Origin of the sequence: Streptomyces pinistramenti, from assembly GCF_020564935.1 — a bacterium.
Lineage (GTDB): Bacteria > Actinomycetota > Actinomycetes > Streptomycetales > Streptomycetaceae > Streptomyces > Streptomyces pinistramenti.
The window spans coordinates 57672-172095 of record NZ_JAJCXB010000010.1; the positions used below are offsets into that span (position 1 = coordinate 57672).

The 114424-nt window shown below is 71.4% G+C and carries 103 protein-coding genes and 1 pseudogene; 49 read left to right on the forward strand and 55 right to left on the reverse strand.

Annotated features, from left to right (window positions below; genetic code table 11):
- Positions 1–90 precede the first annotated feature (90 nt).
- The 3 genes from LIU39_RS10000 to LIU39_RS10010 all read right to left on the reverse strand — a co-directional run bounded on the left by LIU39_RS10000 (position 91) and on the right by LIU39_RS10010 (position 2888).
- Positions 91–285 carry a type II toxin-antitoxin system RelE/ParE family toxin gene (locus LIU39_RS10000; RefSeq protein WP_227046268.1) on the reverse strand — a complete coding sequence of 65 codons (195 nt, stop codon included), beginning with the start codon at positions 283–285 and terminating at the stop codon, positions 91–93.
- A gap of 617 nt (positions 286–902) precedes the next feature.
- On the reverse strand, positions 903–1643 hold the full coding sequence (locus tag LIU39_RS10005) for a PP2C family protein-serine/threonine phosphatase (protein ID WP_227046269.1): 741 nt from the start codon (positions 1641–1643) through the stop codon (positions 903–905).
- Positions 1644–1757: 114 nt separating this feature from the next.
- Positions 1758–2888 (reverse strand): site-2 protease family protein, encoded by a 1131-nt coding sequence (locus LIU39_RS10010; RefSeq protein ID WP_227046371.1) that lies wholly within the window; start codon positions 2886–2888, stop codon positions 1758–1760.
- 227 nt (positions 2889–3115) lie between these two features.
- Between LIU39_RS10010 and LIU39_RS10015 the strand changes: the two genes are divergently transcribed.
- The 3 genes from LIU39_RS10015 (at position 3116) to LIU39_RS10025 (ending at position 5731) form a co-directional block, all read left to right on the forward strand.
- Positions 3116–3406 (forward strand): hypothetical protein, encoded by a 291-nt coding sequence (locus LIU39_RS10015; protein WP_227046270.1) that lies wholly within the window; start codon positions 3116–3118, stop codon positions 3404–3406.
- A 230-nt stretch (positions 3407–3636) separates the two neighbouring features.
- Positions 3637–4068 carry a DUF6153 family protein gene (locus LIU39_RS10020; RefSeq protein WP_227046271.1) on the forward strand — a complete coding sequence of 144 codons (432 nt, stop codon included), beginning with the start codon at positions 3637–3639 and terminating at the stop codon, positions 4066–4068.
- Between the two features lie 103 nt (positions 4069–4171).
- The gene (locus LIU39_RS10025; RefSeq protein WP_227046272.1) at positions 4172–5731 is read left to right on the forward strand and encodes a multicopper oxidase family protein; all 1560 of its coding nucleotides are present in this window, start codon (positions 4172–4174) and stop codon (positions 5729–5731) included.
- Positions 5732–6050: 319 nt separating this feature from the next.
- Here the strand turns inward: LIU39_RS10025 and LIU39_RS10030 are convergent, their stop codons facing one another.
- From LIU39_RS10030 to LIU39_RS10045, 4 genes are all read right to left on the reverse strand, one after another.
- Positions 6051–6548 carry a hypothetical protein gene (locus tag LIU39_RS10030; RefSeq protein ID WP_227046273.1) on the reverse strand — a complete coding sequence of 166 codons (498 nt, stop codon included), beginning with the start codon at positions 6546–6548 and terminating at the stop codon, positions 6051–6053.
- Between the two features lie 455 nt (positions 6549–7003).
- Positions 7004–7792, reverse strand: a complete 789-nt coding sequence (locus tag LIU39_RS10035) for an SDR family NAD(P)-dependent oxidoreductase (protein WP_227046274.1) — start codon at positions 7790–7792, stop codon at positions 7004–7006.
- A 44-nt stretch (positions 7793–7836) separates the two neighbouring features.
- Positions 7837–9228: a cytochrome P450 gene (locus tag LIU39_RS10040; protein ID WP_227046275.1), complete on the reverse strand. Its 1392-nt coding sequence runs from the start codon at positions 9226–9228 to the stop codon at positions 7837–7839.
- The gene (locus LIU39_RS10045; protein ID WP_227046276.1) at positions 9225–10829 is read right to left on the reverse strand and encodes a prenyltransferase/squalene oxidase repeat-containing protein; all 1605 of its coding nucleotides are present in this window, start codon (positions 10827–10829) and stop codon (positions 9225–9227) included. Before LIU39_RS10045 ends, LIU39_RS10040 begins: the two co-directional genes overlap by 4 nt.
- Before the next feature lie 226 nt (positions 10830–11055).
- On the opposite strand from LIU39_RS10045, the gene LIU39_RS10050 reads away from it, so the two are divergent.
- On the forward strand, positions 11056–12543 hold the full coding sequence (locus tag LIU39_RS10050) for a DUF4334 domain-containing protein (protein WP_227046277.1): 1488 nt from the start codon (positions 11056–11058) through the stop codon (positions 12541–12543).
- A 30-nt stretch (positions 12544–12573) separates the two neighbouring features.
- Here the strand turns inward: LIU39_RS10050 and LIU39_RS10055 are convergent, their stop codons facing one another.
- From LIU39_RS10055 to LIU39_RS35230, 4 genes are all read right to left on the reverse strand, one after another.
- Positions 12574–12771: a hypothetical protein gene (locus tag LIU39_RS10055; RefSeq protein WP_372463836.1), complete on the reverse strand. Its 198-nt coding sequence runs from the start codon at positions 12769–12771 to the stop codon at positions 12574–12576.
- 476 nt (positions 12772–13247) lie between these two features.
- Positions 13248–13529, reverse strand: a complete 282-nt coding sequence (locus LIU39_RS10060) for a hypothetical protein (RefSeq protein ID WP_227046278.1) — start codon at positions 13527–13529, stop codon at positions 13248–13250.
- Positions 13530–13621: 92 nt separating this feature from the next.
- Complete coding sequence (locus LIU39_RS10065) at positions 13622–14578, reverse strand: fatty acid desaturase family protein (RefSeq protein ID WP_227046279.1); 957 nt, start codon at positions 14576–14578, stop codon at positions 13622–13624.
- Positions 14578–15543: an iron-containing redox enzyme family protein gene (locus LIU39_RS35230; protein WP_227046280.1), complete on the reverse strand. Its 966-nt coding sequence runs from the start codon at positions 15541–15543 to the stop codon at positions 14578–14580. Before LIU39_RS35230 ends, LIU39_RS10065 begins: the two co-directional genes overlap by 1 nt.
- A 790-nt stretch (positions 15544–16333) precedes the next feature.
- Between LIU39_RS35230 and LIU39_RS10075 the strand changes: the two genes are divergently transcribed.
- Positions 16334–16924, forward strand: coding sequence for a pyridoxamine 5'-phosphate oxidase family protein (locus LIU39_RS10075; RefSeq protein WP_227046281.1), 591 nt, complete (start codon positions 16334–16336; stop codon positions 16922–16924).
- Between the two features lie 7 nt (positions 16925–16931).
- Here the strand turns inward: LIU39_RS10075 and LIU39_RS10080 are convergent, their stop codons facing one another.
- The 3 genes from LIU39_RS10080 to LIU39_RS10090 all read right to left on the reverse strand — a co-directional run bounded on the left by LIU39_RS10080 (position 16932) and on the right by LIU39_RS10090 (position 19958).
- Positions 16932–17852, reverse strand: a complete 921-nt coding sequence (locus LIU39_RS10080) for a LysR family transcriptional regulator (protein ID WP_227046282.1) — start codon at positions 17850–17852, stop codon at positions 16932–16934.
- Between the two features lie 31 nt (positions 17853–17883).
- Complete coding sequence (locus LIU39_RS10085; protein ID WP_227046283.1) at positions 17884–18534, reverse strand: cyclase family protein; 651 nt, start codon at positions 18532–18534, stop codon at positions 17884–17886.
- 161 nt (positions 18535–18695) lie between these two features.
- Entirely contained in the window at positions 18696–19958 is a 1263-nt protein-coding gene (locus LIU39_RS10090; RefSeq protein ID WP_227046284.1) for an MFS transporter, read from the reverse strand.
- Between the two features lie 78 nt (positions 19959–20036).
- On the opposite strand from LIU39_RS10090, the gene LIU39_RS10095 reads away from it, so the two are divergent.
- On the forward strand, positions 20037–20957 hold the full coding sequence (locus tag LIU39_RS10095; protein WP_227046285.1) for a LysR family transcriptional regulator: 921 nt from the start codon (positions 20037–20039) through the stop codon (positions 20955–20957).
- A gap of 90 nt (positions 20958–21047) precedes the next feature.
- Here LIU39_RS10095 and LIU39_RS10100 read toward each other — a convergent pair whose 3' ends face one another.
- From LIU39_RS10100 to LIU39_RS10120, 5 genes are all read right to left on the reverse strand, one after another.
- Positions 21048–21458, reverse strand: coding sequence for an SDR family oxidoreductase (locus tag LIU39_RS10100; RefSeq protein ID WP_227046286.1), 411 nt, complete (start codon positions 21456–21458; stop codon positions 21048–21050).
- A 13-nt stretch (positions 21459–21471) separates the two neighbouring features.
- Positions 21472–23094 carry an AMP-binding protein gene (locus LIU39_RS10105; protein WP_227046287.1) on the reverse strand — a complete coding sequence of 541 codons (1623 nt, stop codon included), beginning with the start codon at positions 23092–23094 and terminating at the stop codon, positions 21472–21474.
- Between the two features lie 89 nt (positions 23095–23183).
- Positions 23184–23909, reverse strand: a complete 726-nt coding sequence (locus tag LIU39_RS10110; protein ID WP_227046372.1) for a maleate cis-trans isomerase family protein — start codon at positions 23907–23909, stop codon at positions 23184–23186.
- Positions 23910–23965: 56 nt separating this feature from the next.
- Positions 23966–24892, reverse strand: coding sequence for a fumarylacetoacetate hydrolase family protein (locus LIU39_RS10115; RefSeq protein WP_227046288.1), 927 nt, complete (start codon positions 24890–24892; stop codon positions 23966–23968).
- Between the two features lie 44 nt (positions 24893–24936).
- The gene (locus tag LIU39_RS10120; RefSeq protein ID WP_227046289.1) at positions 24937–26049 is read right to left on the reverse strand and encodes a cupin domain-containing protein; all 1113 of its coding nucleotides are present in this window, start codon (positions 26047–26049) and stop codon (positions 24937–24939) included.
- A 93-nt stretch (positions 26050–26142) separates the two neighbouring features.
- Here LIU39_RS10120 and LIU39_RS10125 point away from each other — a divergent pair, with 93 nt between their 5' ends.
- Genes LIU39_RS10125 through LIU39_RS10135 form a run of 3 tightly spaced genes read left to right on the forward strand, consistent with a single transcriptional unit; the run spans position 26143 to position 30070 of the window.
- A complete protein-coding gene (locus tag LIU39_RS10125; RefSeq protein ID WP_227046290.1) occupies positions 26143–26616 on the forward strand; it encodes an acyl-CoA thioesterase in 474 nt (157 codons plus the stop codon).
- Positions 26616–28991, forward strand: a complete 2376-nt coding sequence (locus tag LIU39_RS10130) for an oxidoreductase (RefSeq protein WP_227046291.1) — start codon at positions 26616–26618, stop codon at positions 28989–28991. The genes LIU39_RS10125 and LIU39_RS10130 overlap by 1 nt, the downstream gene beginning before the upstream one ends.
- Positions 28988–30070, forward strand: coding sequence for a carbon-nitrogen hydrolase family protein (locus LIU39_RS10135; RefSeq protein ID WP_227046292.1), 1083 nt, complete (start codon positions 28988–28990; stop codon positions 30068–30070). The genes LIU39_RS10130 and LIU39_RS10135 overlap by 4 nt, the downstream gene beginning before the upstream one ends.
- Here the strand turns inward: LIU39_RS10135 and LIU39_RS10140 are convergent.
- The 3 genes and pseudogenes from LIU39_RS10140 to LIU39_RS10150 form a co-directional block, all read right to left on the reverse strand.
- Positions 30039–31223 (reverse strand): aromatic ring-hydroxylating oxygenase subunit alpha, encoded by a 1185-nt coding sequence (locus LIU39_RS10140; RefSeq protein WP_227046293.1) that lies wholly within the window; start codon positions 31221–31223, stop codon positions 30039–30041. The genes LIU39_RS10135 and LIU39_RS10140 overlap by 32 nt on opposite strands.
- A gap of 68 nt (positions 31224–31291) precedes the next feature.
- Positions 31292–33754 (reverse strand): GcvT family protein, encoded by a 2463-nt coding sequence (locus LIU39_RS10145; RefSeq protein ID WP_227046294.1) that lies wholly within the window; start codon positions 33752–33754, stop codon positions 31292–31294.
- Positions 33755–33894: 140 nt separating this feature from the next.
- Positions 33895–34005 (reverse strand): annotated as a pseudogene (locus tag LIU39_RS10150) (S-(hydroxymethyl)mycothiol dehydrogenase); the annotation flags it as partial.
- A gap of 261 nt (positions 34006–34266) precedes the next feature.
- Between LIU39_RS10150 and LIU39_RS10155 the strand changes: the two are divergent.
- Positions 34267–34590, forward strand: coding sequence for a bifunctional 3-phenylpropionate/cinnamic acid dioxygenase ferredoxin subunit (locus LIU39_RS10155; protein ID WP_227046295.1), 324 nt, complete (start codon positions 34267–34269; stop codon positions 34588–34590).
- Positions 34587–35771 carry an NAD(P)/FAD-dependent oxidoreductase gene (locus tag LIU39_RS10160; RefSeq protein WP_227046296.1) on the forward strand — a complete coding sequence of 395 codons (1185 nt, stop codon included), beginning with the start codon at positions 34587–34589 and terminating at the stop codon, positions 35769–35771. The genes LIU39_RS10155 and LIU39_RS10160 overlap by 4 nt, the downstream gene beginning before the upstream one ends.
- A 12-nt stretch (positions 35772–35783) precedes the next feature.
- Here LIU39_RS10160 and LIU39_RS10165 read toward each other — a convergent pair whose 3' ends face one another.
- Complete coding sequence (locus LIU39_RS10165; protein ID WP_227046297.1) at positions 35784–36722, reverse strand: LysR family transcriptional regulator; 939 nt, start codon at positions 36720–36722, stop codon at positions 35784–35786.
- Between the two features lie 278 nt (positions 36723–37000).
- On the opposite strand from LIU39_RS10165, the gene LIU39_RS10170 reads away from it, so the two are divergent.
- From LIU39_RS10170 to LIU39_RS10245, 16 genes are all read left to right on the forward strand, one after another.
- Positions 37001–37927 (forward strand): ABC transporter substrate-binding protein, encoded by a 927-nt coding sequence (locus tag LIU39_RS10170; RefSeq protein ID WP_227046298.1) that lies wholly within the window; start codon positions 37001–37003, stop codon positions 37925–37927.
- Positions 37924–38871 (forward strand): amino acid ABC transporter permease, encoded by a 948-nt coding sequence (locus LIU39_RS10175; RefSeq protein WP_227046299.1) that lies wholly within the window; start codon positions 37924–37926, stop codon positions 38869–38871. The genes LIU39_RS10170 and LIU39_RS10175 overlap by 4 nt, the downstream gene beginning before the upstream one ends.
- An 11-nt stretch (positions 38872–38882) precedes the next feature.
- A complete protein-coding gene (locus LIU39_RS10180; RefSeq protein ID WP_227046300.1) occupies positions 38883–39659 on the forward strand; it encodes an amino acid ABC transporter ATP-binding protein in 777 nt (258 codons plus the stop codon).
- 53 nt (positions 39660–39712) lie between these two features.
- Positions 39713–40882, forward strand: a complete 1170-nt coding sequence (locus LIU39_RS10185; RefSeq protein ID WP_227046301.1) for an NAD(P)/FAD-dependent oxidoreductase — start codon at positions 39713–39715, stop codon at positions 40880–40882.
- A gap of 445 nt (positions 40883–41327) precedes the next feature.
- Complete coding sequence (locus LIU39_RS10190) at positions 41328–42365, forward strand: 2,5-dihydroxypyridine 5,6-dioxygenase NicX family protein (protein WP_227046302.1); 1038 nt, start codon at positions 41328–41330, stop codon at positions 42363–42365.
- Between the two features lie 64 nt (positions 42366–42429).
- Complete coding sequence (locus tag LIU39_RS10195; protein WP_308409360.1) at positions 42430–43698, forward strand: FAD-dependent monooxygenase; 1269 nt, start codon at positions 42430–42432, stop codon at positions 43696–43698.
- A 58-nt stretch (positions 43699–43756) separates the two neighbouring features.
- The gene (locus tag LIU39_RS10200) at positions 43757–44605 is read left to right on the forward strand and encodes an FAD binding domain-containing protein (RefSeq protein WP_227046304.1); all 849 of its coding nucleotides are present in this window, start codon (positions 43757–43759) and stop codon (positions 44603–44605) included.
- A complete protein-coding gene (locus tag LIU39_RS10205; protein WP_227046305.1) occupies positions 44602–46992 on the forward strand; it encodes a xanthine dehydrogenase family protein molybdopterin-binding subunit in 2391 nt (796 codons plus the stop codon). Before LIU39_RS10200 ends, LIU39_RS10205 begins: the two co-directional genes overlap by 4 nt.
- Positions 46992–47582, forward strand: coding sequence for a (2Fe-2S)-binding protein (locus LIU39_RS10210; protein WP_227046306.1), 591 nt, complete (start codon positions 46992–46994; stop codon positions 47580–47582). Before LIU39_RS10205 ends, LIU39_RS10210 begins: the two co-directional genes overlap by 1 nt.
- Positions 47582–48259, forward strand: a complete 678-nt coding sequence (locus LIU39_RS10215) for an SRPBCC family protein (protein WP_227046307.1) — start codon at positions 47582–47584, stop codon at positions 48257–48259. The genes LIU39_RS10210 and LIU39_RS10215 overlap by 1 nt, the downstream gene beginning before the upstream one ends.
- Positions 48256–48912, forward strand: a complete 657-nt coding sequence (locus LIU39_RS10220; RefSeq protein ID WP_227046308.1) for an isochorismatase family protein — start codon at positions 48256–48258, stop codon at positions 48910–48912. Before LIU39_RS10215 ends, LIU39_RS10220 begins: the two co-directional genes overlap by 4 nt.
- 37 nt (positions 48913–48949) lie before the next feature.
- Positions 48950–49798: an alpha/beta fold hydrolase gene (locus LIU39_RS10225; protein ID WP_227046309.1), complete on the forward strand. Its 849-nt coding sequence runs from the start codon at positions 48950–48952 to the stop codon at positions 49796–49798.
- Positions 49799–49858: 60 nt separating this feature from the next.
- Positions 49859–50338 carry a MarR family winged helix-turn-helix transcriptional regulator gene (locus LIU39_RS10230; RefSeq protein ID WP_227046310.1) on the forward strand — a complete coding sequence of 160 codons (480 nt, stop codon included), beginning with the start codon at positions 49859–49861 and terminating at the stop codon, positions 50336–50338.
- Positions 50339–50464: 126 nt separating this feature from the next.
- A complete protein-coding gene (locus LIU39_RS10235; RefSeq protein ID WP_227046311.1) occupies positions 50465–51382 on the forward strand; it encodes an aldo/keto reductase in 918 nt (305 codons plus the stop codon).
- 271 nt (positions 51383–51653) lie between these two features.
- Positions 51654–52829 (forward strand): L,D-transpeptidase, encoded by a 1176-nt coding sequence (locus tag LIU39_RS10240; RefSeq protein WP_227046312.1) that lies wholly within the window; start codon positions 51654–51656, stop codon positions 52827–52829.
- Between the two features lie 201 nt (positions 52830–53030).
- Positions 53031–57242 (forward strand): bifunctional nitrate reductase/sulfite reductase flavoprotein subunit alpha, encoded by a 4212-nt coding sequence (locus LIU39_RS10245; protein ID WP_227046313.1) that lies wholly within the window; start codon positions 53031–53033, stop codon positions 57240–57242.
- Between the two features lie 64 nt (positions 57243–57306).
- Here LIU39_RS10245 and LIU39_RS10250 read toward each other — a convergent pair whose 3' ends face one another.
- The 3 genes from LIU39_RS10250 to LIU39_RS10260 form a co-directional block, all read right to left on the reverse strand.
- Positions 57307–58191, reverse strand: a complete 885-nt coding sequence (locus tag LIU39_RS10250) for a GNAT family N-acetyltransferase (protein ID WP_227046314.1) — start codon at positions 58189–58191, stop codon at positions 57307–57309.
- 115 nt (positions 58192–58306) lie between these two features.
- Complete coding sequence (locus tag LIU39_RS10255) at positions 58307–59758, reverse strand: amino acid permease (protein ID WP_227046315.1); 1452 nt, start codon at positions 59756–59758, stop codon at positions 58307–58309.
- 208 nt (positions 59759–59966) lie between these two features.
- Complete coding sequence (locus LIU39_RS10260; protein ID WP_227046316.1) at positions 59967–60923, reverse strand: hypothetical protein; 957 nt, start codon at positions 60921–60923, stop codon at positions 59967–59969.
- 671 nt (positions 60924–61594) lie between these two features.
- On the opposite strand from LIU39_RS10260, the gene LIU39_RS10265 reads away from it, so the two are divergent.
- The 6 genes from LIU39_RS10265 (at position 61595) to LIU39_RS10290 (ending at position 66368) form a co-directional block, all read left to right on the forward strand.
- Complete coding sequence (locus tag LIU39_RS10265) at positions 61595–61774, forward strand: hypothetical protein (protein ID WP_227046317.1); 180 nt, start codon at positions 61595–61597, stop codon at positions 61772–61774.
- Between the two features lie 60 nt (positions 61775–61834).
- Positions 61835–63073: a phenylacetate--CoA ligase family protein gene (locus LIU39_RS10270; protein WP_227046373.1), complete on the forward strand. Its 1239-nt coding sequence runs from the start codon at positions 61835–61837 to the stop codon at positions 63071–63073.
- A 19-nt stretch (positions 63074–63092) separates the two neighbouring features.
- Complete coding sequence (locus LIU39_RS10275) at positions 63093–63608, forward strand: glycine-rich domain-containing protein (protein WP_227046318.1); 516 nt, start codon at positions 63093–63095, stop codon at positions 63606–63608.
- Positions 63609–63827: 219 nt separating this feature from the next.
- Positions 63828–64190: a hypothetical protein gene (locus LIU39_RS10280; protein ID WP_227046319.1), complete on the forward strand. Its 363-nt coding sequence runs from the start codon at positions 63828–63830 to the stop codon at positions 64188–64190.
- A 91-nt stretch (positions 64191–64281) separates the two neighbouring features.
- Positions 64282–64884: a carbonic anhydrase gene (locus LIU39_RS10285; RefSeq protein WP_227046320.1), complete on the forward strand. Its 603-nt coding sequence runs from the start codon at positions 64282–64284 to the stop codon at positions 64882–64884.
- 17 nt (positions 64885–64901) lie between these two features.
- Positions 64902–66368 (forward strand): SulP family inorganic anion transporter, encoded by a 1467-nt coding sequence (locus LIU39_RS10290; RefSeq protein ID WP_264482604.1) that lies wholly within the window; start codon positions 64902–64904, stop codon positions 66366–66368.
- Positions 66369–66425: 57 nt separating this feature from the next.
- Here the strand turns inward: LIU39_RS10290 and LIU39_RS10295 are convergent, their stop codons facing one another.
- Positions 66426–68057, reverse strand: coding sequence for an amidohydrolase (locus LIU39_RS10295; RefSeq protein ID WP_227046322.1), 1632 nt, complete (start codon positions 68055–68057; stop codon positions 66426–66428).
- A 40-nt stretch (positions 68058–68097) separates the two neighbouring features.
- Positions 68098–69582, reverse strand: a complete 1485-nt coding sequence (locus LIU39_RS10300) for an APC family permease (protein WP_227046323.1) — start codon at positions 69580–69582, stop codon at positions 68098–68100.
- A 207-nt stretch (positions 69583–69789) separates the two neighbouring features.
- Here LIU39_RS10300 and LIU39_RS10305 point away from each other — a divergent pair, with 207 nt between their 5' ends.
- Complete coding sequence (locus LIU39_RS10305; RefSeq protein WP_227046324.1) at positions 69790–70236, forward strand: nitroreductase family deazaflavin-dependent oxidoreductase; 447 nt, start codon at positions 69790–69792, stop codon at positions 70234–70236.
- 79 nt (positions 70237–70315) lie between these two features.
- On the opposite strand, the gene LIU39_RS10310 is transcribed toward LIU39_RS10305, so the two are convergent.
- The 3 genes from LIU39_RS10310 to LIU39_RS10320 all read right to left on the reverse strand — a co-directional run bounded on the left by LIU39_RS10310 (position 70316) and on the right by LIU39_RS10320 (position 73762).
- A complete protein-coding gene (locus LIU39_RS10310; protein ID WP_227046325.1) occupies positions 70316–72298 on the reverse strand; it encodes an ABC transporter permease in 1983 nt (660 codons plus the stop codon).
- A 121-nt stretch (positions 72299–72419) separates the two neighbouring features.
- Entirely contained in the window at positions 72420–73205 is a 786-nt protein-coding gene (modA, locus tag LIU39_RS10315; RefSeq protein ID WP_227046326.1) for a molybdate ABC transporter substrate-binding protein, read from the reverse strand.
- A gap of 161 nt (positions 73206–73366) precedes the next feature.
- Positions 73367–73762, reverse strand: coding sequence for a TOBE domain-containing protein (locus LIU39_RS10320; protein ID WP_227046327.1), 396 nt, complete (start codon positions 73760–73762; stop codon positions 73367–73369).
- 352 nt (positions 73763–74114) lie between these two features.
- Between LIU39_RS10320 and LIU39_RS10325 the strand changes: the two genes are divergently transcribed.
- Positions 74115–75653, forward strand: coding sequence for a helix-turn-helix domain-containing protein (locus LIU39_RS10325; protein WP_227046328.1), 1539 nt, complete (start codon positions 74115–74117; stop codon positions 75651–75653).
- 45 nt (positions 75654–75698) lie between these two features.
- Here LIU39_RS10325 and LIU39_RS10330 read toward each other — a convergent pair whose 3' ends face one another.
- Positions 75699–76106, reverse strand: a complete 408-nt coding sequence (locus tag LIU39_RS10330; RefSeq protein WP_227046329.1) for a TOBE domain-containing protein — start codon at positions 76104–76106, stop codon at positions 75699–75701.
- A gap of 342 nt (positions 76107–76448) precedes the next feature.
- Between LIU39_RS10330 and LIU39_RS10335 the strand changes: the two genes are divergently transcribed.
- From LIU39_RS10335 to LIU39_RS10345, 3 genes are all read left to right on the forward strand, one after another.
- Positions 76449–77687: a hypothetical protein gene (locus LIU39_RS10335; RefSeq protein WP_227046330.1), complete on the forward strand. Its 1239-nt coding sequence runs from the start codon at positions 76449–76451 to the stop codon at positions 77685–77687.
- Positions 77688–77998: 311 nt separating this feature from the next.
- A complete protein-coding gene (locus tag LIU39_RS10340; protein WP_227046331.1) occupies positions 77999–80335 on the forward strand; it encodes a molybdopterin cofactor-binding domain-containing protein in 2337 nt (778 codons plus the stop codon).
- Between the two features lie 18 nt (positions 80336–80353).
- Positions 80354–80830, forward strand: a complete 477-nt coding sequence (locus LIU39_RS10345) for a (2Fe-2S)-binding protein (RefSeq protein ID WP_227046332.1) — start codon at positions 80354–80356, stop codon at positions 80828–80830.
- A 67-nt stretch (positions 80831–80897) separates the two neighbouring features.
- Here the strand turns inward: LIU39_RS10345 and LIU39_RS10350 are convergent, their stop codons facing one another.
- The 6 genes from LIU39_RS10350 to LIU39_RS10375 form a co-directional block, all read right to left on the reverse strand.
- On the reverse strand, positions 80898–81938 hold the full coding sequence (locus tag LIU39_RS10350) for a serine hydrolase domain-containing protein (protein ID WP_227046333.1): 1041 nt from the start codon (positions 81936–81938) through the stop codon (positions 80898–80900).
- Positions 81935–82831, reverse strand: coding sequence for a DUF6895 family protein (locus LIU39_RS10355; protein WP_227046374.1), 897 nt, complete (start codon positions 82829–82831; stop codon positions 81935–81937). The genes LIU39_RS10350 and LIU39_RS10355 overlap by 4 nt, the downstream gene beginning before the upstream one ends.
- 71 nt (positions 82832–82902) lie before the next feature.
- Entirely contained in the window at positions 82903–83871 is a 969-nt protein-coding gene (locus LIU39_RS10360) for a DUF6895 family protein (protein WP_227046334.1), read from the reverse strand.
- A complete protein-coding gene (locus LIU39_RS10365; RefSeq protein WP_227046335.1) occupies positions 83868–84566 on the reverse strand; it encodes a hypothetical protein in 699 nt (232 codons plus the stop codon). The genes LIU39_RS10360 and LIU39_RS10365 overlap by 4 nt, the downstream gene beginning before the upstream one ends.
- Before the next feature lie 8 nt (positions 84567–84574).
- A complete protein-coding gene (locus tag LIU39_RS10370; RefSeq protein WP_227046336.1) occupies positions 84575–84766 on the reverse strand; it encodes a hypothetical protein in 192 nt (63 codons plus the stop codon).
- Positions 84767–85331: 565 nt separating this feature from the next.
- Complete coding sequence (locus LIU39_RS10375; RefSeq protein ID WP_227046337.1) at positions 85332–86393, reverse strand: enoyl-CoA hydratase/isomerase family protein; 1062 nt, start codon at positions 86391–86393, stop codon at positions 85332–85334.
- A 269-nt stretch (positions 86394–86662) separates the two neighbouring features.
- On the opposite strand from LIU39_RS10375, the gene LIU39_RS10380 reads away from it, so the two are divergent.
- From LIU39_RS10380 to LIU39_RS10390, 3 genes are all read left to right on the forward strand, one after another.
- Complete coding sequence (locus LIU39_RS10380; protein ID WP_227046338.1) at positions 86663–86947, forward strand: hypothetical protein; 285 nt, start codon at positions 86663–86665, stop codon at positions 86945–86947.
- Between the two features lie 697 nt (positions 86948–87644).
- Positions 87645–88130: a cation:proton antiporter regulatory subunit gene (locus LIU39_RS10385; protein ID WP_227046339.1), complete on the forward strand. Its 486-nt coding sequence runs from the start codon at positions 87645–87647 to the stop codon at positions 88128–88130.
- A 6-nt stretch (positions 88131–88136) separates the two neighbouring features.
- Complete coding sequence (locus LIU39_RS10390) at positions 88137–89459, forward strand: cation:proton antiporter domain-containing protein (RefSeq protein WP_227046340.1); 1323 nt, start codon at positions 88137–88139, stop codon at positions 89457–89459.
- A 94-nt stretch (positions 89460–89553) separates the two neighbouring features.
- Here LIU39_RS10390 and LIU39_RS10395 read toward each other — a convergent pair whose 3' ends face one another.
- The 3 genes from LIU39_RS10395 to LIU39_RS10405 form a co-directional block, all read right to left on the reverse strand.
- The gene (locus LIU39_RS10395; protein WP_227046341.1) at positions 89554–89997 is read right to left on the reverse strand and encodes an SPW repeat protein; all 444 of its coding nucleotides are present in this window, start codon (positions 89995–89997) and stop codon (positions 89554–89556) included.
- A gap of 458 nt (positions 89998–90455) precedes the next feature.
- Complete coding sequence (locus LIU39_RS10400) at positions 90456–90599, reverse strand: DUF6126 family protein (protein WP_227046342.1); 144 nt, start codon at positions 90597–90599, stop codon at positions 90456–90458.
- 478 nt (positions 90600–91077) lie between these two features.
- Positions 91078–91461 carry an ArsR/SmtB family transcription factor gene (locus LIU39_RS10405; RefSeq protein WP_227046343.1) on the reverse strand — a complete coding sequence of 128 codons (384 nt, stop codon included), beginning with the start codon at positions 91459–91461 and terminating at the stop codon, positions 91078–91080.
- Between the two features lie 825 nt (positions 91462–92286).
- Between LIU39_RS10405 and LIU39_RS10410 the strand changes: the two genes are divergently transcribed.
- On the forward strand, positions 92287–92721 hold the full coding sequence (locus LIU39_RS10410; RefSeq protein ID WP_227046344.1) for a VOC family protein: 435 nt from the start codon (positions 92287–92289) through the stop codon (positions 92719–92721).
- An 88-nt stretch (positions 92722–92809) separates the two neighbouring features.
- On the opposite strand, the gene LIU39_RS10415 is transcribed toward LIU39_RS10410, so the two are convergent.
- Entirely contained in the window at positions 92810–93703 is an 894-nt protein-coding gene (locus LIU39_RS10415; RefSeq protein WP_227046345.1) for a siderophore-interacting protein, read from the reverse strand.
- Positions 93704–93769: 66 nt separating this feature from the next.
- On the opposite strand from LIU39_RS10415, the gene LIU39_RS10420 reads away from it, so the two are divergent.
- Entirely contained in the window at positions 93770–94570 is an 801-nt protein-coding gene (locus LIU39_RS10420; protein WP_264482605.1) for a TetR/AcrR family transcriptional regulator, read from the forward strand.
- A 250-nt stretch (positions 94571–94820) separates the two neighbouring features.
- Positions 94821–95135 (forward strand): hypothetical protein, encoded by a 315-nt coding sequence (locus LIU39_RS10425; RefSeq protein WP_227046347.1) that lies wholly within the window; start codon positions 94821–94823, stop codon positions 95133–95135.
- A 206-nt stretch (positions 95136–95341) separates the two neighbouring features.
- Here the strand turns inward: LIU39_RS10425 and LIU39_RS10430 are convergent, their stop codons facing one another.
- The 6 genes from LIU39_RS10430 to LIU39_RS10455 all read right to left on the reverse strand — a co-directional run bounded on the left by LIU39_RS10430 (position 95342) and on the right by LIU39_RS10455 (position 101263).
- Positions 95342–95830 carry a glutathione peroxidase gene (locus LIU39_RS10430; RefSeq protein ID WP_227046348.1) on the reverse strand — a complete coding sequence of 163 codons (489 nt, stop codon included), beginning with the start codon at positions 95828–95830 and terminating at the stop codon, positions 95342–95344.
- A gap of 102 nt (positions 95831–95932) precedes the next feature.
- On the reverse strand, positions 95933–96376 hold the full coding sequence (locus LIU39_RS10435; protein ID WP_227046349.1) for an STAS domain-containing protein: 444 nt from the start codon (positions 96374–96376) through the stop codon (positions 95933–95935).
- Positions 96377–96708: 332 nt separating this feature from the next.
- Positions 96709–98088 carry an 8-oxoguanine deaminase gene (locus LIU39_RS10440; RefSeq protein WP_227046350.1) on the reverse strand — a complete coding sequence of 460 codons (1380 nt, stop codon included), beginning with the start codon at positions 98086–98088 and terminating at the stop codon, positions 96709–96711.
- 37 nt (positions 98089–98125) lie between these two features.
- Positions 98126–99526: a nucleobase:cation symporter-2 family protein gene (locus tag LIU39_RS10445; RefSeq protein WP_227046351.1), complete on the reverse strand. Its 1401-nt coding sequence runs from the start codon at positions 99524–99526 to the stop codon at positions 98126–98128.
- 115 nt (positions 99527–99641) lie between these two features.
- Positions 99642–100715 carry an isopenicillin N synthase family dioxygenase gene (locus LIU39_RS10450; RefSeq protein WP_227046352.1) on the reverse strand — a complete coding sequence of 358 codons (1074 nt, stop codon included), beginning with the start codon at positions 100713–100715 and terminating at the stop codon, positions 99642–99644.
- Positions 100716–100894: 179 nt separating this feature from the next.
- Positions 100895–101263 (reverse strand): ArsR/SmtB family transcription factor, encoded by a 369-nt coding sequence (locus tag LIU39_RS10455; RefSeq protein WP_227046353.1) that lies wholly within the window; start codon positions 101261–101263, stop codon positions 100895–100897.
- Between the two features lie 95 nt (positions 101264–101358).
- On the opposite strand from LIU39_RS10455, the gene LIU39_RS10460 reads away from it, so the two are divergent.
- The 3 genes from LIU39_RS10460 to lnt all read left to right on the forward strand — a co-directional run bounded on the left by LIU39_RS10460 (position 101359) and on the right by lnt (position 107265).
- The gene (locus LIU39_RS10460; protein ID WP_227046354.1) at positions 101359–103395 is read left to right on the forward strand and encodes a heavy metal translocating P-type ATPase; all 2037 of its coding nucleotides are present in this window, start codon (positions 101359–101361) and stop codon (positions 103393–103395) included.
- A 219-nt stretch (positions 103396–103614) separates the two neighbouring features.
- Positions 103615–105543: an ABC transporter ATP-binding protein gene (locus LIU39_RS10465; protein WP_227046355.1), complete on the forward strand. Its 1929-nt coding sequence runs from the start codon at positions 103615–103617 to the stop codon at positions 105541–105543.
- A 192-nt stretch (positions 105544–105735) separates the two neighbouring features.
- Entirely contained in the window at positions 105736–107265 is a 1530-nt protein-coding gene (lnt, locus tag LIU39_RS10470; protein ID WP_227046356.1) for an apolipoprotein N-acyltransferase, read from the forward strand.
- Here lnt and LIU39_RS10475 read toward each other — a convergent pair.
- Positions 107237–108142 (reverse strand): Gfo/Idh/MocA family protein, encoded by a 906-nt coding sequence (locus tag LIU39_RS10475; protein ID WP_227046357.1) that lies wholly within the window; start codon positions 108140–108142, stop codon positions 107237–107239. The genes lnt and LIU39_RS10475 overlap by 29 nt on opposite strands.
- Positions 108143–108367: 225 nt before the next feature.
- On the opposite strand from LIU39_RS10475, the gene LIU39_RS10480 reads away from it, so the two are divergent.
- Together LIU39_RS10480 and LIU39_RS10485 are read left to right on the forward strand one after the other, a co-directional pair.
- Positions 108368–108961, forward strand: coding sequence for a TetR/AcrR family transcriptional regulator (locus tag LIU39_RS10480; protein WP_227046358.1), 594 nt, complete (start codon positions 108368–108370; stop codon positions 108959–108961).
- 181 nt (positions 108962–109142) lie between these two features.
- Positions 109143–109619 (forward strand): hypothetical protein, encoded by a 477-nt coding sequence (locus LIU39_RS10485; RefSeq protein ID WP_227046359.1) that lies wholly within the window; start codon positions 109143–109145, stop codon positions 109617–109619.
- A gap of 52 nt (positions 109620–109671) precedes the next feature.
- Here LIU39_RS10485 and LIU39_RS10490 read toward each other — a convergent pair whose 3' ends face one another.
- The 6 genes from LIU39_RS10490 to LIU39_RS10515 form a co-directional block, all read right to left on the reverse strand.
- On the reverse strand, positions 109672–110217 hold the full coding sequence (locus LIU39_RS10490; protein WP_227046360.1) for a hypothetical protein: 546 nt from the start codon (positions 110215–110217) through the stop codon (positions 109672–109674).
- A 117-nt stretch (positions 110218–110334) separates the two neighbouring features.
- Entirely contained in the window at positions 110335–111003 is a 669-nt protein-coding gene (locus tag LIU39_RS10495) for a uracil-DNA glycosylase (RefSeq protein WP_227046375.1), read from the reverse strand.
- Between the two features lie 218 nt (positions 111004–111221).
- Positions 111222–111992 carry an SDR family oxidoreductase gene (locus LIU39_RS10500; RefSeq protein ID WP_227046361.1) on the reverse strand — a complete coding sequence of 257 codons (771 nt, stop codon included), beginning with the start codon at positions 111990–111992 and terminating at the stop codon, positions 111222–111224.
- Positions 111993–112020: 28 nt separating this feature from the next.
- A complete protein-coding gene (fabG, locus tag LIU39_RS10505; protein WP_227046362.1) occupies positions 112021–112782 on the reverse strand; it encodes a 3-oxoacyl-ACP reductase FabG in 762 nt (253 codons plus the stop codon).
- Between the two features lie 269 nt (positions 112783–113051).
- On the reverse strand, positions 113052–113447 hold the full coding sequence (locus LIU39_RS10510) for a DUF3037 domain-containing protein (protein WP_227046363.1): 396 nt from the start codon (positions 113445–113447) through the stop codon (positions 113052–113054).
- Positions 113444–114268 carry a HipA family kinase gene (locus LIU39_RS10515; protein ID WP_227046364.1) on the reverse strand — a complete coding sequence of 275 codons (825 nt, stop codon included), beginning with the start codon at positions 114266–114268 and terminating at the stop codon, positions 113444–113446. Before LIU39_RS10515 ends, LIU39_RS10510 begins: the two co-directional genes overlap by 4 nt.
- Positions 114269–114424: the final 156 nt, after the last annotated feature.

Genomic DNA, 114424 nt, shown 5'->3' on the forward strand with positions numbered 1-114424 from the left:
GCCACCACGACACCGCTGCTGCGCGGCCGTCGAGCTGGCAGCGCCACGACGGCACAGTGGCAGGCCGGCATCACCCCGGCCGTCGAGGTGTCAGTGGACGATACGCACCGCGGTGACAACGAGGACCGCGGCGCTGATGTAGTACACGACCAGGGCGCCGCCGACAGTTGCTTCGCGGTAGTCACGGTCGCCGGGTTTGACCAGGGTGGATCCGTGGCCGTACGGATCGGCGCCCAGCGTCTTGGTCATGGTCTGTTCGAAGGCGGCGCGGACTGCGGGTTGCACGGCCTTGCGTGAGGCCTGAGCGGGGTCGGCGTACTGGATGCGGTACGGCTCACGCCACCCCCGAGTGGTGCGCGTCGTCCTGCGGGACGCAGCCGGAGAAGTCCCCGGCCCTGGGGCGGGCGACGATCGCGTCATCCTCGTCGGCGGCTTCGGCCGGCATGGTCCAGCGGGCGAGGACCAGAGCACGGGCAGCGTCATCGAACCTGTCGAGGGTGGGGTCGTCGCCGATGCCGATGCGAGCCGGTCCGCCAGGACGTGGGAGACGATCGCTACGGCATCACCGAGGGGCTGGTCGGCGGTGAACCGGCCGCTCGCCGCGCGACTGTCTTCTAGGATCGCCGGGGCCTGGGCCTCTGGGTCTCAAACAGCCCTTCCCTCCTCCATTCCTCGTACGGAAGGGGTCCTGCGGCGTCACGGCGTGCACGGTGGTGGTTGGTGGGGTGGCCGGCAGGAGTGCGGCAGGTTCCGCGCAACGGCTGTCATGCGGGTGCCTTGGCGAAGATCACCGGAAGCTGGCCAACAGCACCGATAAGCGGCTCCTGACAGCTTTCGAGGCGGAGAAGCCCGGCAGCCGGGCCGGTCTTCGTTCTCCGGTGTGGCACCGGCGCTTCGGGCTGTTACGTGCCGATGCCGATCAACGCGAGGGTGATGTTGTCGGGGCCGCCCGCCTCGATGGCGGACTTCCACAGTTCGAAGGCGGCCCGGCTGTCGCCGTGGGCGCGCAGCAGGCCGTCGATCGCGTCCTCCGGTACGGGGTCGGTCAGGCCGTCGGTGCACACCAGGTAACGGTCGCCTGCCGCGAGCGGCGAGGACGTGACGTGGGGTGTGACGGCGCTGAAGCGGGGAGCGCCGCCGAGCGCCTGGGTGATGACCGACGTGGTGCGCTGTCCTGGCGCCGGCGGCGGGCTGTCGTCCACGCTCACCCGGCGGAGCCCGTCTTCTGCCGCGTCGAGCACGCGGCTGTCGCCGACGTTGAACACGAGAAGCGAGTCGGCCAGGACGACGGCGCCGGCGACCGTGGTTCCCATCGTGCGCAGTGCCGGATCGCGGTCGGCGGCTGCGTACACCGCGTGATTGCGGATCTCCAGGGCGTCACGGACGGCGTCCTCGCAGTCCAGCGAAGGGCCGAACGACGCCAGTTGCCGGACGGTCAGTGCGCTGGCCACCTCGCCGCCCGGCTGCCCACCGATGCCGTCGGCGACCGCGACGACGAGCGGTTTGCCGAGCGGGAACACCAGCGTCTGCGGGTTCTCGGTGACGGTGCCGCACAGCGTCCACGGGCCGATCACCGCGCTGTCCTCGTTGTGCTCGCGGATCAGTCCGGTATGGCTCAGGGCAGTCACCGTGATGTACCGCATGAGGGTCTCCCGCCTCTCCGTGGCGGCGGGTGCGTTCCGCACCACCATTGTGGCGCCGCGGGAGCGCGGTGTCCTCGCCGTCGGCCCGGAGACGGGCGGGGAGCCCGGCCCGGGTCAGCCGGTCCCGCCGCCGCCCAGGGTGTGCCGTTGCATCAGCCGGGAGATGTCCTTCCCGGTGACGATCCCCACCAGGCGCCCCGTGTCCACGACGAGGATGCGCATGCCGGTACGCAGGCTGAGCTTGTCGAGGGCCTCGCTCAGCAGGTCGTCCGGAGCGGCGACCGCGCACTGGGACAGCGGGGTCGCGACCTCGCGTACGCGCAGCGCCTCCCGGCGTGCTCCCGGTACCGCGGCGAGCCTGCTGATCTGCACGATTCCGCTGGGGCGCCCTTCGAAGTCGAGCAGCGGCAGAGCGGAATGGCGGGCCTGCACCGCCACCTCGTCGATGAAGCGCTGGGCGGTCAGCCAGTCGGCGCCGGTGGCCACCGGGCTGGACATGGCGTCGGACACCCGCACCCCGCGCAGTGCCGTGTGGACGGTGGAGCGTCGCCGCTCCGAGGCGGCCGCGAGCATGATGAACAGGCCGACGAAGACGAGCCACAGCCCACCCTGTGCGCCACGCAGGACGGAGATCCAGCCCACGGTCACCAGCAGCACACCGATGATCTGGCCGCCCCGGGAGGCCGCCAGATCGGCCCGTTCCCGGTCGCCGGTGCGCCACCACAGCACCGCCTGCACCACACGTCCGCCGTCGAGCGGCACGGCGGGCAGCAGATTGAACACGCCCAGCAGCAGATTCGCCCACCCGAGCCACACCAGGACGACGGCGGGCACCGCCCAGCCGGACAGTGTTTCCAGCCCGATGCCCGCTCCGAACGCGGCGCCGCCGATGACCAGGCTCGTGAGCGGCCCGCTGACCGCCACCATGAAGGCCGCCCGAGCGGTCTGCGGCCGCCCCATCCGCGTCACACCGCCCAGCGCCCACAGCGTCACGTCCTGCACCGTGATCTTCTTCCTCCGGGCGGTCGCGGCGTGCGCCGCCTCGTGGAGCAGGAGGCTGCCCATGAGCAGCAGGGCACCCGCGACACCGGCGACGGCGTACACGGCGTCCGAGCGGCCCGGGAGCGCGAGGGGAAGGGCCTGGTGGCCGAGCCCGTACGCGAACAGGAACACCAGCAGCGGCACGCTCCAGTGCATCCGCAGCGGTACCCCGACAACACGTCCTATACGGACCGAGCCGTTCATCATCGTCTCCCGCAGGCCCGGCACCCGGTCCACCGAGCAGGACCTCGCGACCTGCACTCCGTGAACCGACCTGCTCGGCACTCACCACAATTGTCGCTCTCGCGCTGCCTGCGGCGGCAGTCCACGGGCAACGGATCGCCGGATCTAGGCTGGACATACGGGCCGGACGTGGGGAGCGGACGTACGGCCTGCGTCGGGTACGGGGACGGCGCTGCGGGAGGTGTGCCATGGGGCGGAGCCACCACTTCCACCTGGACGAGGGCGGCCACTCGATCACGGTGAACGTCGGGCGCGGCCGGGACGGGGAGATAGAGCTGCTGGTCAACGGCAAAGTGATCGCGTACCGGGAGGAGCACGGCCCCGGGATGAATGTGCTGACCGGCGAACTTCCCGGCGATCCCGTCCGCCCGTTCCGGGTCCGGGTACGCGAGCCGCGCCTCGTCCCGACCGGGCCCAGATGCACGCTGGAGCTGGACGGCGGCGCGGAACAGCCCATGCCGGAGCGGCTCGTGCCGTGAGCCCGGGCGTCATCTGTCGGTGATGCGGGGGTGGCCGCACTGCACCGCCTGTGCCTGCGTGAGCTGCGTCGGCGTCCGTCGAACGGCCAGGAATGCGCCGTGGCCGATGCCTCCCGGGAAGCGGCTCACCGCGTCCGTCGAATCAAATCTGTCACCGGCTTGATCGCGGAGCACATACCCTCTCGGGGTATATTGACCGGCCAGGCTCGCAGAAAGCACGGGAGCATGAGATGGCGGTACGGGAGACCCCGTGGCAGCAGGCCGGCGGCGCCGTCCGCTGTGCGCGCAGCCTCGTCATCGCTTTGCTGGCCGTCCTCGCCGTACTGCTCCATCACGAGATATCCGCTGACGTGAGCACGACGGGGGCGGCTACGGCCGCACATGCAATGCCGCACGCAGTCTCGACGTCCGCCGAGCAGACGCCGGCAGGATCCGTCGGGCAGGTCATGGCGATGGACGGCGCTGACGGTGCCGCGTGCCCTTCGACGGCCATGCAGCACTGCTCGTCCGCGGGTCTCGACTCCCTGCATCTCACCCCACCGGCCAAGTCCCCGCTTCCCGCCGGTCCGACGCACGACACGACGACCATCGGCACGAACGGCGCCCGGACCACGAGCCGCGCGCCGCCCGACCTCTCCGTCCTCTCTCAGCTGCGCATTTAGGCCGCGTCCCACGGCACCCGCGTCCTCGCGACGCGACCGGGCCGTTTCCGGACACCGCCCGAACGCACCTCGCGCATTCCCTCGCGCACTGAGAAGAGGCCCCGTGAACAGCGTCAACCGCCGCTCCGTCCTGCTCGCCGGACTCGGCGTGGCAGGCGCCGGCGCGCTCGCCGCCTGCAGCAGCAACAGGTCCAGCAAGTCCCCCTCCCTCGTCAGCCCTTCGGGGTCCGAGGTCGCCCGTGCCGAGAAGAAGCGGTCCGGCACAGGCAAGGTGAGCCGCGTCGGTCTGACCGCCGCGCCCGCCGTGCTCGACCTGGGCGGCGGCATCACGGCCAAGTCCTGGGCCTTCAACGGCCGGACCCCCGGCAAGGCGATCCGCGTCTCCGCCGGCGACACCGTGGCGGCCGAGCTGTCCAACCAGCTGCCGGACAAGACCATGACCTCCCTCCACTGGCACGGCATCGCACTGCGCAACGACATGGACGGCGTGCCGCCTGCCACCCAGGCCGCGGTGCGCGCCGGCTCCACCTTCACCTATCGCTTCATCGCCGACGCACCCGGCACATACTTCTTCCACCCCCATGTCGGTCTCCAGCTCGACCGCGGCCTGTACGCCCCTCTGATCGTCGAGGACCCCAAGGAACCGCTGTCGTACGACGACGAGTGGGTCGTTGTGCTGGATGACTGGCTGGACGGGGTGGCCGGCACACCGGACGAGGCGTTCGCCGAACTCACGCAGGGCATGGGCGGGATGGCCATGAGCGGCGGCAGCACGGAGGGGATGAGCGCCTCCCCATCGGCGTCCGCCTCCAGCGGCATGCCGATGAAGTTCATGCTCATGGGGGCCCGCAGCAAGCTGCTCGGTGGTGACGCCGGAGACGTGAAGTACACGTACCACCTCATCAACGGAAAGGTCCCGGCCGACCCCTCCGTCTACACCGGTAAGCCGGGCCGGCGGGTGCGCCTGCGCCTCATCAACGCGGGCGGCGACACTGCCTATCGGGTCGCGGTCGGCGGGCACAAGATGACCATTACGCACACCGACGGCTTTCCGGTCGACCACCGGCAGGTTGACGCCCTGCTGATCGGCATGGGCGAGCGGTACGACGTCCTGGTGACCCTCGGCGACGGTGTCTTCCCGCTCGTCGCGCTCGCCGAAGGCAAGGGCGCGAGCGGTATGGCGCTGCTCCGCACGGGCTCGGGCACCGCGCCGGAGGCGACCGTACGCCCGAAGGAACTGGACGGCGTGATCATGACCGCCGCCGAATTGCGCGCGGCCGATGAGGTGCGGCTGAGGCCGAAGAAGGTCGACCGGGTGCACCGCGTCGAGCTGACCGGCGGCATGGAGAAGTACAACTGGGCCGTCAACGGCGAGCGGTTCACCATGGCGAACCCGACGGCGAACCCGCTCCTGGTCGAGGAGGGCCAGCGGGTCCGGCTCGACTTCGTCAACACGACCGACATGTGGCACCCGATGCACCTGCACGGCCACACCTACCAACTCGGTAGCACGGGCCCGCGCAAGGACACCACGATCGTGCTGCCCGAGCAGAAGGTCTCCGTCATCTTCGACGCCGACAATCCGGGCCGGTGGATGCTGCACTGCCACAACGCGTATCACGGCGAGGCCGGGATGATGTCCCTCGTGGCCTACCAAGCCTGAGACTCCCTGCCCACACGCGCCGGGGCAGGACTACACCGGACCTGCCCCGGCACGCCCCGTTCCCGTTGCGGGGACGCCGGCAGAACCGGACAAGCCGCAGAACGAACGCGGTGAGCCGGCTGTGCCGGAGCGCTGACCGCCGACCGTGAGAGGACGGCCGCGCCGCACGGGGGGGCGATCCCGTACTCGATCGCCGGCGCGGTCAACTGCGGTTCCACTGCCGTTCGGAGCCTTGGGAGTGCAGGGCGTCGAGGTGCGGGGATGGCAGCAGGTCGGCGAGGAACTGTGTGACGGCGACCGAGACAGGCCCGCCTATCGGTCAGTTCGGGATGTCGGCCTTGAACTTCTTGGTCAGATCGGCGCCGCGGATGACGCCGTTGGTGTGGTAGAGCAGGCCCCAGGCGCTGATGGCGGAGCCGTCGGCGAACATGCACGGGTCGTGGAGACGCTCGTTCCCGGCACCTTTCTCGGCCCAGCCGCCGACGTCGGGCTTGTCGCTGTACTTCCAGGTGCCGCCGAGCTGGGTGCAGTAGTCGTGCGCCGGCTGACCGGTGCCGCCGCCCTTGGGCTTGGGCTTGTTGACGTACGCGAGCGCGGCGAGAGTGGGCTTGCCGGCGGAGAGAGTGTCGGCGGCGATGACCATGTCGCTCTTGTCCTCGGCGACCCAGCGGCAGAATTCCCGCTCCCCACCCAGCGGAAGGGCCTGCCCTTGCTGGCCCACCCAGGGGACGTAGGTGGCCGGTTCGCCGCCCTGCTTCGTACACCACTGGGCGGGAGTCTCGGCCTTTGCCGCCGGACTGGCGCTGGCCTGCGTCATCGTCAGGATCGCTGCGGCGGCCGTGGCTGAGGCAAGTGCTGCGGTACGAGCGCGCATCGGATGCTCCCAAGACGGGGGATGAAATCGCGCACAGTGTGAGGCCGATTGCGTGTACGCGTCAACGGGCAGGGCGGCGGAGCCACATGCCGAGCCGTGCCCCCCCTCGCGCCCCCGCCGGCCCGTAGCCGGTGCCGTTGGTTCTTCCCCGTGGCGGTGCGGGGCAGCTCTGCGACGAACTCCACGGCGCGGGGTACGTGTACGGGGCGATGGTGTGGCGGACGAAGTCCTGGAGTTCGGCCGTCTTGGCCTCATCTCCGTGCACGCCCGGACTGAGGACGACGTATGCCTCGGCGCGGTGGCCCTGGTCGCCCTCCCCAAGCCCCGCAGCCGCACCACCGACCGACCAACACAGCAGCGTGCCCCGGTGCAGGCCGCACGCCCTGCGGCCTGCACCGTCATTTGGCCAGATAGCCGCCGTCGACCACGTGGTCGCTGCCCGTCACGTACGAGGCGTCGTCGGACACCAGGAATGCGATGAGGGAGGCAACCTCGGTCGGCTGGGCGGTGCGCCGCAAGGGAACGGAGGCAAGGAGACCATCGGTGGCCGAGGAAGGGAGTGAGGCGACCATCGGGGTGTCGACGATGCCCGGCGATACCGACAGGACACGGATGCCGTGGTCGGCGTATTCGCGGGCCGCGGTTCGGGTGAGGGCGAGGACGCCCTGTTTGGCGGCGGCGTAGGGGCCATGGCCGCGGAAGGCCGCATGTGCGGCTATGGAGGCGAGGTTGACGATGACACCGCCTGTGGTGGCCATCGCCGGAAGCTGGCAGCGCATCGCGTGGTAGACGCCATACAGGTTCACCCTCATCACGGTGTCGAAGTCGGCGAGCGGGAGTTCGGCCAGGGGGCTGAGGGGGCCGTTGAATCCGGCGCTGTTGACCGCGATGTGCAGGCCGTCACGCAGGGCGGCGGCTTCCTCGACGACGCGGGTGACGCTGTCCGGGTCGGTGACGTCGACCCGGCGGGCCAGGGCGGTGCCACCGGACGCGGTGAGCTGCCCGGCCACACGGGCCGCACCGTCCTCGTCGAGGTCCGCGACCACCACCGCCGCCCCCTCCGCGGCCAGTCGCCGGGCACACGCCGCGCCGATCCCGGAGGCACCGCCGGTCACCAGGGCTACGCGGTCCCGCAGCCGGCCGGGGTGCGCAGCGGGGTCGCCTGATGGCTGTGCGTGCGCTGGCATGTGCGGCTCCTTGGCAACGGGAGGGAGAGGAGAAGGGTGGAGGGTCAGTTCGGGCGAGGGCGCGCCGTGAGCAGCAGCCGGTCCGGGCGCAGGACGGTGCCGACCAAGGGCCGTACGGGAGTGGTGTCGGCCGGTGTCAGGCTCCGCCGAGTGGTGAACGCGGCGAGTGCCAGGGTCAGTTCAGTCCAGGCGAAGTCTTCGCCTATGCACAGTCGGCTGCCCGCTCCGAACGGCAGGTAGGTATGGCGCGGCGCCTTCGCGGCGGCGTCGGGCGGCCAGCGCCCGGGGTCGAAATGCTCCGGGTTCTCGTACAGTTGCGGATCGCGGTGCAGGGCGTACGGGCTGAAGAACACCTCGGCCCCCGGCGAGAGCCGTACGCCGCCGAGGGTGACCGGCTGTGCCGCGCGGCGCATCAGCAGCCAAGAAGGCGGATGCAGCCGCAGCGTCTCGGCCAGCACCTGCCGTGTGTAGACCAGCGCGGGCAGATCCTCGAAGCCGGGGGGCCGTCCGGCGAGAACGGTGTCGAGTTCCTCGTGGAGCCGCCGTTGGACCTCGGGGCGGCGGGAAATCTCGTACAGCGTCCAGGCCAAGGACGCGCTGACGGTGCCGGTGCCGGCCAGGAAGAGGGTGATCAGTTCGTCGGTCACTTCGGCGTCGGTCAGGGAGCCTTGCGGGCCGCCTGTCAGCAGGAGCATCGAGAGGAGATCGCCGCGGTCCCGGCCGTCGGCGCGGTAGGTCTCGATGATCCGGCGCTGGACGGCCACCAGCCGCCGCAGCGGGCCGGGATCCGGAGGGCGCCACCCCGGCACCAGCGGGAGGCGTTCCGCCCAGGCGTGCAGCGGGGACAGGGCCAGGCGCATGGAGTGGTACTTGACGGACAGCCAGCCCTTGACGGCGGTGTGCAGGTCGGGGTCGTGGGGATCCGCGAAGAGGGTGCGCAGCAGGATGTCGAGGGTCAGGCGGTGGATCTCCGGCACCAGATCGAGGGTGGTCCCTGGCTCCCAGGCGGCGGACCGCGCCAGGGACCGTTCGGACATGACGCGGGCGTAGCGGGCGATCCGGTCGTGGTGGAAGGCGGGTTGCATCAGACGGCGGTGGCACAGGTGGCGGTCGCCTGCGGCGGTGATCAGCCCGTCGCCCAGCGGTATGCGCAGGGCGTCGAACATCCCGCCCTTGTCGAAGGAACGAGCGTGAGCGGTCAGCAGCTCCCGTACGACTTCGGGGGCGTTGACGATGTGGACCGGTCGCGGGCCGATGTAGATCTTCGTCATCGGTCCGTGGTGCCGCAGCCCGCTGACGAAGCGCAGAGCGTCCCTGCGCATCCGTGGGGCGTGGCCGACCAGCGGCATGCGGCCGGGGGCGACGGGGGCGCGCACAGGGGCATCGGTGCGGGGACGTCCCTGGCCGCCGGTCAGCGGTGCATCGATGTTCCTCACGCCGTCCCCGCTCTCCCCGCAGCGCTTCGGAGCTGGCGCTGTCCGGCGAAGAGGCCGTCGACGGTGAACGCATGGGTGTGGGTGGGGCTGTGGGTGAGGAGCGGTCGCGGACCGTACATGAGAGGTACGCCCGGCCAGGTGCCGTCGTCGTGCTGGGTCTGCACAAGGTAGTCGAGCCCTGGCACCCAGATTTTCTCGTATGCCTCGTATGTCCCGGCGAGCAGGCCGCCTCGTTCGAGGGCGGCGAGTGCCAGGCCGGTGGCGGCGGGGGTGCTCGGACCGTCCGCCTCGACGGGCCAACCGCCGTCAGGATTACGGGTTTCGGCCAGGGCTCGGGCGGCGGGATGGCCGCCCTGGCGCGCTGCGGGGGCGAGAGCGGGCAGGACCTCGGCGGTGGCGTACGGCAGGCCCTGGTACCACCCGGCGTGCCAGCGTCCCCACTCGGCGAGGCGGTCGGCGAGCCAGCTGCGCGCCGTGGCCAACTGAACGCGGTGGCGCCCGCGGTGGCGGTCCAGTGCGGTGACGACATGGGCGATCACGTCGTCCACCGGAGGGTCCTGTGCGGACTGCCAGGTCCGCCAGAGCCCGTCGGCCGTCTGTTGTCGGGCCAGGTGACGCAGCCCGGCCTGTACCGTCGCGCCGGGTGCGCCGCTTACGCCGCTCAGAGCGATCAGGGCCGCCGCGGTGGTGTCGTTGTCGGACTCGACGCCCGAGCGGTAGGGCCAGCCGCCGTCCGGGTTCTGTGCCGCGACCAGGAACGTGAGGGCGGCCGGCAGCGCGTGACGGTCGAAGGCAGCCGCGCTGTGGAAGGCGCGTACGGTCAAGGTGGTGTCCCAGACATCGCTGGTGGAAAAGCGCCAGGTGCCGTCCGGGAGTTGGCTGCTGAGCAGGTACTCCGTGCAGCGGCGGGCGGCAGCCGTGTCAGGGTCGACGGCCTGGAGCGCGAGCGCCGCGAGAGCGGTGGTGACGGGATTGGCGAAGAAGTCGCCCGAGGGGGATTGCTGGTGGGCGATCCTACGGGCGGTGCGCCGGGCGGATATCCGGTCGCCGAAGTGGGTCTCCACCAGCACGTGTGCGGACCAGAGTTCCACCTGTGTCCAGCGCTTGAGCTGTCCTCCGGCTGCGACTGCGGTGGCCAGCAGGGTCCGCAGCGCTTCGGCTTTGGTGTCGCTGTGGATCGCCCGACCGGTGTGCAGGGCGATGGCCTGGAGGAGCCGGGCGCGGGCCGACAGGGCCTGGTCCGCGAAGGAGGGGTGGCTCACGTCGACGGGGTCGTCGGTGTCCAGCGCCAGGGACAGCAGCGCGGTCTCCACGGCGTGGGCCACGGGATGGTGGTTCTGCGGGGCGGCGCCGTCCGCGAGCCAGGCCCTGCCCCGCCCGGCTGCCCGGTCGGCGCCGGGGTGTGATGAGTGAGCCAGGGCCAGTGTGCACAGTGCGGTCTCGGTGATGCGAGGGGCGGGGGTGGCCAGCCATGAGCCGTTGTCGCGCTGGGTGGCGAGAGCATGTCCGGTGGCGAGGGCGAGCGCACGTCCGACACGTGGTGCGAGCGTGGGCGACAAGTCCCCGTCCGGTATGGGCAGTACCCCACGATCCGTTGACATCCGGCCTCTGTTCCTCCTGGTTCCGGTGGTTCCGTTCGTGCTGCCCTGCCGCGTATGCGTGACTCAATGTGGAGGACCGCCCGGCCCGCTGTGCCCCTGCCAGGTGCCGGCGGGGCGAGCGGGCTGCGGGCGTACGCACGGGTCCGGGTGAGGGTGAACTGCCGGTGCGTGCCGCAGTACGCGGACGTCGGGCCGCACGCGGGAGCGCGGGGCGTAACCTGACGGCGTGGACACCTCGTTACCCGTCGGCCACCCTCCCCAAGAGATCATCTCCATAGCGGATGCATGCTCCGCCGCATTGCAGAACATGCCGCGGCTGGAGATCTGGCTCAAAGAGCTCGGGCTGCCCGTGGACCCCGCACTCGTACCCCTGATGTGTCTTCAGACGGCGTTCTTCACACCGTGGTTACCTGCGGAGACCTGCTACCAGGTATCCCGGCTCACCCTCTGGCTGATGGCGATCGACAACGTCCTGGACGCGCCGGATACATCGGCGGTGCCGCAAGCGCCGGACTCCGTGGGCCCGGACGAGCCCCAGGCCCGCATCCGGACCTGGCACCGCGTCCTCGCGGGGCGCGGCCACTGCGGCGGTGATCCCGTAGCGCGCGCTCTGGCGGATATCGCCGGGGGCCTGGACCGCGACGGTCGGCCCGAGCTCCTCGCCGTCTGGCGGGAAAGCATGCATCACACGCTCATCGGCATGCGGCGCGAACGCGAGGCGGCCCGGCCGACGGCCGCCGCCGGCAGCCGTGCGTCCCAACTCGCCGACTATCTACGGCACGGCGCCTGGACCATCGGCGTCGAACAGCAGGTCACCGCCCTGTGGGCCCTGATGGACGAGCCGGATCTGCCCCGGCGCCTTCCCGAGCTGCTCGGCGCACTGCGACAGGCCGCCATCGCGATTCGCCTGCTCAACGATCTGCGTGGCCACCACCGGGAACAGGCCGAGGGCAAGACCGACGCACTCACCATCGGCCTGAGCGAGCAGGAGGCGTACCTGCGTGCCGAGGCGGGGCTTGAGGACTGCCGACGCGCCCTGGCTCCGCTCACCGCCGCCGGGTACGGTTCCGCGGTGGCGCTGGAGCGGGTGGTGCTCTGGCATGCGCGGATGTACCACCGCTTCGACCCCGTACGGCCCGGCCGGGCTGCTGCCGCTCTGCTGCCGGGCAGCACCGCGCACATCCGGCGCACATCCCCCGTCCCCGAACCGAGGAAGATCCCGCCCATGAGCATCGAGCACGTCGAGCAGGAAGTTCTGGACACCATCGCGTCCGGAGGGGAGTACGACCACACGAAGCTGGCGGAGCTCTTCGACCGGCTCGAACCGGTCGGCACCGCTCTCCTCATCGGCACGTGGCGAGGCGGCGGCTTCGAGCACACCAGCGCGAACGCCGCGCTGCTGGCCGAGATGCGGTGGTACGGCAAGCGATTCGTCGATGCCGATCACGTGGAGCCGCTGCTGTGCCGCGACGAGGAGGGGACGGTCTACTCGAAGGAAGAGATGGGCCTGGCGACGCTGCGTGAGGTCGTCTACCGCGGCAAGCAGTCCGCGGCGATGGTCTACGACCAGCTGCCCATCATCGACCATTTCCGCCGGCTCACCGACGATGTCCTGCTGTGCGTGATGGACAAGAAGGGCGACCCCGAGGACTTCATCTTCCACCTCACCCGCGTCCCCGCGCCTACGCCCCAGCCGTCCGGCAACGGCGGATAGCGCACCCGTGAGTCGGGCCTGGTGGACAGCTCATCGCAGGAACGACTTCCAGAGCCGGTCCACGTCTGCAGCCGCGGCATCGACGCCCGACCACCACAGCCACACCGGCTTGGGGTCGCGGTTCCCGGGCAGGTGGTCGACCTGCAGCCGGATGACCGTGCCCGGGATGACCGGGAGGTCGCCGACGGGGTGGTCGGCCCAGGCCGGGCGTCGGCCCAGCAGTTCCACCGCAGGTCGGCCAATGGGAATGCCAGGCGGATGATGTCGTAGCCGGCATGGAGGATGACGAGATGGGGAGGTCGCCGGCCGTCCAGTGCCCGGCCGCGCGTAGGCGCTCGACCACCTCGCGCAGCTGCACGGCGGTGACAGTGATCTCGCGTCCGTAGGTGTGACAGAACAGCCGGTCCGGGCTGGTGATCGCGGCCGGCCGGTGTCCTGCTCAGCCGCGTCACATCCAGCCGCCCGTGGTGCAAGGCGCCGTGCCCGCCACGACCTTTGTCGTGATCAACGTCGACTTCAGCGAGAAGACATGATCAGGCAGAGGCCGCCCTGCTGTCTGCAGAACGGTGAAGCCCGTGGCCAACTCAACGGGCTGACCACGGGCGGAGCTTGAACGCCAAGCTCAGGTAGTTCTGGTTCAGGCTTGGTTCTTGGACCGCGCGGCCACGCTGTCGGCCGCGGGTGGGCGCCTTGCTTCCCGGCACTCAGGCCGTGAACGCCAGGGGTGGTGCCTCGCTGACTGCGTGCGTGAACGAGTGCCGACTGTGACGTATCTCGGTGGCCAGAACCTGGCCCACCGACGAGGATCCTGGTCTGGCGGGGACCTCGATCTCCCGGCTCGACCACCACGTACCACCCGCGGGCTTGTCCTCCCGGAAGGTGACGTGAAAGCGGAGCCGTGTCACCTCGTCCGCCACCGTCTCCAGGTGGATGCAGAAATCGGCTTCCGGCACTTCGATCCGGACGACGTCATCAACGCAGGACATCCGTACCGCGTCAGGCACAGCTTCTGTACACAGCAGGGCGGCGTGGCGTACAGCACTTCCTGAGATCTGGATCCTGCGCCTTCGCCCAGCCATCAGGCACTCCTCTCGGGCTCGGAGCCAGTGATCCCCTTGCGGTTAGCCCACGCGACAGCAGCGACTTTGCGGAAGAAGCCGGCGTAATTCCGCTCGACGTAAATGGCGTGTTCTTCGACCTCGGGATGCCGTTCCCTGAGCCTGTTGATCGGTACGACCATCGCTGCGTGGTGCTCGACATGAAGGTTGTTCCCGTTGGTGAACCATGTGGTCAGCCAACTGCCGCGGATCGAGCGGGTGTTTCGCAGGACATCCGTGGTGTCGGACTCGCACAGCAGGTGTTCCGGTATCTCCACCAGAAAGTGCATGGGCACGGCGAAGGCCAGCGGGAGAACCCACAGCCGGAGAACAGGCCCGCCGAAACCTGAGGCGGTGGCGATCACGACGGCGACCACTATCAGGCCGATCAGCCGGTACTCAGCGATGATTTCCCTTCGCCGCCGCTCGGCGATCTGGCCAATGTCGTAGGACCAGCTACCGGACCAGCTGCGCAGAACATCGCGGAGCACGATGACAATCCGCGAGTAGTCCAGCAAGCCTCGAAGCAGCATTCCCGAAGTGATCGGTTTGCGAGTGTCGAACCCGAAGAACTCCGAATCCTGCGGAGTGCCCAGATACCGGTGGTGTTGCAGGTGCCTGACCCGGTAGTGGCTGAAGGAGACCAGCAGGGGGATGCCGAGGGGAACTCCCACCAGACGGTGGAGTTTTGAGGATCGGAAGGCCGAGTGATGCAGGCACTGGTGCTGGAGCTCGACCATGTGGGTGTAAAGCGCGCCGAGAAGTAGTGCGCCGGCCAGCGCAATGAGCCAATTCGGTCTCAGTGCGAGGTACCCGCCGGCCACGGTGAGGCCGATGGCCAGAGCCAATTTGAAGATGAAGACCGCTTCGTCCCGGCCTGAGACCCGGCTCTTGCGGAAGAGCAGTTGTGGTGGCTTTTTCGATGCCGCGGTGGTCATCACCCTTCCCCTCGCTTCGGCAAACCGCGCATGGCGTCCCAGATCCGCTGGTAGTAGGCGTTAGCCACGCGCACACGGGTGGCCACGCCCAAGGAGATCTCCCTCAGGAGTTCCGGCGAACGGTTGACCAGCGGCAGGAAGACGCCTTCGAACCATTCGGCGCCGTGGTCGGCATCGACCTGAACGTGCACTCGCTGGTAGTCGATGACGTCCGCAGGCACGCCGAGACGGTTGCATCCGTCGACCATGGCCTGAAAGCGGGGTGAAGCGCTTTGCTCCAGTACTCCCATCGCCCCGAGCGCGCGAGGGTTGAGATGGCGGTGGATGCCATACATCAGGAGCATGCTGGCGTTCTCGAAGGCTTCGGGGCAGAAGAGCGCCTCGCGGCCGATGCCGGCTTCAGCCAACCGCTTGCGCATGTAGACGGCGGAGTGCTCGAACATGCGGGTGTGGACGTGATCGATGTTCCCCTCCCCCATTTCGTCCCAATAGTTCTCCGCGATGGTGAGCTTGGTGTGTCCCTCTGTGCCGATCTGCACCATGGCCATGAGGTCGTCGAATTTGCTGTCGACGAGCTCTTCGCCCATGAAGAACAGCGCCATCTCCTCCATGCTTGCTTCGTCGGCCAGGTAATTGCAGAAGTCCGGCTGCGTGTGCTGTGCCGCCACTTCCAGGAACCAGTCGTGGAAGACCGCGCCGTTTTCGGGAAGCGCGGCCGTATCGACTTGTGCGTCCTCCCATGCCAGCCAAGCGTCCTCGATCTCGACGATTTCACGGCTTGCATTGAGTCGCGGAATGCTGGCAAAATCCTCGGGACCGCCCATGTAGGCCACGTAGTAGGCGTGCAGCCGGCTGAGAAGAGCTTCCCTCGCCACTGGGTCAGGTGCGCCCTGCCGCGGAAATGCCCTGCTGATCTGCTCGGTGTGCGAGGCGGCGACCGCCGTCCCCACGGTGGTGAATGTCACGATTCTTTCCTCTCTGTCAAAGCGAATGCCGTGGTTACTCAACGCGGCTCCACACCGCGTGTGTTGACGTCACTGAAGACGCCTCGATAGCCCGGATTCCCCGTCTCGATGAGGGTGAATGGTGTCGCATCGGCGCAGTGCCTGCTCGTCATCGGCGAACAGATACTTCCTCCGGGTTTATCCGTGTTGTCGAGTGGATCCGCCGACGGATTCCTGCGTGGCAAATGTCGCTTTCTCCGTTGTCGACGCCGTCCTTGGCGACGAGCAGGGTGATGACGTGGTCCGCGCCGGCCACGGAGCAGGCACTGTGGGTGATTCCTGCACTCGATCGGGTCGTAGGTCCGCAGCGCAGGAGTTCATCGTCGAGATGGCTGATTGGCATCTGTCGCACATATGGCTTCGGCGCAACACCCTCCACCTGGCCGTCAGCAGACATGCGGAAGACGGAGTGCCGTCGCTGTCGGCACGTCTCACGTGGGCCACGAGCCCAGACCGAGCCGCGTTGAGCAACTGTGAAGTATTCTTCCGCCGCCCGCCGAGGGAGACCCGGACACAACAGAAGATGAGAATGATCCACTCGCTGAGGCCACGGGCATGATCCGCCTCTCGGCGTCCTGCTGCTGCGCATCCGTGGGGTGAATCGATCATTCCGCTTGGCGTAGCGCCCGCAAATGTCACGCACGGGACACATAGGCCACCATGCTAAAAGCTTAAACAATCATTGCAGGAAGCCGGCGCGACGGGAAGATTTCCGTGTGAGCATGCAGGGGGCCGGACAAGGGAGGCATTGATGACGGAACGGAGCTTCTACCGCGAAGGGGCTTTGCGTATGCAGGAAACCCTGCGTACGCAACGGCTGGCAGATCACATCGCCGGCAAGTACGTAACCGACCATCTGGACGAGACTGCAGCCACGATGCTCCGGCAGGCGGATTGCTTTTACTTGGCGACAGCTGACGCCGACGGCTACCCCGACTGCTCTTACAAGGGTGGTCTGCCCGGGTTCGTCCAGGTTCCCCATCCCGGCCTGCTTCGCTTTCCCAGCTACGACGGAAACGGCATGTTCCGGAGCTTGGGTAACATTCTCGACAACCCTCAGGTTGGAATGCTGTTCATCGACTATGACAAGCCGATCAAGTTGCGCGTAAACGGCACGGCGCAGGTATCAACAGACAGCCGACTTCTCGCCTCGTTTCCGGAAGCGGATGCCGTGGTTGAGGTTCACGTGCGGCAGGTATTCGAAAATTGCCCCCGCTACTTGCATGACGTGCGTGTGGGGCAATACTCGGCGCACGTCCCCCGTCCTCACCACGCCCCGCCCGACCCGGAATGGAAACTCAAGGATGAGTATCAGGGTCTGGTGCGTCTGCGGAATTCTTGACAGGTCTTCAACTGCTGTGCGCGAGGGCTGAGGTCCGCGAGTACGCGCGTTTGAGGCGCTGCCGCAGGATGAGAAACCAGCTCGACACCGCCGCCGAGGACTTGGCCACCAGAACCACGGTTCGTGCCGGGGCCGGTATGCCGGCGACATCCACCGACCGTGTCAGTCCGTCCCGTCGCACCAGTTCCGAAGAGGGGATGTAGGTGATCGCCTGAAGGGCCAAGGCCATCTCCTGTGCCAGGATCCAGTCGTCCGTGCGGCCGACCGTCCGGGTGAGGACGCCGTGGCGTGCGAAGTGCGAGGTGACAAGGCGATCACAGTCAGAGCCGACGCGTGGCAGTACCCAGGGAAAAGCGGACAGCGAATCCGAGCCGGAGCGGATCGCGGAGGAAAGCAGCTTCGGCGGGCCGACGAGTACGAAAGCTTCGTGTCGCAGCGGCACCGTGCGGAAGCGTACGTCCTCGGGTTCGGCTGCCTCCTGTATGGAGATTGCGGCATCCAGACTGCCGGCCTGCACGAGGTCACGACCCTCGTGTGGGCTCGTTTCGTATAGCTCAAGGCTGAAGGGGAGTCCATGGCCGACTCCGAGAGCGGGGAGTACGCAGTTTCCCATCGCCGAGGGGAAGGCTCCGAGTTTGACGCATGGTTTGCTGCGAGGCTGTGCCGCTCCGTTCTCCTGGTGCTCCGAGACGGATGTCTCCCACAGGTCAGCGATCTTCGACGCGACCTGAGCAATCACTGAACCGCCGTCTGTCAGACGTATCCCGCGTCCTTCCGGCTCCACAAGCGGAAAACCGCATTCCGAACTCAGTGCCTTGATCTGCTGGGATACCGCAGACGGGGATAAATGTAATGCCTTGGCCGCGGCATGGATTCCGCCGTGGCATCGTACGGAATCCAATGTCCTGAGCTGTTGTAGGTTGGCCATTGTCCCGCTCTCGTCGGGGGCCGACGACACGTCAGGCCCATCGGGAGTATTCGAGGAACGCGCGCACCGGGAACGTGCCAAGACCGGCGACCTTGATGGGAACAGCGGTGAACCTTCCCCCTCCCTCCGGGACGAGGGAGAGATTGGTGAGATGTTCGACCACCGGGATGCCCGCACCGAGCAGCTCCGTATGCGCCGGGCGTTCACGTATATGTGTGGCGTCGATGTTGAGGGAGTCGATTCCCACGAGCGCCGGGTCGGCTTCGGCGAGCAACGCGGCGGCTTCGGCGGACAGGTGGGGGTGCTGACCGTTCTCGTAGGTGTCTGTGGCCCAGTACCGTGACCAACCGGTCCTGATGAGGACGGCACGGCCCCGCAGATCGGACTGCGCGAAGCACTCCGGAGGAATCGTCTGCTTGTCCGTTTCGATCACGGTGACGGGTACGCCGGCAACTCGGGCCAGGTCGAGGGATGTGAGGTCGTAGCCATCCGCGAAGCGATGGAAGGGGACGTCCATGTACGTCCCTGTCTGGCCGACCAGACAGAGCTTTCCCAGATGGAATTCAGTTCCCGGCGCATACATCTCCCGCGACTGCTCGCGGGAGATGTGATCGGTGAGTACCGGCTGCGGCATCCCTGGATAGGCTGTCGCGCCGGGAACGATCTCGTGGCTGAGGTCCACGAACACGTCTCCGGGGCCACCGTGACGGAAGGCTCCCTGCGACCGAGACGGAGGGGAACTGTTCACCATGAAGGATCCACCTTCTCTTCTATGTAATGGACAACGATCGCTGAAAGGTCTGGGCCTGCACAAGGAGGCCCGTCGCGTTCCGGCCAACTGGCTTACTGCGGCATGTGGGTCGGAGTCTCGGCCTGACGCTCGTCGGCAGACGGATCCCCACTGCGGTGTTCGGTGCGCGCGTCGCGGAGTGCGAGCGGGGCGGCCAGGAGTATCAGGACCGCGGCGGCGGTGAAGGAGCCATCGACTCCCAGAGCGTGAGAAGTGAGTCCGACGGCCACGGCACCGATCCCCGTGCCGGCGTCGTAGGCCATGTTCCACGCTGTGCTGGCTGCCCCGTGGCCGTGGGGACCGGCACGGCGAAACATGATCACCAGTGTGTCGTTCTGAAGGGCGCCGAAGCCCAGGCCGTAGACGACGGCTGCGGCCGCGGACAGTACCGCGCCGTAGCCGAACGGCGCGGTGGCCAGCCCGAAGCCGCCCATACCCACGACGCAGGCCAGCACGCTGGGAACCAGCAGGCGCCCGGTGCCCGCCCGGTCGCTGAAGACGCCCGCCACCCATCGCCCGACGACGACAGCGCCGGAAAGCAGAAACAGTGCGACCGGTGCGGCTGAGGGCTCGCTGAGTGCCAGAGGGAGAAACGACGTCACCCCGCCCAGCGCGCATGCAGCGGTGATCAGGACGGTGAAGGGCCGGCCGAAGGGCCGCAGGGGCACCTCGTCCGACTTGGCGGCCCGGTTTCCGCTCGGCCCCTCCGGACGGGGCCGTGTCCTGATCGCCGCGGCCAGCGGGGCGGCCAGCACACTGAGTGCGCCGGCCGCGAGGAAGACCGGGGTGAAGCCGATGTGCTCGGCGAGCCACACTCCCAGTGGCAGGCAGAGAACCTGGGGCAGACCGACGGCGACGCCGTACCAGCCGACAGCCCGGCCCCTGCTGTGTGCCGGGATCAGTTCGGCCACCAGTGCGCTGCCGGCCACCGCGACCATTCCGAAGCCGACACCCCGCACGGCCGAGACCGCCAGCACCCAGCCCAGTCCGGCCGAGAGGGGATACGCGAAGGTGGGCAGCCCCAGCAGCAGTGCTCCGACCACCAGGGTCCGGCGCAGGCTCATCCGCCGCAGCAGCCACCTCATGCACAGCTGCACGCCCACCGTCGTCGCCATCGTCACGCCGGTCGCGGCACCCACCCCGGCGTTTCCGGAGCCGCCCCGAGCGGACCACAGCGGAGCGACCGACAACAGCGGCGCGTAGTTGGAAAAGGTGCCCAGCGTCGCGGCGAGCAGCAGAAGGAAGTCTCGTCCGGCCAGGCCGGTGCGCTCGTCACCGGCGGAGGGCCGGCGACGCTGTGTGGTGGATAGGGGCATGCCAGCAGTTTTACGGTTTACGTCAATCGCGTCCAACGAACGATTGCGATGGCTTCCATTCGAGAATACGATTGGTCTGTGGAGCTGAAGCATCTCTCGACCTTTGTCGTGGTGGCCCAGCGGCTGAATTTCACCGGCGCCGCGCAGGAGCTGGGCTACGTGCAGTCCAGCGTCACGGCGCACATCAAAGCCCTGGAGAGGGACCTCGGTGTGCCGCTCTTCGACCGGCTCGGCCGCCGGGTCGTGCTCACCGACGCGGGCCGTGAGCTTCGCAATCACGCCCAGAACCTCCTGAACTACGCCGAGCAGGCCACGGAGGCGGTGCAAGGAGCGGGCGGTGATCCAGGGCGAGTACGCGGCACCTTGCGCATCGCCGCGCCGGAGAGCCTGTGCGCGCACCGCCTGCCACCGGTGTTGCGAGCGTTGAAGAACAGCTTTCCGCTCCTCCAGGTGGCGTTCGGCGCGGCGAGCAGAACCTCACTGATGGCCTCGCTCAGCGAGGGCTCCCTCGACGCCGGCTTTCTCCTGGAGGAGGAGGTGAGCGGGCCCATGGTGACCGCCGACCGGCTGGCGGAGGAGGAACTGCGCCTGGTCGCCGGGCCGGAACATCACCTCGCCCGGAGCGACGTCGTCCGCACCGTGGATCTCGCCGAGGAGACGCTGCTGCTCATCGAGAAGGGCTGCGCACAGCGCGAGGTGATGGATCGTGAACTGAGACAGGCCGCGGTCCGCCCGGCCACCATGGAGTTCGTCAGCACAGAGGCCCTCAAGCGGTGTGCCGAGGCCGGCCTGGGCGTGGCTCTGTTGCCGCGCACCACGGTCGCCGACGAAATCGGTCGCGGCAAACTCACAGCACTGCCGTGGACCTCCCATCCCGGCCTCGGCGTCTATCTCGTTCTCCACAAAGACCGCCAGCCCACCTCCGCTCTGCGCACACTCACCGCACTCGCCCGAGCCGAATGGTCCGACGCACCGGCGGAGAGGCCGAAGGCGCGGTGACTTCGCAGGGGGCTGAGCCGTGAGAACCCCACGGGCCTCCACGACACGTCCACTGCGAAACACCGCCCCGCCCAGCGGCGGGGCCGCGGTTCAGGTGTAGGGGGCGCTCGCGACCGGACGCGGAGGGTGGTGCACCGCAGCCTGACGACGTGGCCGATGCGCGCGGGCACGGTTGACGGCGTTGGCCCGGTCGACCTGCTCGGCGGGTTCGTCGGCGGCGTCGGCGGGCGGGATCTGGATACCGGCGTTGCTGTAGGCCGTGTCGAGGCGACCGAACGTTTCCACCGTGCGGTCGACGGCGGTGGCCACGTGGTCCTCTTCGGTGACGTCGCAGGTGAGGGCGAGCACCTGGTGGCTTTCGTCGGTGAGCTGCTTGGCGGCCGTGTTCACGGCGGATTCGTTGACATCGGCCAGGGCGACCGCGGCGCCGGATCGGGCGAAGGCGCGGGCGGTGGCCCCACGCCGGAGCCGGCACCGGCCCGCCCTGAACCTGCCAGACACGCGCTGCCCTCGCTCAGCCTGTGCCGCCCCCGCCCGCCCGTAGCCGGTGCCGTTGGATCTTCCCCGTGGCGGTGCGGGGCAGCTCTGCGACGAACTCCACGGCGCGGGGGTATTTGTACGGGGCGATGGTGTGGCGGACGAAGTCCTGGAGTTCGGTTGCCTTGGCCGGGTCGCCGTGCACGCCCGGTCTGAGGACGACGTATGCCTTGGCGATGGTGCCGCGGGCGGGGTCGGGGATGCCGATGACCGCGGCTTCGGTGACGTCGGGGTGGGTGAGGAGGGCTTCTTCGACTTCGGGGGCTGCGATGTTGTAGCCGGCGGAGATGATCATGTCGTCGTCGCGGGCGCGGAACCAGAAGTAGCCGTCGGTGTCGCGTACGTAGGTGTCACCGGTGAGGTTCCAGCCGTTGCGGACGGCGGTGCGCTGGCGGTCGTCGGCGAGGTAGCGGCAGCCGGTGGGGCCCTGGACGGCGAGTCTGCCGGGGGTGCCGTCGGGTACTGGGTGGCCGTCGTCACCGAGGACGGCGGCGCGGAAGCCGGGAACGGCGCGGCCGGTGGCGCCGGGGCGGATGGTGTCGTCGGCGGCGCTGATGAAGATGTGGAGCATTTCGGTGCCGCCGATGCCGTCGATGAGGCGGATGCCGGTGGTGCGCCGGTACTCCTCCCACACGCTGAGCGGCAGGTGTTCGCCGGCCGAGACGCAGCGCCGTACGTCCTTGAGTGCGCGGGCCCGGCCGGCGGCGAGGATCGCCTTGTAGGCGGTGGGTGCGGTGAACAGGACGGTGGCACGGTGTGCGGCGGCGGCGTCGGCGAGTTCGGTGGGGGTGGCGCGTTCCAGGAGGAGGGTGGCGGCGCCGGCCCGGAGAGGGAAGACGGCGAGCGCACCGAGGCCGAAGGTGAAGCCGAGGGGCGGGGTGCCGGTGAACAGGTCGTCGGGCTGCGGGCGCAGGATGTGGCGGGAGAAGGTGTCGGCGATGGCGAGAACGTCGCGGTGGAAGTGCATGGTGGCTTTGGGCCTGCCGGTGGTGCCGGAGGTCGGGCCGAGCAGGACGACATCGTCGGCCGCGGTGTCGACGGCGGTGAAGCCGTCGGGCTTGGCGGCGGCGCGGACGGTGAGGTCGGCGGGGTCGTCCGCGCCGTAGGGCAGGACGGGCAGCCGGTCGCCCGCGGCGGTGCGCAGGGCTTCGGTGAAGCGGTGGTCGCACAGGGCCAGGGCGGGGCGGGTGAGGTCGATCAGCGGGGCGATCTCGCCGGCCCGCAGCAGTGGCACGGTGGTGACGACCACTCCGCCCGCCTTGACGACGGCGAGCCAACAGGCCACCAGCCAGGGGGTGTTGGGGCCGCGGAGCAGGACGCGGTTGCCGGGCTGGAGGCCGTGGTCATCGGTGAGCAGCCGGGCGATGCGGTCGGTGTGCTGCCGCAGGTCGCCGTAGCTCCAGGTCTCGGTGGGGGTGCGCAGGCAGGGGCGGTCGGGTCCGTAGCGGCGGATGGTGCCGTCGAGGAGTTCGGCGGCGCAGTTGAGACGTTCGGGGTAGCGGAGTTCGGGGAGGTCGAAGCGGAGTGCGGGCCAGTCGTCGGCGGGCGGCAGGTTGTCGCGGCAGAACGTGTCGGTGTGCGCGGACGGTGAGAGCTGCACGGGCAGCGCTCCCTTCTGGGTGTCCTGAGCGCGGGACGGGGTGCCGTGGCGGGCCGTCCTACCGGTGGGCGGCCACCGCGGGGCCGGGGTCAGCCGGTGTGCAGCGGGGTGTGTGCGTAGGCGCCGGAGAGCAGGTGGCCTGCGCCGGGGGCGAGGGCGGGCAGGCCGAGGGCGCGCATCATCTGGTGCGCGGTGGCGATCGAGGCGGACAGGACGGGCTTGCCCAGTTCCTGTTCGGCCCGCTCCACCACGTCCAGGGACGGCAGTTGGACGCAGGCGGAGAGCACCACCGCGTCGGCGTCGGTGTGGTCCAGGGCGCGGACGACGGTCAGCAGGTCGTCCGGGTCGTGTGCGGCGACCTTGAGGTTGTCGGGGATTTCGAGCGCGGTGTGGTCGCCGACGGCGATGCCTTCCTTGCGGAGGTAGCCGATGACGGTGTCGGTGAGCGGCCGCAGGTAGGGGGCGACGAGGGTGACCGAGCGGGCGCCCATCGTGTGCAGGGCGCCGACCAGGGCCCCGGCGCTGGTGACGACGGGCGCCGGGGCGTCGTTGCGGGCGGTCACCTCGGCGAGCTTGCGCTCGGATGCGCGGTGGTAACCGCGGCCCATGCTCATGATCGCGACGAGGCAGGCGTAGCCGAGCACGTCGACGCGGGCGTCGGAGAGTTCGGCGGCGCAGCGGGTGGAGTCGGCGTCCATGGCGGCCAGTTCCTCGGCGCGTACCTCCTTCATCCGCATCCGGCTGGAGTGGAAGGTGAACCGCTCGGGTGCGACGGTCTGGCGGGCCCGGAAGAGCGCCGGGATCTCGGTCTCCATGGTGACGTTGGAGCTGGGCACGATCTGGCCGACGCGGAAGGTGCGGGGGCGGCCGGTCACCGGGCGTCCACGACGGGGTTGCGCAGGGTGCCGATGGTGGCGATGGTCGCTTCGACGATGTCGCCGGGGGTGAGGAACTGCTGCGGTACGAAGCTGGCGCCGACGCCTGCCGGTGAGCCGGTGGCGATGACGTCGCCGGGCTCCAGGGTCATGCCCGCGGTGATGTCGGCGATGAGTTCGGGGATGCGGAAGAGCATGTAGCGGGTGTTGGACTTCTGCTTGACCTCGCCGTTGACGCGCAGCGAGAGGTCCAGGGCGTGCGGGTCGGGGACCGTCGCCGCGGTGCGGACCGCGGGGCCGAAGGGGGCGTAGGAGTCCTGGCCCTTGGAGTAGAACCACTGGCCCGAGCGGCGTTGGTCGCGGGCGCTGATGTCGTTGACGATGCTGTAGCCGAAGACGTGGTCGATGGCGTCCTCGGGGCGCACCCTGCGGGCGGTCCTGCCGATGACGACGGCGAGTTCGCATTCCCAGTCGAGCTGGGCGGTCAGGTCGCCGTTGTGGAGGACGGGCGCGCCGGGGCCTGTGACGGCGGTGGCGGGCTTGCTGAACAGGACGGGCCGTTGTGGGAGCGCGTTGTCGGTGTCGAGGGTGCGGGCCGATTCGGCGACGTGCTCGGTGTAGTTGAGGCCGACGCCGACGATCTTGCCGGGCCGCAGCGGGGCGGCGAGGGTGACGTCGGCCGCGGCGCGCAGGGCGGCCTCGGGGACCGGCCCGGCCAGCAGTTCGGTCAGGGCGGCGACGGCTTCGGGCCCGGCGTGGATGACGTCCAGGACGCTCGCCGGGGCGCTGCCGAGGCCGGGGATCCGGTCGCCGTGCGCGGCGGTGAGGGCGGCGACGTCGATGACGGCGGGGTCGGTGTCGTCGCGCCGTACGCCCAGGCGGGGCGCGGCGCCGCCGTCGTGGGTGTAGCTGACCAGCAGCATGGCCAAACTCCTTGATTCGCGGGCCGGTTCGGGTGCGGGACGGTTCAGGCGGCGGGCTGGTGGCCGTCGTTGTCGGGGTGGCTCTCCTCGCGCCAGAAGGCGAGGGAGCGCATCACGGGGAAGTCGTTGAAGGAGAAGAGCACCGCGTCGTCGCCGGCGTCGTCGTTGGCGTGCTCGTGCCAGGCCCAGGACGGTACGCAGAAGATGTCGCCCTGTTTCCAGTCGAAGTGCCGGCCGGCGATGACCGAGTGGCCGCGCCCCTTGGCGACGTTGTAGACGACGGAGCCGGTGTGCCGATGGGCCCGCGTCGCCTCGCCCGCGCGCAGCAGCTGGAGGTGGGCGCCCATGGTCGGCATGACGGAGCCGCCGGTGAGCGGGTTGCTGTACTCCAGCATGATCCCGTCGTACGGGGAGCCTTCGGTGGCCTTGGCGGCGTCGAGCAGTGCGGCGTAGGACCGCTCCCAGGGATAGGCGAAGAGCGGGGAGTACGGCTTGGTCCAGCCGTCCGCGAAGCCGTCGGGGCGCAGGATGCCGGCGCCGTGGGTGAGCAGCGAGGAGTTGACGACCTTGCCGGGCTCCTGGTGGAGGGCGGGGTGGACTTCGTAGAAGCCGGCGTCGTGGGCGTTGACCAGCGGGATGTCGAGGCCGTCCTGCCAGATGACGGGTGCGTCGGTGCCTTCGTTGCCGTGTTCGTGCCAGGCCCAGTTGGGGGTGATGGCGAAGTCGCCGGGGCCGACGGCGAGTTTCTGTCCGTCGACGACGGTCCAGGCGCCCTGGCCCTCGACGACGAAGCGCAGGGCGGCGGCCTGGTGGCGGTGTGCGGTCATGGATTCGCCGGGGCCCATGATCTGGAGTCCGGTGTAGAGCATGCCGACGGCGGCGGAGACGTCCTTGCGTCCCGGGTTGACGAGCATGACGACCCGGCGGCCCGCGTCGTCGGCCTTGACCAGGCCTAGCGATTCCAGGACGAGGGGGCGCAGCCGCTCGTAGGACCAGTGCACCGGGACCGACTTCGGCTGCGGGTACCAGGGTTCGATGTCGTTGGCGACCGTCCAGAGGGCTCCGGCGTCGTGCGCGCCGAGCCGGTCGTAGTAGGCGGTCAGTTCGTCGGTGTCGCCGACCCGTGCCCTGCCCGGTACGTCATCGCTGTGGCTCATGTCCGCGCCGCCTCCCAGCTCCATTTCATTCTATTGACGGTCGTCATCGTCACGCTATAACTTGCGGGGTGTCAAGAGGCTGGAGGAAGAGCGATGAACGCACCGGATCCGCTGTCCGAGCCCCCCGCGGACACCCCCCGCAGCGCCCCCGAGGTGACCGTGCGGCACCGGGTGGAGTGGCACGACACCGACGCCTCGGGCCACCAGCACCACTCCGCGATCCTGCGCTGGGTCGAGTCGGCGGAGGCCGAACTGCTGCGCAGGTACGGCCTGGAGTGGCTGTTCGGGCGTACCCCGCGGGTACGCCACGAGGTCAGCTACCGCGCCAGGCTGTGGTTCGGCGAGACCGTCACCACCCGGCTGCGGCTCGACCGGCTCGGCCGCACCTCGCTCGGCTACGCCTTCGAGGCGCGCGGCCGGGAAGGCACCGCCGCCGAGGGAAAGCTGATCGTCGCGCACGCCGCACCCGACTCCCCCTCGGCGACACCCTGGCCGCGGGCGGTACGGGACGCGCTGGGCGGCGCGGGCGGTCCGGCGCAGGACGCCGCCGGGAAGGAGACCGCCTGATGCGCATCGCGGTCATCGGCGCGGGGCCCGCAGGGCTGTACTTCGCCGCCCTCGCCAAGCAGCTCGACCCCACCCGCGAGATCACCGTCTGGGAACGCAACGCGCCCGACGACACCTTCGGCTTCGGCGTGGTCTTCTCCGACGAGACCCTCGACGGCATCGCGCACGCCGACCCGGACGTCTTCGCCGCCATGGAGGCGGAGTTCGCGCGCTGGAGCGACATCGACATCCACTACCGCGGCCGGGTGCAGACCTCCGGCGGGCACGGCTTCGCCGCCCTCTCGCGCAAGCGGCTGCTCCAGATCCTCCAGCGACGGTGCGCCGGCCTCGGCGTCGCGCTGCGCTACCGCACCCCGGCCCCACCCGCCGCCGAACTCGCCCGCGACCACGACCTGGTGATCGCGGCCGACGGGGTCAACTCCGCGACCCGCACCCGGCACGCCGACGTCTTCGCGCCCGCACTGGACGTCCGCTCCAGCCGTTACATGTGGCTGGCCACCGACCAGGTCCTGGACGCCTTCGCCTTCGTCGTCGCCGAGACGCCGCACGGCCCGATGCAGGTGCACGCGTACCCGTACGGCGAGGGCCGCTCCACCTTCATCGTCGAGATGCCCGAAGACACCTGGCGGGCGGCCGGCTTCGACCGGGCGGCTGACCTCGGTCTCGGGCCCGGCGAGAGCGACGAGAAGAGCGTGGCGCAGGTCGCCGGCCTGCTCGACGGCTTCCTGGGCGGGCACCGGCTGCTCACCAACCACTCCCGGTGGGGCCGGTTCACCACCGTGCGCAACGGCACCTGGCGGCACGGCCGCACCGTGCTGCTCGGCGACGCCGCGCACACCGCGCACTTCTCCATCGGCTCCGGCACCAAGCTGGCCATGGAGGACGCGCTGGCGCTGGCCGCGAGCCTGGAGGCCGGTCCCGACGACATCCCCGGGGCGCTGGAGCGCTACGAGCGGGAGCGCAGGCCGGTCGTCGAGTCCACCCAGCGGGCGGCGCAGGCCAGCCTGGAGTGGTTCGAGACGATCGGGCACAGCATCGGCCAGGAGCCCGAGCAGTTCGGCTTCAACCTCCTCACCCGCAGCCGCCGGGTCACGCACGGCAATCTCCGGCTGCGCGACCCGCACTACAGCCAGGCGCTGGAGCGCTGGTTCGACGGGCGGCAGCCCGAGCCCCAACGGGCCGCCGTGCCCCCGCTGTTCCAGCCGCTGCGGCTGCGCGGCCTGCGGCTGCCGAACAGGGTGGTCGCCTCGCCTGTCGCCACCTACAGCGCGCGGGACGGCTTCGTCGGCGACACCGAACTCGTCCACCTGGGCGGCGCGGCCTTCGGCGGCGCCGGGCTCGTCCTGGCGGGCATGACCGCGGTCAGCCCCGATGGGCGGGTCACCCCGAGCTGCCCTGGGCTCTGGGACGACCGCCAGATCCCGGCGTGGCGGCGGATCACCGACCTCGTGCACGCGCACGGCGCGAGCGCCATCGGCGTCCAGCTCAGCCACTCCGGGCGCAAGGGCTCCACCACCGTCCCGGAGAACGGCCCTCTCGGCGGGCCGCAGGCCGAGGGCGGCTGGCGGACGGTGGCACCGTCGCCGCTCGCCTGGGCGGGGCATCCCGCACCGCATGCCCTGACCGGCGATGAACTGGAGGCCGTGGCCGACGAGTTCACGGCGGCCGCGGCCCGCGCCGAAGCGGCCGGGTTCGACGTGCTGGAGATCCAGGCGGGCCACGGCTTCCTGCTGTCCTCCTTCCTGTCGCCGCTCACCAACCGCCGCACCGACGGCTACGGCGGCGACCTCACCGGGCGGCTGCGCTTCCCCCTCCGCGTACTCGACCGGGTGCGGGCCGTGTGGCCGCCGCACAAGCCGCTGCTGGTGCGGATCTCCGCGGCCGACTGGGCGGCGGGGGGCACCACCGTCGAGGACGCGGTGGTCATCGCCCGCGCGCTCGCCGCGCACGGCGCCGACGCCATCGACGTATCCAGCGGCGAGGTGGTGCCGGACGAGCGGCCCCCCTACGGGCGGACGTACCAGACGCCGCTGGCCGCCAGGATCCGCGCCGAGACCGCCGTCCCGGTGATCGCCGTCGGCGCCTACTCCTCCGCCGACGACGCCAACACGTCGCTCCTCGCCGGGCGTTCGGACCTCGTCGCCATCGGGCGGGCCCAGCTGTACGACCCGGCGTGGACCCTGCACGCCGCCGCCGAACTCGGCTACACCGGGCCTGCGGCGCGCTGGCCGCGCCCCTACCGGCCCGGCAGCAAACCGCCGCCCACGGCCGGCCGCATCCGGCCCGCGCTCACCCTGCGCCCGGTGCCGGATTCCGGCGCCCGGCCGCGCCGGGGAGCGACCGCCACCGACGCAGAGAGGTCCGTACGGCCATGACCGTGACCGTTCCGCAGGAGTTCCCCCGCTTCACCGCGGCCGCCGTACAGGCCGCCCCGGTCTTCCTCGATCCGGCCGCCACCGTCGACAAGGCGGTGGCGCTCATCCACGAGGCCGCAGCCCACGGCGCGTCCCTGGTCGCCTTCCCCGAGGTGTTCGTGCCCGGCTACCCCTACTGGAACTGGACGATGAACCCCGTCCAGGGCTCCCCCTGGTACGAGAAGCTCTACCGCGCCGCCGTCGACGTCCCCGGCCCGCACGTCGACGCGCTGCGCGCGGCGGCCGCCGCCACCGGCACCACCGTCGTCATCGGCATCAACGAGCGGGGCCGGCACAGCCTGGGCGTCCTCTACAACAGCGTGCTCACCATCGGCCCGGACGGCGCCCTGCTCGGCGTGCACCGCAAGCTCGTGCCGACCTGGGCGGAGAAGCTGACCTGGACGCAGGGCGACGGCAGTTCGGTGCGGGTGCACCACACCCCCGTCGGCCCGCTGGGCGTGCTGGCCTGCGGCGAGAACACCAACACCCTGGCGCGGTTCTCGCTGCTCTCGCAGGGCGAACTGGTCCATGTCGCCACCTACATCGCGCTGCCGGTCGCACCCGCCGACTACGACATGTCCGAGGCCATCGCGATCCGCACGGCGGCCCACTCCTTCGAGGGCAAGCTCTTCTCCATCGTGGCCTGTTCGACGATCACCGACGAGATGACCGAGGTGGCGGCGGCCCACGACCCGGAGATCGCCACGATGATGCGCCGCCCGCGCAGCGCCCTGTCCGGCGTCTTCGGGCCCGACGGCCGCCCGGTCACCGAGCCGTTGGTCGACGAGGAAGGCATCGTGTACGCGGAGATCGACCTGGCCCGCTGCATCCAGCCGAAGCAGATGCACGACATCATCGGCCACTACAACCGCTTCGACGTCTTCCGGCTGCACCACGACACCACGCACCGGCAGCCCCTGATCCGTACCGGCGAACGCCCGGACGAGGCGCCGCTGACCGGCCCCTGGTCGCCACCGGCCGAGCCGCAGCCCGAGGGCGGCGGCGAGTTCAGGCACGCTCGCTCTCCAGGGATGCGGTGACCCATTGGTGGAAGGCGCCGATGTGGTGTTCGCTGGGCACCAGCACCCCGCCGTCGCGGTAGGCGCGGGAGTGCATGGCGGGCTGGGTGCGTTCGCAGGCGTCGAAGTCCTGGGTGTTGACGCGGTGGAAGAGTTCCACCGAGCGGGAGACGTCGGCGCCGGACGCGAGGACGTCGGGCAGGTAGAGCCAGTCGCATTCGACGACGGTGCGGTCGGCGGCCATCGGGAACATGCGGTGGACGATGACGTGGTCGGGGACGAGGTTGACGAAGACCTGCGGCCTGATGGTCAGGGCGTAGTAGCGGCGGTCCTGGTCGTCCTCGATGCCGGGCAGCCGGCCGAAGCCGCCGGTGCCGTCGACGGTGAAGCCCTCGGCCTCGTCGGCGAACCGCGCACCGTGGCCCACGTAGTACTGGGCGGCCAGCCCATCGGCGAACTCCGGTAGTACGTCGGTGAGTTCGGGGTGGATGGTGGCGCAGTGGTAGCACTCCATGAAGTTCTCGATGAGGAGCTTCCAGTTGGCGCGCACGTCGTAGGTCAGGCGTGTGCCGAGGGCGAGGTCCTCGGTGCGGTAGCGGTCGAGTGCGGCCGCGTCGCCGAGGCGTTCGACGGCGGCGCCGATCACCGTGTCCTCGAAGGACGGCGGCTCGTCGGCGAGGCACACCCAGGCGTAGCCCAGCCATTCGCGCAGGTGGACGCCGATCAGTCCGCGTTCGGTGCGGTCGATGTCCGGCATCTTCCGGAGGTTGGGGGCCGCGGTGAGCCGGCCGTCCAGGTCGTAGGTCCAGGCGTGGTACGGGCATTGGAGGCTGCGGCGGACCTCGCCGGCCTCCTCGGTGCACAGGCGGGCGCCGCGGTGGCGGCAGATGTTGAGGAAGGCGCGGAGTTCGCCGCGGCGGTTGCGGGTGATCAGGATGCTTTCCCCGCCGACCTGCACGGTGCGGAAGGCGCCCGGCTTACCCAGGTCGCTGCCGCGTACGGCGCAGAACCAGAGGCGTTCGAAGATCTTCTCCTGCTCCTGCCGGAAGAGGCCGGGGTCGGTGTAGGCGGGGCCGGGGAGGGTGGCGATCAGGCTGCCTGCCGGGCCGGACGGGAGGGGTTCCTGGCCGGGCTGCCGCGGGGTGCGCGCACCGGTCACGGGGGTGGTGGTCATCTGCGGTCTCCTCAAGCGCGCTGCGTGCGGGTGGGTCCGTCGGCCCGGTTGTCGGCGGGCCGTCGCGGTCAGCGGCGGATGCGGGTCATCTGCGGGTCGAAGAGGGGTTCTTCGGCGACGGTGGCCGGGATTTTCTCGCCGAAGTACGCGAGGTGCACGGCGGTTCCGGGGACGGCGAGGGCGGCGGGCAGCCAGGCGTAGGCGATGCAGCGGCCGAGGGTGTATCCGTAGGCAGCCGAGGTGACGTAGCCGGAGGGGGCGTCTGCCCCTTGGGCGTAGACCGGTTCCTTGCCGAGGACGACGGCTGCGGGGTCGTCGAGGGTGAGGCAGGTCAGCTTGCGGGTGACGGTCCGTTCGCTGTGGCCTTCCAGGGCGGCGCGGCCGGTGAAGTCGCCCTTGGCGGGGCGGACGGCGAAGCCGACTCCGGCCTCGTACGGGGTGTGTTCGCAGGTCATGTCGTGGCCCCAGGAGCGGTACCCCTTCTCCAGGCGGAGGCTGTTGAAGGCGCTGCGGCCCGCCGCGATCACGCCGTGCGGCCGACCCGCTTCCCAAAGGGTGTCCCACAGCCGCAGCCCGAGGTCGGCCGTGGTGTACAGCTCCCAGCCCAGTTCGCCGACGTACGACAGCCGCATCGCGGTCACCGGTACGTGGCCGATGTGGGTGCGGCGGGCCTTGAAGTAGCCGAAGCCCTGGTGCGAGAAGTCGTCGCGGGTGAGCGGCTGGACGAGTTCGCGGGCGAGCGGGCCCCAGACGCCGATGCAGCAGGTGCCGGGGGTGATGTCGCGGACCTGCACGCCGTCGGGGGCGTGCCGGAGCAGCCGGTCGAGGTCGGCTCCGCTGTTGGCGCCGATCTGGAAGTGGTCGGGGGCGAGGCGGGCCACGGTGAGGTCGGAGCGGATGCCGCCGCCCTCGTCCAGGAGGAGGGTGTAGGTGACGGCGCCGGGTTTCTTGTTCAGCTGGTTGGTGGTCATCGCCTGGAGGAAGCCCAGGGATCCGGGTCCGGTGACTTCCAGGCGGCGCAGCGGGGTCATGTCGTAGAGCGCGACCTTCTCGCGGGTCGCCCGCGCCTCGGCGGCGGCGATCGGTGACCAGTACCGCGCCGACCAGGCGTCCCGCTCGGGCAGTTGCAGCCCTTCGGCGAGCGGGGCGTTGGCCTCGTACCAGTGCGGGCGTTCCCAGCCGCCGCCCTCCAGGAAGAACGCGCCCAGTTCCTGCTGCCGTGCGTAGAAGGGGCTGACCCGCAGCGGCCTGGGTGCTTCCATCGGCTGGAGGGGGTGGATGACGTCGTAGACCTCGACGAAGTTCTGTGCGCCGCGGTCCTCGATGTACGCGGGTGAGCGCTGGGCGTCCTCGAAGCGGTGCAGGTCGCATTCGTGGAGGTCGGTGTCGGGGCGGCCGTCGGTCATCCAGGCGGCGACGGCCCTTGCGACGCCGGCGGACGCGGTGACCCACACCGCTTCGGCGAGCCAGAATCCGCGCAGTTCCCGGGATTCGCCGAGTACCGGCATGCCGTCGGGGGTGAAGGAGAAGACGCCGTTGAAGCCGTCGGCCACCCGGGACGCGCCGAGCGCGGGCAGCAGTCCGATGCTGTCCTGCCAGCTGGGCGCGAAGTCCTCCTCGGTGAAGGGCAGCGAGGAGGGCATGACGGGTGCGTCGTCGAAGGCGGGCACGGCGTACGGGTCGACGGGCATCGGGCGGTGTGCGTAGGAGCCGATGCCGATGCGGTCGGTGTGTTCGCGGAAGTAGAGGTCGCGGTCCTGGAAACGCAGGATCGGCCTGCTCGCTTCGGTCCGCGGGTCGTTGACGCCGTCGAGTGCGGGCAGCGGTTCGGTGGTGGCGTACTGGTGGGCCAGCGGCAGCAGGGGGACGTCGACGCCGGCCATGGCGCCGATCACCGGTCCCCAGAAGCCGGCGGCGGAGACGACGTGGTCGGCGGGGAAGGTGCCGCGGTCGGTGACCACGCCGGTGACGCGGCCGCCGTCCCGTTCGATGCCGGTGACGGTGTGGCGTTCCAGGAAGCGGGCGCCGCGGCTCTCGGCGCGGGCCATCTGGGCGCGGCAGGCGGGCACGGCGCGGGCGAGCCCGTCGTCGGGGGTGTGCAGGCCGCCGAGGATCCTGCCCTCGTCGAGCATCGGCCAGAGGTCCGTGCACCGGCGCGGGGTGAGCAGTTCGGCGCGTACGCCCCAGGAGGCGGCGAGGCCGGCCTTGCGGTGCAGGTCGGCCCAGCGCTCCTCGGTGGTGGCGATCTCCAGGCCGCCGACCGGGTTGAAGCAGGAAAGCCCGTCCGCTTCCAGGGAGTGGAACTTCTCGACGGTGTAGGTGGCGAACTCGGTCATCGTCTTGGAAGGACCGGTCTGGAAGACCAGTCCCGGCGCGTGCGAGGTGGAGCCGCCGGGGGCGGGCAGCGGGCCCTGGTCGAGGACGGTGACGTCGCGCCAGCCGCGTGCGGTGAGTTCGTCGGCGAGCGAGCAGCCGACGATGCCGGCGCCGATGACGACCACCCGGGCGTCGGTCGGGGATGCAGGGGGCATGTCCCTCCTTCGGGAAAGGCGCGTGCGGGCATGCGGGGGCGATGATGGATGCAGAGTCAATTAGCGGACACAACAGGTTGGTTGGGGCGTTCCGCCCGGATGGTGATGCCGGGCCGCGTCCTGTGGGGACGCCGCAGCTTCCGGACGGCCGCGAGGACTTCTCCAGGACCGGGGTCCGGCACCAGGATCGTCTGCACCTCGACGGGTGCGCCCCTTTTCGCCGCGACGGCAGCACGGACTTCGTGTGGCATGCCCTACCCCTCAGTGTTGCGCAGTGCACGACTGGTTGCGCGATGAGAGACATAGTGGGAACGCCGGATCGGCGGCGTCAAGAGGCCCGACGCTCACGCTTGGTAAAACCGCGGGCAGCGAAGCGTAAGGACCCTGCCGTGCCCGGAAGTTCCGCCGGAACCGCTTGACGCACTGCCCCCGAGTCGGGATTCTGTTGCGCAGAGCGCTCCGCCGTGCACATAACGAAACTCAACTGTCCCGAACAGTAAGAGGGGTGCCCCGTGATTCCCGTCTGCCACCTCGAAGAACTCCCCGCGGGCGAGTCCGTGCGCATCGACACCGCGCCGCCGATCGCCGTGTTCAACGCCGACGGCACGCTGTACGCCATCGACGACACCTGCACCCACCAGGACGCCTCGCTCGCCGACGGCTGGCTGGAAGGCTGCCTGGTCGAATGCCCGCTGCACGCCGCCTCGTTCGACCTGCGCACCGGCGCCGCCACCTGCCTGCCCGCCCGCCGCGCGGTACGCACCCACCCGGTCACCGTCGCCGACGGCATGATCTACGTGCACCACACCGCCGCCGATGAGGGCACCGCCGCATGAACACCGTCACGGTCATCGGCGCCTCACTCGCAGGTCTCCACACCGCCCGCGCGCTGCGCTCCCAGGGCTTCGACGGCCGGCTGGTGATCGTCGGCGACGAGCACCACCGCCCCTACGACCGGCCGCCGCTGTCCAAGGGCTTCCTCACCGGAGCCACCGACCAGAGCCAACTCGCCCTGGCCGACGCGGAGGAGATCGCCGACCTGGACGCGGAATGGCGGCTCGGCAGCCGGGCGGCCGGACTCGACACCGGCACCCGCTCGGTACGCATCGCGGGCGCGGCGCCGCTGGTCACCGACGGCCTGGTCATCGCCACCGGCGCCACACCCCGGCAGCTACCCGGCCCTGCCCGCGCGGGAGTTCACACCCTGCGCACCCTCGACGACGCCCAGGCGCTGCGCGCGGACCTGGCCCGCGGCCCCGCACGGGTGGTGGTCATCGGCGGCGGCTTCATCGGCGCCGAGGTGGCGTCCTCCTGCGCCGCGCTCGGCCATGAGGTGACGGTGGTGGAGGCCGCGCCGCTGCCCCTCGTACCCCAGCTCGGCGACGCGATGGCGCGGATCTGCGCCGCGCTGCACGCGGAGCACGGCGTCACCCTGCTCACCGGTACCGGCGTCGCGGGGCTGTGCGCGGAGGGCGCCACGGACCGGGTGACCGCCGTGGACCTCGCCGACGGCAGCCGACTGCCCGCCGATGTGGTCGTCGTCGGCATCGGCGTACGCCCCCGCACCGACTGGCTCGAAGGCTCCGGGCTGCCGCTCGACGACGGGGTGTGCTGCGACGCGGGGTGCGTCACGCCGGTGCCCGCGATCGTGGCGGTGGGCGATGTGGCCAGGGTGGACGGCTGCCGCGCCGAGCACTGGACCAGCGCGACCGAACAGGCCGCCGTCGCCGCCCGCAACCTCCTCGCGAACGCCACCGTCGCCACCCACCGCAGCCTGCCCTACTTCTGGTCCGACCAGTACGGCGTCCGCATCCAGTTCGCCGGCCACCGGCTGCCCACCGACACGCCACGCCTCATCGAAGGCTCCCCCGACGACCGCAGCTTCCTCGCCGCATACGAACGCGACGGGCGCACCACCGCCGTCCTCGCCCTCAACCGCCCCCGCCCCTTCATGCGCCTGCGCCGCGAACTCGCCCGGGAGGTCGCCGAGAAGTGCCCGCTTTCCCCCTCCCTCTGAGGGCGCGGCGGTTCAGACCGCCGTCGGCGGTTCCGGGCGGGTCAGCCGCTGCTGGTCGATGGTGCCGGCGGCGGTGCGCAGCATGCGGATGGCCTGGTCGAGGAACGGGTTGGGGTCGGCGGTGCGGCGTACCGCGAACACCCGCCGGACATGGGCGGGGTTGGCGAGCCTGATGATGTGCACCTCGTGCGATTCCAGCAGCGCGAGTTCGGGGACGATCGCCACACCCAGGCCCTTGCGCACCAGCTCGAAGGGCAGGTTGTAGTCGTTGGTGCGGAACAGGACTTCGGGGCGGAAGCCGCCTTCGGCACAGATGTGGAGGAGGGAGCGGGCCGCGTCGGTGTCCTCGCGGTAGCAGATCCAGCGCTCGGCCGACAGGTCGCCGACCTGGATGCGTTTGCGGTGCGAGAGCCGGTGCCCGGTGGGGACCAGGACATACAGCGGCTCCTCCAGGATCAGCGTCGTCTCCAGGTCGTCCGGCCAGTTGTGCGGCACCATGCCGTACTCGAAGATCACCGCGAGGTCGAGCCGGCCCTCGGTCACCGCGGGCACGGTGACCTGCGGGTCGCCCTCTTCGTAGCGGACGTCGACCTGCGGCCGGTCGCGGAGGAATTCGGCCAGCACGGCGGGCACCAGGCGGAACCCGGCCGACCAGAAGCTGCCCAGGTGCAGTCGGCCGCGCTCGGCCGCCGCGAAGGAGCGCAACTCGTCCTCGGCCGACTCCAGTTCGGCCAGCAGCCGGGCGGCCCTGCGGGCGAGCTGTACGCCGGCGGCCGTCGGGCGCACGCTGCGCGGTGAGCGCTCGAAGAGCTGGACGCCCAGGGCACGTTCCACCGAGGAGATCTGCTGCGATATGGCGGAGGGCGAGTAGCCGAGACGGCGGGCGGAGATCCGCAGCGAGCCGGTCGCCACGACTTCGCGTACCGCTTGCAGCTGCGTCGGGGTCAGCATCAGGGGAAATTAACACTCCACGCGCCAACGCCACCAGGGGTGTTGCTCGTGCTGTGGGCAGGCGCGTACGGGCCGCCCGCCGGAAGGCCGAAGGGGACCGTGCGGCGGCCGCATCGCGGGGCCGCCCGCCGGATTCCTCCTGCCGTCCACCCTGTGAGATGCATCAGTTCTGCTGAACGAAGTGTGCACAGATGCGCGCCCTGTCTCATCTTGTGCGGGGCCACGGCCTGGCGCACATTGAGCGATCAGTAGCTGACCGACCCGAGAAGGGCACCTCCATGGACAGACGGCTCGCAGGTCCACGCGCCCGCGGTACGACGCGCCGGGTGGCGGTCGGCCTCGGCGTCACCGCGCTGCTCCCCCTCGCATCGGCCTGCGGCACCTCCGATCCCACCGCGAAGTCCACCGCCCCCGTCCAGCGCAAGGACGCCGCGCTGCACGCGCTGCTGCCCGCGAAGATCAGGAAGTCCGGCACGCTGACCGTCGCCACCGGCGACGACTACCCGCCGCTGGTGTCCCTCGCCGTCGACAACAAGACGCTGGTCGGTATGGAGCCCGACCTGATGACGGCCGTCGCCCAGGTTCTGGGGCTCAAGGTGACGTTCACCAGGGCCGGCTTCGACAGCCTCATCGGCGGTGTGCAGTCGCACCGTTACGACCTGGCGATCCAGGCGATGCTCGACAAGCCGGAGCGGCGGCAGCACATCACCTTCGTCGACTACTTCCGCACCAGCAGCTCCCTCCTGGTCGACGACCGGCACGCGAAGGAGATCGGCTCGCTCGGCGACCTGTGCGGCAAGCAGGTCGCGGTGGAACAGGGCACCGCGCAGGTCGAGGACGCCGATACGCAGAAGAAGAAGTGCACGGCGGCCGGCCGGGCGGCGCCCGAAGTGCTGGTCTTCCCCAACTCCGTCGGCTGTTTCCAGGCGCTGTCCACCGGCCGCGCCCAGGTGTTCGTCGGCGGCACCCCGACCGTCGCCTACCAGGCCGCGCAGTCCAGCGGCCGGCTGCGCCAGGTCGGCCGTCCCTACCGCTTCCTGCCGTACGGGATCCTCGTCGACAAGGAGCAGGGCGCGCTCGTCAAGGCCGTGCAGAAGGCCCTGCAGAAGGTCATCGACAACGGCAGCTACGGCACGATCCTCAAGCAGTGGAAGGTCACGGCCGGGGCGCTGCGGCAGGCGACGGTGAACGGGGGCGCGGCATGAGCGGGCGTCCGGTGACGGCGGAAGCGGACGGCACGGCCCCGGCGAAGGGGCCGGCGGACGGCGACCGGATCCGCGCGGTGCCGCTGCGGCATCCCGGCCGCTGGGTGACCTCGGCGGTGCTGATCTTCGTCCTGGTGTTCCTGGTGCAGGGCTGGGCGGCCAACCCCCGGATGCAGTGGGCGACGGTCGGCGAGTTCCTGTTCGCGCCGGTGGTGCTGGAGGGGCTGCGCACCACGCTGCTGCTGACGGTGGCGGCGATGGCCATCGGCATCGCGGGCGGCGTGGTCGTGGCGGTGCTGCGGATGTCGGCCAACCCGGTGCTGGCCAGGCTCAGCGCCTTCTACATCTGGGTGTTCCGCGGTACGCCACTGCTGGTGCAGCTGCTGTTCTGGTACTTCCTGTCGGCCATCGTCCCGGTGATCGGCTTCGGCGTGCCCTGGGGCCCGACGTTCTTCCAGGTCGACACCAACCGGCTGATCACGCAGATGACCGCGGCCGTACTGGGCCTCGGTCTGCACGAGGCCGCGTACATGGCGGAGATCGTCCGGGCCGGCCTGGACTCCGTGGACGAGGGGCAGAGCGAGGCGGCGCACGCGCTGGGCATGACGCGGCGGCAGACGCTGCGCCGGATCGTGCTGCCGCAGGCGCTGCGCCTGATCATCCCGCCGACCGGCAATCAGGCGATCTCCATGCTCAAGACCACCTCGCTGGTGTTCGCCATCGCCGTGCCCGAGCTGCTGACCTCGATCCAGGGCATCTACTCGCGCAACTTCCAGCAGGTGCCGCTGCTCGCCGTCGCCTGCGTCTGGTATCTGGTGGCGACGTCGGTGCTGAACGTCGGCCAGCACTACCTGGAGCGCCGCTTCCGGCGCGGCGACGGCCGCGCCACCGCACAGCGCCGTCGGCGGCAAGCCGTCACCCCGTTCGAGGAGCCGCAGTCTTGAAGAGCGCAGCCATGACAAGCGCAGTCCCGAAGAGCGCCGTGCGGGCCGAGGGGGTGTGCAAGAGTTTCGGCACCGTCGATGTGCTCAAGGGGATCGATCTGACGGTGGCGGCAGGCGAGGTGATGTGCCTGATCGGCCCGTCGGGATCCGGCAAGTCGACGTTCCTGCGCTGCATCAACCACCTGGAGCGCATCGATGCGGGCCGGCTGTACGTCGGCGACCAGCTGATCGGCTACGAGGAGCGCGGCGGCCGCATCCATGAGCTGGCCGACAAGGCGGTGGCCCGGCAGCGGCGCGGCATCGGCATGGTCTTCCAGCGCTTCCACCTGTTCCCGCACCTGACCGCGCTGGAGAACGTCGCCGAGGCCCCGGTACTGGTCAACGGCGAGTCCAAGGCGAAGGCGCGGGTGCGCGGCCGGGAGCTGCTGGCCCGGGTGGGCCTCGCCGACAAGGCAGGCAACTACCCTTCGCAGCTCTCCGGAGGCCAGCAGCAGCGGGTGGCCATCGCCCGCGCCCTGGCCATGCGTCCGGAGCTGATGCTGTTCGACGAGCCGACGTCGGCGCTCGACCCGGAACTCGTCGGCGAGGTCCTGGACGTGATGCGCGGACTCGCCGCCGACGGCATGACGATGATCGTCGTCACGCACGAGATGGGCTTCGCCCGCGAGGTGGGTGACGCGCTGGTCTTCATGGACGACGGCGTGGTCGTCGAGTCCGGCTGCCCCGCCGACGTCCTCGGCTCGCCGCGCGAGGTGCGCACCCAGGCATTCCTCAGCAAGGTGCGGTAGCGGCGGCCCGCCGCCCGCATCCGCCTTCCCTCTCTCCCAGACAGGAACGAACCATGTCCCGTGTACTGGTCATCGGCGCCGGTGTGCTCGGCGCGTCCGTCGCGCATCATCTGGCACGGGCCGGCGCCGAGGTCACCGTCATCGACGCCGGCGGCCCCGCGTCCGGCACGTCGAGCGCCACCTTTTCCATCGACGTCACGCACCTCAAGACCCCTTATTCCTACTACGAGTTGAACCGTCGCAGTGCCGCCGCGCATCTGACGCTCGGCGAGGAGCTGGGCGGCGCCGCCTGGCGGCATCAGGTGCCGCTCGTCCAGTGGGGCCACACCCCGCACGAGCGCCGGGTGATCAACGAGCGTGCGCAGCGGCTGCGTTCCTGGGGGCACGCGTGCCGGACGACGGGTACCGAGGCGCTGGCCGAGCTGGCGCCCGGCGCCGACCCGGCGGCCTGCGCGGCACCGGAGCTGGTCGTGCACGATCACGCGGCGTGGTACGACGCGCCGCTGCTGGCCCGCGCTCTGCTGGACCGGGCCGCCCTGAACGGCGCCGCGATCCGCTACGGCCTGCGGGTCACGGCGCTGCTGCGGCGCGGCGACCGGGTCGTGGGGGTGGCGACCGAGGGCCGCCGCTGGGAGGCGGACCACGTCATCAACTGCGCAGGGCCCGAAGCCGGGAGGATCGCCGCGCTCGCCGACGTGTCGCTGCCGCTGACCCGGATCCCCGGCCTGGTCGGCGAGAGCACTCCGGTGCCCGCGGCCCGGCTGGGCGCGATCCTCGCGACACCGGGCGTGGACCTGCGCCCCGCGCCGGGTGACCGGGTGTGCTCGATCTCCTGGCCGGTGGACGCGTTGTTGCCGGCCGACGGGGACACCGGGCGGGAACAGCAGCCGGGCCTGGAGGAGGAGTTGCACCGCCGTGGCGGCGAGGTGCTGCCTGCGCTGCGCACCGCGGGGCTCACCGGCGTACGCCGCGGTGTGCGGCCGGTGCCGGCCGACGGGCTGCCGCTGGTGGGCACGGTGCCGGGCGCCGATGGCCTGTACAGCGTGGTGACGCACAGCGGGGTGACGCTTGCGCCGCTGCTGGGCGAGCTGGCCGCCGAGGAGGTCCTCTCCGGGCGCGCGGTGCCCGCGCTCGCGCCGTACCGGCCTTCGCGTGAGCCCGCGGCCGATGTCCAGGACGAGAGTGTCCAGGTGATGAGCAATCAGCAGGCCGCCGCCGAGTAGCGACACCGGCCCCGCGGACCCCGTTCCCGTCCCGCCGCACGGCGTGTGCGGGAGCGGGGCCGCGCCGTGCGTACGCCCTGACGGCGCTCCGGGCGAAGCCGCAGGTCGACGCGAGTGTCGGCGGTTTTCACTGACACACCGTCAAGAAAGAAGCCGACCGACTCGCCGCGCCCCCCTTGCCAAGCCAAGATAGTACGTGTTCGGATTATCTCTGTCGGTTACCAACCACCGAGGCATCACCGCAGATCAGAGCATATCCACAGGCCAGATTCCGGCCGGTCACCAGGCGCCCGCCCGGCGACCCGAGCACCGTCCGCGACTCCCCGATCCCTGCCGGTCCCCGTACCCGCCCGCTGCCCTCGCCCGACTCCGCAGCGCTGCACCGGCCGCCGCTCCACGGCCGTCCCCGCTCGTGGGGCCCCCGAAACACTCTGGAGGTCTCCCCGTGTTCGATCTCTCGTCCGTCGATCTGCTCGACGCCTTCACCCGCCAGCTCCGGCTCTGCAAGCTCCGCGAAGGCGAACACGTGGTGGTGCTCGCCGAACCGGACAGCCGCGGCGATTACGTCGCCGCCGCGTTCGGCGCCGCGAAGGCGTGCGGCGCCCATGTCATCGCCGCCACGGTGCCCGGCGGCACCCCCGCACCCATGCCCAGCACCCGCACCGGCGCAGGGCCCGGTCTGACCTCCGTCCTCCGTGACACCGCGGCGCAGGACCTCCTCAAGTCCGCCGATCTGGTGGTCGACCTGACTCGCGAGGGCTTCATCCACGCCCCCGTCCAGCAGGAGATCCTGCGGGCCGGCACCCGCATCATCTTCGTCTGCGACGCCCCCGAGGTCCTGATCCGCAACCTCCCCGACCCGGCCGACAAGGATGCGGTGCTGCGCGGCGTCGAGCTGCTGAAACGGTCGTCGGTGATGCGGGTCAGCTCACCGGCCGGCACCGACCTGACCGTGCAACTCAGCGGTTCCGAGCCGGAGTTCCAGTGCGGCTTCGCCGACGATCCGGGCCGCTGGGACCACTGGCCCAGCACGATGGTGCTGTGCTGGCCGGAGATCTCCGACGGGCGGATCGTGCTCGCGCCCGGCGACATCCTGCTGCCGTTCAAGGAGTACGTCCGCGAACCTGTCACCCTCCAGATCGCCGGCGGGCACATCGAGAAGATCACCGGCGGCGCCGACGCCGCCCTGCTCACCACCTTCTTCGACGACGCCGGCGACACCTGGGCGCGCAGCCTCTCGCACCTGGGCTGGGGGCTGATGCGCAGCGCCGACTGGTTCGCCACCGCGATGTACGGCAAGCACGAGCTGATGGGCATGGACGCCCGCGCGTTCGCCGGCAATTTCCTGTGGTCCACCGGCCCGCACCCGGTACTCGGCCGCGAGTCGTACGCGCACCTCGACATCGCGATGCGCGGCTGCTCGGTGACGGTCGACGGCACGGACGTCGTGGTGGCGGGACGGCTCGCCGACGACGGCAGCTGACGTCCGCGCGCACCGGGACCACGGCGGCCCGACCGCCGCACCGCTGACACGCCTTGGAGGAAGAGTGGTGCCCAGCCAGTCGTTCGAAGTCACCATCGCCGGCGGCGGCCTCGGCGGCCTGACCGCCGCGCTGGCCCTGCGCCACCGCGGCCTGCGGGTCACCGTGCTGGAAGCGGCCGCCGAACTCGGCGAGATCGGCGCCGGCATCCAGACCGCGCCGAACGCCAGCCGGGTGCTGCTCGGGCTCGGCCTGCGCCGGCAGCTGGAGGCCATCCACACCGAACCGCTCGACCAGGTCAGGAGGCGCTGGCAGGACGGCAGCATCGTCGCCCTCACCTCGCTCGGCCAGTTCTGCAAGGACCGGTTCAACGCCCCCTACTGGCACTACCACCGGGCCGACCTGCACCGCGTCATCATGGACGCCTGCCGGGATCCGGCCGGCCCCGGTCCTGTCGTCGACATCCGTACCGCGAGCCGGGTCACCGCCCTGGACCGCAGCACCCCCGAGCGGCCGGTGGCCGTCACCGACGACGGCCGGTGCTTCCCCTCCGACGTGGTGATCGGCGCCGACGGAGTCCGCTCACAGGTGCGTGAGCTGATGGGCGCGCCCGACACCCTGTGCTTCTCGGGCGAGATGGCGTTCCGCGCGCTGATCCCCGGCGAACTGATCGCCGCCGACCCGGCGACCCGCTGGCTGGTCGACCGCTTCCAGAGCACCATCTGGTACGGACCCGAACGCCATCTGGTGCACTACATGATCCGCGGCGGCGCGTACCTCAACGTCGTGGCGTGCGTGCCGTGCACCGACGAGGTCGCCGAGAAGTGGTCGGTCGCCGCCGCCCCGCAGGACCTGGTGGACGCCTTCCCCGGCTGGGACGACCGGGTGCCGGCGATGCTCTCGAAGGCCAAGGAGAACGTCACTTGCTTCGCCCTCCACCACCGGCGGCGCGACCCGGTGTGGATGGACGGACGGGTGGCGCTGCTCGGCGACGCCTGCCACGCCATGCTCCCGTACCAGGCGCAGGGCGCGTCGCAGGCCATGGAGGACGCGGCGGTACTGGCCGAGGAACTGGGCGCGGTCACCGTGTCCGGGGTGGAGGGCGCCCTGCGGCGGTACGTCGACCGGCGCGCCCGGCACGCCGGGATGGTGCAGGACGCGTCGCTGCGGAACAAGACCTTCTACCACTACCCCGACGGGCCCGAACAGCAGGCGCGGGACGAGAAGTTGCGGCGCTTCGACGGCGAGTCGGACCTGTCCTACGACTGGCTGTGGGGCGGCTCGCCGCTGCACGACGCCGATCAGGTCGCGTTCTCCTACCGGTTCGCCCGCTGAGTCCGACGGGCGCCGCCTCCCGGGCCCCCGCCCGTACCGCCACACGACAAGGAGGACCATGAAACCCGCCCCGTTCCGCTACCACCGGGCCCGCGACACCGAAGGCGCCGCCCGGCTGCTCGCCGAACTCGGCGACGACGCCAAGGTCATCGCCGGCGGCCAGAGCCTGGTCGCGATGATGAACTTCCGGCTGGCCAGGCCGCGGCACCTCGTCGACATCGGCGGGCTGCGCGCCCTCGACCACCTCGGCACCGACAGCACGGGTGCGCTGCGCATCGGGGCGCTCACCACCCACCACACCGTCGAGACCGCCCCGGCCCGCCGGTTGGGCCCCGGCTTCGACGTCCTGCGCGCGGCCATGGGCTGGATCGGCCACCTGCCGATCCGTACCCGCGGCACGGTGGGCGGCAGCATCGCGCACGCGGACGCCACCGCCGAGTGGTGCCTGCTCGCGGTCGCCCTCGACGCCGAACTCCACACCCACGGGCCGCGCGGGCCGCGCCGCATCCCGGCGGCCGAGTTCTTCTTCGGCTCGTACACCAACGCGCTCGACCCGGACGAACTGCTCACCGAGATCGTCTTCCCGCGGCCCGCGCCGCATGCCGCACTCACCGAATTCGCCGAGCGCCGGGGCGACTTCGCGATCGTCTCGGCCGTCGTCGACCTGGACCTGGCGGGCACCGAGGTGCGCGGCGGGCGGGTGGCGCTCGGCGGGGTGGCACCGGTTCCGGTACGGGTGCCCGAGGCGGAACAGGTGCTGGCAACGGGCGGCTCGTTCGCCGACTGCGCGGCCGCCGCCGCTGCCGCCGTGAACCCGCCGGACGACGCCAACGGCAGCGCGGACTACCGACGGCGGCTGATCGGCACGCTGGTACGGCGTGCCTGCGAGGAGGCGAGGGCCCGATGAGCACCACGACGGGAGCACACACGCCGGACGGCGGGGAAGGGCCGCTGGTCGGGCGGTCGGTGGCGCGGCGGGAGGATCCGCGGTTGCTGACCGGGCGCGGCCGGTTCGTCGACGACATCGCGCTGCCCGGCATGCTGCACGCCCAGTTCGTCCGCAGCACCGTCGCCAACGGCGAGCTGACCTCCGTCGACCTCGACGCGGTGCGGAAGGTGCCCGGAGTGATCGCCGCGTTCACCGCAGAAGATTTGGACCTGGGCGACATCACCGCCCAACTCGACCGCCCGCCCGAGGAGTTCGTGCCGACCGCGATGCCGGTGCTGGCCCGCGACCGGGTCCGCTACGTCGGCGAGCCGATCGCCGTGGTCGTGGCGCGCGACGCGTACGCCGCCGAGGACGGCCTGGAGGCCGCCAAGATCGGCTACGCCGTGCGCCCGCCGGTGACCTGCGAGGCGGACGCCCTGGCCGACGGAGCGGAGCTGGTGCACGCGCAGGCGCCGCGCAACACGCTGGTCGATGTGGCGCTGTTCGCCACCGAAGGCATCGACGAGATCTTCGCGTCCGCGGACTGCGTGGTGCACGTCGAGACCCGCACCGGACGCCAGAACGCACTGCCGTTGGAGACCCGGGGCGCGGTGGCGCACTGGGACGACCGCGAGGAGCAGCTGGTCCTCCAGACCTGCACCCAAGTGCCGCACCAGGTAAGGACGGTGGCCTCGCGCTGCCTGCGGCTCGACGAGCGGGCGGTGCGGGTCATCGTGCCGGACATGGGCGGCGGTTTCGGACAGAAGTGCGTGGTGGGCCGCGAGGAGATCGCCACCGCGGCCGCGGCGCTGCGCCTGGGACGTCCGGTGAAGTGGATCGAGGACCGCAAGGACGCGCTGACCGCGTCCTTCCTCGCCCGCGAGCAGCACTACGACGTGCGGGCCGCGTTCGACGCCGAAGGCCGGATCCTGGGCCTGGACGCGGACGTGGTGTGCGACATGGGCGCCTACTCCTGCTATCCGTTCACGGCGGGCATCGAGCCGCTGATGGCGGCCGCGGAGATGCCGGGTGTCTACACCGTGCCCGCCTACCGGGTGCGCGGCCGTGCGGTCACCACCAACAAGGCGCCCACCGCGCCGTACCGCGGAGTCAGCCGCCCGCAGTACGTGATGGTGGTGGAGCGGCTCTTCGAGCGGGCGGCACGGGAGCTGGGCCTGGACCCGGTGGAGACCCGCCGCCGCAACCTCATCACCGACTTCCCCTACACCGGCGTCAACGGCATCACCTACGACCCCGGTTCCTACCTGGAGTCGCTGAACCTGTGCGAGCAAACGCTGCGGGACGAGGGCTGGTACGAGCGGCAGGCCCACGCCACCGCCGCCGGTCGGCACCTCGGCATCGGCTACTCCTGCTTCAGCGAACGCACCGGCTACGGCTCCACCGCGTTCGCGCAGCGCAAGATGGAGGTGGTGCCGGGCTTCGACATCTCCGAGGTCCGGATGGACACCAGCGGCGCGGTGACGGTCACCACCGGCACGATGAGCCACGGGCAGAGCCACGAGACGACACTGGCGCAGATCGTCGCCGACGCACTCGGCCTGGACCTCGCCAAGGTGCGGATCCACCAGGGCGACACGGACCGCGTCACGTACGGCTGGGGCACCTTCGCCAGCCGGTCGGTCACCGTCGGCGGCAGCGCGGTCCGGCTCGCGGCGGGCAAGCTCGGCGAGAAGCTGCGCCGGCTCGCCGCAGCCCGCTGGGACATCCCGTGGGAGGACACCACTCTCGGCCGTGGCCGGGTCCACCGTCACGACGATCCCGCCGCCACCCTCACGTACACCGAACTCGCCGATACCGCCTACCTCAAGGCACATCTGCTGCCCAAGGACATGGAGCCGGGCCTGACGGCGACGGCCAGCTTCGACGTCTTCAACGACGGCACATTCTCGAACGCCACCCACGGCGTCGTCGTCGAACTCCACGAGGGCACCGGGCAGGTGGAGATCCTGCGGTACGTCTGCGTCGAGGACTGCGGTGTGGCGATCAACCCGCGGGTCGTGGAGGGCCAGTGCCGGGGCGGCATCGCCCAGGGCATCGCGGGCGCGCTCTTCGAGCAGGTGACCTACGACGCACAGGGCGAGCCGTCGGCGACCAGCTTCATGGACTACAAGGTGCCCACCGCCCAGGAGATCCCGGACGTCACGGTCCAGCACCTCGAAACGCCGTGCGCCTTCAGCGAGACCGGCGCCAAGGGCGCGGGCGAGGGCGGCACCATCGGCGCGCCCGCGGCCGTGCTGAACGCCGTCAACGACGCCCTGCGCCCCACCGGCGTCGAACTCGATCACACCCCCGTCACCCCCGAGACGGTGCACCGCGCACTGCGCCGCACCCTGGAGCGCACCTGATGACCGAGACCCCCATCGATCCCGCGATCGATCCCGCGGCGGAGCGGCAGCTGCTCGCCCTGGATGTCAACGGCACCGCGTACGAGGTGCTCTGCGAGTCGCGGCGCACCCTGGTCGACGTACTGCGGCACGATCTACGGCTGACCGGCACCCACGTCGGCTGCGAACACGGCATCTGCGGCGCCTGCACGGTACTGGTCGACGGGCGGCCGGCCCGTGCCTGCCTGATGTTCGCCGCGCAGGCGGAGGGCGCCAGGATCCGCACCGTCGAGTCCCTGTCCGGCGACGACGACGGCCGTCAACTCAGCGATCTCCAGCAGGCGTTCAGGGACCACCACGGCCTCCAGTGCGGCTTCTGCACCCCCGGCTTCCTGATGCTGGCCGAGGGGTTTCTCGCCGAGCGGCCCGACGCGGACCGGGCGGAGATCCGCGAGCTGGTGGCGGCCAACCTGTGCCGGTGCACCGGCTACCAGTCCATCGTCGACGCGATCGAGAGCTGCGCCACGGCCCGTCGCGCCAAGGAAGCAACGGAAGCAACGGCAACCGACGAGACCCCGGAAGCCGCGGAAGCCACAGGAGAGGAGCGGTGATGCAGCTCAGCAACACGGTGCCGGTGGCGGCGCCGCCGGACGAGATCTTCGCGCTGCTGAACGACGTACGGCGGGTGGCGTCCTGTATGCCGGGCGCGGTGCTCGACGGGCAGGAGGGCGACGCCTGGCAGGGCAGGGTCACCGTGCGGGTCGGCCCGATCAGTGCCGCGTACGCGGGCACCGTCCGGTTCCTGGAGGCGGATGCCGGACAGCGGCGGCTGCGGGTGCAGGCGCGCGGCGCCGACACCCACGGCAGCGGTGACGCGGAGGCGGAGGTGACGCTGACGGTGGCCGAGACGCCGGAGGGCGCCCGCCTTGACATGTCCACAGACCTGGTCATCCGCGGCAAGCTCGCCCAGTTCGGCAAGGGCGCCATCGGCACCGTGTCGAACCGGATCCTCCAGCAGTTCGCGCAGAACCTCGGCAGTCTGCTGGACCAGGACCGCACGGCGGGCCCCGCGGCACCGGCGGCGGGACCGGCCGCCCCCGCGGGGGCCCCCGCGACCGCCCCCTCCGCCCCCGCGCCCGCGCTCGACGGGCTCTCGCTCCTCGCCGGCCCGGTACCCGCCAAGTACGGGCCGCTCGTCGCCGCCTTCGCCTTCGGAGTGTTCGAGGGCTGGCTGCTGGGCCGGCTGGCCGGCCTGCGCCGGGAACTGAAGGAGGCGAGGCGCCGATGAGCACCGGCCGGTACGGCGGCGCCACCGACGCCACCTACGCGCGCGCCGGGTTCGGGGCGCAGGTACGGCGCGGCAGCCGCCCCGCGCTGATCGTCGTCGACCTGACCCTGGGCTTCACCGACGACCGGTTCCCTTCCGGCGCCGACCTCACCGAAGTCGTCGGCGCGACGGCCGAGTTGATCGAGGCCGCGCGGCCCGCCCGGGTGCCGGTGCTGTTCACCGCGCTCTCCTACACACCGGCCGAGGCGGACGGCGACGGCGTCGCCTGGCTGCACAAGGCGCCCGGCATGCGGGCGCTCGTCGAGGGCAGCGAGGCGGTCGCCGTGGATCCGCGGCTGCCACGCCGCCGGGAGGACGTCCTGCTGCTCAAGAAGGGGCCCTCGGCGTTCTTCGGCACCTCGCTCGCCGCCACCCTCACCGCACTCGGCCGCGACACGGCGGTGATCTGCGGCGCCACCACCAGCGGCTGCGTGCGCGCCACCGTGGTCGACGCGGTGCAGTCCGGATTCCCGGTGCTGGTGCCCCGCACTTGCGTGGGCGACCGGGCGCAGGGGCCGCACGACGCGAGCCTCTTCGACATTCAGGCCAAGTACGGCGACGTCATCGGCCAACAGGACGCGCTCGCCTACCTGGCCGGCCCGCCCACCCCCTGACCACCGCCCTCCCCCACCCCCCTCTCAGGAGGCTCCCGTGCCGCACCCCCAGCGGTCCGTCCCGCAGTCCGCCCTCGCCGACCTCGCCGACATCCCGGCCACCAGCCGGTGGGTCCGCTCCGGCACCACCCGGCTGCACGTCCTGGACTACGGCGGCGCAGGACCCGCCCTGATCATCCTGCCCGGCATCACCAGCCCGGCCGTCACCATGGACTTCGTCGCCCGCGAACTCACCGATCTGGTACGCCCGTTGGTCGTCGACGTGCGCGGCCGCGGCCTGTCGGACGGCGGCGGCGCGTACCGCCTGGAGGAGTACGCCCAGGACACCGAGGCCGTCGTGAACGGGCTCGGCCTGCACCGGCCGCTGCTGTTCGGGCACTCGATGGGCGCGCGGATCGCCGCGGCCGTCGCCGCCCGCGGCAAGGTGGCGACCGGCGGGTGCGTGCTGGCCGACCCGCCGATGAGCGGTCCTGGACGCGAGGAGTACCCGACGCCCCTTGCGGCCTTCCTCGACCAGCTGACGCAGGCCGAGCGCGGCACCGACGCCGACGAGGTGGCCGCATCCTGGCCGCGCTGGCCGCGCCGCGAACAGGAGCTGCGGGCGCGCTGGCTGGCCAGCTGCGACCGCCGGGCGATCACCGCGACCCACGAGGGCTTCGAGACGGAGGACTTCTTCGACTGGTGGCCCGCGGTCGCCGGGCCCACCACCCTGCTGTACGGCGCGGACAGTCCCGTGGTCACCGCCGAGGGCGTCGCCGAGGCCCGCGCGCTGCTCCCCTCGGCCTCGTTCGCCGCCGTCCCGGACGCCGGACACATGATTTTCTGGGACAACCCGCCCGCCGCGCTCGGCGCCCTGCGGGCCGCGCTGCACCCGATGACGGTGTGATCGCACGGACCGGGCACCGGCGGCCCGCGGCGCACCTGATCACCGTGATTGAGTTGGCCCATGGCTGACGAGTCCGCTCCCCCCGAGTCCGTGCCCGCGATCCCCCAGGCGCTGACCGCCGCCCCCGGCTACCAGGTGCGCCGCCTCTACCAGGCGTACCTCGCGGTGTGGGTGCGCGCGGTCGATCCGACGCTCACCGGCCCGCAGTTCGCGGTGCTGACCGCCGTGGAGGCGGCGCCCGGCCACGACCAGCGGTCGATGGCGTCGGCGGTGGCCCTGGACACGTCCACGATGGCGGACGTGGCACGGCGCCTGGAGAACCGCGGCCTGATAGTCCGCCGCACCGCGGCCGCCGACGGACGGCGCAAGCTGCTCTTCCTCACCGACGAGGGCCGCCGGACGCTGCGCGACGCCTACCACCGCGCCCGCAAACTGGACGAGCGGCTGCTCGCCCCGTACGCCGAGGAGCAGCGCCCCGACCTGATGCAGCTGCTGACCTCCCTGGCCGACCACTGGGAGAGCCTGGCCGGGGACTCCTGACACACCCGCCGTCCCGTACGCGGATGCTCGGCGAACCCGGCCTGCCAGGGTGCAGGACACCCAGGCTGGGCGGGTGGCACGCGGCTAGCGTGAAGCGCCCGAGGACTCAACGGAACGGAACACAGCGTGAGTACGCACCCGCCCACAGCACAGCGGTCCGGCACCTTCGAGATCGCCGGCAAGGAGGTGGCCCGGCTGGGCTTCGGAGCCATGCGCCTGACCGGGCGCGGCATCTGGGGAGAGCCCGACGACCGCGCGGAGTGCATCCGTGTCGTGCGCCGGGCCGTCGAACTCGGCGTCCAGCTGATCGACACCGCCGATTCCTACGGCCCCCACGTCAGCGAGGAGATCATCCGCGAGGCCGTGCACCCGTACCCGGACGACGTGCTGATCGCCACGAAGGCCGGCCTGACGCGCAACGGCCCGGACGTCATCGAGACCGCGGACGGCACGGTGCGCCGTGGCCCGGCCGCCTGGCCTCCGGTCGGGCGGCCCGAATACCTGCGTCAACAGGCCGAGATGAGCCTGCGCAGGCTCGGCCTTGACCACATCGATCTGTTCCAGCTGCACCGCGTCGACCCGAAGGTGCCGCTGGCGGACCAGGTCGGCGAGTTGAAGACGCTGCAGGACGAGGGCAAGGTCGTCGCCATCGGGCTCTCCCAGGTCGGCGTCGAGGAGATCGAGCAGGCCCGGCGCATCGCGGAGATCGCGACAGTCCAGAACCGCTACAACCTGACCGATCGCGCCTCGCAGGACGTCGTCGACCACTGCGCACGCGAGGGCATCGGCTTCATCCCGTGGGCGCCGGTGGCCGCCGGCGCCCTCGCCGCCCCGGGCGGGCCCGTCGACGAGATCGCACGGCGGCACGGCGCCACACCGGGGCAGGTGGCGCTGGCGTGGCTGCTCGCCCGCACGGACTGCATGCTGCCGATCCCCGGCACGTCCCGCGTCCGGCATCTCGAAGAGAACACCGCTGCCGCCCGTCTCGTGCTCAGCGCCGAGGAAATCGACCGGCTCACGGACGCCAACGGCCCGGCGGCCTGATTCCCCACATCCACCGAAAACCCGCAAATCCCCTCAAATCGCACAAAGTACACCTAGCGCCCATAGAGGCTCATTCACCCCAAGTCCCCTTCCGGGTCGACCTCATCACGCACGCCGATATCGAAACGTGTCATAAATATCCCTTCCGCCAGACAACCGCTTAAGCAGACAAACCGTCTGTCAGGGTGGCGGGGGAATTTCAGGTTCCGCGCGGTCGAGCGCCGCAGGTCCCGGCTCCGTCACTGTCAGTTGGCCTGATCTGGAGGAACCCGTGCTCGCCGCACCACGTCGCCATGCCGTTCGCTGGATACCCGTCGCCCTGGTGGCGGCCACATCGCTGACCGCGTGCGGTACGAGCGCGGCCTCGTCGCAGGCCGCCGAGCCGGCGGCGAAGGTGACGGTCACCCCTGCGGCCGGCAGCAAGTCCGCCAAGCTCGGCTCCCCGATAGCGATACGGGCCGACGGCGGCAAGATCACCGCCGTCGAGGCCAAGGACGACAAGGGCGCGACGGTCTCCGGGCGGCTGGCCGGTGACGGGACGTCATGGACGTCGGACAGCAAGGTGCGGCCCGGCACCACCTACACCATCAGGACCTCCACGACCTCCGACGGCGGCAAGAAGACCGCCGCGACCTCGGAGTTCACCACGGCGGAAGCCGGCCGGGTCAACAAGCTCACCAACACCCCGTCGAACGGTCAGACCGTGGGCACCGGGATGCCGGTCTCGATCCTCTTCGACAACCACATCGCCAAGGACCGCCGCGCCGACATCGAGAAGGCGCTGAAGGTCACCACGCAGCCGAAGGTCGAGGGCTCCTGGGGCTGGGTCACCGACTACGGCGGCCACGACCGGATCGACTGGCGCCCGAAGACCTACTGGCCGGCCGGCACCAAGGTGTCCGTCAAGGGCGCGCTGACCGGTCTCAACTCCGGCGACGGCGACTGGTTCGTCCGCGACTACAACTTCGGCTTCACCATCGGCGAAGACCACAAGGCCGTCATCGACGTGCCCGCGCACACCCTGACGATGTACGCGGGCGGCCGCAACGTCGGCACCATCAGCGGCTCGGCCGGCTCGCCCGAGGCGCCCACCCGCGGCGGCGTGCACACCGTCCGCAGCAAGAACGCCGCGGAGACGATGGACTCCAAGACCATCGGCTACGGCGACCAGTGGATGCTGGACGCGAAGTGGGTCACCCACCTGACCGCTTCGGGGACGTTCCTGCACTCCGCGCCGTGGAACAAGTCCATCGGCGTGGTCAACAACAGCCACGGCTGCTTCGGCATGACCACGTCGGACGCCAAGCGCGTCTACGACTTCCTGCCCATCGGCTCGACCGTCGAGGTCAAGGGCACGAGCAACACGGAGAAGACGGACGTCGGCAACGGCCTGGAGGTCTGGCAGGAGTCCTGGCCGCAGTGGCAGCAGCGCAGCGCGCTGAAGTAGCCGGATGACGGACGCCGGACGGCCCCGTTCACCTGCCTCGCGGCGGGTGGGCGGGGCCGTTGGGCGTGCGGGGGTCTTCCTCACGGCGGGAACCGGGCGGTTGTGCAGGGGCCGTAACCCTGGATGATCTCCTCGTGACACCCGGGCAACGGCCGGTCCGTACGGTCGGGCCCGGAATTCCGACCACGAGAGGGGCCGCACGTGACCGCACCGGAGCCGCAGCCGGAATCCGCCACGCAGGTGCGGACGGTGTGCTCGTACTGCGGGGTCGGCTGCGGGATCGTGCTCGATGTCGCGGTCGACGGCGCGGGGCGGCGCGCGGTCCGCAAGGTGTCCGGTGACAGGACGCATCCGGCCAATGCGGGCCGGCTGTGCACCAAGGGCGCGACCAGTGCCGACCTGCTCACCGCCCCGGGGCGGCTGACCCGCGCGCTGGTGCGCGGCGACCGCGGCGCCGGGCCCGTGCCGTCGCCGATGGAGACCGCGGTCAAGGAGACGGCCAGGCGGCTGCGGGCGGTCGTCGACACGCACGGCCCGGACGCGCTGGCCCTCTACGTGTCGGGCCAGCTGACGCTGGAGGCGCAGTACCTGGCGAACAAGCTCGCCAAGGGCTTCGTCCGCACCGGCTGGATCGAGTCCAACTCCCGGCTGTGCATGGCGAGCGCGGGCAGCGGCTACAAGCTGTCGCTGGGCGCCGACGGCCCGCCCGGCTCCTACCAGGACTTCGAGCACGCCGACGTGTTCCTGGTGACCGGCGCCAACATGGCCGACTGCCACCCGATCCTGTTCCTGCGGATGATGGAGCGGGTGAAGGCCGGCGCGAAGCTGATCGTGGTCGATCCGCGGCGCACCGCCACGGCCGCCAAGGCCGACCTGTTCCTCCAGATCAAGCCGGGCACGGACCTGGCGCTGCTGAACGGGCTGCTGCAGCTGCTGGTGACGGAGGGCCGTACCGACCCGGAGTTCATCGCCGGGCACACCGAGGGCTGGGAGGCGATGCCGGCCTTCCTGGAGGACTATCCCCCGGCCGTCGTCGCGGAGATCACCGGCCTCGACGAGGAGGACGTCCGGCAGGCCGCCCGCTGGATCGGCGGCGCCGGCGCGTGGATGAGCTGCTGGACGATGGGGCTCAACCAGTCCACGCACGGGACCTGGAACACGAATGCGCTGGTCAACCTGCACCTGGCGACCGGCGCGATCTGCCGGCCCGGCAGCGGCCCGTTCTCGCTGACCGGCCAGCCCAACGCCATGGGCGGCCGGGAGATGGGCTACATGGGCCCGGGGCTGCCCGGCCAGCGGTCCAGCGCGGTGGCGGCGGACCGCGCCTTCACCGAGGAGCTGTGGGGCCTGGCCCCCGGAACACTGCGGGCGGACACCGCCGGCACCGGGACCGTCGACATGTTCCGGCGGATGGCGGACGGGGAGATCAAGGCCGCCTGGATCATCTGCACCAACCCGGTCGCTTCGGTGGCGCATCGCAAGACCGTCATCGAGGGCCTGGAGGCGGCCGAATTCGTCGTGGCCCAGGACGTGTTCGCCGACACCGAGACCACCGCGTACGCGGACGTGGTGCTGCCCGCCGCGCTGTGGGCGGAGTCGGAGGGGGTGCTGGTCAATTCGGAGCGCACCCTCACGCTGGCGCGGCAGGCCGTGGAGCCGCCGGGCGACGCCTGGCCGGACTGGCGGATCATCGCGCGGATCGCCTGCGAAATGGGGTACGAGGACGCCTTCGGCTACGCCAGTGCCGAGGAGGTCTTCGAGGAGATCAAGCGGGCCTGGAACCCGCAGACCGGCTACGACCTGCGCGGCGTGAGCTACCCGCGGCTGCGCCGGACCCCCGTCCAGTGGCCCAGCGCCGCCGCCGACGGGCCGGAGCGCAATCCGGTGCGCTACACCAACGACGGCATCAGCCAGGCACCCGGACAGCGGCCCGACGGCACCCGTCCGCGGATGTGGTTCCCCACCCCCACCGGGCGGGCCGTGTTCTTCGCCCGCCCGCACCTGCCGCCCGCCGAGATGCCGGACGACGACTACCCGTACGTCCTCAACACCGGGCGGCTGCCGCACCAGTGGCACACGCTGACCAAGACCGGCAAGGTCGCCAAGCTCAACAAGCTCGACCCGGGCCCGTTCGTGGAGGTCCACCCGCAGGACGCACGGGCGCTGGGGGTTGCCGACGGCGATGCGGTGGAGGTCGCCTCCCGGCGCGGGCGCGCGGTGCTGCCCGCGCGGATCACCGACCGGGTGCGGCCCGGTGACTGCTTCGCGCCGTTCCACTGGAACGACCTGTTCGGCGAGTACCTCAGCGTCAACGCGGTCACCCACGACGCCGTCGACCCGGTCTCCTTCCAGCCGGAGTTGAAGGTGTGCGCGGTCTCGCTCGCCAAGGTGGCGTCGCCGGCGGGCCCGGCCTCGGCGGCGGCAGGCGGCTCCGTGCCGGGAACGGACGAAGGGGCCGACGGCCCGTTCCACGTCCCGGCGCCCGGAGCACGCAGGCCCGGCGCCGCGGCGGCGCTGGCCGAGGTGTTCGGGACCGGCGCTCTTGCGCCGCCTGCGCTGGCCGAGCAGGAGCGCCGTTATCTGGACGGCTTCCTCACCGGCCTGGCCGCCGGAACGCCGTCCGGCACGCCGGTGCTGCCCGGCCACGCGCCCCTCGCCCCGGAGCACGCGGTCTGGGTCAACGGCGTGCTGGCCGGCATGTTCTCCCGCATCCCCGGGCAGCCGACCGCACCCGAGCGCCCGTCCGAAGCCTCCGATATCCCTGCTTCATCCGATACATCCAATACCTCCGCCCGGGACATCCTCGTGCTGTGGGCCTCGCAGACCGGGAACGCCGAGGAAGCCGCCGCGGCCGCGGCCCGCAGGCTCGCCGACAGCGGGCGGACCGCACGCCTGCTGCCCATGGACCGCACCGCGCCGTCGGCCCTGCCGGACGCCGCCGACCTCCTCCTGGTCACCAGCACCTCGGGAGACGGCGACGCGCCGGACAACGGAGCGGGATTCTGGGAGTCGCTGAACGGCCCCGACTCACCCCGGCTGGAGGGCGTGCGCTACTCCGTGCTGGCCCTCGGTGACTCGTCCTACGACGACTTCTGCGGCCACGGACGCCGCCTCGACGCCCGGCTCGGCGAACTGGGCGCACACCGCATGGTGCCGCGCACGGACTGCGAACCGGACTACGAGGAGCCGGCGCGGCAGTGGCTCGACCGCATACTCGGCGTCCTCGCAGGCCCCGAGCAGCCGGTGGCGGAGGCCAGGCCCGCGGCGCCTCCTGCCGGGGCGGGCACCGCCACGAAGGCGGCGCCCGCGACCGCCCGCCTGGTGGGAAACCGGCTGCTGAGCCGGCCCGGCGCCACCAAGGAAGTCCGCCAATTCACCCTCGATACACGGGAGTTCGGCACGCCGCTCGGCTACGAGGCCGGTGACGCGCTGGGCATCCAGCCGCTCAACTGCCCCGATCTGGTGGCCGAATGGCTGGCCGTGACCGGGCTCGACGGCGGCACCGGCATCGAGGTGCCCGGGATCGGCACGGTGCCGCTCGGCGAGGCCCTGCACCGCCACCTGGACATCACCAGGATCACCCCCGGCCTGCTCCGGCTGGTCGCCGACCGCTCCGCCGACCGCGTCGTCAAGAAGCTGCTGCGCCCCGGCAACAGAGGGGAACGCGACCGGTGGGCGTGGGGCCGGCAGGCCGTCGACGTCATCGCCGAGCACGCGGTACGCGCCACGGCCGCGGAGTGGGCGGCGGTGCTCACACGCCTCCAGCCGCGGCTGTATTCCATATCGTCCAGCCCGCTCGACGATCCGCACCTGATCCGGCTGACGGTCTCCGTCGTCCGCTACGACACCCCGCACGGCCGCCCCCGCAAGGGCGTCGCCTCCGCCTTCCTCGCGGACGCCGCACCGGAGCGCCCGGTGCCGGTCTTCGTCCGGCGCTCGCCCCGCTTCCGGCCGCCCGCCGACCCCGCGACCCCGATGGTGATGGTGGGCCCCGGGACCGGCATCGCCCCGTTCCTCGGCTTCCTCCACGAGCGCCGCGCCCGCGGTCACCGCGGCCCCAACTGGCTGTTCTTCGGTGAACAGCGCCGCGCCACCGACTTCTACTACGAGGGCGAACTCGACGCGCTGCGCGCCGACGGCCTGCTCACCCGGCTGGACACCGCCTTCTCCCGCGACCTGCGGGCCAAGCTCTACGTGCAGGACCGGATGCGCGAGCACGGCAGCCGGCTGTGGTCCTGGCTGGCGGACGGCGCACACCTCTACGTCTGCGGTGACGCGTCCCGGATGGCCGGGGACGTGGACCGCGCGCTGCGCGACATCGCCGTCGCCCACGGCGGCCTGGACGAGGACGCGGCGGCCGGGTACCTCAAGCAACTGGCCGCCGACAAGCGGTACGTACGCGACGTGTACTGACGGCAGGCACGGACGGTGGCGGTGGCCGCCGTCCGCCCCGGCCACCGCCACCGTCCTGCCCTCGCTACCCGAGTTCCAGGCTGGTGACGCCGAACGTCAGCTCCTCCTCGACCGGGGGAACCGGGCCGGTGTACATCCGCACGGTGTGCGAACAGGCCGTCAGGCCGCGGCCGGTGGCCAGCGCCTGCGCGGCCTGCCGGGGCTCGGGGATGTCCAGGAAGACCTCTCCTCCGGGGCCTGCGGCGGCGGTGAGGCTGTCGAAGAGCGCCGCCGCGTCCTCGGGGGTGTCGGCGAAGAGCGGGCCGATGCGGTGGCCGCTGCGGGCGGGGCGGGTCACGCCGTATCCGGCGACGCGGCCCGCGCGCAGCAGGACCCTGGTGTGGTGGCCTGGAGCGGTCAGCCAACGGGAGAGGAAGCCGTGCCGGCCGGCGGGGAAGCACCGGCGGTCGTAGGCGGCGACCGCGTCGAGGTGGGCGGCGGTGAACGGTACGGCGTCCGGGTCGAGCGCGGCGGGTGCCTCGGGTCGCCCGGCGTACCGGAGGGTGTCGTGTACGGCGGTGAATCCGGCGCGGGCGTAGGTGGCCTGCTGGGCGGGGACCGCGTCGAGGCCGATGGTGCGGCGGCCGGCGTGCGGGACGGCGGCGCGCCAGGTGGCCAGGCCGAGGCCGGTGCCCCGGTGGTCGGGGTGGACGAGGTAGTAGCCCAGGAAGGCGAAGTCTGCGGAGTAGTTGACGACCGAGACCGCGGAGACGGTCCGGGTGCCGAGGCGTCCGGTGAAGAATCCGGCGGGGTCGGTGGGGTGGAAGCACTCGGTGTCCCCGAGGCCGGGGTTCCATTCCTCCTGGGCCGCCCACTCCGCTATCTCGCGCCACTCGTCCAATGAGGCGGCGCCGACGGTGAGTTGGCCGGCGGGGTGCGGCGGGGTGGCGGTTTCGACGGGGCGGTGCATCGCTGGTGTGCGTCCCTTCAGGTGGGGTCGGGGAAGCGGCAGGGGGTGCGTGGTGCGCGGCGGCCTGCCGCGAGCCTCGCGCCCCCTGCCGCTGTGTCCGTGGTCCGGTGCGCGGTCAGATGAGGTCCATGGCGGCGACCTCGTCGGGGCGGCCGTAGCTGACCGGCCCTTGGAAGCGCCGGCGGGCGGTGGCGAACCACCAGACCGTGGCGATGATGAGCACCACCGCGAGGGCGATGGGTGCGTAGTTGAACGATGCGGGGGTGATCGGTGCGGCCTGCGGCAGCATGAACAGCACGTTGCTGATCACGATCCAGGCCACCGCGATGGCGGCGACGGCCTTGCCGTAGCGGCCGAGGTTCCACGGTCCCGGCTCGAAGTCGTTCAGCCGCAGCCGCAGGAAGATCGGCACGCCGTAGGCGAGGAAGAGGCCGACGACGTTGACGCTGACGACGGCGGTGAAGGCGGTGTGCGACCACCAGCCGGGCAGGACCAGCACGAGCGGGCAGGCCGCGGCGAGCCAGACCGCCTTGACGGGGGTGCGGGTGCGCGTCGAAACCGAATGCCACCAGCGGGAACCCGGCATCGCGCCGTCCCGCGAGAACGCGAAGATCTGCCGGGTATTGCTGGTCATGTTGGCGAGGCCGCAGAACAGCATGGCGCCGATCACGATCAGCAGGAGCAGCTTGGCGGTGCTGACTCCGAGTGCGTCGATGAGAATCTGCACGGGCGGGGCGTCCGCGCTCGCGGCGTGACCGTAATCGCGGATGGCGTACACGAGCGCGAGCATGAGGATCAGTCCGGTGATCGCGGAGCAGGTGATGGCCCGCATGATCCCGCGCGGTGCGTTGACGGTGGCCTTCACCGTCTCTTCGGACATGTGAAAACTGCCGTCGAACCCGGTGAACGTCCAGCTGGTGACGAGCAGGCCGAGCATTCCGCCGTAAATCCCGTTGGTGAAACCGGTGTTGTTGGCGAAATGGGTGACGAACGAGGGTGACTGATGGCCCGTCGGAATCAGCGCGAGGGCGGCGACGATCACCACCATCCCGATGAGCAGCCACCACACGGAAATCCGGTTCACCACGGCTACCAGACGCACCGTGTAGGTGTTGGCCAGAGCCTGGATGAAGAGGATCACCGCGGTGAGTCCGACGGTCTGCTGGGGCGTGGCCACGTAGGAGGGCCACTGCATGGAGAGGAACGCCTGGATGAAGGTGGCGGCGGCGAAGTTGGTGGCCGCGGTGCCGCCCACCTGACCGACGAAGTTCAGCCAGCCGGTGTACCAGGACCAGGCGCCACGGTGCCGTTTGGCGAGCTTCCCGGCCGAAAAGTACAGGGCGCCGCTGGTCGGGTAGGCGGAGGCGATTTCTCCCATGGCGGCGCCGACGAACAGCACCATGATCGATACGCCGATCCAGCCGAACACCAGAATGCGCGGGCCGCCCGCGTTCATGCCGAATCCGAAGGACGAGAAGATTCCGGAGATGATGTTGATGATCGTGAAAGAGATCGCGAAGTTGTCAAAGGCGCGGAACCTGCGGGTCAGCTTCCGCGGATATCCCATCGCATGCAATGTCGCGTCATCATCAAAAGTGTCGGGGTCTGCGCGGTGCGGGGATTTCGCGCGAGCCGTGGTTATACGCTCGGACACAACCGTAAACCTTTCTGACAGGGCTGATAGGAAGACTTCGGTGGGGGAATCGCAGTCGTGCTATCGGCGCTGTCGTTACCCGTCGCGTCTCACGAATGCGTTCATCTGTACCTCCATCCGTTCAGGCAGCTCCAGGAATGGGAAGACCGCATGAACGTCTCGCCTTCGTCAATTGCTCTTCCGGTTTCCCGAAAGCACTCCACGGCATGCGGGCCGCATAGGGCCCCATCGCCGTGAAAACTTCGCGCGCCTCGAATTCATGCTTCGCCATGAAAAGCGCATGCGCCAGATACGAGAGGTCGAGCACGGGGGTGAACCGGTACCCGGCCGTGAGCGGGAACCACTGGCGGTAGATGCCGAGTGCGGTGCTGATCCACTGCGGCTGCTCCCAGGTGTGGTCGGCCAGCAGGGCGGTCGGGTTGTACTCGTCGACCAGCGCCACCAGCGGCAGCAGCCGCAGCGCCGACGAGGCCGCGGCCCGCTGGCTCAGGAACGCGGCGACGTCCCAGCTCGCGCTCGCCGAACCGCCGTTGCGGGTGAAGAAGAAGGACAGGAACCTGTGGTGCGCCTCGCGGTGCCAGGGGTCGAGCCGAAGAATATGCGCGAACAGATACCACGGGCCGGTCGGCGCGGTGAGGAGTCCCTGCGGGGCCGGATCCTGGGGTCGTTGAAATCGCGACAAGGCCAGTTGGCAGACCCACGGGGTGGGGTCATCCGGCAGCATCTGCGCGGCGCGCTCCCCCGCGGTGCGCGCGATACGCACCATGGCCTCTTGCCGCCGGTCGTCGGTTTCGGCCATGCGCAATGCCCGGATCATCGCCACCCGCGCCCACAGCAGTGCCGCCTCCGGTCCCGGCTCTTCCGAAATCCAGCGCTCCGCCAGGTCCGAGTCGGCGGCTTCCGATGCCAGCACCAGCGACCTGTGGGCCCGTACCTCGAAATCCCCCCGGGTCTCTTTCAGTACCTCATGGGCACCGAAGTACCGGCCGGCCCTGACGTCCATACACGCCTGCGCCAACTGCCGGTCATTGGCCGCCGGACTCCACACGTACTGCCCCTCGAATGAGCCAGCCGCCATGATCCCCTCCCGGTCCCGAAGGCGTCATCATCCACCCGCTCACATTTCGTCCACGCCTAATTCAGCCGGATCGTTTCCCCCGATCCGATGATGGCGGGGCACACCCTACTCACCAACAAGTGATAGCGAAAATAGTCGCCTGGAATATCGGGTTCCACACCTTTTGCACCACCCATTCGAGGCGGAATCCCGGACCTCTTCCCCACCGGTTCCACTCTCTTGTCATTCCGCACTGCATGCGCTATGCGATTGGCATATTCATTCCTCCTCGAAATCTCCACATCTGATGGAGTGTCACCAACAGGACACCATTGAGGCGGCGACGGGGCGACGGGAACCGGTCCGACGCCGGCCCGACGGACGCCCATGAGCGCACCCCGCCGACACCTGCTCGCCCACGCGCGCAAGCGGCGGCAGGTCAACTCCCCATCGGTCAAGTGAAGTTCAACCACCCGAGCCCGAAGCCCGCGCGCCGCCCTCCACCAGGTCGTTCCTCTGAACAAGAAGGGCCACGAGGAGCACTAATGCGCCAAAAATGGCGCACAGAACATCGTTAACCTGCTTGTAGCATTGCCTTTCATTGACACTGCCTTGGTGATCCTTTTACCTTCGGAACGTGCGGCATCGGCAAGGTCAGCGCCGCACTCCCACACACCCTTCGGAGGCCCGGCATGGAAGCTCTCATCAAGAAGATGGCCCAGGACGAGATCTGGCAGGGCTGGGTGGCCGTCAACTCCGCCGGAGCGGCGGCGAAGAACGGCTGCATCAGCGCCACGCCCAAGGCCGGCTGTATCAGTGCCACCCCCAAGTCGGGCTGCGTCAGCGTGGCGAAGGCCGGCTGCATCTCCTGACCCGGCCGACCGCGCCCGGAGCACCCGTTTCCCGAGCACTTGTGAAGGTTTTCCATGGAGTTGGACGGTCAGCCGTCGGCCGAGGTCATCGCCGAGATCAAGGACATCCCGATCTACCGCGCCTCGCTGGAGCAGGGGCACTTCCCCCTCCTCGACAAACCGGAGATCGCGCGCGGCTTCCCCGACAACTGGATGACGCCCAGGCTCGCCGCCGCGCTGAAGACCGGCGACGCCGAGTTCGTGCTGTCCACCGGCACCCACCACGCCCGGATGCAGATCATCCGCCCCCCGTACTTCCTCCTGCGCTCCTACTACCAGTTGTGGAGCGAGCACCCCGACCTCGCCGCCACCTGGGAAGCGGACTGCCGCCGGGTGTCGCTGACCACGGTCCTGGCGACCGAACACGTCGCCCGGGTGAACGCCGCCAAGCGCGGCGAAGAGCCCGCGGCCGTCCCGGACGCCGCGGACCGGCAACTGGACGCGCGCACGTCGTACGTCAACCTCCGGCTCGATCCGGCCCTTTGGGAACGCGCGGACGTCGTCCGGATGCTCGCCGAGATCGACGCGGCCCGTCAGACCCACCCGCGCGGCTGGTACCACCTCGACTGCTCCTCGTACCACCTCGCGCATCTGCTCCGGAAGATCGGCACCTGGCACTTGTGGGACGCCTTTCCGCCGCCCGCCAGCATCATCCACGCCTACGAGTACACGCCGGTGAACGTCCGGCGTTTCCTGGAGCAGCACTTCGCCTGCCCGATCATCGATCTGTTCGGCAGCACCGAACTGGGCTACCTCTTCTCCAGCGACCGCCGCGGCGGCTACCGCCCCCATCTCGACAGGATGAGCGTCGAACTGCTCCCGGTGGCCCCGGGCAGCGAGATCTTCCAGCTCATCGTCACCAGCATCCGCAACCCGTACATGCCGCTGGTCCGTTACCGCTCGGGCGACTGCGTACGGACGCGGGACGGCACCCCGGACCCCGCGAAGATCGCCCGGTTCTGCGGGCGGGTGAAGGAGCTGCTGCCGACGCCGCACGGCCCGGTGTCGCAGGGCGACCTCGACCGCCTCATCGGCGCCGCCTCCGCGCGGGTCTTCGTGCACCAGTTGCAGGTGTCCGGCACGGACGAGGCACGGCTGGCCTACACCACGTTCGACGGCAACCCGGTCCAGGCCGCCGAGGCCGCCGCCCTGGAACGCGGTGTCCGTGAACTGACCGGACGGCACTGCCGGGCGGAGCACCGTACGCGCCTCCCGATAGGGAAGTCCGGGAAGTACGCCTGGCTCGCGACCGACACCTGACCACCCCGACGGGAGAACCATGACCAGCAGCACCCCGCTGTCCGCCGACGACCTGACCGCCCTGCTCGGCGAGGCGCTGCACACCGAGGTGGTGGCGCACTTCGTCCATCACACGGGCGCGCCGGAGGAGTTCGTCGAGCGCCAGGTGACCGAGTGCCTGCGCTACCTCTACCTCGTCTCGCACCATCACGAGCAGCTGAGCGGCCTTTTCCTGCCGGTCGAGCAGGAGATCGACGAGATCTGGCACTACCTCATCCTCCAGACCCGCGAGTACCGCAGCCTGTGCGAGGAGCGGCTGCCCGGACGGTTCTTCATCGAGCACCGCAGCATCGCCTACGAGGCGTACCAGCAGGAGCCGGGCCGGGAGCGGGCCATCGAAGAGGCGCTGCGCTGGATCCCGCTGTACTGCCGGGAGTTCGGCCCCTTCGACGAGGGCGCGCTGCCGCACTGGACCGTCGTCCGCTTCCTGCACGAGCGGATGGACATACCCCTCGCGGAGATCGCCGCCCTGGAACCGGCGGCCGTTGCCGCATAGCCGCCCGGGAGAAGGTGGCACGGCCACGGACCCGGCCGTGCCACCTTCTCCCCGGCCTGCGGCGCAATGACGTCCGCAAGACGCCCCCGCCCCCATGAATCCCCCCACCCTCACCGTTCCCGGCGCCGGGACCACCGTCCCGGCCGTACGGCGAACCGAAAGGCGATGATGCGACAGGACAAGAACACGCCGGGCCGACGCCGCCCGGCCGTACGAACGATGACCACGATCACCGTGATCCTCCTCTTTCTGCTGGGCGCCGCGGCGCCGACCGCCGGTGCAGCGGTCGCGGCCCCAGCCACCGGCTTCGCACTCATGGGCGCCCCCGCGGCCTTGGGTGGGCCCCTGTACGGCAACGGTGAACTCGCCGAGCGGGAGTCGGAGCGCGGGCAGGCGGTGCGCCGTGGCTCGCGGCACGCGTACCTCCCGCTGCCGGATTCCGGCCCGCCCCTGCCGTCGCCGTCCGCCGCCGTGCTGTCCGTCGGCAATTGCGCGCCGGCCGGGGCGAGGGCCCAAAGAGCCTCGCCCCGGGTGTCCGTGCCGCGCGAACTCCGCGTCCTGCACTGTGTCTTCCGCTGCTGAGCCGATCCGCCGGGCCCGTCATGCGCGCCCTCCGCATCACCTTCCCGCCACCGTCGCGGTGGCACCCCTCATCAGCAGGAGAACTCCCCTCGTGGACACCTTCATCCACCATGCCCGGGGCCACAGTGCCCGTATCGCCGAACTCCAGGAGGAGCGGGAGAGCTACGGCCGGCTCGCCGCCGGCCAGTCCCCGCTCGCCCTGTTCATCACGTGCTCCGACTCCCGCGTCATCCCCTCGCAGATCACCGGCGCCCGGCCGGGTGAACTGTTCGAGCTGCGCACCGCGGGCAACGCCGTCCCCCGCTACTCCGACGGCGGCCCGGCAGGCGCCGAAGCCGCCACGATCGAGTACGCCATGCGCGTACTGAACGTCGCCGACATCGTGGTGTGCGGCCACTCGCACTGCGGCGCCGTCGGCGCCAGGGCGCGCGGCGACGACCTGACCGGCGTGCCGGACGTACAGGACTGGCTGGACCGGCAGTTGTCCGAAGAGCTTCCGGACGACGAGGAACCCGCCGTACGCAGCGCCGTGCGCCGGCACGTGTACGAACAGCTCGGCCGACTGCGGGAGTACCCGAGCGTGCGCGAGCGCCTGGAATCCGGCGAGGTCGCGCTGCACGGCTGGTTCTACGAAGTCCACACCGGCCAGGTCACGGTGCACGACCCGGCAACCGACTCGTTCCGCCCGCTGTGAAGGCGGGCCCACTCACCATGAATCGACTGATCGTGAACCGACTCCCGTCCCTCCGGGCGGATTTCACCGCGTCCCTCGTTGTCTTCCTCGTGGCTGTCCCGCTGTGCGTCGGGGTGGCGGTCGCCTCCGGCGTGCCCGCCGAACTGGGTCTGGTGACCGGCATCGTCGGCGGCCTGCTGACCGGCCTGCTGCCCGGCAGCAGCCTGCAGGTCAGCGGTCCTGCGGCCGGCCTGACCGTGCTGGTCTACGAGGCCGTCCAGGAGTACGGCCTGGGTGCGCTGGGCGCCCTGGTGCTGGCGGCCGGCCTGTTGCAGCTGGTCATGGGCGCCCTCAAGCTCGGCCGCTGGTTCCGTGCCATCTCCGTCGCCGTCGTGCAGGGGATGCTGGCCGGCATCGGCCTGGTGCTGATCGCCGGGCAGCTCTACACGCTCGCCGACTCCAAGGCGCCGGGTGACGGGCTCTCCAACCTCGCCGGGCTGCCGGCGCTCGTCCTGCACACCGTCCGTGACGGCGGCGCGGCGACGGCTCTCGCGGTCGGTGCGGGCACCATCGCCGTCCTGGTGCTCTGGCCGCGCTGGAAGCGCGCGGCACGTGTGCTGCCCGCTCCGCTGGCGGCGGTCGCGCTCGCCACGGTCACGGTCTTCGTCCTGGACCTGCCGGTGGCCCGGGTGGAGGTCAGTGGCCTGCTGGACGCCATCCAGCCGCCGGGCTTCGCCGACATCGGGCGACTGACCGAACTGGGCGTGCTGGGAACGGTATTGGCTTTCACCCTGATCGCCTCCGCCGAGTCCCTCTTCAGCGCGGCGGCCGTCGACCGGCTGCACTCCGGCCGGCGCACCGACTACGACAAGGAGCTGATGGCCCAGGGCGCGGGCAACACCGTCTGCGGTGTGCTCGGCGCGCTGCCGATGACCGCGGTGATCGTCCGCAGTGCGGCCAACGTCCAGGCGGGTGCCAGGACGAAGCTGTCACGGGTGCTGCACGGCGTATGGATCCTGGTGTTCGCCGCGGCGTTCCCGGCCGCGCTGGGTGTGGTGCCGGTGGCAGCGCTGGCCGGCATCCTGGTGCACGCCGGGTGCAAGCTGATACCGCTGCGCGAGCTGCGGCCGCTGTGGCGCGAGCACCGCGGTGAGGCGGTGGTGCTGTTCGCCACGGCCCTCGCCATCGTGACGGTCAACATGTTCGAAGGCGTGCTGATCGGCCTGCTGCTGGCGGTCGCCAAGACCGCCTGGGACACCTCGCAGGTGCACCTCGACATCGAGATACCCGAGGGCGACGAGCCGATACAGGTACGCGCCGTCGGCAATGCCACGTTCCTGCGGCTGCCCAAGCTGCTGGACCAGTTGGCGACGCTGCCCGCCGACCGCGCCGTGGAGCTGGACCTCGACGGTCTGCGCCATCTCGACCACGCCTGCGCCACCGCGCTGAACAACTGGGCCGAGCAGCACCGCCGCGCCCGTGGCCCGGAGGTCCTGACGTCGTGACGCGTACGGCGCCCCGGGCCCCGCGTGCAGGGGCCCGGGGCGCCGGAGTCGCCCCCGTCATTCCCCGTCCGCCGCCCGGTAGGTGACGCGTCCGGCCAGCCAGGTGCCGAGCACCCGGATGTGCCGGATCCGCATCGGGTCGGCGGTGCGGGGGTCGTCCGACAGCCAGACCAGGTCCGCGGGCGCCCCGGGCGCCAGCCGCGTGCGGTCGTCGGCGTGCGCCTGGTAGGCGACGCCTGAGCTGTACGCATCCAGGGCCTGGTCGACGGTCAGCCGCTGGTGCGGCGTCCAGCCGCCCTCCGGGGCGCCGTCGAAGGTGCGGCGGGTCACCGCGACCTGGAGGCCGTCGAGCGGCACGTGTGAGCTGACGGGCCAGTCGCTGCCGAAGGAGAGCCGGGCGCCAAGACGCACCAGGTCGCCCATCGGATACTGCCGAGCGGCCCGCGTCTCCCCCACCCGCGGGAGGGTCAACACGGTCTGGAGCGGGTCGAGTTGGGCCCACAGCGGCTCGAAGTTGGCGATCACGCCCAGGGCGGCGAAGCGGGGCAGGTCGGCCGGGTCGGCCAGCTGCACGTGGGTGATCACCGGGCGGCGGTCCCAGGGCGGGTTGGCCGCGGCCGCCGCTTCGACGGCGTCGAGTGCGGAACGGACGCCGGCGTCGCCGATGGCATGCAGGTGCACCTGGAAGCCGTCCGCGTCGAACGCCGTTACCGCTTCGGCGAGTTCGGCGGCGGGCCAGACGGGCATTCCGCAGGTGTGCGGCGCATCGTGGTAGGGCCGCAGCATCGCCGCCGTGCCGCCCTCGATGACGCCGTCGCAGAAGAACTTGACGGTACGGGCGGACAGCAGCGGGCAGCCGTCCGCCGCGATCCGCTCACGGGTGGCGGCGAACGGCGCGCGCTGGGCACGCCAGCAGCCGGGGTCGGCGCGCTGCGCGAGGTTCACGCGGAAGGCCAGGGCGCCGCGCCGGGCGGCCTCCCGGTAGGGCGCCACCATCTCCGGTTCGACCCAGGCGTCCTGCACCCAGGTCAGGCCCGCGCGGGTGTAGAGCGCACCGGCCCGCCGCAGGGCGTCGACGAGTTCGTCCACGGTCCTGGCGGGCAGCCGGTCGAGTACCAGGTCGCAGGCGTGCCATTCGCGGAGCGTGCCCATCGGCGTGCCGTCGAGGCGCCGGACGATGCGGCCGAGCCGCGGCTGCGGGGTGGCATCGGTGATGCCCGCCCTGCGCAGCGCTTCGGTGTTGCACCACACCGTGTGGTAGTCGTACGCGCGCAGCACCACCGGCCGGCCGGGCACCGCGTCGTCCAGCCAGCGGGCGTCGAACTCCCCCGCGGGCGCCAGTGCGGGGTCGTAGGAGGCGCCGACGATCCACTCCTCCTCGGGGTGCGCGGCAGCCCAGCGTCCGACCTCGGCCACCACCGCGTCGACCGACGCCAGCCCCTTGATCTGCGGTCCTGCCGCCTCCAGGCCGCCGAACATCGGGTGCGCGTGGCCGTCGCCGAAGGCCGCGGTGAGCAGCCCGGATCCGAGGTCGACGGTCTCTGCCCGGCCGGCGGCCAGAGCCTCGGCGGCCGGGCCGAGTGCGACGATGCGGCCGTCGCGTACGGCGAGTGCGGTGGTGTCGGTGCCGGGACCGCCGCCGGTGCGTACCGTCCCGCGGAAGACCAGGGCCGCCTCTGCGGTGTCCATGAGGGTCCTTTCTCCGTCCGGATGTGTCCGCGCGGGGTGGTCAGCCGCGTTCGGCGTCGGCCGTGGTGAGCCGGGTGTAGGCGGCACGGTCGCGGCGGCGGATGCGCAGCGCGCGGGCGATTCCTGCGGCGAAGGCGACGGGCAGCGGCGCGAGGAGGGCGACGTTGACTCCCGTGGCGGCGCCGGTGAGCAGCTCGAAGTTGCGGCAGACCAGCACGATCAGCACGACGAGTCCGGTGCAGGCCACGAGCGGGGCCGCCGCCACCCGCCAGGCGGGCATCCCGCGCCGGTCCCGGCGGAAGAAGCCGTACACGGCGAGCGCGGCCAGCGCCTGCATCAGCATGATGCCGACGATGCCGGTGCCGTTGGTCCACAGGAACGTGACCGCGTACGGGTCCTGGCCCGCGGCGACGGTGGCGAGGACGACGAGGAGTGCGAGCACCGACTGGAGGAGCACGGCAGCGGCGGGCGACCTGGTGCGGGCGGTGACGGTGCCGAGGCGGCGGGGCAGCAGGTGGGCGCGGCCCAGTGCGTAGAAGTAGCGGGTGGCGCCGTTGTGGAAGGCGAGAGTGGCGGCGAAGGCGCTGGTGATGAGGAGGAGGTGCATGGTGTCGGACGCCCAGGGGCCGACGAAGCGTGTGGTGGCGGCGAAGAACATGTCGGTGCCGCCGGGGCCGCCCGCGACGTCCTGGGCCCGGTCCGCACCGTAGGCGTTGATGATCACCCAGACGGTGAAGGTGTAGAAGAGCGCGAGGAAGGCGACGGCGGCGTAGGTGGCGCGGGGTACCGAACGCGCCGGGTCGCGTACTTCCTCGGCGTAGATCGCGGTCGCCTCGAAGCCGATGAACGCGCCGACGGCGAGGACGAACATGCCGCCCACCCCGGCGTTCTGGAGGTGCACCGGGGAGAGCACGGTGAGGTCGGGTCCTGCGGGTCCGCCGCCGTGGGCGAACACGCCGACCTCGAACACCACCAGCACCAGCACTTCCAGGACGAGCGCGACGCCGAGCACCTTGGCGCTCAGCGTGACCTTGAGGTACCCGAGTACGCCGATCGCCACCAGACCGGCGAGCGACCACACCCACCAGGGGGTGCGGGCCCCGGTCAGGTCCTGGAAGCCGGACGCGGTGAAGTAGCCGAAGGCGGTGAGCAGTCCGACCTCGATGGCGTTGTAGGCGAGCAGCGCGACGTAGGCGGAGCCCGCGCCTGCCGGGCGGCCGAGGCCGCGTCCGATGTAGGCGTAGAACGCGCCGGCGTTGCGGACGTAGCGGCTCATCGCGGTGAAGCCGGCCGCGAAGACGATGAGCAGCAGGCCGGAGAGGAGATAGCCGAGCGGGGCGGCCTGGCCTGCCATGCCGATGGCGACCGGTGCGGCGCCTGCCATGACGGTGAGCGGGGCGGCCGCGGCGACGACGAAGAAGACCAGGTCGCCGGTGCCGATGGCGCCGTGTTCCAGGGCGCGGGCGGCGCCGGGCCCGCGCGGGCGGGTGGCCGCTGGGGAAGGCGTGGACGACTGCGTGACCATGCGCGATCCTCATGATTCCTGGCGTGGGTTTCGGCAGACCGTACGCGCGCTCCGGCCTTCGGGGGAAGACCGCGAGAAGGCCGCGACACGTCGGCGGCGCGGGGATGATTGCGCGGATTCCGCTTGTTGAGCGAAGGTCATGGCGGCCGGGCCGAAGGATCCAGCCGGGTCCGGGTGCCGAGCGAATAGCGACGATGGGACGGGCAGATGCCTCTTGAGGGTCAGTACGAACCGAGCCCCGAGCAATGGGTGCGCGAACAGGTCGAGTTGATCGAGAGTTCCGGAGGGCAGCAGGGCACGACGCTGCGCGGGATGCCGGTCATCGTCCTGACGACGCGGGGCGCGAAGAGCGGCAAGCTCCGCAAGAACCCGCTGATGCGGGTGGAGCACGAGGGCCGGTACGCCGCCGTGGCCTCGCTGGGCGGCGCGCCCAAGCACCCGGTCTGGTACCACAACATCGTCGCCGATCCCCGCGTGGAGCTGCAGGACGGGCCGGTGCGCCAGGACATGACGGCGCGTGAGGTGACCGGCGAGGAGAAGACGGTGTGGTGGGCGCGCGCCGTCGAGGCGTTCCCCGACTACGCCGACTACCAGCGCAAGACGGACCGTGAGATCCCGGTCTTCGTCCTGGAGTCGGCGGACCGCCCGCACTGACCCGCGGACGGCCGGCACCGGCGGGCTGCCGCGCGCCGCCGGTGCCGTCTTGGCGGCCGGGCCCGCTGCCGTCGGCCGGTCAGAGGGTGACCAGCGAGACCTCCGTCGCCTTGACGCTCGTCCAGACCGGGACGCCGTCGGCCAGGCCCAGTTCCAGGGCGGCCTGCGGGGTGACCTCGGCGACCAGGTCGGGTGCTTCGGGCGAGGTGACCAGGATCCGCAGCCTGCTGCCCGCCGCGGTGATCTCCCGTACCGTGCCGGGCCACACGTTGCGCGGGCTGCCCTCGGGGCGTTCGCGGTGCACGGACACCGCCTCGGGCGCGAGGATCGCGAGCGCGGGCGCGCCCTCGGCGATCCGGTCGGCGGCAGCCAGGCGGCCGCCGCCTTCGAGCGCGAGCCCCTCGCCGGTCCCGGTGCCAGGCCAGGCGTTGCGGCCCAGCATCCGGGCGACCCAGGGCGAGCGGGGGCGGCGGGCGACGTCTGCGGGCGGCGCGTCCTGGAGCGTGCGGCCGCCGTCGAGCACCAGCACCCGGTCGGCCAGCGAGACCGCCTCGACCGGGTCGTGGGTGACGATCAGGCAGACGCCGCCGAACCCGGCGAGATGGCCGCGCAGGGTGTGCCGGACGTGGGCTCGGGTGGTCTGGTCGAGCGCGGCGAGCGGTTCGTCGAGGAGCAGCAGGCGGGGGCGGGCGGCCAACGCCCTGGCGAGGGCGACGCGTTGGGCCTGGCCGCCGGAGAGCTGGGCGGGCTTGCGGTGGGCCAGGGCACCGACCCCGAGTCGGTCGAGCCACTGCTGGGCCGCGCGGCGCGCCTCGGCGCGCGGCACTCCGTGCGCGCGCAGCCCGTACGCGGTGTTGCTCAGAGCGTTCAGGTGCGGGAAGAGCGCGCCGTCCTGGGGTACCCAGGCGACGCCGCGGCGGTGCGGTGGCAGGGCGGTGACGTCGGTGTCGCCGAGCCGGAGTGCGGCGCGGGCGCGCGGGGTGAGACCGAGGAGGGCGCGCAACAGGGTCGTTTTTCCGGCGCCGTTGGGGCCGACGACGGCGATGGTGGTGCCGGGCTCGGCGTCCAGGGTCAGTTCGTTGAAGCCGGTGACGTCGGCGTGCAGCGGCCAGCGGTCCTGGGGTTCGGCGGGCGGTGCGGGCTCTTCGGCGGCCGGCGCGTCGTCGGCGGGGGTGGCCGTGGTGTCGTCGGACGGGGCCGGGGAGCGGCGGGCGGTGCGGGGCGGCGTACCGCCGGTCCAGCGGCCGCGCAGCGCCACCAGGACCGCCATGGCGATGGCGAGCAGCAGCAGCGAGACCGAGGTCGCCGCCTCCGGGGAGTCCTGGAGCAGCAGGTAGACCTGGAGCGGCAGGGTCTGGGTGGTGCCGGGCAGATTGCCGGCGAAGGTGATCGTGGCGCCGAATTCGCCGAGCGCCCGCGCCCAGGTCAGCGCGGCTCCGGCGGCCAGGCCAGGGGCGGCCATCGGCAGTGTGACGGTGCAGAAGACGCGGAAGGGCGAGGCGCCGAGCGAGCCCGCGGTCTCCTCGTAGGAGGGGCGGAGTCCGGCCAGGGTGCCTTCGAGGCTGATGACGAGGAACGGCATCGCGACGAAGGTGGCGGCGACCACGGCGCCCGAGGTGTGGAAGGGCAGGACGATCCCGAACGTGTCCTCCAGCCAGGGTCCGAGCACGCCGCGGCGGCCGAAGCCGAGGAGCAGGGCGACGCCGCCGACGGTCGGCGGCAGCACCATCGGCAGCAGCACCAGCGAGCGGACCAGCGCCTTCCCGGGGAACGACACCCGCGCCAGCAGCCAGGCCAGCGGCACCCCGAGCAGCAGGGACAGGCCCAGCGCCCAGAAGGAGACCAGCATCGAGAGCCGGAGCGCCTCGGTGACGCCGGGGCTGGTGAGGTGGGTGCCGAGATCGCTCCAGGTGGTGCGGGCGAGGATGCCGACGAGCGGCATCAGCAGGAACGCCACCGCGAGGAGGGCGGGCACCGCCAGGGCGACGGGCGTACGGGCACCGGGTACAGCGATCCGGCCGGTGCGGGCGTCCGGCGGGCGGCGGATGCGGAAGCGTCTCATCGAGGTTCCTGGGATCGGGCCGGAGCGCTGGGCGCGGCCGGTGGCGGGGGCACGGCGACGGGGCCGCGGGGCGCGGCCCGTCGGTGCTCACGGATCCGCGCCCCACGGCGTTCCGCAGCGGCTACGGCTGCTGGAAACCGGCCTTCCGGAGGATCTTCTGCGCCTCGGGGGTGCCCAGCCAGGTCACGAACGCGGCGGCGTCCTTGGAGTGCTTCGAGGTCTTGAGGGTCGCCGCCGGATAGTCGGCGACGGCGTTCTGCGCGTCGGGGATGTCGATCGCGTCGACCTTGCCGGGCGCCGTGGCGGCGTCGGTCTTGTAGACGATGCCGGCGTCCGCCTCGCCGAGTTCGACCTTGCTCAGCACGGCACGGACGTTGGGCTCCTGGGAGACCGGCTTCACCGCCAGGTGCTGCTTGTCCAGGACCTGCTTGCTGTAGCGGCCGACCGGCACCTCGGGGGCGGCCAGGACGACCTTCAGCTTGCTGCCGGCGAGGTCCTTGAGGCCGCCGATCTTCTTGGGGTTGCCCTCGCCGGTGGCGATGACCAGGCGGTTCTTGGCGATGACGGACGGCTTCCCGGTGTCGGAGCGCAGCCCGTCCATGGTCTTGGTGTCGGCGGTGACCAGCGCGTCGGCGGGGGCGCCCTGCTTGACCTGCGCGGCCAGTTCCTGCGAGCCGGCGAAGGAGAAGTGCACCTTGGTACCGGGGTGTTCCTTCTCGTACGCGGCGCCCGCGGTCTTGAAGACGTCGGTGAGCGAGGCCGCGGCGAGCACCGTGAGGTCGGTGGCGGCGCCGTCCTGCGCGCTCTTGTCGCCGCCCTTGTCGCTGCCGCAGGCGGCGAGCGGGACGAGGAGGGCGGCGGTGACGAGTGCGGCGGCGGCGCGGCGGCCGGTGACGACGTGAGGCATGTGCGGGACTCCTTGGGACGCGGGGCGACCGGGTCGCCCGAGCGGATGGGGACAAGCCGCGCCGGGGACGGCGACGCCGCTGGGAAGAGACGTCCGGAGCGCCGGGCGCCGCCGGAGGCGTGCCGGAGCGCGGCGGCGGCTCGCACCGGGTGACCGGGCGCTCAGGTGCGATCGATGTGCACGTTGGTGGACTTGACGCGGGCGGTGGCCTGCATGCCGACCTCCAGGCCAAGCTCCTCGACCGCTTCCCTGGTCAGCAGGGAGACCAGGCGGTGCGGTCCCGCCTGGATCTCCACCTGGGCCGCGACGTCGCCGAGGGTGACGGCGGTGACGATGCCGGGGAAGGCGTTGCGCACCGAGGTGTACGGGGCGTCCTCCTCGCCGGCGCCGGCCTGCCCGACCTCGATGGAGAAGGCGGCCAGATCCCGGCCGTCGATCAGCCGGCGGCCGCTGTCGTCGCGGTGCGTGGCGACCTTGCCGGCGTCCGCCCAGCGGCGTGCGGTGTCCGGGCTGACGCCCAGCAGCCGCGCCGCCTGGCCAATCGTGTAGGACTGCATGTGCGACAAGATATGCAGGTCAGGCTGGCATGTGCAATCCCTTCAGGCGAAGCTCCATGGCAGACGCCGACCCGCTTGGAGGAACGCATCACACGGCGTCCGCGACCGCCCTCACGGCCGCGAAGCGGCCGCGCTCACGCCACGTCAGCTCCCCCTGCGCACCCGCCGACCACAGCCGTCCCGACCGGCGCACCGTGCAGAAAAACACCACCGCAGGCCCGGGCCCGATGGAGGAACACCCAAGAGCTTTTCACCACGATCAGCTGGCATTTACGATGCCTGGACGCGTATTTGCCTCGTGAATGTGAGATGCCGGTTGCCCTTGTCCGGCAGCCGCCCAAGGAGCCGCTCCATGCACGTCGACGACCTCCTCCAGCTCGACGACCTCGACCTGACCCTGCTGTGGGGCGATGAGCCGCTGCTCGCACGGGAGGTGAGCGGGGTGACCGCCACCGGCCTGGAGCCCCCGGAGACGCTCCCGCGAGACGGCGAGCTGGTGGTCAGCGGGCTGGGATGGTGGACACCTGGCGAGGGTGGGGCGAAGGCGGACCGCTTCGTGGCGGCGCTGCGCTCCGCGGGGGCGGCCGCGCTGCTGACGGGCGAGGAAACGCACGGCGCGGTGCCGCAGGACCTCGTCGCGGCCTGCCGCACCCACCGCGTCCCCCTGTTCTCGGTACCCGCACACACCACGTTCCGGGCCGTCACGGAAGCGGTGCGTCGGCACCGGAGGAACGCCCCGGGCCTGCCCCCCACCGATCCGCACGCGCTGCCCGAGAACGTCCGCACCGAACTGGATCTGCTGCTCGCCCGCGGCGCGGGGCCCGACGAGCTGCTGGACCGCGCGTTCGCGCACCTGGACGGGCCGGCCTGCATGCTGCTGACCGCCACCGGCAGAACGCTCGCCCGCACACCGTCCGCGCCGCGGCTGCCGGCCCCGAGGGCGGCCCGTGAACTGCGCGGCGCCACCGGGACCAGCCTGCGGATCGAGGCGGATTCCGGTCCGTACGACAGCTGGTTCCTGCGGCTGCCGGACGCGGACGAGACGCCGTCCCGGGCGCTGCACGAGGTGGCCGATGTCCTGGCGCGCCACCGGCAGGCCGTGGACCGCCGCGCCGCGGCCGGCCGCCGGGCCGCGGACGAGTGGGTCGCGCTGGCGGCCGCGCCGTCGGTCGACAGCGCGGCGGTGGCGTCGGCGGTGCACGCCTGCGGGCTGCCGTCGGACGGTCCGTACCGGGTGGTGGTGGCGGCTTTCGGCGCCGACGATGCGGTGCACGGCGGGGAGAGCGAGCCGGTGGCGGGCGCGCTGGCCGAGGCGCTGGCGCACGCTCCCGGCACGCCGTCCGCGGTCGGCCGGCTGCCAGGAGGCGAGGCCGTCGCCCTGGTCGCGACCGGCGCGGGCGACACGGTGCGGGCCACGCTCGGGGACCTGTGGCCGGTGCTGCGCGCCTGCGCTCCGGACCGCGTGCTGCGGGCGGGTGTCAGTGGCCCCGTCCGCACCGCCGAACTCACCGGCACCGCGCTGGAACAGGCCCGCTACGCCCTCGCCGCGGCCCGCCAGGACGCCCCCAGGGGCTCCCGGGTGACCGCGGTCGAGGACCTGACGAGTCTGGCGTCGCTGCTGGCGGGGGTGCCGCGCTCGGTACGCACCGCCTTCAGCCGTACGGTGCTGGGCCCGCTGGCCGAAGGCGCGGGCGCCTCGCACCGCATGCTGCTGGAGACGCTGGAGGTCTTCCTCGCCCGGCACGGCTCCTGGGCCCGCACCGCCGAGGCGCTGCATCTGCACGTGAACACCGTGCATTACCGCATCCAGCGCATCGAGATGCTCACCGGGCGCGATCTGTCGCGCCTGGATCACAAACTGGACCTGCGGGCGGCGCTGCTGTGCCGGTAAGGGGGTGGCGGCAGGGGCAGACGGCGCCGCCATCGGCCCGCCGTGTCAGCCCCGCCCGCCCGGCAGGTCGACGTGTACCTGTGTCGACTTGATCCGGGCGGTCACCGTCACCCCGACCTCGATGCCCAGTTCCTCGGCCGCCTCCCTGCTGACCAGCGAGACCAGCCGGTGCGGTCCCGACTGGACCTCGACCTGCGCGAGCACGTCGTCGAAGGTGACGGCCGTGACGATGCCGGCGAACGCGTTCCGTACCGAGGTGCGGACCTCATCCGGCACCTGATGCGGCCCGGCCGCCCGGTCCTTGGCGAACCCGGCCAGGCTCACGCCGTCGATGACGCGGTTGCCCGTACCGTCGCGCTCCATCCGCAGCTGCCCGCCGTCGGCCCAGCGGCGCACGGTCTCCGGGCTCACGCCGAGCAGCGCGGCTGCCCGGCCGATGCTGTAGGTCGGCACGCTCGCACTGTAGGCGCTCGCGCCGGGTCGGCCCGGCGCGGGGCGGGGCTGGACGGCGGCGAGTCCGGCGGGGCCCGTTGGATCGGGGGACAGCGCGCGTCGATCGTGCGGACGGGGCGCAGCGCCCAGAAACGCACGTCCGCCGGGCGGCGGCCAACCATTCACCCTGTCACCGCCGCGTGACAAGGGGGCCGAGCCATTGGGCGGGCGGGCCCCTCCGCGATCCCCACGGATACGGTGCGGGGGGCCATCGGCCATGGTGCGAAGGAAGAGGAAAGGGTGCAAGGCTTGCGTGGGTCAGTTTCCGGTAAGTCCGGGGAGCGGGCGGGGATTTCGCGGCGGATGCTGCTCGGGGCGTCCGCCGCTGCTCTGCTCGCTGCGGGATGCAGCGGGCAAGGGAGTCGCGAAAACGGCAAGGGGACCGGACAGCCGTCGGAATCCGGCAGCAGCGGGCCGATGGCCAACCCCACAGCCCCAAGCGGTGTGTTGGGCGCCAACTTCAATGAAGACCCCAGCGACATGCGCTTCTCGCAGCTGCGTGGGCTCTCCGCGAGCTGGCTGCGCGGCTTCCTGCCCATGCCGGAGGCCGACGAGGGGCTGCCCGCGCGCCAGCGGGCGGTAGCCACTCTGCTCGGTGCGGGCAAACAGGGATACGGCACGGTTCTGTCGCTGAAATTCCCCTACCAGGGCCAAGCGCTCCCCGCGCCGGGCAGCGCCCTCATGGACGCCGAACTTGAGCGTGTGGACAAGGTGGCGCGTGCCGTGATGGGCACGGTGGACATCCTGGTGATCGGCAACGAGCCCTTCCTCGAAAGCCGTCCCGCAGATCGCGACGGTCCCGCCGTCAATGCCTTCTACGAGCACGTGGCCCGGCACCTTGTCGCATACCGAAAGGAACGTTTCGGAGCGCGCTGCAAAACCCGCCTGTACATGGGCGCGCTCAATCATCTGGACGATCCGGGACAACGGACCGCGGCTACCCGGCGCTGGGTGGAGTTCGTCCACGACACGAAGGAGATCGAAGGTGTCGACATCCACCCTCACGTGGTCTCCATCGACGCCGGCCAGAAATATCTGGACTACGTGGTCCCCCATCTCCGCGATGACCAGAAATTCCTCGTGACCGAATTTTCCCTCGTGCTCAACTGGCGTGAGCATCTGCGGGACACGATCCCGGTCCCGTTCGCCATGCGCTACGGCATGGATCCGCACACCCGGGTATGGGAACTGCTCAAGGAGGCCGTCCGGAATCCCTTCCCGCAGGAGAAATGGAATGCCTTTCTCGCGATGAGTCCGTGGTTCAGCGCGAATGCGCACTTTCTCAGGGATCAGGTGCAGAGATTTCGCGATACGGGGAAGCTTGCGGTGGCCACCTACGGTGTGGTGCAGGCTGACGCCATGGTGCGGAACATCGGCCCCGACAAGCAGCCGTGGCTGCTGAACAGCCTGTACGCGAACCGGACCGTCCAAGAACACGGGGATGGAACCACCGGGCGCAATCAGGCGTGGTGCAAGGATTTCCGGGCTCTGCAGCGTCAGCGCGACCATCTGCCGGTCCGGACGGGCGAAACGGCTACGTGATGCGGTGGGTGACGAGGGCGGCGGTGTCCGCCCGGTCGCGGTCGTCGAGGCGGCGTCGGCCTGAGCCTCGTCACCGGCCCACTGTGAAGACCACGTGGATCTTCCCCCGCACTACGTGCATGGAGACTGCGGGAAACCGGCCTCATCAGGGGAAACGGCGTTGTCTGCCGCCCAGTTGTGCCACACTCACGGCCACGCCCGCTCGACGGAGGGCAACGTGACCATGGCTCACTTCTGTGGCCCGTGACAGGCTCCCGGACCCGGAACGGGCGCCCCTTGCCATCCCGTTCGGGCTCCCGGAAGGACCGCACATGGCTGAACCGAGCCGTTCGCCACAGCAGACGCAGACCGCACCCGAAGGCCCAGGCCGTCGCAGAGTGCTCGCCTACCTCCTCGCCGCCCCCACCCTCGCCGTCGGCGTCCGCATAGGCACCGACTCGCTCGACGGGCAGGAGGCCGCGGCTGCCGTCCCGACGCTTCCCCAGCCCGAGGAACTCTTCGACCTCGGCGACCTGCAGAACCTGGCGGCCGCGCCGACGTCGGGCCTGATCACGGTCCAGGTGCACAAGGACGGCACGGCCTCGTTCGCGGTGCCCAGGGCCGAGGTCGGCCAGGGCATGACCACCGCGATTGCCATGATGATCGCCGAGGAGCTGGACCTGCCGCTGGACAAGGTGCGGGTCGCCCTCGCCGACGCCCGCCCCGAGTTGCTGATGAACCAGCTCACCGGCGGCTCCAACTCGATGCGCAGCATGTACCTCCCGGTACGCACCGCGGCGGCCGTCACCCGGCAGCGATTGCTCGCAACTGCCGCCGCACAGTGGGGCGTTGAGGCATCCGAACTGACCGTGACGGAAGGCGTGATCCGGTGCGGTTCCACGCACCGCGCCACGTACGGATCGCTCGCCGAGGCCGCGGCCGCCGTCGGCTCGAAGGTCGTCACGGCCACCGCGCCCCTCAAGTCACGGGACGAGTTCACAGTCCTGGGCACACCCAGGAACCGTATCGACGCGCTGGAGATCGTCACCGGTCGCAAGAAGTTCGGCATGGACCACCATGTCCCCGATGCCAAGCCGACGATGGTGCGCCGGCCACCCACCGTCAACGGCACGGTCGAGGCCGTCCACAACGCCGACGTGGTCAGGCGGATGCCGGGCATCACCGATGTCGCGACGGTCAAGCACGGCGTGGCGGTGCGCGGCGCGACGTTCGGACAGTGCATCGACGCGCTGCGGGCCCTGGAGGTGGCCTGGGGCCCCGGCACCGTGGACGGGGAGTCGGACGACACCGTCCTGCGCAAGCTCAAGGCGGCCGCGCTGCCCATGGTCGTGCCGCCCCTGCTCACCAAGAAGATCGACGCCGAGTTCACCTTCGCGTTCGCCAGCAACAGCCCGCTGGAGCCCGACAACGCGATTGCCGACGTGCGCGCCGACCGTGCCGAGATCTGGGCGAGCCTGAAGGTGCCGATCGTCGCGCAGAGCGAGATCGCCGCCCGCCTCGGGCTGCCCGTGAACGCCGTCACCGTGCATGTGGTGGAGGGCGGCGGCTCGTTCGGGCGGCATCTCTTCCACGACGTGGCCGCCGAAGCCGCCGAGATCTCCCAGAAAATGGGCAAGCCGGTGAAGCTGTCGTGGTCCCGTACCGACAACTTCCGGCATGGCCGCACCCATCCCATGTGCGTCTCGCGGGTGCGCGCGACGTACGCACGGGGAAATGTCCTCAGCTACGAGCAGCGGCACACCAGTGCGCAGACCGACTTCGGTCACGGCCTCGGCGAGATGATCACGTCGACGGCCGCGAAGCTTCCCGTGGCGGGCAATCCGACGTTCGCCGAGACCATCTTCCAGCTGAGCCAGTGCTCGCCCTACCACTTCGGTGTCACCACTCAGCTCCTCAACGAGGTACCGCTGAAGTTCCACACCGGCAGCATGCGGAACATCTACTCGCCGAACGTGGCCTGCGCCCGCGAGCTGGTCGTGGACCAGCTCGCCGCGAAAACGGGCAAGGACCCCGTGGCGTTCCGCCGCGAGTTCCTCCGGGACAAGCGGCTGCGCGTCGTACTGGACAAGGCGGCCGATGAGGGCAGCTGGGGTACGTCGCTGCCCGAGGGTGTCGCGCAGGGCATCGCGCTGCACACGGAGTACCGCGGAGCGGTCGCCACGCTCGTCGAGATCGACTGCCGGCCGGAGACCGTCAACCGGAAGATCGAGCACGGGGTGACCGGGCCGCGCGTCACGAAGGCGCTGATGGTCGTGGACGCGGGCTTCGCCATCAACCCCCGCGGCCTGGAAGCCCAGATGATGGGCGGCCTGAACGACGCCCTCGCCTTGGCGCTCACCTCCAGCCTGCACATCAAGGACGGCATCCCGCTGGAAGGAAGCTGGGACGACTACTTCTACACGCGCCAGTGGAACACCCCGCCCGAACTGCGGGTCGTCGTCATGCCGAGCACCGGCGACAAGCCGTCCGGGGCAGGCGAGTTGGGTGTCGCGCCCGCGTTCGCGGCAATCGCCTGCGCCTACGCGCGCGCCACCGGAACGATGCCGACCAGCTTCCCCATCAACCACGGCAAGCTCGGCTTCGAACCCCTCCCCCTCGAACCGTCCACCCCCCAGTCCCCCACCGACGGTCTCGACCGCGCCTACTGAGGAGCCCTGATCACCTCCATGGCAAGCCACACCTTCAAGCTCAACGGCGAGCGGATCACCGTCGAGGCCGAGGACGACGTACGGCTGTTGTGGGTGCTGCGTGACCTGCTCGGCGTGACAGGCCCCAAGTACGGCTGCGGGCTCGGCGTCTGCCAGGCGTGCACGTCGCACATCAACGGCAAAGCCTTCAACCCGTGTTCGGTCCCCGTCGCCACGATCGCGCAGGACGACGAGATCACCACCATCGAGGGCCTGCCCGGCACGGTCGGCAAGGAACTGCACCCGATGCAGGAAGCCTGGCTCGACCTCGACGTCGCGCAGTGCGGCTACTGCCAGCCGGGCCAGATCATGGCTGCCGTCGCCAAGGTCCGCCAGGCCGCCGACGCCGGGCGGGAGATCAGCGACGCCGACCTGGACGAGATCCGCAACATCTGCCGCTGCGGCACGTACACCCGGATCCGCGAAGCCATCAAGGCGGGCGCGAAGAACATGTGACGGGCTCCCCCGGCTCGCTTGCGCGCGACGGGCATCCGCCCCCGCCCCGCCCCCGGCTGCGAGGCGCTCAGGCCAGCAGGTTGTAGGTGCTCTGCTGGAGCGTCGCCGCGGGTGGGTAGCGGCGGTTGGCGAGGGCGACCAGGGCGGTCGCGGTGGACGGCCGGAAGGCCAGGATCGCCTCCTGGCCGGGGGTGGCGCCGCTGTGGAAGAAGAACGGGCCGTGATCGGACGGGTGCTGGAACCAGCTGAGGCTGTGCGTGTGCTCCCGGTGGCGCCCGTGGCGCAGCAGCGGTTCCCGTACGTAGCGGAGCGCGTCGGCCAGCAGGGGGTGGCGGCCGGGGTCGAGGAGCGCCTCAAGGTAGCTGAGCAGGTCGCCGGGGGTGGCGCGGACGGCGCCGGCCGCGCCCCAGCCGCCGGGCGCGAAGGGCGGGCAGGGCTCGTCCCCGGTGAGGTCGTGGCCGAGGGCGTCACGGTGGTCGTAGGGCGCGGACAGGGTGGTGTCGGCGAGGCCGAGCGGGCCAAGGACGTGGGTGGCCATCAGGTTCGGGAAGGGCGTGCCGGTGGCGTGGGTGAGGGCGGGGCCGAGGAGGGCGACGCCGAAGTTCGAGTAGTGCCAGCGCGTTCCCGGGGTGCTGCGGGGCCGGCAGCGGGCGAAGGCGCCGAGCATCCGCGGCTGGGTCGAGTGCGCGTAGGGATTCGCGTGGAACCTGGCGCGCGGCTGGAGATAGACGCTCCAGGGCAGGCGGGGCAGCCCCGAGGTGTGGGTGGCGAGGTGGAACAGGGTGATGGCGTCCCGTCGCGCGTGCGGCAGGACGGGCGGTGGCAGGAGAGCGGAGAGGCGGTCGCTGAAGCCGAGGACGCGCTGGTGGGCGAGGGTAGCGAGGAGCAGTCCCGTGAAGGTCTTCGTCACCGAACCGATCTCGAAGCGCAGGTCCTCACGGGCGCAGGCGGGGGCGTGCAGCCTCGTGCCGCGCGCCCCGGCGAGGCCGGTTCCTCCCGTGACGATCGTGCGGTGGCCTTCCTGCGACAGGGCCAGGACGACGTCCGGGGCGTCGACGGAATCGACGATGGCGCGCAGGTCAGCCTGCGTGGGGGACGGGGCCGTCATGACGGGGAGCCGTTCAGGGCCGTCAGTGCGCGGGACGTGGCCATGGTCGAGGCGAAGACGGCGACGAGCGTGGGGTGGTACAGCGTGCCGAACTCATCGCCGTCCGCGGACCGGGTGCGCTCCAACGGCATGGCGCCATCGGGTCCTTGGGCCTCCGCGAAGCGCTGCCAGGCGGTGCCGTCGAACGCGGGCGTGGGCAGCATCGCGTCGACGACGAGGAGTTCCCCGAGCAGGTCCCAGTGCTCCTTCTCGCGCCACTCGTCCACCCAGGCGGGCAGCCAGAGCGTCAGGTAGTCGGCGAGGTCGCCGGGGAGCGCATCGAGGCGGGCTCCCCAGTCGGTGAGGTGGAAGACGGTGTGGGTGACCAGGTAGGCGATGTGGTAGTCGACCGTCCACGGCTCCGGGGTCTGCGCGAGCCAGGTCCTGCGGAGGGCGGCGGCCGTCGCGGTGCCGGACGTCAGCTCGGCGCGGGCCTCATGGCGGGTGAGTCCCAGGCGCCGGCTCGGCAGCGTCTCCAGCGCCTGCCAGCTGCGGGTGCTCACCATCAGCCGGGCGTGCCGCTCCACCTCGGGGTGGTGGTAGCCCAGCTCCCGGAAGGCCGTATACACCTCCAGAGGGACGGGCGAGAGCGGCTCGCCGCGCTGCATCCAGGCCAGCAGGCCCCCGCCGTCGAGCACGTCCCGCCAGGCGAAATCGAGGAGCCGCCGCATCTGCGCCGCCTGGCTGGTGCCGGCGACACCTTCGCGGGTCAGGACCCGTCCCATGAGGGCGAGTTCGCCGACCGGCTTGAAGAACTCCTTGACCTCGTCGGCGGAAGCACCACGGTCCGGGGCCCGGAATCCACCCCGGTGTTCTTCCAGCCAGTGCACCGCGCGCGAGCCCACCCGGTGCATCAGGGCCGTGGCACCGGCCCCGCCGGTATCCGCGCCGCCCCCACGGGGCACGCGCTTCGGAGTCTCCCCGGTCATCGTCCGGCCTCCTTGAGCGTAGGGGCGACCGCCCCTGCGGAGGCCGCGGCATGGCTGGTGAGCGCGGCGGCGAAGGCGATGACCAGCGTGGAGTGGTAGCAGGAGCGGAACGCGAGCGGGGAGCCCGCCCTCGGATGCTCCGGGTCCGGTCCGTCGGCCTCCTGCGCGTGCTCCGGTATCGATCCGTCGGGCCGCTGCGCCTCCTGGAGTGCCCGCCACGCGTCGTCGGCACCGGGAAGCGTTCCCGGCGGGGCCAGCACGGCGGCTACGGCCAGCAGTTCGCCGGCCAGGTCCCAGTGGCCCGCCTCCACCGTGCACTCCAGCCAGGCCGGCAGCCACAGCAGGAGGTAGTCGCGGACGGCGGCGGGCAACCGGTGCGGCTCGCTGCCCCAGTTGGTCAGGTGGAACACGTAGTGGGTGGCGTCGTAGCCGGTGTCCGTGGTGTAGGCCCAGGGCTCGGGAAGACCGCCGAGCCAGGTGCGGGCCTGTGCCGCTGCCCGGTCCGTGTGCGGTGTCAGGCCGAGCCGGTGTTCCGCCTGGAGCACGGCCAGCGTGCGGGTGGGCGGGCGCTCGGCGAGCCGCCAGGCGCGGGTGGCGGCGAGGTCCCGCATCTGTGCCTCGAAGGAGTCGTGGTGCCGCCCCGCCTCGGCGAAGACCGCGTACAGCTCCAGGGGGTAGGCGGCGTGGGGTTCGCGGCGCACCAGCGCGGCGAAGACCTCGCCCCGGCCGGTCTCGTGCCAGGCGAAGTCGAACAACTCCTGTGCCCGACGGACCACTTCACCGCTCGTGCCGCTCAGCCGTCCGATGGTGTACGTCAGTTGCGCCAGCTCGCCCAGTGGGCGCACCGTCCAACTGCGGTCGTGGCGCGGGTCGGTGTAATCGTGCGGCAGCCGGAATTCGTCACGGTGCGCGGAGAGCCACCGCAGCGCCCCCTCAGCGACTCCCTCCAGGGCCGCGCCCCTCACCGCTCGCCCCGGGCCAGAGCCTGTGCGGCGCGCACGTGCAGAGCCGCCCGCGCGTCGCCGGCGCCGACCTGGGCGACCAGCGCCAGGCCCGCCGCCAGCCCCAGCGAGGCGGGGGCGCATCCGGCGGCGGCGAGCCAGCGGCCCACCGCCGCCGCCTGCACCCAGTCCTGACGGCGCATGGCGCGGACGAACCCCCGGGAGAGGTCGTCGGCACGGGCGGCCGCGGCCGGGAGCAACGCGGTGGCCGTGGGGCCTGCGAGGGAGGCGAGTTGGGCGAAGCGGTGGGTGATCTGCTGCCAGCTGCCGTCCACGGCCCAGGCGACCTCGGGTTCGGCGGCGGCGACCGCGGCCGGTGCTCCCCCGGGGCCCGCCCGGTGCAGCGCCGCCGTCAGCCCCCAGTGGGTCCAGGTGCTGGGCACGGACGAGGTGTCGGGCGGGAAGGCACGGGCCGCCCCGCCGGCGAGCGCCAGGTCCCCCTGCGATACCGGCATCCCCAGGAACGCCCACGGCGCCAGCACGTCCGCCCCCAGCACCCGGGCCGCCGCCAGGGCGACGGGATCGTCCGCATGGGTGATCAGGGAAGCGGAGAGGTCGAAGGGGTTGCCCCCGCCGTTGTGCAAGGCGGAGGCAACCGTGTGGGCGATGCGCTGAACGGTTTCGTGTACCGCTGAGCCGTTCCGCCCCGTCGTTGTCACGTCGCGTTCTACTTCTTCGGCTTCGGACGCGGCGTGGGCGGGGACAGCAGCCCCTCGCCTCCACCGAGGAGCGCTCCCAGGCACTCGGCAGTGTCGTGGAACGTGCCGTCCGCCTCGGTGGGGCTCAGCAGCGCTTCGACCTCCTCCACCAGCTCGTCTGTGGGTGCGGTCACGCCGGCACGGGTTTTCGTGGGCAGCATGTGATCAGCCTCCTGTCACGATTTCAGCCCTTGTGTGGCTGATTCAGGTTAGGCACAGAGCCAAGACCCCCGCATGTCGGTACGGGGGCAACACCGGGACGGGACCGGGGTGGCAGGGGTGCGGCAGGGGCGACCGGGGCGGCACCCGAGTCGGCCCGTGTGCGATGGCGGCCGGTCGGCCGCATCGCGGCGGGACCGGATCCCGACAGTCAACTTCACCTCGTTTGACGGCAGTTGGTGCGAAACGGCCGCCTGCACCCTTGGCCATGCATACGCGAGGCCGCTGCGGCACAGCTCGCCGACAACCTATGACCAAAGCTCTCCCGCCGGGTGCCACGACTGGATCCGGGTGCCACAACTGGCCTCATTCACACGTCCGGCCCGCCCCGGCTTGCACAACACCCCGGTGGGCCGCGCCGACGGCCTCACCCGGGTATTCGTACCCACAGCAGACTCCGCACGGAATGACTCCAAGCAGCACATCCAGGACGGCGGCTGGCCGCAGCACCCGTGCGCGTCTCCGAGCACCGCTCCCCTTCCGCCGGGCACCCACCCCGCCCCCGGATCAGACCGACACCTCCACCACCCCGAGGCCCAGCTCATCCTCCCCCAACGACCGGAAATGCCGGTCGACTTCGGCGTCCGTGACATCCTCCAGCCGCGCCGGTGACCAGTGCGGAGTGCGGTCCTTGTCGACGATCCGGGCGCGGATGCCCTCGACCAGGTCGGCCGAGCCGAGCGCGACCGAGGCGACGCGGTAGTCCTGGTCGAGCACCCGCTCCAGCGAGCCGAGCCGCCGGGCCCCGCGCACAGCGGCGAGGGTGACCTTCAAGGAGGTGGGCGAGTGCTCCAGCATCGTCTGCGCGGCATGCTTGGCCGCCGGCTCGCCGCTCTGTTCCAGCCGGTCGACGATCTCCTCGACGGTGTCGGCCGCGTAGCAGGAGTCGATCCAGCCGCGGTGGGCGGCCAGTTCGGCCTCCGGTGCCGCCTCCGCGTGACGGCGTACGGCATCCGGCACGTCCGTGACGGCGAGGTCGGCGGCGAATTCCGGGAGCCGGGCGGCGGGCACCAGGTGGTCGGCGAGCCCGCACAGCAGCGCGTCCCCGGCCGTCATCGAGGCGCCGGTCAGCGCAAGATGGGTGCCCAGCTCTCCCGGCGCACCGGCCAGCAGATGGAGGCCGCCGACGTCCGGTACGAAGCCGATGGCGGTCTCCGGCATGGCGATCCGCGAGCGTTCGGTGACGATCCGCACGCCGCCGTGCGCCGATACGCCGACGCCGCCGCCCATCACGATGCCGTCCATCAGGGCGACGTACGGCTTGGAGTAGCGGGCGGTACGGGCGTTGAGGCGGTACTCGTCGCGCCAGAAGGCCAGGGAGGCGGCGCCGTCGCCGTCGCGCGCGTCGTCATGAATGGCGCGGATGTCGCCACCGGCGCACAACCCCCGCTCGCCGGAACCGCTGAGCACCACGGTCGCCACCTCGCGGTCCTGCTCCCACGCGGTCAACGCGTCGTCGAGGAGCCGCACCATGCGGTGGGTGAGGGAGTTCAGGGCGCGCGGCCGGTTGAGGGTGAGGTACCCGGCGTGGCCTTCGGTGCGCAGCAGTACGGAGTCGTCGGCGGTCATCGGACGGCTCCGGTGCGGGGCGGGGCGGTGGCTGGCATGGCTCGAATCGGTCCTTCCCGTTCTGCTGCGCCCGCGGTCCGCGAACGGCCTCGGCCTCCCTGGCCCAGACGCCCCCAGTCCATCAGACGGGTCTGACACCCGTACCGGCGCGGTGACGGTTCGCGGGTTAAGGACCGTGGACCGGCGGGCACAACAAGCGGGGTGTGCCGGTGCGGGCCGCGTGCCGCGACCGCTCGCGACGACCGCTTCCCGGGAGAGGAGGGACACCGATGTCCCCCGACGACAGGCGCCGACTCGCCGACCTCACCGAGCAGTTCCGGCATCCGGCCCCGAGGCGCGTCGCTCGCCCGGCTGCCCGCGGCCGCCAAGGGTCGCGGCCCGTCCGGCAGGGCGGTCGACTGCTGCTGGCCGTCGCACTCGGGGGCCTGGCCTACGGCATCGCCGTCTCCCACGGCCTGGTGATCGCGGCCTGTCTGATGCTGGCCGGCCTGGCCGCGCAGCTCGTCGGCCGCGGACGGGGACGGCGGCCCTGGCCCGCTGCCGGGCGCAGCTGACGCGGCGCGGCAATCAGCGTGGCGATGCCGGGGTGCGGCCGACGAGCGCCTCGGGCAAGCTTCAACGCAGCGCGTTCCATTACCCGTCGAAAAGACTCCACACGCACGGGCAGGGACCTGACCGGCGTCGACGATCGGGGCGCGGGCCGGGTCGGATCCAGTGCCTGCGAAAGAGGCTCGGGCACTCGGGCGCTGCTCAACCCTCCTGACGGCAGAGTGCCACCGCCATCGCCGGCAACCACCCCACCCCCATACCGTCCCCTTTCGGCCAATTGACGCTGGGTTAAACTCTCCCCTGAGCCATCAACGCACTGGTGGACGGCCGTCGCCCATGGGCGTGGCGAGCGGCCGGGCGCTGCGGACATCGGGGAGGCGGGGCATGCGGGCAGTCACCGTGACCGTGACCGCTGCCCCGTACAGCACCGCCCACGCCGTCCGCGTACGGCGCGCGCACTCCCCCGCCTGCGCCCCGCGACCACGTATCGCTCCCTGTGCACGCAGCGGCATTCCCGATATGTCCAGCGCCGGTTGATACGGCCTCCTCCTCATCGGAGGCCCGCTCCGCCCGACCTCTGTCACCGGCGTCACGTGCTGCACAATTCCTCACCAGTGGCGGCGGGAGCATGCCTCCGGCCGTCCGTCCAGGGGCATCGCACTGCCCGAACGCTGTCACCGCACGCCCGCATGGAGCGCATCAATGGAGCCATCGGCCCACGTAGGCAAGACCGCCCTTCCAGGGGTCGGCACCCGCTACGACCTCGCCACGGAGAGCGGCCGGCACCTTTCGGTCGTCGTCCACCAGGACGGCCGGCGCATTCTCGCCTTCCACGACCCCGAGGACGAGGACAACTGCAAGGACGCCGCGGCCCTCGCCCCGCACGAGGCCACCGCGCTGTCCGAACTCCTCGTCCCCGACCCCGTCGCCCATCTGCACCAGCATCTGGAGATCGACCTGGTCACCGAGCACATTCCGGTCACCAAACGATCCCCTTACGCAGGCCGGACGCTCGGCGCCACTCAGGCCCGCACCCGTACCGGCGCGTCCATCGTCGCCGTCCTGCGCCGTACCGACGCCTTCCCTTCGCCCACCCCGGACTTCCGCTTCGCGATCGGCGACACGCTCGTCGTCGTCGGCACCCGGGAAGGCGTGGACGCCGTCGCCGAATTGATCACCGGAGGGTAACCGCCCGTGCACGAAACCACCGCGCTGCTCATCGAACTCGGGGCCATCATCCTCGGCCTCGGCATTCTCGGCCGGCTCGCAGGACGGGTGGGGTTCTCCCCGATTCCGCTCTATCTCGTCGCCGGACTCGCGTTCGGCCACGGCGGGCTGCTGCCGCTGAATGCCAGCGAGGAATTCGTCTCCACCGGCGCCGAGATAGGCGTCATCCTGCTGCTGCTCCTGCTGGGGCTCGAATACAGCGCCTCCGAGCTCGTCACCAACCTCAAGACCCAATACCCGTCGGGCATCGTCGACTTCGTGCTGAACGCGGTGCCGGGCGCGGTTGCCGCGCTGATACTGGGCTGGGGCCCGGTGGCAGCGGTGGCGCTGGCCGGCGTCACCTGGATCTCGTCGTCCGGCGTGATCGCGAAGGTACTCGGCGACCTCGGCAGACTCGGCAACCGCGAGACACCGGTCATCCTCGGAGTGCTGGTCATCGAGGACCTGGCGATGGCCGTCTACCTGCCGCTGCTGACCGCGCTGCTCGCCGGGCTGAGCCTGGCGGGCGGCAGCCTGACCCTGCTGATCGCGCTCGGTACGGTCGGTGCGGTGCTCTTCGTGGCGCTGCGGCACGGCCGGCTGATCAGCCGCGCGGTCTCGTCCGACAACCCCGAGATGCTGCTGCTGGTGGTCCTCGGCCTGACGGTGCTGGTCGCGGGGGTCGCCCAGCAGCTCCAGGTCTCCGCGGCGGTCGGCGCCTTCCTGGTCGGCATCGCGCTCTCCGGTGAGGTCGCCGAGGGCGCGCACCATCTCCTGGCGCCGATGCGCGACCTGTTCGCCGCCGTGTTCTTCGTCTTCTTCGGCCTCAACACCGACCCGGCGGCGATCCCGCCGGTACTGGTGCCGGCCCTCATCCTGGCCGTGATCACCGCGGGGACCAAGGTCGCCACCGGCTGGTTCGCGGCCCGGCGGGCCGGCGTCAAGACCGCAGGGCGCTGGCGTACCGGCGGCACGCTGGTGGCCCGGGGCGAGTTCTCCATCGTGATCGCGGGCCTGGCCGTCGGGGTGGAGCCCCGCATCGGGCCGCTGGCCACCGCGTATGTGCTGATCCTGGTGATCGCCGGACCGCTGGCCGCCCGCTTCACCGAGCCGGTGGCGCGCCGCCTGACCCGCAGGTTCGGCCAGGCACCGGCCGCGGCCGTCGCAGGAACCGGGGCCACGCCGGCCCCCGCCCCGACCGCCGAGCCACGGCCCGCCGCGGACGAGGCGGCGAACGGACCCCAGCAGACGCCGCAGGACACCCCCGAGGCGTCACCGACGGCGACCGATCCGGCGCACACCCGCAGCTGACCTGGCACGCGGCAGGCCGATGGCCGGTGCCCTGGTCTTGGGGCACCGCCCAACGGCGGCGTTCCTCGGCATCACCTCACGCGCGGGATGGACGTCACGTCGCGCGGTGGCGGTTCTTCGAGGCCACCGCGACGCAGACAAGCCCCAGCAGAAACGCCAGGCCGCCGATCACCACGTTGTTCCAGATCACTCCGGCGTCCGGACTTCTGCCCACGATCCAGGGCGCGATGATCATCCACACACCCATGGCGCACATCGCCCAGCTCAGCCCGTACATCCGGGCCGGCGTGACGGTGAATCCCAGGGCCAGCAGGCCGATCGCGATGCCCATGATGAGGTTGTGCATCACCAGCGAGGGCTGCGAGCTGGTGTAGTGCACGATCCACGGCGAGGCGGCGCAGAACAGGCCGACCAGGAACACCGGCCCGTCCACGAGTGCCACATCCCGCCCCCCGAGCACCCGCTCGTATCGGGCCTGCATCTCGGAAACATCGGGGTGACCGGCCAGATCTCCCCTGCTGTGTGAGACGTCGGCCATACGACTCGCCTCCTTCGTCCGCAAGCCTGGCCGTAACCGCGTGGCATCGACCACGCACCTTCAATTCTGCGCTTATGTCGCCTTTATGTGTAGATGGCGGGGGTGGCGAGTTCGAGAAATCGGCAAGGGCGGCTCGCGGCGCACGGAGAGTCGGGCCCCGCGACTCTCCGTTCCCCCGGAGCCCGATCCCCGCACGGGCGCGACCCGCAGCATCACGGGCGACGGCACCTCGCGGCGACACCCACTCCGCACCGCAGAAGCGCATCCCGCCTGAACACATCCCAACTCCGGCACGAACCACAGGACTTCGCCGAGCCCCGTCAGCCGAAATGCCGTGCCACGGCGCACCCGTACGCCACACACACGCCACGCAAAGACGCCGCCCCGAGCTCCCCCTCCGGGCCGGGCGGAACAGGCACACACACGTCGCGTGCCCATACCGCCCGGGGTGCCCCTCATCAGGTGCCCGCGTGCCGTCCCAGGTAGAACAGCAGGGCCAGGAAGCCGACCACGAGATGACCGACCGCTATGTAGAGCAGGACCTGCCGCGTCGTGGCGTGCTCCTTGCGGCGGGCGATCAGCGCCAGGACACGCGGCGGCATCGAGGGCCGTACGACAGGGCGTCCGATGGGGCGGCCGGTACGGCGCCTGGTCGGTACGGCGCGCCTGCGGACTCCGCAACGTGGCGCCGTACGGGCACCCGCCGCCATCCACGGGCAGGGACGCCGCCCGGCGGAACGAACCGCTCCACTGTCGAGCGGGTGATGGTGTCCCGAGCAGGGGCGCCGGGCACCCGGGGTTCCGGCCATGGGTATGCAGGTACGCGACCGGACCGAGCGCCACGGCGGCGGCCCCTTCCGTCGTGCTGCGCCGGGCACCGCGCTCACCCGGCGTGGCCGCCGAGCGGCCGGCCCGAACCGCTGCGGCAGTACGTAGACGTACGGCCGGCCGTGACCGGCCACCGCACGGTACGGCTACGGCTGCCGGCCCCGCGCGCCCCAGGCCGTCGAGCGGCGGCCGATGCCGTGCCGCCGACCGGCACGCGGCCCGACGCCGGCACCGGATTCCTCTGCATGTCGCTCACGACGCCTCCTGTACGCAGCCCAAGTCGGCCTGTACGCAGGCCAGGTCGGCCCGGCGCAGCTCCGTGAGGAGTTCGTGCTGGCCGACGAGGACCGCGGAGAGTGTCCTGCGGGCGGCCCGCAGGAGCCCCGCGACATCGCCGCCCGCCAGTTCGTAGACCACCGTGGAGCCGGTGCGGGTGGCCGTGACGATGCCGGAGCGGCGCAGCACGGCGAGCTGCTGGGACAGCGCGGCCGGCTCCACCTCGATCGTGGCGCGGAGTTTCCGTACGGGCAGCGGGCCGTCCTGCAGCAGTTCCAGCACCCGGATACGGACCGGGTGCCCCAGCATGCGGAAGAACTCGGCCTTCGCTTCATAGAGCGGCACACGGGCGGCCGTCATACCGGCTCCTCCCCCACGGCGCCCGCAACGGCACCGGCACCGACGTCTTCCGCTCCGGTGTCATCGGCCGTCCGCGCCGCTCCGGCCTCGGCCTGTGCCGCTCGCATTCGTTCCCGTACCGCTCCGGCGATACCGCCCACGCGCGTCCTCCGCATCGCGGCCCGCCGGCCGCCACGCCAACTGTTGAATTGCAGACTTCTGCAACTGTAGACGACGGCACGACGCCAGGGGACGGCAAGGCCCCCGAAGGCGACCCCTTTGAGCCGGAGAACATCCGGGGCGTGCCCGCACCATTACGGCGAACACCGAGCGCACCACCTCCCGATCACCGTCATCCCACCTCCAACAAGCCGACCGAACACCGCCTTGACAGGCACATTGCCGCCGGGACACACCTGCCTGGAGCCGAGGCCGAAGGGAGAACGCCCCTTCAAGGCCATGGCCAGCTCGCCATTCACACCGCCTCGCGGGAGCGACGGAGCCCCACACTGCGCCAAGCGCTTGATCAACACCCACAACCAGCTTCACTCGCCCGACCCGCAACCTCCGTCACCACTCGCAACTCGGCGAACCCTCCCGGCCACAGCATCAGCGTCCCCCCTGTCCCTACGTCCCAGCACATCGGCGCGACGGCAATCGGCCGACAATCGGTCGCCCACCCCACACCACCCGAAGCGCACACGCGAGTGCCCGCGGCGATAGACCGCCCCTCTTCCCCGCCGCCAGAGCGCATTTCGCGCGGCCGTCAGACGCAAACTCGCCATGCGTTACGGGTTATGCGTTACTCATTGGACAGTCGGCCGCCCCAACCCCACAGTGACGCGCATGACTTCACTCGTGCGCCACGTCACCATCAACTCCTCCGACGCCTACCGCCTTGCCGCTTTCTGGGCGAAGGTGTTGGACGGAACATTCGCTCCGGATGATCTGCCGGGAGATCCGGAGATCACGGTGAGATCAGCAGGCGCGGAACTGCTGTTCGTGACCGTGCCCGACGGCACGCCCGAGAAGAGCGGCGTGCACCTGGATCTGCAGCCGCAGGACGGGAGCCGGGACGAGGAGGTCGAGCGGCTGCTGGCGCTCGGTGCGACGCTGGTCGCCGACCACCGGCGGAGCGACGGTACCGGCTGGGCGACGCTGGCCGATATCGAGGGCAACGCATTCTGCGTGGAACGCAGCGCGGCCGAACGATCAGCCCGACCTGCCGAGGAGCCGCAGCCAGCGACAGAGCCACGGGCACAAGCGCAGACCACCAACTGAAGGCACCTCGCGCCTCACAGCCAAGCCCAGCACAGCCCAGCCCAGCCCACAATTACCGCCCCGGCACCCTCTCAACTCCCCCGTCCTCTCAACCTCCCCACCCCGCCCCGGACTCCGCCCGGAGTGCCGCTATGCGTTCCTGTGCCTCAGCGAGGTCTTCTTCGGTCGGGGCGTCGTCCTGGGTGAGGCTGCGGCGCCAGTAGCCGGTGAAGTGGGCCTGTCGCTTGTCGAGGCCGCGCTCTCCTACGAGATGGCGGCGCAGCATCCGTACCGTGCCGGCCTCTCCCGCCAGCCAGGCGAAGACCTCGCCCTCACCCGAAGGGATGTCGGCATCGCGGACGGCGTGCAGCAATGCCTCGCCGGGGCCGCCCGGCGCGTCCTTGCGGTGGATCCATCGCACCGTGACACCGGCCCTGCCGACAGCGAGCGGCTGCTCCTCCGCCGCGTCCGCAACCTCAATGCAGGCCAGGGCGCGGGCGCCCTCGGGAAGCGTCTCGATCAGTGAGCCGATGGCCGGCAGAGCGGTGTCGTCACCGGCCAGCAGCAGCCAGTCGGCGGTGTCGAGCGGCAGTTGTCCGGCGTATGCGGCGTCCGGGCCGTAGCGCGCGAGCGTGTCGCCGACCGCGGCCGACGCGGCCCAGCGGGTGGCCGGCCCGTCTGCTCCCTCGTGCAGGACGAAGTCGACGGCGATCTCCTGGCGCGCCGGATCGTGAGACCGCACGGTGTAGCTGCGCATCCACGGCCGTTCGTCTTCGGGTATGGCGAGGAATGCCTGGTACCAGCGCATCGCGTCGCCTTCGGCGCCCTCGTCCGGCAGTCGCGGGGCGCTCTGGCCCGGCCGGGGGAAACACAGTTTGAGCTGCTGGTCGGGCCAGGGGGCGAGAGCGTCGAGGCCGTCCCCGGTGAACGTGATCCGGACCATCCGCGGGGTGATCCGCTGTACGTCGGTGACGTGAATGAGCGCGACGAGTGCAGGCGTCATCGAATCCCCCTGATATCCTTACGCCATAAAGAGTTCTTCCATGACATTACTTTATGGCGTAAGGAGATGCAAGTGGTTGTCTTCGCCGGACAGGGCGATGCCCGCCGTTCGATTGCCTTGCTGTGGCGGGAAACGGGGGCCGTGCCCGCACGTCCGGCGCCCGGCCCCAAACCCGCGCTGAGCGTGGACGCGATCGTCGACGCCGGCATCGCCGTCGCGGACGCCGAGGGCATGGCGGCCCTGTCGATGCGCGCGGTCGGCGAACACCTCGGGCGCACCGCCATGGCGCTGTACACCTACGTCCCCGGCAAGAACGAGCTGGTGGACCTGATGCACGACCGCGCGCTCGCCGAACTCCCCACCGGTTACGACCTCGCGCCGGGCTGGCGCGCCGCCCTGACGTCCTGGGCCGAGGACACCTGGGCGTTCTATCTGCGCCACCCCTGGGTGCTCCAGGTGTCGCAGGCCAGGCCGGTGTTGGGCCCCAACGAATATGTCGCGCTGGAGACGGTTCTGCGGCTGCTGTTCGCCACGGAGCTGCCGGCGTCCGCAGTGCGACGCATCGTGGGCACGCTGTTCCACTTCGTGCGGGGGGCCGCGCGGACGGTCGCCGAGTCGCGGCTGGCCGCGGCGACGACAGGGGTGTCCGACGAGGAGTGGTGGCAGGCCCGTTCCTCGGTGCTCGGCGAGGTCGCCCCCGAATTCCCGCACCATTTCCCGCTCCTGGTCCGGCTGGAGACCGAGGGCGCCGCACCCGCTACGGACGACGAAGTGCCGCATCTGGAACGCGAGGCGCGGACGACGTTCGATGTCGGGCTGACAGTTCTCCTGGACGGGATCGAGGCGGCGGTCGACAGGAATCGGTGACGGGGCTTCGACGCGGCCCTCCGCCCGTCGCAGGCGCTTGCGTCGGCCGCCCCGTCGGCGTCACCGCTGCCCGTCCGGCCGACCGACCGCGCCGGATCCGCATACCTCCCATACGGCACCCGTTCGGCACCAACGCGTCAACGGCTCAACGCGGGAACGTATCTTCTGCCCATCACCACCTCAGGGGCATCTGGGTCACTCCGCACGCGCCCCCGCAACCCTTGGGCCGGTCTCCGGGTTGAGTCCGGGCATGGACGCCAAGCAGAACGCCGGTCATCCGTTCCAGCGCCGCCCCCTTCCCCCACAGACGCCGGCGCTCCCGCCGCCTCCACCGCGTCGCGCGCCCCGCCCGCACGAAGAAGGCACCCCGATCTTCGACCAGTTGCTCCGGGAGTGGCGTTCCGGCGCGCTGCGCTCGACGGTGTCGTGGCCGGTCGACGAGCCCTCCTCCGGAGCGGTGCGACGCGGCGCGGGCGGGCCGGATGACGGGCGCACCGTCCCGCGCACCCGTCGCCACGGTTCCGGCCAGGAACCGCCGTACTCCCCCTCGCAGCCCGAACGCTGAGCGGCCACCGCCGCACACACGGCGCGGCCCACGGGCGGCTGGCACAAATACACCATCGAGTGAACCGATGAGGCGATGGTGCAACGAATGGGTGACGGGCCGCTCGGGAGCAAGAAACGGAACCGCCCCGTCCCGGCTCGCGCGAGGCGGCCGTGGACGGGGCGGGTGAGCCGGGAACCAGGCGGTGCGGCGGGCGTGTTGCCGCGTCAGGCGGGGACGTTCTCCTCGATGGCGGAGACGACCGCTGCGGCGTCCGGCTCGGTCTGCGGCGAGAACCGCGCCACCACGGTGCCGTCCGCGCCGATGAGGAACTTCTCGAAGTTCCAGCGGATGTCGCCGGTATGGCCCTCGCCGTCCGCCACGTCGACCAGCTGCTGGTACAGCTGATGCCGGGTGTCGCCGTTGACATCGATCTTCTCGGTCATCGGGAAGGTCACGCCGTACGTCGCCGAGCAGAACTGGGCGATCTCCTCGGCGGTTCCGGGCTCCTGGCCCATGAACTGGTTGCAGGGGACGCCCAGGACGGTGAAGCCGCGCGCGGCGTACTGCGCGTGCAGCCGCTCCAGCGCCTCGTACTGCGGCGTCAGGCCGCACTTGGACGCGACATTGACGATCAGTACGGCCTTGCCGCGGTACTGGGACAGGTCGGCGGAACCGCCCTGGAGGGCGCCGATTTCTACTTCGTGAACAGACATGAACCGAGATGGTAGTCCGCTCGGCCGGCGGTCAGCACCGGGGCATCGGCGTGCGGACGCCGGCCCGCTACGGGAGAGCCGGGCCGGGTCCGTCGCACCGGTTCACCCCTGGCACCATGCCGCGTCGGCCGTCGGTCTCTCCGGTACGCCGGGGACCGGCTCTTCGCCGGCGGTGCCGTCGGGTCTGCCGGACGCCGGCAAGGGGGCGGCGGTGAGTACGTCGAAGGAGTCGGTGAGTCCCGTCATCGCGAGGAGTCGCATGACGCTGTCGCCGGTGGTGAGACCGGTGAGCCGGAGCCGTCCTGCCTTCGCGTGCGTCCGCTGGCGGGCCCGGCACAGCAGCGAGAGTCCGGAGCAGTCGATGAAGGTCACCGCCCGCAGATCCAGTATGAGATCGGGGCGGCGCGTGCCGGTGAAGTCGTCCAGCCGGTCGGACAGTGTCCATGCGGCGAGAATGTCCAGCTCGCCGCGGAGTTCGACGACGGTGGTGCTGCCCACCGTGTATGTCCGGCCGAGAAAGCCTCGGGTGTTGTGATCCTCGTCCATCAGGCCCGTCCCTCTTTCGTGCCAGGGCGCGAGATCCCGCCACGCGCAGGCGGCGGAGGCATGCGGAAGATGAGGGAGCGTCGATGAGGGCCGGGCGGTTCCGGCCGCCGGTGGCGCTCGATGTGGTCGCGGTGCCGGTCGCCGGTTTGTGATCCGGGTCGTCGAGTGTGCCGCGTGTGTACGGTTTTACCGCGTGTGTCTACGGCTTACCCGTTTGACGAGGTGTCAAGTCCCAGGAGGAAGGACGGCGGAAAGGTTGGCTCAAACTCGTTCCAGCGTCTGTCCGGTCGCGGACGCCGGGCCGGACGGACGGGGACGACGTGCCTCGGCGGCTACCCGGTGAGTCCGGCGAGCGTGGCCAGGCGTCGGGCCTGGGCGCGGGTGGTGCGGGCGATGGCGTCCTCGTCGGCGGTGACGAGGTGGCCGTCCGCCACGACCGGGGCGCCGTTGACCAGCAGCAGGGTCAGCGGGGCCGGGGCGCCGAACACGAGGGCGGCGACCGGGTCGGCGATGGAGGAGTGGAGCAGGCCGTCGACCTTCCACAGGGCGAGGTCGGCCAGTTTGCCGGTTTCGAGTGAGCCGATCTCTTCCTGGCGGCCCAGCACCTGCGCGCCGCCCATGGTGCCCATCCGCAGCGTCTGCCGGGCGGTGAGTGCCTTCTCCCGGTGGCTGCCGAGCCGGTTGAGCAGCAGGGCGTTGCGCAGCTCGGCGCCGAGCTGACCGGATTCGTTGGAGGCTGCGCCGTCCACGCCGAGTCCCACCGGGATGCCGGCGGCGAGCATGTCGGGGACGCGGGCGAGTCCGGCGGCCACCCGGGCGTTGGAGGACGGGCAGTGTGCGACGCCGGTGCCGGTCTCGGCGAACCGTGTGATGTCGGCGTCGGTCATGTGGATGCAGTGGGCCATCCATACGTCCGGGCCGAGCCACCCGGTGGACTCCAGCAGTTCGGTCGGCGTCATGGCGTACCGCTGTCGGCAGTGTTCCTCTTCCTGGACGGTCTCGCTGCCGTGGGTGTGCAGCCGGACGCCCCTGGTGCGGGCCAGCGTTGCGGCCGAGCGGAGCAGCTCGGACGAGACGGAGAAGGGGGAGCAGGGGGCGACGCCGATGCGGAGCATGGAGGCGGGGGACGGGTCGTGCCAGCGGTCGATTGCCGCCTCGGTGGCGAGCAGGGCCTCTTCGGTGGTCTCCACCGCGAAGTCCGGCGGCAGCCCGCCGTCCGATGCGCCCCGGTCCATGGAGCCGCGGGTGGGCGAGAACCGCAGGCCCATCTCCGCTGCGGCGCGGATCTCGGCGCCCAGCAGGTCGCCGGCGCCCCGGGGGAAGACGTAGTGGTGGTCGGCCGCGGTGGTGACTCCGGACAGCGCCAGGGCGCCCAACGAGCCCTGTGCGGCGGCGTACACCATCGGTTCGTCGATCCGGGACCAGACCGGGTAGAGGGTGACCAGCCAGTCGAAGAGGTTGCAGTTCTGGGCGAGGCCGCGGGTGATCCACTGGTAGAAGTGGTGGTGGGTGTTGACGAGCCCCGGGGTCAGCAGGTGGCCGCTGCCGTCGATCCGCCGGACGACGTCCGTCAGGCCGTCGGGCGCCGGTCCCGGGCCGGCCGATTCGATGCGGTGGCCGGCGATCACGAGGTGGCCCGTGGGGTGTTCGGTGCCGTGTGCGTCCATGGTGACGAGGGCGCAGTTCTCGATGACAAGGCGGTTGGCCGGCACGGTCGTTCCTCGTTTCGGTTCGTTCGTGGGTGGTGCGTCAGCGGGCGGCGCTGTGTCCGGGGCGCTGTGTGGCGGTGTCCGTCCCGGGGGCGTCGTCTTTTCCTGGTGTCCCTTGGGTGCGTCGTCCGCGCCACGGTGCGTGGTTGAACAACAGGTTCAGGGTGAAGGCGGATACGGCGGTGCAGGTGATGGCGCTGCCGACGATGATGCGGGCTCCGGCGGGCAGCCGGTCGTAGATGTGCGGGGCGGTCACCGGAACCATTCCGGCGACCAGGGAGACGGCGACGATCAGCAGGTTGGACGTGCCGTCGAATGCGACGTGGCGCAGGATGCGGATGCCGACGCCGGCCACCATGGCGAACATCACCAGCGCCGCGGCGCCCACCACCGGGTCGGGCAGCGAGGCGACGAGGGAGCCCAGCCGTGGTATGCAGCCCAGCACGATCAGCAGGGCCCCGGCGACGGCGGTGACCCAGCGGCTGCGGACGCGGGTCATCTCCACCAGTCCGAGGTTCTCCGCGAAGACGGTGTCGGGAAAGGAGTTCATGGCTCCGGCGAGCACTCCGGAGAGCCCGTCGGCGGCCAGTCCGCGGCCGAGGTCGCCGGTGGTCAGGGGACGGTCGGTCATCTCGGCCACCGCGAGCATGCTGGCCGTCGACTCGGTGAAGATCACCAGCATCACCACGCACATCGAGAGCACCGCCGCCACCGGGAAGTGCGGCGCGCCGAAGTGGAACGGTTCCGGCAGTCCGAGCCAACGAGCCCCGGCGGCCCGTGAGAAGTCGGCCTGGCCGAGCGGGACGGCGGCCAGGGTGCCGGCCACCATGCCCACCAGTACGGCCACTTGGCCGAGGAAGCCGCGGGAGAGCCGCATCAGCAGGACGATCACGGCGAGCACGCCGCCCGCCAGCAGCAGGCGCGCGGGCGCCGCGTAGCCGGGGGCCGACGGGTCGTCACCTGCCACCATCCGGGTGCCCACGCCGAGCAGTGACAGTCCGATGACGGTGATCACGGTGCCGCCGACCAGCGGCGGGAAGTAGCGCGCGAGACGGGCGAACGGCGCCGCGGCCAGCAGGCCGAACACGCCGCCCGCCAGCATCGCTCCGTAGACCGCGGCCATGCCGTACTGCTGCGCGATGAGGATCATCGGTGAGACGGCGCTGAAGCCCGCGCCGGCCACGATCGGCAGCCGCACGCCGAGTACCCGGCCGACGCCCACGCTCTGGATCAGCGTCACCACTCCGGCGACCAGCAGGTCGGCGTCGATGAGCAGGGCCACGGTGGCGTGCGACAGGCCGGTCGCGGCGCCGAACAGCAGGGGTACCGCGATGGAGCCGGTGTACATCACCAGGACGTGCTGGGCACCCAGGAGGAGGAGCGGGCCCCAGGGCGGGCGTCGGTCCACGGGGTGGCGTGGGGGTGGGCTGGTGTCTTCCACGGGGCGGGACCTCTCCGGGCGGCCCGGCGGGCGACTGCCGCCAGGTCGTTTCCGGGGCGGGCGAACGGCCGAACGGGGCGGATGGGGGCGGGGCTCGATGCCGGGCGCGGCCGGGTCAGCGGTCGCCGGTGTCGGTGGCGGCGAGCAGCCGTGCGCTCTCCCGTGCGGTGTCGTCGTGCGGCCGCAGCGCGCGGGAGCCCGCCAGCTTGGCCGTGATGTGCTCGCCGATGGTGACCGGAGGGTAGAGCGGTTCGGCGCCTTCGGGGACGCAGCCGGGCAGCGGGCTGATGACCGCGTCGTGGTTGCCGTCGTGGAAGTAGGCGGCGGACCTGCGGCGCACCAGCCGCCCGTCGGCGTCGGCAGGCGGCAGCACCCGGTGGAGTGTGGAGCGCCAGCGGTCGTTGGTCCAACGGGCCAGCGCGTCACCGAGGTTGACGAGCAGCGCGCCTTCGGCGGGCTGCACGTCGTGCCACCGTCCGCCGTCGCCGAGTATCTGGAGTCCTGGCACCCGGTCCGCCCACAGGACGGTGACGATGCCGTAGTCGGTGTGCGCGCCCATGCCCATCCGGTCCCGGTCGATGCGGGTCTCCCCTGCCGGCAGTGCGTAGTTGTTCATCCGCAGCACGTCGACGGAGTGGTCGGTGTACGGGCCGAAGAAGTTGTCGTCGAGTCCGAGGGCGTGCGCGAAGATGCCGGTCAGCAGCCGTGCCAGGCCGCCCGCGTGCCGGAACCACGTGTCGACGGCCGCCCGGAAGCCGGGGACGCGGCGCGGGTCGGGCCAGCGGTTCGCGGGGAAGTGCGTGGCCGGCAGCGTCCCGCCGGTGTGTCCGGTGCCGTCCACGCCGACGTTGAACGCTTCGAAGAGGTCCTCCGGTGAGGTCACGCCCAGGCTGAGGCTGAGTTTCTCCGCTCTGGGCGGGGTGTAGCCGCGATTGACCTCGGGCGGGGCGCACAGGGTTTTCTTCTCGTCCAGGGTGAGGGCGAAGAAGGTGTCCATCGCGTCGGCCAGGTCCTGCCCGGCGGCGGCGGGGATGCCGTGGCCGGTGATCTGGAGGAAGCCGACGGTGGCGGCCGCCGCGTCGACGGCCGATGCGAGCGCGGCGCGCTCCGCTGCGCCGCCCGTGGCCCAGCGCGAGACATCGATGACGGGAACCTCGAAGTCGCCGTGAGATGTGGGGAGTTCAGCCATCGTGGCACTTCCATCCGTGCGGGGCAGGGCGGATTTCCTGACGGTTCATCACACGGTGGCGGGGTGTCCTGGGCATGTAAATGCCCGGCTGCGGATTCTGGCCGACCACCCAAACCCGCCCCGCTCCACCCCCTCCCCCCTTGGCCGAACCTCCAATGGGGTTCCCGCACGGGCAGGACCTACGCCGGGTCGGCCACGTCCGGCAGGTCGCGGGCGCCGAGGCGCAGATGCTCGATGTGGTAGACGGCCTCGTCGAGGAGCTGGGCGACGTGGGTGTCGTAGAGGCTGTAGACGATGCGGCGCCCCTGGCGGGAGCCGGTGACCAGGCCCAACGCGCGGAGCAGGCGCAGCTGGTGGGAGACGGCCGACTGCTCCATGCCGATGGCGTCGGCGAGTTCGCCGACCGGGCAGGGGCTCTGCCGGAGCCGGGTCAGGATCATCAGCCGCGAGGGCGTGGCCAGTGCCTGGAGCGTGGCGGCGATGGTCGCGGCGGCGTCCGCGTCCAGATGTGCCGCCGGTGTGGTGCGGCCGTCGACTCCGTGTCCCATGAGACACATCGTATCCGGCGTACACTTGAAGACCTCTTCATGTATTCCGTTATGGTGTCGCGCGTTACCGACCCCGCTCCCCCGAGGTGTCCTCCATGACGTCCACGCTGGTCGACGGCCGTACGGATCGCTCCGGCCGCACACCGCCCGCGCCCCCTGCCCCCGCACGGCGCACCCGCCTCTTCGCGCTCCCCGAGGTCCGCTGGGCCGCGCTCGCCGCGCTCACATTCCTGCTCGCCCTCCCGCTCGATCTGGCCGGTGCCCCCGCTTGGGCCTGGGGCCCGCTGTACGCGGTGTGCTACGCGGCCGGAGGCTGGGAGCCGGGCCTCGCGGGACTGACGGCGCTGCGTGAGCGCACGCTCGACGTGGATCTGCTGATGGTGGTCGCGGCGATCGGCGCGGCCGCGATCGGGCAGTTCCTGGACGGCGGACTGCTGATCGTGATCTTCGCGGTCTCGGGCGCCCTGGAGGCGCTGGCCACCCGCCGCACCGAGGACTCCGTCCGCGGGCTGCTCGACCTCGCCCCCGCGACCGCCGTACGGATCACCCGGGAACCCGGGGCCTCGGGCGGCGCGGACCGGGAGGAGCGGATCGAGGCGTCGGCGCTGCGGGTGGGAGACACCGTGCTGGTGCGCCCCGGGGAGCGGCTGCCCGCCGACGGGACCGTGCTGGACGGGACGAGCGAGGTGGACCAGGCCACGATCACCGGCGAGCCGCTGCCGGCCGGCAAGTCCGTGGGCGACGAGGTGTTCGCCGGCACCCTGAACGGCACCGGGGCGCTGCGGGTGCGGGTGGGGACCGATCCGTCGGATTCGGTGATCGCGCGGATCGTGGCGATGGTGGCCGAGGCCAGCGGCACCAAGGCGCCCACCCAGCTGCTGATCGAGAAGGCCGAACAGCGGTATTCGGCCGGCGTGGTGGTCGCCACGCTCGCCCTCTTCGCCGTCTCGCTGGCCTTCGGGGCGCAGGTCACCGCGACGCTGCTGCGGGCGATGACGTTCATGATCGTGGCGTCCCCGTGCGCGGTGGTACTGGCGACCATGCCGCCGCTGCTGTCCGCCATCGCGACGGCCGGCCGGCACGGCGTACTCGTCAAGTCGGCCGTGGCGATGGAGGAGTTGGGGGCGGTGACGCGGGTGGCGATGGACAAGACCGGCACCCTCACCGAAGGGACGCCCCGGGTGGCGGAGATCGTCGCGCTGCCGGGCACCGACGAGTCGGCGGTGCTCACGCTCGCGGCGGCGGCCGAGCACGCCAGTGAGCACCCGCTCGCGCGCGCCGTGCTGGCCGCCGCCCGGGAACGGTCGCTGCCGCCGGCCGCGGCGCACGACTTCTCCTCCGCTCCCGGGCGGGGCGTGCGGGCCGTGGTCGAAGGGCGGACCGTGCAGGTCGGAAGCCCGGCGGCGCTCCTGGACGGCCGGGATGACGGGACGCGGGAAGCGTCCGCGGCCGCCCAGGACCTGCGGGCCGTGGCCGTGGCGCGGGAGGCCGTGGCGGATGCCGAAGCCGCGGGCCGTACGGCCGTGGTGGTGCTGGTGGACGGCGAGCCGGCCGGGGTGCTGGCGCTCGCCGACCGGCTGCGGCCCGGCGCACCGGCTGCGGTGGCCCGGCTTGCCGCCCTGACCGGCACCGGAGTCACCCTGCTGACCGGCGACAACACCCGCGCCGCCGCCCGTACGGCACAGGACGCCGGCATCGCGGACGTACGGGCCGGGCTGCTGCCCCAGGACAAGGTCACGTCGGTCGCCGGCTGGCAGGCGGACGGCGCGAAGGTGCTGGTGGTGGGCGACGGCGTGAACGACGCGCCGGCGCTGGCCGCGGCGCACAGCGGTGTGGCGATGGGGCGGGCCGGTTCGGACCTGGCGCTGGAGACGGCCGACGCGGTCGTGGTGCGCGACGAGCTGGGCGCGCTGCCCGCGGTGGTGGCGCTGTCCCGGCGGGCCCGGAGGCTGGTGGTGCAGAACCTGTGCATCGCTTCGGTGTGCATCACGGCACTGGTGGTCTGGGACCTGGCCGGCCATCTGCCGCTCCCCTTGGGCGTGTTGGGGCACGAGGGGTCGACAGTGCTGGTGGGCCTGAACGGGCTGCGCCTCCTGCGGACCGCGGCGTGGCGGCGGGCCTCGGACGGCTGACGGGGCGGGCGGTGGATGCGGGCGGGACCGGGGCTCGCGGTCCATCGCCCCGCCCCGTCCGGGCGCCCCCGTAAGGGGCGTCTCCGCCCTCCGCGTACGCCTCCAGGGGTGATCTGCGAGGAATCCCTTGACCTCAACATTAGTTGAGGTCCTAGGTTCCTGTTCAGACGCCGGTTCGCCACGGCGATCCCGTGCCGAACGAGACGCTTGGAGAACGCGATGGACATGGAAGTCACCGCCTGGCATTCCCTGCACAGCACAGTGACCGCGCAGCAGGGCAAGCGCCGCTTCTCCCGCACCACGCTGCGGCGGATCGCGTCCTTCGCCCGTCCGCACCGGCGCAGACTGCTGTGGTTTCTCCTGCTGAGCACGGTGACCGCGATGCTCGCGGTGGCCACCCCGCTGCTCGCAGGCCGGGTCGTGGACGTGATCGTGCACGGTGACGCCGCCGGCACCGTGCTCGGCCTGTCCGGTCTCATCGCCCTGATCGCGGTCGCCGAGGCGGGCCTCGGACTGCTCACCCGCTGGCTGTCGGCGAGCATCGGCGAGGGACTGATCCTGGACCTGCGCACCACCGTGTACGACCACGTCCAGCGGATGCCGGTCGCGTTCTTCACCAGGACCCGTACCGGCGCCCTGGTCAGCCGCCTCAACAACGATGTGATGGGCGCCCAGCGGGCGTTCAGCGACACCCTGTCCGGTGTCGTCAGCAACTTCGTGACGCTGCTGCTCACCCTCGTCGTGATGCTCGGCCTGTCCTGGCAGATCACCCTGATCGCGCTGGTCCTGCTGCCGCTGTTCGTGCTGCCCGCCCGCCGGGTCGGCCGCCGGCTGGCCGATCTGCGCCGCGAGGGCGCCGACCACAACGCCGCGATGGGCACCCAGATGACCGAGCGGTTCTCCGCGCCGGGCGCCACCCTCGTCAAGCTGATGGGCCGCCCGGCCCGTGAGTCCGCCGAGTTCGCCGCGCGGGCCGACCGGGTGCGCGACATCGGCGTGCGCTCCGCGATGGTGCAGACGTACTTCGTCACCGCGCTGACCCTGGTCTCCGCGCTGGCCCTGGCCGTCGTCTACGGACTCGGCGGATTCCTGGCCCTGCGCGGACAGCTCGAACCCGGCGCGATCGTCTCCCTGGCCCTGCTGCTCACCCGGCTCTACGCCCCCCTGACCGCGCTGTCCGGCGCCCACGTCGAGGTCATGAGCGCCCTGGTCAGCTTCGAGCGGGTCTTCGAGGTCCTGGACCTCAAGCCGCTGATCTCCGAGAAGCCGGACGCCAGGACGGTGCCCGAAGGCCCGGTGTCGGTCGAGTTCGACTCCGTACGCTTCGGCTACCCGTCGGCCGACAAGGTGTCACTGGCCTCTCTGGAGGAGGTCGCCACCCTCGACACCCGGGGCGGCGAAGAAGTCCTGCACGACGTGTCCTTCCGCGCCGAACCGGGCCAGATGGTGGCACTCGTCGGCTCGTCGGGCGCCGGCAAGTCGACCATCGCGCAGCTGCTGCCGCGGCTGTACGACGCCGACGCGGGCGCGGTCCGGCTGTCCGGAGTCGACGTCCGCGATCTGACCGCCGCCTCGCTCCGCGACGCGCTCGGCATGGTCACCCAGGACGGGCACCTCTTCCACGACTCGATCCGCGAGAACCTGCTGCTCGCCAAGCCGGAGGCGACCGAGGACGAGCTGTGGAGCGCCCTGCGCCGCGCCCGGCTCGCCGACCTGATCGGCTCGCTGGCCGACGGCCTCGACACCGTCGTCGGCGAACGCGGCTACCGCCTCTCCGGCGGCGAACGGCAGCGGCTGACCATCGCCCGGCTGCTCCTGGCCCATCCCCGGGTGGTGATCCTGGACGAGGCCACCGCCCACCTGGACAACACCTCCGAAGCGGCGGTGCAGGAGGCCCTCACCGAAGCGCTGGAGGGACGGACCGCCGTGGTCATCGCCCACCGGCTGTCGACCGTACGGGCCGCCGACCTGATCCTCGTCGTCGAGGCGGGCAGGATCGTCGAACGCGGCACGCACGACGCGCTGCTGGCGGCCGACGGACGCTACGCCGAGCTGTACCGGACCCAGTTCGCCGACGCGCCCGGCAGCGCCGACGCCGTCCCGGAGGCCGGCCCCGAGCCCGCCGGGGAAGCCGCGCTGGTGCGCTGACGGACTCCCGGTCCGCACCTCCGCCACGTAGCGGTGCCGAAACCGGCGCCACTACGTGGCGGTCCGCCGTCCGCAGCCCGTGCGATCTTTGTCCCTGTCCGCCCCCTGTCGGTCATCGCCCGACGCGCGCACACTGGCCGTCTGCCGTGAAAATGGGCCGGACCTGCAGGCTCTGCCGAAGGGGGAGGCGGTATGCGCACAACCGGTGCCCGGCGGACGTGGCGGATCGGCTCCCGCTGGCGGCGGAGCGCGGCCGCGCTGTGCTGCGGGGCCCTGCCGGCGCTCACCTTCCCCGCGCCGTCCTGGTGGTGGCTCGCCTACTTCGGCATCGTCCCCTGGCTGCTGCTGGTCAGGACGGCGCCGACAGCCCGGCGTGCGGCCCTTGAGAGCTGGTTCGGCGGCACGGGCTTCATGCTGGCGGTCCATCAGTGGCTGCTGCCGAGCCTGCACGTCTTCATCCTCGTCCTGGCCGCCCTGCTGGGTGCCCTGTGGGCCCCGTGGGGACTGCTGGTGCGCGCGCTGCTCGGCGGCGCCCCGCGGGCGGGCCGCTGCCTGGCCGCGCTGGTCCTGGTGCCGTCCGGCTGGCTGCTGATCGAACTGGTCCGTTCCTGGGAGACGTTGGGCGGCCCGTGGGGGCTGCTCGGCGCGAGCCAGTGGCAGCTGCCGCCCGCGCTGCGGCTCGCCTCGATCGGCGGGGTGTGGCTGCTGAGCCTGCTGCTCGTGGCGGTGAACACCGCGCTCACACAGCTGATCGCGCTGCCACGCGCCCGGCTGCCGGCCATCGCGGGCCTGCTGGTCTGCGCGCTGGCCTGCACCGCCGCCTGGTACGCCGTCCCGCTCCCCCACAGCGACGGCACGGTACGGGTCGCGGTCGTGCAGCCGGGGCCCGACGGCGGGCCCGAAGGGCGGCTGGCCCGCAGCGCATCGCTGACCCGCGCCGTGGCGGGCCGGGGCGTGCAGCTCGTCGTCTGGGGCGAGAGCAGCCTCACCCAGGATCCGGCCGACCATCCGCGGCTGGCCGCCCGGCTGGCCGGGCTGTCCCGCGAGACGGGCGCAGACCTGCTGGTGAACGTCGACGCGCCCCGCGCCGGACAGGCCGGGATCTACAAGAGCGCCGAGCTCGTCGGTCCGCACGGGCCGACCGGTCAGCGCTACTCGAAGATGCGGCTGGTGCCGTTCGGCGAGGCCATCCCGTTCCGGCCGCTGCTGGGCTGGGCGACCCGGGTCGGCAGAGCCGCGGCCGTCGACCGCAAGCGCGGCACCCACCAGGTGGTGATGCCGGTCGCCACCGCGAACGGGCTGCGCATCGGGCCGCTGGTGTGCTTCGAGACGGCGTTCCCCGACATGAGCCGGCATCTGACGGCCGACGGCGCGCAGGTGCTGGTCGCGCAGTCGTCGACCGCGACGTTCCAGGACAGCTGGGCGCCCGCGCAGCACGCGTCACTGGCCGCGCTGCGGGCCGCGGAAACCTGGCGGCCGATGGTGCACGCCACGCTCACCGGCGTCAGCGCGGTGTACGGCCCGCGCGGCGAGCCGGTCGGCGGGCGGCTGGGCACCGACCGCAGCGCGGCCGCCGTCTACGACCTGCCGCTCGCCGAGGGCACCAGCCCCTACACCCGGCTCGGCGACTGGCCCGTATTCGGAGCGCTCGCGGCGCTCGGCCTGTGGGGCGCGGCCGCCGCGCTGCGCCGCGTCACCCGGCCTGGGCGAGCGCGTCGGTGACGACCCGTTCGCACAGCTCGTGGGTACGCAGCGCGTCCAGCGCCGAGGGCCGTACGCCGGCCCGGACGTCGTCGAGGAAGGACAGCACGATCTGCTCGATGCCGCGCTGGCGCGCGACCGGCACCCAGTCGCCGCGCCGCCGCAGCGTCGGCTGCCCCTTGTGGTCGATGACCTCGGCGAGGTTGACGACCTGGCGCCTGGTGTCCTGACCGGAGACGTCGAGGACCTCCTCGGCCGATCCGCTGAGCCGGTTCATGGTGCCGATGGCGGTGAAGCCGTCACCGGAGAGCGTCAGGACGACGTGCTCCATCAGCCCGTCCCGGACCCTGGCGCGCACATCGACGTGATCGAACTCGCCGGGGGCCAGGAAACGAAGGGTGTCGACGACGTGAATGAAGTCGTCGAGGACCAGGGTGCGGGGGTCCTCGGGGAGGCCGACGCGGTTCTTCTGCATCAGGATCAGCTCGCGCGCGTGCTCGCGGCACTGCGCGTACCCGGGGGCGAAGCGGCGGTTGAAGCCGACGGTCAGGCCGACGCCGCGCTCCTCGGCGAGCCGGACGAGGCGCTCGGATTCCGCGTACTCGTAGGAGATCGGCTTGTCGACGTAGGTGGGCACCCCGGCGTCGATCAGCCGGTTCACGATCTCCGGGTGGGCGGCGGTCGGCGCGTGCACAAAGGCCGCGTCGAGCCCCGCGTCCAGCAGCGAATCCAGGTCCGAGTGGCGCTGCCCGCCGGGCAGCCGGTGGGTGTCGCCTACCCGCTGGAGGGTGGCCGGGGTGCGGGTCTGCAGGTGCAGTTCCACGCCGGGCTGCGCTCCCAGTACGGGCAGGTACGCCTTCTGAGCAATGTCGCCGAGCCCGATGCAGCCGACCTTCACACGTTCTCCCGGGGTAGTACCGCGGTCCGCATGGGTCGCATCGCCGCGTGTGCCGGAAGTTTAGAGCCCTCGTCCGAACACCGGCCGGGCGGCTGCCGGGCACAGGCCCCTACGGGACGGCCGGCCTGCCCTCCGGCCCGCGATGCCGTCCAGGCCGCACCGTCGCACGCAGCACCTCTTCACCGCGACACTACACACGTAGTAACACCGCTAAGCTCAGCCCCCATGAGCACCCGCACCACCTCCCGCCTCGAACTCATCGCCGACGCGGCCCTGACACTGCTCGCCGAGCGCGGCATGCGCGGCCTGACCCATCGCGCGGTCGACGAGACCGCCGGCCTCCCCCAGGGCTCCACCTCGAACCTCGCACGGACCCGGGCCGCCCTCCTGGAGGCCGCGGTACGACGGCTGGCGGAACGCGAGGCCGCCGTGCTCACGCCGCACGAGATGCCGGACACCACCGCACCCGGCCGGCCGTCCCAAGCACTCGCCGACGCACTCACCCTCGCCCTGCACCGCTACCTTTCACACCACCGCCCGCTGCTCGTCGCCCGCTACGAACTGGCCCTGGAGGCCACCCGTCGGCCCGAACTGCGGGCGGTCCACGACCGGGCGGGGCGGGCGTTCCGGGAGCCGCTGGCCGCGATGCTGACGGCGGCCGGTTCGGCCGAGCCCGAGCGGCACGTCCTGAGCCTGGTCGCCTGGTGCGACGGCGTGCTCTTCTCCTGCACCGCGGGCCAGTTCCACGCGGCCGCACCCACCCGCGAGGAGCTGCACACCTCGTGCACGGAACTGCTGAACTCGATGCTGAACGGCTAGAGCAGCACCTCCGGGACGTCCGAGGGGCGAGACGCAACGGCGCGCACCCGCCCCGGGCAGACGGCGCCCCGCCCCCTCCCCCGCCCGCCGCGTCCCCTTCCCGCCCCGCCGATCACCCCTGCGGGGACTTCCCCTGCGCACATGCGGCCGCGAGAGTGGCGGAGTGCACCGTTTGCCCGCAATGACTGTTCTGGCGGTGGTGGTCCTGGCGACCACCACCGGCTGCATGACCGTCGCGCCCCGCCCTGTTCCCGACGGTCCTCGCCATGCCGCGCCGCCCCCGCCCTCCGTGGAACCGACCGACACCGGCGTGCCCACACCGGCCGAGGACCGGAACGGGCCGCCGAAACCGAAACCGCCGCAGGACCGCCCCGGAGCGAAGGACCACCGGAAGCCGCCGGCCCACGGCCCCGGCGCGCGGCACCACGGCCTGCCCGGCGGGGCCACCTCGCAGGGCCACGGACGGTTCGTGCCGGCGCCCGGCGGAAACGGCTCGGAGGACCGGGGCGGCGCTGCGGCCCGCCCGGCGCCCACCCACGCACCGCGGCTCGGCGGGCTGCCGGCCGGCACCGATCCGTGTGCGCTGGGCCGGGCGTACGGCCACTGGAAACAGAGCGGACCTGCGCACCGAATCTGCCGGTTGACCTACGGCGGGTGAGGCGCCGCCCGGGCCACCCGGGAACGGGGCTGCCCCGGATGAATGGGCAGAGCTACGACGGCCGCCCGGGGGCATCGCCGATGCGGGCCTCCAGGTGGTCGATCTCGGCGCTGAAGCCGCGGCGGTATGCGCCGTCGGTCAGGGCATCGACCCACACCCGCGCCCGCAGCAGCTGGGCGCGGGCGTCGGCCGGGCGGTCGAGTGCGACGTAATCGGCCGCAAGGTTGAGGTGCAGCGAAGGGATGAAGGCGCGCAGGGCGATCACGGGATGGCACGGGCCGCGGCCGTCGGCGACCTGTCCACCGTCCCGCGCGCCCTCGCCCGCTTCGGGCCGCCGGGTGAGGAGGAAACCCTCGGCGGCCTCCAACGCCCGTAGGTCCCAGTCGAGTTCGTCCTTCGGGTCGTCCTGGGTGTCGGCCAGGTAGTGCGCGAGGGTGCAGCGGTGGAAGGCGTCGCCGTGCGGACCGGTCTCGTGCCACAGGGCGTGCAGGCGGTTGCGTGCCTCTTCCCTGTCGCCGGCCCGGTGCAGCATGATCGCCTGGCCGATCCGGGTCGGCACAGCATCCTCGGACGCCTCCTCCCGCTGCTGCTCCGTCACCGCTCACTCCCGCGTCGTCCGCCGCTTCCTGCTCCCCGACGCTAACCGCCGGGTGGCGCCGCCGCGCGGTGTGCGGGACGGCGCGCGGTGTGCGGGACACCGCGGGACGGGCCCGGCTCAGCCGATGTCGGGGATCCGCCAGTCGATCGGGGTGTGGCCCTGGGCCGCGACCGCTTCGTTGATCTGGGTGAACGGGCGGGAGCCGAAGAACTTCTTCGCCGACAGCGGCGAGGGATGCGCGCCCTGGACCACCGCGTGCCGCTCCTCGTCGATCAGCGGCAGCTTCTTCTTCGCGTAGTTCCCCCACAGCACGAAGACCGCCGGATCGGGGCGGGCCGCCACGGCACGGATCACCGCGTCCGTGACCTTCTCCCAGCCCTTGCCCTTGTGCGAGTTCGCCTCGCCTTCGCGGACGGTGAGTACGGCGTTCAGCAGCAGCACGCCCTGCTGGGCCCACGGCATCAGGTAGCCGTTGTCCGGCACCGGGTGGCCCAGCTCCTCCTTCATCTCCTTGTAGATGTTGCGCAGCGAGGGCGGGGTCTTGACGCCGGGCCGCACGGAGAAGCAGAGGCCGTGCCCCTGGCCCGCGCCGTGATACGGGTCCTGGCCGAGGATGAGCACCTTCACCTGGTCGTACGGCGTCGCCTCCAGCGCCGCGAAGACTTCCTCGCGGGGCGGGTAGACCGGTCCGCCTGCCCGCTCCTGCTCCACGAAGTCGGTCAGCTCCTTGACGTAGGGCTTGTCCAGCTCCTCGCCGAGGGCGCCGCGCCAGGACTCGGGCAGCATGTCGGTCACCACGTAACAACCTCCGGTGTGCGTTCCGTTCTCGTGCACAGAACTTACCGGCGACCACTGACAACGCAGGAACGGGTGGGGCGGGGGCCCCCCCGGGCCGCCGCCCCCCCCCCGGCCGGGAGGGCGGGGGGCCCGCGGCACCTTCCCCTCCACCCGGCCCGGGGGGGCCCCCCCCCCCACCCGCGGCAGGAAGGCCGGGCGCCCGGCTGTCAGACCCCGGCGTTGAGGAACAGGCCGCCGTCGATGACCAGCGTCTGCCCGGTGATCCAGCCGGCGGCGTCGGACAGCAGGAAGGCCGCGGCCCCGCCGATGTCCTCGGGGACGCCGAGCCGTGCCATCGGGTATCCGGCCGCCGCCTCCTCCTCACGGTTCTCGTAGAGCGCCGCCGCGAACTTGGTCTTGATCACCGCGGGCGCGATGGAGTTGACGCGGACGGCGGGCGCGAATTCGTGCGCGAGCTGCATCGAGAGGTTGATCAGCGCGGCCTTGCTCATGCCGTAGGCGCCGATGAAGGGCGAGGCGTTGACGCCGGCGATCGAGGCGATGTTGACGATCGCGCCGCCGTTGTCCTTCTGCCAGGCGTGCCAGGTGCGCTGCGCGAAGCCGAGCGCCGAGATGACGTTGGTCTCGTACACCTTGCGGGCGACGGCCAGGTCGAGGTCCGCGATCGGGCCGAACACCGGGTTCGTACCTGCGTTGTTGACGAGATAGTCGACGCGGCCGAACGCCTCCATCGTGCGCTCCACGGCGACGGCCTGGTGGGCCTCGTCGTGCGCCTTGCCCGCTACGCCGATCACCCGGTCGGCGCCGAGCTGCTCGACGGCCTCCTTGAGTGCGTCCTCGTTGCGGCCGGTGATCACGACCCGGTCGCCGCGGGCCACCAGTGCCTGGGCGATGCCGTAGCCGATGCCGCGGCTCGCGCCGCTGACCAGCGCCACCTTGCCGGAGAGTGCGGGGAGCGCGCTGTGCTGCTCGGTCATGTGCTGTTCTCCTGGGTGGGTGGGGCGGTCAGTTGAGCGGGCCGCCGGCGACGTACATGACCTGGCCGGAGACGAAGCCCGCCGCCTCACCGGTGAAGAACGCGATGGCGTTCGCGATGTCCTCGGGCCGGCCGACGCGCTGCACCGGGATCTGGGTGGCGGCCGCGGCCTGGAAGTCCTCGAAGCCCATGCCGACGCGCTCCGCGGTCGCCGCGGTCATGTCGGTGACGATGAAGCCGGGGGCGACGGCATTGGCGGTGACGCCGAACTTGCCCAGCTCGATGGCGAGGGTCTTGGTGAAGCCCTGCAGACCGGCCTTGGCCGCCGAGTAGTTGACCTGCCCCCGGTTGCCGAGTGCGGAGCTGGAGGACAGGTTGACGATCCGGCCGAACTTGGCGTCCACCATGTGCTTCTGGCAGGCCCGCGACATCAGGAACGCGCCGCGCAGGTGCACGTTCATGACCGTGTCCCAGTCGGTGTCGCTCATCTTGAACAGCAGGTTGTCGCGGAGCACTCCCGCGTTGTTGACGAGCACGGTCGGCGCGCCCAGTTCGGCGGCCACCCGCGCGACCGCCGCCTCCACCTGCGCCGCGTCGGAGACGTCGGCGCCGACGGCGATGGCCTTGCCGCCGGCCGCGGTGATCGTCTCGACGGTGTCCTTGCAGGCCGTCTCGTCGAGGTCGAGTACGGCGACGGCGCGGCCTTCGGCGGCCAGGCGGACGGCGGTGGCGGCGCCGATGCCGCGGGCCGCGCCCGTCACGATGGCGACGCGCTGCTCGGTGGTGGACATGCGGGTTCTCCCTACCCTCGAAACCTCGAACGCCGCGACCAGCGGCTGCCGCACCGCCCCCGAAGGTGAGCAACCGCTTAGTCGCTTCAGCAGGGCTGACGCTAGAAGCCCGGCCACCCGCTGTCAACGCCCACCGCCGCGTCGTTGCCCACCTCACCTGCGCGGGAAGCCGGAAGGTGGCCCGATGCGCGCGAAGGCAAGCCGAAAACGGCTGAACGGCGCCGTACCGGCCCCGCAGAAACCCCGGTCCGACGCCGTCCAGCCACCCCTCAGCGCACCAGCAGATCCAGCAGCCGCTCGGCCTCGACGGCCGGATCGGTGGTGAGGCCGGTGTGGACGGGGCCCGGCTGGACGACGGTGCTGCGCGGTGCGATCAGCCAGCGGAAGCGGCGCCCGGCGTCGTCCTGCGCCGCCTGGCCCGCGCGCTCCCCGCCCTGGCAGATGCCTTCGACGGCACCCAGCGCCGCCCGCACCCCCTCGACGTCAGCGGCCGGATCCAGGCACAGCAGCCTGGCCTCGTCCAGATGCGTACGCGCCTCCACGAAGCGCCGGGCGTGGCAGTAGACGACCACCCCCGCATTGATCATCTCGCCGCGTTCGACCCGGGGGACGACCTTCAGAAGCGCGTACTCGAACACGTCGCGCCCGTTGTGCAGACCGCTCACTTCACTGCCCTCCGCGGCGGCTTGCCCGCCAGCCACTCCGGCGCCCGGGAAGGCTTGTCCGGAGTGCGTTCACCGATCGTGATGTGGTCGCTGATCATCGCCGCGCGGGCCAGCAGCGCGCCGACGTACGCGCTCCGCAGCTCGTCGGCGGACCCGAAGCCGGGCTCATCGACCAGCCACGCGTCGGGCACGTCGGCCGCGATCTCGGCCAGCAGGTCCTCGGAGATCTGCGGCACGAACTCGTCGGCGGCCATCGCGATATCGGGGTCGAAGGTCGCCAGGACGTGATCCGTGGCGTCGTAGGGCTTGACGGACGCCTTCTCAGCGCCGGGCCAGTTGTGGTGCCAGATCATGGTGGCGCCGTGGTCGATCAGCCACAGCTTCCCGTGCCAGACCAGGAGATTGGGGTTGCGCCAGGACCGGTCGACGTTGTTGATCAGAGCGTCGAACCACACCACGCGGCCCGCCTCACGGGCCCCGACCTCGAAGGCGAGCGGGTCGAAACCGAGCGACCCGGGAAGGTAGTCCATCCCCAGGTTCAGCCCCCCGCTGGCCTTGAGCAGCTCCTGGACCTCCTGGTCCGGCTCGCCCAGGCCGATCACCGGGTCGAGCTGCATCAACGCCAGCTCCGGCACCCGCAGCCCCAGCCGCCGAGCCAGTTCCCCGCAGATGATCTCGGCGATCAGGGTCTTCCGCCCCTGCCCCGCACCGGTGAATTTCATGACGTACGTACCGAGGTCGTCGGCCTCGACGATCCCCGGTAGCGATCCGCCTTCACGCAAGGGCGTGACGTAGCGGGTAGCGATGACTTCGGTCAGCATTTCCCCAGGTTATACGGCCTCGCAGCCTGAACATCGAAGGTGTGACGTCGGGCACGTGCGGCCCGGGAAGCTCCGCGATCAACCCTGGGGAGAATCTGGGGAGTTTCAGCCGGGGCACCGCTCTCCCGCTCCACCGAACATTCGTCGATCACGGTG

Coding starts and splice junctions, on each gene's coding strand:
- LIU39_RS10115 (WP_227046288.1), bottom strand. CDS start 24,892: ATGCTGCTGGTCAGCTACACCCACGACGGCGGCGCCGCGCCCCGCCTG.
- LIU39_RS10305 (WP_227046324.1), top strand. CDS start 69,790: ATGCCTCTTGAGGGTCAGTACGAACCGAGCCCCGAGCAATGGGTGCGC.
- LIU39_RS10065 (WP_227046279.1), bottom strand. CDS start 14,578: ATGACCACCGCGGCATCGAAAAAGCCACCACAACTGCTCTTCCGCAAG.
- LIU39_RS10220 (WP_227046308.1), top strand. CDS start 48,256: ATGAGCACCGGCCGGTACGGCGGCGCCACCGACGCCACCTACGCGCGC.
- LIU39_RS10130 (WP_227046291.1), top strand. CDS start 26,616: ATGCGCATCGCGGTCATCGGCGCGGGGCCCGCAGGGCTGTACTTCGCC.
- LIU39_RS10165 (WP_227046297.1), bottom strand. CDS start 36,722: ATGCTGACCCCGACGCAGCTGCAAGCGGTACGCGAAGTCGTGGCGACC.
- LIU39_RS10170 (WP_227046298.1), top strand. CDS start 37,001: ATGGACAGACGGCTCGCAGGTCCACGCGCCCGCGGTACGACGCGCCGG.
- LIU39_RS10205 (WP_227046305.1), top strand. CDS start 44,602: ATGAGCACCACGACGGGAGCACACACGCCGGACGGCGGGGAAGGGCCG.
- LIU39_RS10060 (WP_227046278.1), bottom strand. CDS start 13,529: ATGTCCTGCGTTGATGACGTCGTCCGGATCGAAGTGCCGGAAGCCGAT.
- LIU39_RS10435 (WP_227046349.1), bottom strand. CDS start 96,376: ATGGACGAGGATCACAACACCCGAGGCTTTCTCGGCCGGACATACACG.
- LIU39_RS10335 (WP_227046330.1), top strand. CDS start 76,449: ATGCTGCTCGGGGCGTCCGCCGCTGCTCTGCTCGCTGCGGGATGCAGC.
- LIU39_RS10480 (WP_227046358.1), top strand. CDS start 108,368: ATGAGCACCCGCACCACCTCCCGCCTCGAACTCATCGCCGACGCGGCC.
- LIU39_RS10010 (WP_227046371.1), bottom strand. CDS start 2,888: ATGAACGGCTCGGTCCGTATAGGACGTGTTGTCGGGGTACCGCTGCGG.
- LIU39_RS10325 (WP_227046328.1), top strand. CDS start 74,115: ATGCACGTCGACGACCTCCTCCAGCTCGACGACCTCGACCTGACCCTG.
- LIU39_RS10160 (WP_227046296.1), top strand. CDS start 34,587: ATGAACACCGTCACGGTCATCGGCGCCTCACTCGCAGGTCTCCACACC.
- LIU39_RS10425 (WP_227046347.1), top strand. CDS start 94,821: ATGGACGCCAAGCAGAACGCCGGTCATCCGTTCCAGCGCCGCCCCCTT.
- LIU39_RS10485 (WP_227046359.1), top strand. CDS start 109,143: ATGACTGTTCTGGCGGTGGTGGTCCTGGCGACCACCACCGGCTGCATG.
- LIU39_RS10250 (WP_227046314.1), bottom strand. CDS start 58,191: ATGCACCGCCCCGTCGAAACCGCCACCCCGCCGCACCCCGCCGGCCAA.
- LIU39_RS10045 (WP_227046276.1), bottom strand. CDS start 10,829: ATGTCAACGGATCGTGGGGTACTGCCCATACCGGACGGGGACTTGTCG.
- LIU39_RS10200 (WP_227046304.1), top strand. CDS start 43,757: ATGAAACCCGCCCCGTTCCGCTACCACCGGGCCCGCGACACCGAAGGC.
- LIU39_RS10345 (WP_227046332.1), top strand. CDS start 80,354: ATGGCAAGCCACACCTTCAAGCTCAACGGCGAGCGGATCACCGTCGAG.
- LIU39_RS10215 (WP_227046307.1), top strand. CDS start 47,582: ATGCAGCTCAGCAACACGGTGCCGGTGGCGGCGCCGCCGGACGAGATC.
- LIU39_RS10380 (WP_227046338.1), top strand. CDS start 86,663: ATGTCCCCCGACGACAGGCGCCGACTCGCCGACCTCACCGAGCAGTTC.
- LIU39_RS10355 (WP_227046374.1), bottom strand. CDS start 82,831: ATGCACCGGGTGGGCTCGCGCGCGGTGCACTGGCTGGAAGAACACCGG.
- LIU39_RS10495 (WP_227046375.1), bottom strand. CDS start 111,003: ATGCTGCCCGAGTCCTGGCGCGGCGCCCTCGGCGAGGAGCTGGACAAG.
- LIU39_RS10090 (WP_227046284.1), bottom strand. CDS start 19,958: ATGCCCCTATCCACCACACAGCGTCGCCGGCCCTCCGCCGGTGACGAG.
- LIU39_RS10035 (WP_227046274.1), bottom strand. CDS start 7,792: ATGCCAGCGCACGCACAGCCATCAGGCGACCCCGCTGCGCACCCCGGC.
- LIU39_RS10415 (WP_227046345.1), bottom strand. CDS start 93,703: ATGACGCCTGCACTCGTCGCGCTCATTCACGTCACCGACGTACAGCGG.
- LIU39_RS10405 (WP_227046343.1), bottom strand. CDS start 91,461: ATGACGGCCGCCCGTGTGCCGCTCTATGAAGCGAAGGCCGAGTTCTTC.
- LIU39_RS10370 (WP_227046336.1), bottom strand. CDS start 84,766: ATGCTGCCCACGAAAACCCGTGCCGGCGTGACCGCACCCACAGACGAG.
- lnt (WP_227046356.1), top strand. CDS start 105,736: ATGCGCACAACCGGTGCCCGGCGGACGTGGCGGATCGGCTCCCGCTGG.
- LIU39_RS10280 (WP_227046319.1), top strand. CDS start 63,828: ATGACCACGATCACCGTGATCCTCCTCTTTCTGCTGGGCGCCGCGGCG.
- LIU39_RS10080 (WP_227046282.1), bottom strand. CDS start 17,852: ATGGCCAACCTACAACAGCTCAGGACATTGGATTCCGTACGATGCCAC.
- LIU39_RS10185 (WP_227046301.1), top strand. CDS start 39,713: ATGTCCCGTGTACTGGTCATCGGCGCCGGTGTGCTCGGCGCGTCCGTC.
- LIU39_RS10255 (WP_227046315.1), bottom strand. CDS start 59,758: ATGGGATATCCGCGGAAGCTGACCCGCAGGTTCCGCGCCTTTGACAAC.
- LIU39_RS10125 (WP_227046290.1), top strand. CDS start 26,143: ATGAACGCACCGGATCCGCTGTCCGAGCCCCCCGCGGACACCCCCCGC.
- LIU39_RS10310 (WP_227046325.1), bottom strand. CDS start 72,298: ATGAGACGCTTCCGCATCCGCCGCCCGCCGGACGCCCGCACCGGCCGG.
- LIU39_RS10410 (WP_227046344.1), top strand. CDS start 92,287: ATGACTTCACTCGTGCGCCACGTCACCATCAACTCCTCCGACGCCTAC.
- LIU39_RS10465 (WP_227046355.1), top strand. CDS start 103,615: ATGGACATGGAAGTCACCGCCTGGCATTCCCTGCACAGCACAGTGACC.
- LIU39_RS10210 (WP_227046306.1), top strand. CDS start 46,992: ATGACCGAGACCCCCATCGATCCCGCGATCGATCCCGCGGCGGAGCGG.
- LIU39_RS10135 (WP_227046292.1), top strand. CDS start 28,988: ATGACCGTGACCGTTCCGCAGGAGTTCCCCCGCTTCACCGCGGCCGCC.
- LIU39_RS10145 (WP_227046294.1), bottom strand. CDS start 33,754: ATGCCCCCTGCATCCCCGACCGACGCCCGGGTGGTCGTCATCGGCGCC.
- LIU39_RS10005 (WP_227046269.1), bottom strand. CDS start 1,643: ATGCGGTACATCACGGTGACTGCCCTGAGCCATACCGGACTGATCCGC.
- LIU39_RS10430 (WP_227046348.1), bottom strand. CDS start 95,830: ATGTCTGTTCACGAAGTAGAAATCGGCGCCCTCCAGGGCGGTTCCGCC.
- LIU39_RS10375 (WP_227046337.1), bottom strand. CDS start 86,393: ATGACCGCCGACGACTCCGTACTGCTGCGCACCGAAGGCCACGCCGGG.
- LIU39_RS10230 (WP_227046310.1), top strand. CDS start 49,859: ATGGCTGACGAGTCCGCTCCCCCCGAGTCCGTGCCCGCGATCCCCCAG.
- LIU39_RS10400 (WP_227046342.1), bottom strand. CDS start 90,599: ATGCCGCCGCGTGTCCTGGCGCTGATCGCCCGCCGCAAGGAGCACGCC.
- LIU39_RS10180 (WP_227046300.1), top strand. CDS start 38,883: ATGACAAGCGCAGTCCCGAAGAGCGCCGTGCGGGCCGAGGGGGTGTGC.
- LIU39_RS10265 (WP_227046317.1), top strand. CDS start 61,595: ATGGAAGCTCTCATCAAGAAGATGGCCCAGGACGAGATCTGGCAGGGC.
- LIU39_RS10275 (WP_227046318.1), top strand. CDS start 63,093: ATGACCAGCAGCACCCCGCTGTCCGCCGACGACCTGACCGCCCTGCTC.
- LIU39_RS10515 (WP_227046364.1), bottom strand. CDS start 114,268: ATGCTGACCGAAGTCATCGCTACCCGCTACGTCACGCCCTTGCGTGAA.
- LIU39_RS10395 (WP_227046341.1), bottom strand. CDS start 89,997: ATGGCCGACGTCTCACACAGCAGGGGAGATCTGGCCGGTCACCCCGAT.
- LIU39_RS10455 (WP_227046353.1), bottom strand. CDS start 101,263: ATGGGACACGGAGTCGACGGCCGCACCACACCGGCGGCACATCTGGAC.
- LIU39_RS10340 (WP_227046331.1), top strand. CDS start 77,999: ATGGCTGAACCGAGCCGTTCGCCACAGCAGACGCAGACCGCACCCGAA.
- LIU39_RS10350 (WP_227046333.1), bottom strand. CDS start 81,938: ATGACGGCCCCGTCCCCCACGCAGGCTGACCTGCGCGCCATCGTCGAT.
- LIU39_RS10075 (WP_227046281.1), top strand. CDS start 16,334: ATGACGGAACGGAGCTTCTACCGCGAAGGGGCTTTGCGTATGCAGGAA.
- LIU39_RS10320 (WP_227046327.1), bottom strand. CDS start 73,762: ATGCAGTCCTACACGATTGGCCAGGCGGCGCGGCTGCTGGGCGTCAGC.
- LIU39_RS10295 (WP_227046322.1), bottom strand. CDS start 68,057: ATGGACACCGCAGAGGCGGCCCTGGTCTTCCGCGGGACGGTACGCACC.
- LIU39_RS10385 (WP_227046339.1), top strand. CDS start 87,645: ATGGAGCCATCGGCCCACGTAGGCAAGACCGCCCTTCCAGGGGTCGGC.
- LIU39_RS10450 (WP_227046352.1), bottom strand. CDS start 100,715: ATGGCTGAACTCCCCACATCTCACGGCGACTTCGAGGTTCCCGTCATC.
- LIU39_RS10460 (WP_227046354.1), top strand. CDS start 101,359: ATGACGTCCACGCTGGTCGACGGCCGTACGGATCGCTCCGGCCGCACA.
- LIU39_RS10030 (WP_227046273.1), bottom strand. CDS start 6,548: ATGACGCAGGCCAGCGCCAGTCCGGCGGCAAAGGCCGAGACTCCCGCC.
- LIU39_RS10140 (WP_227046293.1), bottom strand. CDS start 31,223: ATGACCACCACCCCCGTGACCGGTGCGCGCACCCCGCGGCAGCCCGGC.
- LIU39_RS10020 (WP_227046271.1), top strand. CDS start 3,637: ATGGCGGTACGGGAGACCCCGTGGCAGCAGGCCGGCGGCGCCGTCCGC.
- modA (WP_227046326.1), bottom strand. CDS start 73,205: ATGCCTCACGTCGTCACCGGCCGCCGCGCCGCCGCCGCACTCGTCACC.
- LIU39_RS10500 (WP_227046361.1), bottom strand. CDS start 111,992: ATGACCGAGCAGCACAGCGCGCTCCCCGCACTCTCCGGCAAGGTGGCG.
- LIU39_RS10110 (WP_227046372.1), bottom strand. CDS start 23,909: ATGGAGACCGAGATCCCGGCGCTCTTCCGGGCCCGCCAGACCGTCGCA.
- fabG (WP_227046362.1), bottom strand. CDS start 112,782: ATGTCCACCACCGAGCAGCGCGTCGCCATCGTGACGGGCGCGGCCCGC.
- LIU39_RS10420 (WP_264482605.1), top strand. CDS start 93,770: ATGCAAGTGGTTGTCTTCGCCGGACAGGGCGATGCCCGCCGTTCGATT.
- LIU39_RS10300 (WP_227046323.1), bottom strand. CDS start 69,582: ATGGTCACGCAGTCGTCCACGCCTTCCCCAGCGGCCACCCGCCCGCGC.
- LIU39_RS10120 (WP_227046289.1), bottom strand. CDS start 26,049: ATGAGCCACAGCGATGACGTACCGGGCAGGGCACGGGTCGGCGACACC.
- LIU39_RS10015 (WP_227046270.1), top strand. CDS start 3,116: ATGGGGCGGAGCCACCACTTCCACCTGGACGAGGGCGGCCACTCGATC.
- LIU39_RS10260 (WP_227046316.1), bottom strand. CDS start 60,923: ATGGCGGCTGGCTCATTCGAGGGGCAGTACGTGTGGAGTCCGGCGGCC.
- LIU39_RS10290 (WP_264482604.1), top strand. CDS start 64,902: ATGAATCGACTGATCGTGAACCGACTCCCGTCCCTCCGGGCGGATTTC.
- LIU39_RS10175 (WP_227046299.1), top strand. CDS start 37,924: ATGAGCGGGCGTCCGGTGACGGCGGAAGCGGACGGCACGGCCCCGGCG.